This is a genomic window from Paenibacillus sp. JT31N17 (genome assembly GCF_056269255.1).
In genome coordinates, this window is record NZ_JBWDNP010000011.1 from 1 (window position 1) to 115343 (window position 115343).

Annotated in this window: 87 protein-coding genes and 2 pseudogenes (1 of these 89 running past the window's edge); 22 read left to right on the forward strand and 67 right to left on the reverse strand. The window is 53.2% G+C overall.

Annotated elements, in window-relative coordinates:
- Positions 1-492: 492 nt before the first annotated feature.
- Genes AC0YOB_RS26695 through AC0YOB_RS26705 form a run of 3 tightly spaced genes read right to left on the reverse strand, consistent with a single transcriptional unit; the run spans position 493 to position 2814 of the window.
- Positions 493-1119: a phosphatase PAP2 family protein gene (locus tag AC0YOB_RS26695; protein ID WP_475795348.1), complete on the reverse strand. Its 627-nt coding sequence runs from the start codon at positions 1117-1119 to the stop codon at positions 493-495.
- 27 nt (positions 1120-1146) lie between these two features.
- A complete protein-coding gene (locus tag AC0YOB_RS26700) occupies positions 1147-1935 on the reverse strand; it encodes a hypothetical protein (protein ID WP_475795349.1) in 789 nt (262 codons plus the stop codon).
- Between the two features lie 30 nt (positions 1936-1965).
- Positions 1966-2814 carry a protein phosphatase 2C domain-containing protein gene (locus AC0YOB_RS26705; RefSeq protein ID WP_475795350.1) on the reverse strand — a complete coding sequence of 283 codons (849 nt, stop codon included), beginning with the start codon at positions 2812-2814 and terminating at the stop codon, positions 1966-1968.
- Positions 2815-3131: 317 nt separating this feature from the next.
- Here AC0YOB_RS26705 and AC0YOB_RS26710 point away from each other — a divergent pair, with 317 nt between their 5' ends.
- Positions 3132-3347: a hypothetical protein gene (locus AC0YOB_RS26710; RefSeq protein WP_475795351.1), complete on the forward strand. Its 216-nt coding sequence runs from the start codon at positions 3132-3134 to the stop codon at positions 3345-3347.
- A gap of 116 nt (positions 3348-3463) precedes the next feature.
- On the opposite strand, the gene AC0YOB_RS26715 is transcribed toward AC0YOB_RS26710, so the two are convergent.
- The 17 genes from AC0YOB_RS26715 to AC0YOB_RS26795 form a co-directional block, all read right to left on the reverse strand.
- The gene (locus AC0YOB_RS26715; protein ID WP_475795352.1) at positions 3464-4105 is read right to left on the reverse strand and encodes a hypothetical protein; all 642 of its coding nucleotides are present in this window, start codon (positions 4103-4105) and stop codon (positions 3464-3466) included.
- Between the two features lie 14 nt (positions 4106-4119).
- A complete protein-coding gene (locus AC0YOB_RS26720; protein ID WP_475795353.1) occupies positions 4120-5241 on the reverse strand; it encodes a glycoside hydrolase family 88 protein in 1122 nt (373 codons plus the stop codon).
- Between the two features lie 59 nt (positions 5242-5300).
- Positions 5301-6125 (reverse strand): amidohydrolase family protein, encoded by an 825-nt coding sequence (locus AC0YOB_RS26725; protein WP_475795354.1) that lies wholly within the window; start codon positions 6123-6125, stop codon positions 5301-5303.
- A gap of 19 nt (positions 6126-6144) precedes the next feature.
- Complete coding sequence (locus tag AC0YOB_RS26730) at positions 6145-8028, reverse strand: hypothetical protein (protein ID WP_475795355.1); 1884 nt, start codon at positions 8026-8028, stop codon at positions 6145-6147.
- Between the two features lie 116 nt (positions 8029-8144).
- A complete protein-coding gene (locus tag AC0YOB_RS26735; RefSeq protein ID WP_475795356.1) occupies positions 8145-9050 on the reverse strand; it encodes an aldo/keto reductase in 906 nt (301 codons plus the stop codon).
- Positions 9051-9607: 557 nt separating this feature from the next.
- The gene (locus AC0YOB_RS26740) at positions 9608-11527 is read right to left on the reverse strand and encodes a DUF8034 domain-containing protein (protein ID WP_475795357.1); all 1920 of its coding nucleotides are present in this window, start codon (positions 11525-11527) and stop codon (positions 9608-9610) included.
- Positions 11528-11554: 27 nt separating this feature from the next.
- Positions 11555-13096, reverse strand: a complete 1542-nt coding sequence (locus tag AC0YOB_RS26745; protein ID WP_475795358.1) for an ABC transporter substrate-binding protein — start codon at positions 13094-13096, stop codon at positions 11555-11557.
- Between the two features lie 96 nt (positions 13097-13192).
- Positions 13193-14080: a carbohydrate ABC transporter permease gene (locus tag AC0YOB_RS26750; protein ID WP_210038818.1), complete on the reverse strand. Its 888-nt coding sequence runs from the start codon at positions 14078-14080 to the stop codon at positions 13193-13195.
- 22 nt (positions 14081-14102) lie between these two features.
- Complete coding sequence (locus AC0YOB_RS26755; RefSeq protein ID WP_475795359.1) at positions 14103-15032, reverse strand: ABC transporter permease; 930 nt, start codon at positions 15030-15032, stop codon at positions 14103-14105.
- Positions 15033-16201: 1169 nt separating this feature from the next.
- Positions 16202-18529 carry a helix-turn-helix domain-containing protein gene (locus tag AC0YOB_RS26760; RefSeq protein ID WP_475795360.1) on the reverse strand — a complete coding sequence of 776 codons (2328 nt, stop codon included), beginning with the start codon at positions 18527-18529 and terminating at the stop codon, positions 16202-16204.
- A gap of 634 nt (positions 18530-19163) precedes the next feature.
- Complete coding sequence (thrS, locus tag AC0YOB_RS26765) at positions 19164-21086, reverse strand: threonine--tRNA ligase (RefSeq protein WP_475795361.1); 1923 nt, start codon at positions 21084-21086, stop codon at positions 19164-19166.
- 430 nt (positions 21087-21516) lie between these two features.
- Positions 21517-21678: a hypothetical protein gene (locus AC0YOB_RS26770; protein WP_475795362.1), complete on the reverse strand. Its 162-nt coding sequence runs from the start codon at positions 21676-21678 to the stop codon at positions 21517-21519.
- 68 nt (positions 21679-21746) lie between these two features.
- A complete protein-coding gene (locus AC0YOB_RS26775) occupies positions 21747-22664 on the reverse strand; it encodes a helix-turn-helix transcriptional regulator (protein ID WP_475795363.1) in 918 nt (305 codons plus the stop codon).
- A 65-nt stretch (positions 22665-22729) separates the two neighbouring features.
- Positions 22730-23314, reverse strand: coding sequence for a 5' nucleotidase, NT5C type (locus AC0YOB_RS26780; protein WP_475795364.1), 585 nt, complete (start codon positions 23312-23314; stop codon positions 22730-22732).
- Between the two features lie 617 nt (positions 23315-23931).
- Entirely contained in the window at positions 23932-24945 is a 1014-nt protein-coding gene (locus AC0YOB_RS26785) for a zinc-dependent alcohol dehydrogenase (RefSeq protein WP_475795365.1), read from the reverse strand.
- A gap of 398 nt (positions 24946-25343) precedes the next feature.
- Positions 25344-27167: an ABC transporter ATP-binding protein gene (locus AC0YOB_RS26790; RefSeq protein WP_475795519.1), complete on the reverse strand. Its 1824-nt coding sequence runs from the start codon at positions 27165-27167 to the stop codon at positions 25344-25346.
- Between the two features lie 70 nt (positions 27168-27237).
- The gene (locus AC0YOB_RS26795) at positions 27238-28968 is read right to left on the reverse strand and encodes an ABC transporter ATP-binding protein (protein WP_475795366.1); all 1731 of its coding nucleotides are present in this window, start codon (positions 28966-28968) and stop codon (positions 27238-27240) included.
- 277 nt (positions 28969-29245) lie between these two features.
- On the opposite strand from AC0YOB_RS26795, the gene AC0YOB_RS26800 reads away from it, so the two are divergent.
- Positions 29246-29698 carry a GNAT family N-acetyltransferase gene (locus AC0YOB_RS26800; protein WP_475795367.1) on the forward strand — a complete coding sequence of 151 codons (453 nt, stop codon included), beginning with the start codon at positions 29246-29248 and terminating at the stop codon, positions 29696-29698.
- A 150-nt stretch (positions 29699-29848) separates the two neighbouring features.
- On the opposite strand, the gene AC0YOB_RS26805 is transcribed toward AC0YOB_RS26800, so the two are convergent.
- The 7 genes from AC0YOB_RS26805 to AC0YOB_RS26835 all read right to left on the reverse strand — a co-directional run bounded on the left by AC0YOB_RS26805 (position 29849) and on the right by AC0YOB_RS26835 (position 36561).
- On the reverse strand, positions 29849-30451 hold the full coding sequence (locus AC0YOB_RS26805; RefSeq protein ID WP_475795368.1) for an ABC transporter ATP-binding protein: 603 nt from the start codon (positions 30449-30451) through the stop codon (positions 29849-29851).
- Entirely contained in the window at positions 30441-31367 is a 927-nt protein-coding gene (locus AC0YOB_RS26810) for an ABC transporter ATP-binding protein (RefSeq protein WP_475795369.1), read from the reverse strand. Before AC0YOB_RS26810 ends, AC0YOB_RS26805 begins: the two co-directional genes overlap by 11 nt.
- 28 nt (positions 31368-31395) lie before the next feature.
- Positions 31396-32259, reverse strand: coding sequence for an ABC transporter permease (locus AC0YOB_RS26815; protein WP_475795370.1), 864 nt, complete (start codon positions 32257-32259; stop codon positions 31396-31398).
- Positions 32259-33248 carry an ABC transporter permease gene (locus AC0YOB_RS26820; RefSeq protein WP_475795371.1) on the reverse strand — a complete coding sequence of 330 codons (990 nt, stop codon included), beginning with the start codon at positions 33246-33248 and terminating at the stop codon, positions 32259-32261. Before AC0YOB_RS26820 ends, AC0YOB_RS26815 begins: the two co-directional genes overlap by 1 nt.
- 17 nt (positions 33249-33265) lie before the next feature.
- A complete protein-coding gene (locus AC0YOB_RS26825; RefSeq protein WP_475795520.1) occupies positions 33266-34825 on the reverse strand; it encodes an ABC transporter substrate-binding protein in 1560 nt (519 codons plus the stop codon).
- Positions 34826-35018: 193 nt separating this feature from the next.
- On the reverse strand, positions 35019-35465 hold the full coding sequence (gene nikR, locus AC0YOB_RS26830) for a nickel-responsive transcriptional regulator NikR (protein WP_475795372.1): 447 nt from the start codon (positions 35463-35465) through the stop codon (positions 35019-35021).
- Positions 35466-35583: 118 nt separating this feature from the next.
- Positions 35584-36561 (reverse strand): YpdA family putative bacillithiol disulfide reductase, encoded by a 978-nt coding sequence (locus tag AC0YOB_RS26835; protein ID WP_475795373.1) that lies wholly within the window; start codon positions 36559-36561, stop codon positions 35584-35586.
- A 255-nt stretch (positions 36562-36816) separates the two neighbouring features.
- Between AC0YOB_RS26835 and AC0YOB_RS26840 the strand changes: the two genes are divergently transcribed.
- On the forward strand, positions 36817-37365 hold the full coding sequence (locus AC0YOB_RS26840) for a HupE/UreJ family protein (protein WP_475788210.1): 549 nt from the start codon (positions 36817-36819) through the stop codon (positions 37363-37365).
- A 109-nt stretch (positions 37366-37474) separates the two neighbouring features.
- Here AC0YOB_RS26840 and AC0YOB_RS26845 read toward each other — a convergent pair whose 3' ends face one another.
- Positions 37475-39247, reverse strand: coding sequence for a methyl-accepting chemotaxis protein (locus AC0YOB_RS26845; protein WP_475795374.1), 1773 nt, complete (start codon positions 39245-39247; stop codon positions 37475-37477).
- A gap of 275 nt (positions 39248-39522) precedes the next feature.
- Here AC0YOB_RS26845 and AC0YOB_RS26850 point away from each other — a divergent pair, with 275 nt between their 5' ends.
- Positions 39523-39729, forward strand: a complete 207-nt coding sequence (locus AC0YOB_RS26850; protein WP_475795375.1) for a hypothetical protein — start codon at positions 39523-39525, stop codon at positions 39727-39729.
- A 163-nt stretch (positions 39730-39892) separates the two neighbouring features.
- On the opposite strand, the gene AC0YOB_RS26855 is transcribed toward AC0YOB_RS26850, so the two are convergent.
- Positions 39893-40222 (reverse strand): winged helix-turn-helix transcriptional regulator, encoded by a 330-nt coding sequence (locus tag AC0YOB_RS26855; protein ID WP_475795376.1) that lies wholly within the window; start codon positions 40220-40222, stop codon positions 39893-39895.
- Positions 40223-40350: 128 nt separating this feature from the next.
- On the opposite strand from AC0YOB_RS26855, the gene AC0YOB_RS26860 reads away from it, so the two are divergent.
- Complete coding sequence (locus AC0YOB_RS26860; protein ID WP_475795377.1) at positions 40351-40989, forward strand: NADPH-dependent F420 reductase; 639 nt, start codon at positions 40351-40353, stop codon at positions 40987-40989.
- Positions 40990-41018: 29 nt separating this feature from the next.
- On the opposite strand, the gene AC0YOB_RS26865 is transcribed toward AC0YOB_RS26860, so the two are convergent.
- The 7 genes from AC0YOB_RS26865 to AC0YOB_RS26895 all read right to left on the reverse strand — a co-directional run bounded on the left by AC0YOB_RS26865 (position 41019) and on the right by AC0YOB_RS26895 (position 54075).
- Complete coding sequence (locus tag AC0YOB_RS26865) at positions 41019-42380, reverse strand: glycoside hydrolase family 28 protein (protein ID WP_475795378.1); 1362 nt, start codon at positions 42378-42380, stop codon at positions 41019-41021.
- 116 nt (positions 42381-42496) lie between these two features.
- Positions 42497-44674 carry a glycoside hydrolase family 88/105 protein gene (locus AC0YOB_RS26870; RefSeq protein ID WP_475795379.1) on the reverse strand — a complete coding sequence of 726 codons (2178 nt, stop codon included), beginning with the start codon at positions 44672-44674 and terminating at the stop codon, positions 42497-42499.
- Between the two features lie 114 nt (positions 44675-44788).
- Positions 44789-47041: an AraC family transcriptional regulator gene (locus tag AC0YOB_RS26875; RefSeq protein WP_475795380.1), complete on the reverse strand. Its 2253-nt coding sequence runs from the start codon at positions 47039-47041 to the stop codon at positions 44789-44791.
- Between the two features lie 171 nt (positions 47042-47212).
- Positions 47213-48079: a carbohydrate ABC transporter permease gene (locus AC0YOB_RS26880; RefSeq protein WP_475795381.1), complete on the reverse strand. Its 867-nt coding sequence runs from the start codon at positions 48077-48079 to the stop codon at positions 47213-47215.
- 44 nt (positions 48080-48123) lie between these two features.
- A complete protein-coding gene (locus AC0YOB_RS26885) occupies positions 48124-49101 on the reverse strand; it encodes an ABC transporter permease (RefSeq protein ID WP_475795382.1) in 978 nt (325 codons plus the stop codon).
- 45 nt (positions 49102-49146) lie between these two features.
- The gene (locus tag AC0YOB_RS26890; RefSeq protein WP_475795383.1) at positions 49147-52443 is read right to left on the reverse strand and encodes a glycosyl hydrolase; all 3297 of its coding nucleotides are present in this window, start codon (positions 52441-52443) and stop codon (positions 49147-49149) included.
- Positions 52444-52521: 78 nt separating this feature from the next.
- Positions 52522-54075 carry an extracellular solute-binding protein gene (locus tag AC0YOB_RS26895; protein ID WP_475795384.1) on the reverse strand — a complete coding sequence of 518 codons (1554 nt, stop codon included), beginning with the start codon at positions 54073-54075 and terminating at the stop codon, positions 52522-52524.
- Positions 54076-54512: 437 nt separating this feature from the next.
- Between AC0YOB_RS26895 and rbsK the strand changes: the two genes are divergently transcribed.
- Positions 54513-55421, forward strand: coding sequence for a ribokinase (gene rbsK, locus AC0YOB_RS26900; RefSeq protein ID WP_475795385.1), 909 nt, complete (start codon positions 54513-54515; stop codon positions 55419-55421).
- A 352-nt stretch (positions 55422-55773) separates the two neighbouring features.
- On the opposite strand, the gene AC0YOB_RS26905 is transcribed toward rbsK, so the two are convergent.
- The 9 genes from AC0YOB_RS26905 to AC0YOB_RS26945 form a co-directional block, all read right to left on the reverse strand.
- Positions 55774-56439 carry a response regulator gene (locus AC0YOB_RS26905; RefSeq protein ID WP_475795386.1) on the reverse strand — a complete coding sequence of 222 codons (666 nt, stop codon included), beginning with the start codon at positions 56437-56439 and terminating at the stop codon, positions 55774-55776.
- Positions 56436-57692, reverse strand: a complete 1257-nt coding sequence (locus AC0YOB_RS26910; protein ID WP_475795387.1) for an ATP-binding protein — start codon at positions 57690-57692, stop codon at positions 56436-56438. Before AC0YOB_RS26910 ends, AC0YOB_RS26905 begins: the two co-directional genes overlap by 4 nt.
- Before the next feature lie 42 nt (positions 57693-57734).
- The gene (locus tag AC0YOB_RS26915) at positions 57735-58193 is read right to left on the reverse strand and encodes a hypothetical protein (RefSeq protein WP_475795388.1); all 459 of its coding nucleotides are present in this window, start codon (positions 58191-58193) and stop codon (positions 57735-57737) included.
- Between the two features lie 298 nt (positions 58194-58491).
- Positions 58492-60678: a hypothetical protein gene (locus AC0YOB_RS26920; RefSeq protein ID WP_475795389.1), complete on the reverse strand. Its 2187-nt coding sequence runs from the start codon at positions 60676-60678 to the stop codon at positions 58492-58494.
- 27 nt (positions 60679-60705) lie between these two features.
- Entirely contained in the window at positions 60706-62373 is a 1668-nt protein-coding gene (locus tag AC0YOB_RS26925) for an extracellular solute-binding protein (protein ID WP_475795390.1), read from the reverse strand.
- A gap of 65 nt (positions 62374-62438) precedes the next feature.
- Entirely contained in the window at positions 62439-63332 is an 894-nt protein-coding gene (locus AC0YOB_RS26930; protein ID WP_475795391.1) for a carbohydrate ABC transporter permease, read from the reverse strand.
- 13 nt (positions 63333-63345) lie between these two features.
- A complete protein-coding gene (locus tag AC0YOB_RS26935; RefSeq protein ID WP_475795392.1) occupies positions 63346-64260 on the reverse strand; it encodes an ABC transporter permease in 915 nt (304 codons plus the stop codon).
- 142 nt (positions 64261-64402) lie between these two features.
- Complete coding sequence (locus AC0YOB_RS26940) at positions 64403-67447, reverse strand: alpha-mannosidase (RefSeq protein WP_475795393.1); 3045 nt, start codon at positions 67445-67447, stop codon at positions 64403-64405.
- 240 nt (positions 67448-67687) lie between these two features.
- A complete protein-coding gene (locus AC0YOB_RS26945) occupies positions 67688-68851 on the reverse strand; it encodes a GntR family transcriptional regulator (protein ID WP_475795394.1) in 1164 nt (387 codons plus the stop codon).
- 385 nt (positions 68852-69236) lie between these two features.
- Here AC0YOB_RS26945 and AC0YOB_RS26950 point away from each other — a divergent pair, with 385 nt between their 5' ends.
- The 3 genes from AC0YOB_RS26950 (at position 69237) to AC0YOB_RS26960 (ending at position 72822) form a co-directional block, all read left to right on the forward strand.
- Positions 69237-71297: a GxGYxYP domain-containing protein gene (locus AC0YOB_RS26950; protein ID WP_475795395.1), complete on the forward strand. Its 2061-nt coding sequence runs from the start codon at positions 69237-69239 to the stop codon at positions 71295-71297.
- A 256-nt stretch (positions 71298-71553) separates the two neighbouring features.
- Positions 71554-72003: a GNAT family N-acetyltransferase gene (locus tag AC0YOB_RS26955; protein WP_475788232.1), complete on the forward strand. Its 450-nt coding sequence runs from the start codon at positions 71554-71556 to the stop codon at positions 72001-72003.
- A gap of 276 nt (positions 72004-72279) precedes the next feature.
- Entirely contained in the window at positions 72280-72822 is a 543-nt protein-coding gene (locus tag AC0YOB_RS26960; protein WP_475795396.1) for a hypothetical protein, read from the forward strand.
- Between the two features lie 694 nt (positions 72823-73516).
- On the opposite strand, the gene AC0YOB_RS26965 is transcribed toward AC0YOB_RS26960, so the two are convergent.
- The 10 genes from AC0YOB_RS26965 to AC0YOB_RS27010 form a co-directional block, all read right to left on the reverse strand.
- Positions 73517-74569, reverse strand: coding sequence for a substrate-binding domain-containing protein (locus AC0YOB_RS26965; protein WP_475795397.1), 1053 nt, complete (start codon positions 74567-74569; stop codon positions 73517-73519).
- An 87-nt stretch (positions 74570-74656) separates the two neighbouring features.
- Positions 74657-75652: an ABC transporter permease gene (locus tag AC0YOB_RS26970; RefSeq protein ID WP_475795398.1), complete on the reverse strand. Its 996-nt coding sequence runs from the start codon at positions 75650-75652 to the stop codon at positions 74657-74659.
- 26 nt (positions 75653-75678) lie between these two features.
- A complete protein-coding gene (locus AC0YOB_RS26975; protein WP_475788237.1) occupies positions 75679-77187 on the reverse strand; it encodes a sugar ABC transporter ATP-binding protein in 1509 nt (502 codons plus the stop codon).
- Positions 77188-77350: 163 nt separating this feature from the next.
- Positions 77351-78334 (reverse strand): substrate-binding domain-containing protein, encoded by a 984-nt coding sequence (locus AC0YOB_RS26980; protein ID WP_475795399.1) that lies wholly within the window; start codon positions 78332-78334, stop codon positions 77351-77353.
- Positions 78331-80121 (reverse strand): cache domain-containing sensor histidine kinase, encoded by a 1791-nt coding sequence (locus tag AC0YOB_RS26985; RefSeq protein ID WP_210038769.1) that lies wholly within the window; start codon positions 80119-80121, stop codon positions 78331-78333. Before AC0YOB_RS26985 ends, AC0YOB_RS26980 begins: the two co-directional genes overlap by 4 nt.
- Positions 80118-81737, reverse strand: a complete 1620-nt coding sequence (locus AC0YOB_RS26990) for a response regulator transcription factor (RefSeq protein WP_475795400.1) — start codon at positions 81735-81737, stop codon at positions 80118-80120. Before AC0YOB_RS26990 ends, AC0YOB_RS26985 begins: the two co-directional genes overlap by 4 nt.
- On the reverse strand, positions 81730-83850 hold the full coding sequence (locus AC0YOB_RS26995) for a methyl-accepting chemotaxis protein (protein ID WP_475795401.1): 2121 nt from the start codon (positions 83848-83850) through the stop codon (positions 81730-81732). The genes AC0YOB_RS26990 and AC0YOB_RS26995 overlap by 8 nt, the downstream gene beginning before the upstream one ends.
- Positions 83837-84070 (reverse strand): HPr family phosphocarrier protein, encoded by a 234-nt coding sequence (locus AC0YOB_RS27000; protein WP_475795521.1) that lies wholly within the window; start codon positions 84068-84070, stop codon positions 83837-83839. Before AC0YOB_RS27000 ends, AC0YOB_RS26995 begins: the two co-directional genes overlap by 14 nt.
- 354 nt (positions 84071-84424) lie before the next feature.
- Positions 84425-86242 (reverse strand): S-layer homology domain-containing protein, encoded by a 1818-nt coding sequence (locus AC0YOB_RS27005; protein WP_475795402.1) that lies wholly within the window; start codon positions 86240-86242, stop codon positions 84425-84427.
- An 82-nt stretch (positions 86243-86324) separates the two neighbouring features.
- Entirely contained in the window at positions 86325-91403 is a 5079-nt protein-coding gene (locus AC0YOB_RS27010) for a glycosyl hydrolase family 95 catalytic domain-containing protein (protein ID WP_475795403.1), read from the reverse strand.
- Positions 91404-91898: 495 nt separating this feature from the next.
- Between AC0YOB_RS27010 and AC0YOB_RS27015 the strand changes: the two genes are divergently transcribed.
- Positions 91899-92978, forward strand: a complete 1080-nt coding sequence (locus tag AC0YOB_RS27015) for a DJ-1/PfpI family protein (protein ID WP_475795404.1) — start codon at positions 91899-91901, stop codon at positions 92976-92978.
- A 140-nt stretch (positions 92979-93118) separates the two neighbouring features.
- On the opposite strand, the gene AC0YOB_RS27020 is transcribed toward AC0YOB_RS27015, so the two are convergent.
- Positions 93119-93712: a TetR/AcrR family transcriptional regulator gene (locus tag AC0YOB_RS27020; protein WP_475795405.1), complete on the reverse strand. Its 594-nt coding sequence runs from the start codon at positions 93710-93712 to the stop codon at positions 93119-93121.
- Positions 93713-93772: 60 nt separating this feature from the next.
- On the opposite strand from AC0YOB_RS27020, the gene AC0YOB_RS27025 reads away from it, so the two are divergent.
- Positions 93773-94420, forward strand: a complete 648-nt coding sequence (locus tag AC0YOB_RS27025; RefSeq protein ID WP_475795406.1) for a DUF2306 domain-containing protein — start codon at positions 93773-93775, stop codon at positions 94418-94420.
- Between the two features lie 241 nt (positions 94421-94661).
- Here AC0YOB_RS27025 and AC0YOB_RS27030 read toward each other — a convergent pair whose 3' ends face one another.
- The 6 genes from AC0YOB_RS27030 to AC0YOB_RS27055 form a co-directional block, all read right to left on the reverse strand.
- Positions 94662-95345, reverse strand: a complete 684-nt coding sequence (locus tag AC0YOB_RS27030; protein ID WP_475795407.1) for a GDSL-type esterase/lipase family protein — start codon at positions 95343-95345, stop codon at positions 94662-94664.
- 150 nt (positions 95346-95495) lie between these two features.
- Positions 95496-96200 carry an S-layer homology domain-containing protein gene (locus AC0YOB_RS27035; protein WP_475795408.1) on the reverse strand — a complete coding sequence of 235 codons (705 nt, stop codon included), beginning with the start codon at positions 96198-96200 and terminating at the stop codon, positions 95496-95498.
- Positions 96201-97227: 1027 nt separating this feature from the next.
- Positions 97228-97644 carry a VOC family protein gene (locus tag AC0YOB_RS27040; RefSeq protein WP_475795409.1) on the reverse strand — a complete coding sequence of 139 codons (417 nt, stop codon included), beginning with the start codon at positions 97642-97644 and terminating at the stop codon, positions 97228-97230.
- A 552-nt stretch (positions 97645-98196) separates the two neighbouring features.
- Entirely contained in the window at positions 98197-98712 is a 516-nt protein-coding gene (locus tag AC0YOB_RS27045) for an SRPBCC domain-containing protein (protein ID WP_475795410.1), read from the reverse strand.
- Positions 98713-98820: 108 nt separating this feature from the next.
- Complete coding sequence (locus tag AC0YOB_RS27050) at positions 98821-99726, reverse strand: aldo/keto reductase (protein ID WP_475795411.1); 906 nt, start codon at positions 99724-99726, stop codon at positions 98821-98823.
- Positions 99727-99964: 238 nt separating this feature from the next.
- Complete coding sequence (locus tag AC0YOB_RS27055; RefSeq protein ID WP_475795412.1) at positions 99965-100870, reverse strand: NADP-dependent oxidoreductase; 906 nt, start codon at positions 100868-100870, stop codon at positions 99965-99967.
- A 469-nt stretch (positions 100871-101339) separates the two neighbouring features.
- Here AC0YOB_RS27055 and AC0YOB_RS27060 point away from each other — a divergent pair, with 469 nt between their 5' ends.
- The 7 genes and pseudogenes from AC0YOB_RS27060 to AC0YOB_RS27090 all read left to right on the forward strand — a co-directional run.
- A complete protein-coding gene (locus tag AC0YOB_RS27060; RefSeq protein ID WP_475795413.1) occupies positions 101340-101693 on the forward strand; it encodes an ArsR/SmtB family transcription factor in 354 nt (117 codons plus the stop codon).
- Positions 101690-102202 (forward strand): SRPBCC domain-containing protein, encoded by a 513-nt coding sequence (locus AC0YOB_RS27065; protein ID WP_475795414.1) that lies wholly within the window; start codon positions 101690-101692, stop codon positions 102200-102202. The genes AC0YOB_RS27060 and AC0YOB_RS27065 overlap by 4 nt, the downstream gene beginning before the upstream one ends.
- Before the next feature lie 36 nt (positions 102203-102238).
- Complete coding sequence (locus AC0YOB_RS27070) at positions 102239-102637, forward strand: DoxX family protein (RefSeq protein ID WP_475795415.1); 399 nt, start codon at positions 102239-102241, stop codon at positions 102635-102637.
- A 29-nt stretch (positions 102638-102666) separates the two neighbouring features.
- On the forward strand, positions 102667-103290 hold the full coding sequence (locus AC0YOB_RS27075) for a YdeI/OmpD-associated family protein (protein WP_475795416.1): 624 nt from the start codon (positions 102667-102669) through the stop codon (positions 103288-103290).
- A 237-nt stretch (positions 103291-103527) separates the two neighbouring features.
- A pseudogene (locus tag AC0YOB_RS27080) lies at positions 103528-103807 on the forward strand (IS110 family transposase); the annotation flags it as partial.
- A 301-nt stretch (positions 103808-104108) separates the two neighbouring features.
- Positions 104109-104456, forward strand: coding sequence for a winged helix-turn-helix transcriptional regulator (locus AC0YOB_RS27085; protein WP_475795417.1), 348 nt, complete (start codon positions 104109-104111; stop codon positions 104454-104456).
- A 603-nt stretch (positions 104457-105059) separates the two neighbouring features.
- Positions 105060-105164: pseudogene (locus tag AC0YOB_RS27090) on the forward strand (hypothetical protein); the annotation flags it as partial.
- Between the two features lie 31 nt (positions 105165-105195).
- Here AC0YOB_RS27090 and msrA read toward each other — a convergent pair.
- From msrA to AC0YOB_RS27105, 3 genes are all read right to left on the reverse strand, one after another.
- On the reverse strand, positions 105196-105723 hold the full coding sequence (gene msrA / locus AC0YOB_RS27095) for a peptide-methionine (S)-S-oxide reductase MsrA (protein ID WP_475795418.1): 528 nt from the start codon (positions 105721-105723) through the stop codon (positions 105196-105198).
- 921 nt (positions 105724-106644) lie between these two features.
- Positions 106645-107886 (reverse strand): DUF418 domain-containing protein, encoded by a 1242-nt coding sequence (locus tag AC0YOB_RS27100; protein WP_475795419.1) that lies wholly within the window; start codon positions 107884-107886, stop codon positions 106645-106647.
- Between the two features lie 142 nt (positions 107887-108028).
- Positions 108029-108628 (reverse strand): TetR/AcrR family transcriptional regulator, encoded by a 600-nt coding sequence (locus AC0YOB_RS27105; RefSeq protein ID WP_475795420.1) that lies wholly within the window; start codon positions 108626-108628, stop codon positions 108029-108031.
- 334 nt (positions 108629-108962) lie between these two features.
- Between AC0YOB_RS27105 and AC0YOB_RS27110 the strand changes: the two genes are divergently transcribed.
- Together AC0YOB_RS27110 and AC0YOB_RS27115 are read left to right on the forward strand one after the other, a co-directional pair.
- Positions 108963-109406, forward strand: a complete 444-nt coding sequence (locus AC0YOB_RS27110) for an Rrf2 family transcriptional regulator (protein ID WP_475790792.1) — start codon at positions 108963-108965, stop codon at positions 109404-109406.
- A gap of 214 nt (positions 109407-109620) precedes the next feature.
- Positions 109621-110787 carry an MFS transporter gene (locus AC0YOB_RS27115; protein WP_475795421.1) on the forward strand — a complete coding sequence of 389 codons (1167 nt, stop codon included), beginning with the start codon at positions 109621-109623 and terminating at the stop codon, positions 110785-110787.
- A gap of 592 nt (positions 110788-111379) precedes the next feature.
- Here AC0YOB_RS27115 and AC0YOB_RS27120 read toward each other — a convergent pair.
- Positions 111380-112201 carry an oxidoreductase gene (locus AC0YOB_RS27120; RefSeq protein ID WP_475795422.1) on the reverse strand — a complete coding sequence of 274 codons (822 nt, stop codon included), beginning with the start codon at positions 112199-112201 and terminating at the stop codon, positions 111380-111382.
- Positions 112202-112723: 522 nt separating this feature from the next.
- Between AC0YOB_RS27120 and AC0YOB_RS27125 the strand changes: the two genes are divergently transcribed.
- Both AC0YOB_RS27125 and AC0YOB_RS27130 read left to right on the forward strand, forming a co-directional pair.
- Positions 112724-113602 carry an NmrA family NAD(P)-binding protein gene (locus AC0YOB_RS27125; protein WP_475795423.1) on the forward strand — a complete coding sequence of 293 codons (879 nt, stop codon included), beginning with the start codon at positions 112724-112726 and terminating at the stop codon, positions 113600-113602.
- A 142-nt stretch (positions 113603-113744) separates the two neighbouring features.
- A complete protein-coding gene (locus AC0YOB_RS27130; protein WP_475795424.1) occupies positions 113745-114725 on the forward strand; it encodes an aldo/keto reductase in 981 nt (326 codons plus the stop codon).
- 372 nt (positions 114726-115097) lie between these two features.
- Here the strand turns inward: AC0YOB_RS27130 and AC0YOB_RS27135 are convergent, their stop codons facing one another.
- Positions 115098-115343, reverse strand: partial view of an aldo/keto reductase gene (locus AC0YOB_RS27135; protein WP_475795425.1) — the 3' end only. The gene runs 762 nt beyond the window's last position; only the last 246 of its 1008 coding nucleotides appear in the window; the start codon falls outside the window, past its right edge; its stop codon occupies positions 115098-115100.

Consider the following 115343-nt stretch of genomic DNA (forward strand, 5'->3'; position numbering starts at 1 on the left):
TTTTTCCCGGCTGGAGCTGCCATTTGGGATATGCAGGGGGCTGTATGTACACCCAATAAGGTTTTTCCGGCTTACAGGACCCCACCTAGGGGCTGGCGTGCGTGTAAGCAGATTTTTCCTGGCTGGAGCTGCCATTTGAGCTTTCCTAGCCAATGCTTCTCAAAAACATCACACGAACGGTGAGAGGGTACAGTGAATGAGTATCGCTGCAGTTATGCATACATGCCGTCTAATCGTTACATCAGAACCCTCCAACGCCGATTCCCCATACATGCGATTGGCAGCTGTACAACATTGCCCTCCCGCCGCGCGCAGAACACGTAGTCGACCGACCACCGTCATGCAGAAACACCGCGTGCCGGGAGCTGCACGCGGTGCGAAGAGATGAGCTGCCAGAAGCGGTGTGACTGGATCAGCAGAATTGGGTTGAATGGGGGATTTCCGGCTGAAGAACCGCGCGGCTGGAGACAGGGCAGGCAACAGGCAGCCCCGCTATGCCCTGCCGGCTGCAGTCCGCCTTTGCCAGATGAGGAACAGGCGGATGCACAAGGTGATCCAGCATGCGCTGACCCAGTAACCGCCGAGCACATCGGATGGATAATGAACGCCGAGATAGATGCGGGAGAGGCCGATGCACAGTATCATGAACAGGCTGAAGGCGATCAGGGCAATTCGCCAGCGCTTGGTGGGCAGATGCCTCCACAGCAGAAAGGTTAATATGCCGTACAAGGTGAAGGCCGACATGGAATGGCCGCTGGGGAAGCTGAAGCCCCCTTCCGTGGCAATACGGTGTATATCCGGACGGGCCCGCTGATACAGGGCCTTCAACGTTTCATTGAGCATCCACGAGCCGAGCAAAGCGGCGATAAATAATACAATTTCCCTGCGGTGCTTGAACACCACAGCAAGCAGAACGGCGATAACAAGCGAGAATGGAACGGCGATTTTCGAGGAACCAAAATAGGACAAGCCATTTGCAATCCGGGTAAGCCAATCATTCTCCCAGCCCTGTACGGCATGAATAATTGAAAGATCAAACTGCTTTAGGCTGTCTCTTTGGACAAGCAGGGAAAGCCCCCCGAATCCGGCTAAAGCTAACAGCAGCAACAAAACCCACATCAAACATTTACCTCCATATTCTATAAATCACAGTACGCCGAGAATCCAGCCTTCCAGAGGAACAATCTCCGCTTTCTGCTGCGGCGTCAATGTGGACAAGCTCATATAATGCCCCAGTCCGCCGGACCGGTCCTGCTCCTGCAGCCAAAGCGCGATGGCATAAGCATCCCGCTCGTCCCGTTTGGCAAGCTCCCCGGGGTACGAATACCGGTTGTGCAGCAGCGACGGATACACCTCCGCGATCACGCTCTTGTGCGGGGGCGGCTCGAGACCGTCATAAGGCCAGACGTGCAAGATATCGGCGAACTCCCTGCGGAGATCGTAGATCCAGGGCAGCCCGGCATGCGTGGAGAACGCCACGGAGATCAGCGTCGGATTCAGGTGAAGCACACTCTTCGCGGAAGACGTGTACTTCTCCGTCACTCTCAGCTCCGTCGGATTCGGATAAGGCAGCGTCGGGGAGGCAATCGCCGACACCGGCTTCTCCCTCGCCTCCCGCCAATGCTCGTCAAAATGCCGCAAAAAAGCCATCCAGTCAGGCAAAGCCGGCTTATGCGGTCGTTCATCCTGAAAATAGGACAAAGGAAAGGACAGCCCGTGATCCATTCCCACAATCATCGTCCCCCGTTTGCCTTCCTGCTGCGTTCTGAGCGAATCCGCCAGATAGGCGTAACAGCCCTGGCGCGACCAGCTCCGGTTATGACGCGCACGCTGCGGCTCCCCGCCGGCAAGGGCCTCAAATACCTGAATCGAGGTATGCTTTTGCCTTGGTGAAGCTTTGCCGGAATAATCGATGCCCACATAATGCTCAAACATAAACAGCCTCCATATTAGCGGACTTGTGACTTAAGTGAAGCTGATCACAATCGCCGTCTTGTCGTCCGATTTCTTGACCCGGGGATATATCACACAGTCGGGATCGGATTCTTCCAGGGCAAGAAGCCAGTCGATATAACGCTGAAGGCCCATCTCCCGCACCTTGCAGGCGATCTCCAGCGCTCCCTCGCGATCGGATTCGCCTGCTTGCTTCGGTATGTATAGCCCGTCGGACAATAGCAGGAGCGACTCGATATTGGTCCGGCTGATCCGCCCGAATTCCGCATAATCCACAAATGCCGGATCGCCGTTCAGCACGGCGTAGCCCCCCGGCGCGTTAGCCAAATCCCGCCCCTTTATGATCTGCGGCTTGGCATATTCCCACAGCTCCGCCCGCGTCGCCAGTCCCGCCTGAACCCCCTCGGCCCAAACAGCTTTTGTCCGGTCGTCGACATGGGCCAGTTGATCATGTGTGATGATCCGTATCGTGCCGTCGTTATAGTAAGCTGCCAGCATGCAATCGCCGGCATGAGCGAATTCAATCCAATTCTCCCCGATATGAATCAGGACGGCGCATGCGCTCCACAGCTCTTCTTTCCGCTCAGGCCGTATGCCCGCGTCCAGCATGCGCGCGCGCAGCAGCCGGTTCGCCTCCTCCAGCAATCCAAGCGGAGAAACAGCCACTGCTTCCTGAGCATCGCAATAATCGGAAATCAGCCTCGCGGCCAGATAACCCCCGGTCTCTCCACCGGCTCCCGTATAAGGAACGAGCGAGGTGGCCCCGTCCACAACGCCGAACAGTCCCGCTTCTTCATTCACTATGAAGGAATCCTCATTCCACGGACTTACGCCTTTTACGGTAACACTCGTCAGTTTCAAAAGCCTTCTCCCCCCATCGGTTCTCTATTATTATGGAGGTATTTGCGGCACCATTCAAGTATCGGCATGCAGGCGCACTTGTCCGCTTGGGAGGCAGGCACTCGACATTTTCATGCATTGGCTTTATGATGATTCCGATACATGATGAACCTGTTCTCATAGAGACCGGGCACGGGTAAGACCCCATCAACCCGAACCGGCAATGAACAAGCAGCATAAGCGCCCGAATCGAATCCAAGCGGGCATAGATTCAGGCTTGAAACAACAAAATCCCCATCCTGTGGAAGAATGGGGATTCATGAAAAGGAGCATGAGAAATGGCACAGCATCGCCGTTTATTGACGGATCAGGATTTCAATGAAGCGCAGGAGCGCCAGTTCCGCATCCGTGTTTTCAAGGATGATCATATTATTGATACGGGCGGGGTGATTGTCCGCTTTGACGAGCAGACCATTGTTATCCAGTCCAGCGTCAGCGATGTCGCTTATCATGCCCGGAAGGACTGCGAATTTTTTGAGCTGCGCAAAAGATAACCGCGTGTGGCTGGCATCCAGCACGTATGCCGCACCGTGCGCGATGAGCTCATGCGGTGCAGAAGCTGCCGAACGCGGCCTTGAAGGATCAGGCCATAAGGGCTGATGACATTCCGCTAAAAGCTGAAAATCAGCCTCAGCGGACGCCACAGCTCCTGGCCATGGGCAGCACCGGCCCAGCGCTCGAAGTGAGGCTCCATGGTGCCGTGCCAGTCCTCCGGCGTGCGGCTGGTGTCCAGAAGCCCTCGCCTCGGGACAGCGCTCACCTCTGCCGGAAGCTCCTGATAGGAGAACAGCAGCGTGCCGCGTGCTCCGATGATGTAGGTTTTATTGAAGCCCTCAGGCCGCTCCTCCTGCAGCTGGTAATGATAGAAGACATAGGATGCGAACTGCTCCGGCTTCAGCCGGGCTACCGCTCCGGCACGCTGCTCCACCTTGCGCGAGCCGCGCCAGGATTCAGCATCTTCGGGCAAGCCGTCATGAAAAATATCGATCATCGATACCACCTTTTGCCCGCCGCTTTCATCCGGCCAGTTCTCCAGCCATCTGCCGGCAGCCGGTCCCCATTCGAACACTAAATCATCGTTTGCCGTTTCGTAATACAGGCATACATGCCTGTCGCCCGTAAAGACGGAGAACGTGTTTATGCCCTGATTTTGCAGGGCTGTCTGAAGCACGTCCCCATTCACCTGCAGGATATGCAGAAATGGCTCCGAACTTCCGGTCTTAAGCATGGAATAAGCCAGTCGTCTTCTCATCCGCATATTCCCCCTTACCAGAATAGCTCCTCATGTCCCCTCAGCTTGCAGATCGCTTCCGCGAAGAAATAATCGCCATAGATCATAGGAACATTCACGAATGCCCGCTTCGGAAAATTCGCGGTTCCCATGCGCAGCAACCCCTCTTCCCCGTCGTCATCCCAGGTCCCGCAGCGTTCATCCAGTTTCTTCAGCATGTCAAAAGCCGCATCCCGATAGTACCGGGCATCCGCCGCAGGCACAAGCCGGGCGATTTCCAGCATTCCGCTGGCTGCGCAAACGGCGGCGCTGGAGTCCATCCCCATGCCCTCCTCATGTGGGGCCCGGAAATCATAAGGCGGCAGTCCGTCCTCCGGCAGATGATCGAGGAACATCTGTGCCGTCCTCCTTGCCGATTCCAGATACCGGCTTTCGCCCGTATACCGCGCGCCAAGCGCCATTCCGTAGAGCGCCCAGGCCGTTCCGCGGGACCAGGCCGAGTCGGCGGCGTAGCCTTGACCGGAGATCGCCTCAAGCCGCTGCCCCGTTTCGGGATCGAAGCTTACGATATGATTGCTCGACCCATCCGGGCGGATGATGTCGCGCAATGCCATATCCGAATGCTCCATGGCAATATGGCGGTAGCGGGGATCCCCCGTCTCCTCGCTCGCCCAATATAACAAGCCGAGATTCATCAGGCAGTCGATGATCGCCCAGCCCACGCGTTCCGGCTGGTTCCAGGCCCGGATGAAATGTCCCTTGGCATTGTAACGGCCCATCAGATGGCTGGCCGCCGTCAGAGCGCGGCGTCTGGAATCGGGATTGCCCAGCAGCTTGTACTGCGCGACTGACGTCAGGCTCCACATGAAGCCGACATCATGATGCAGCGTCTCGTACTGCTGGAGCGGGGTATCCAGCTGTCTCTCAACAGAGTCGGCAAGATCCCGCAGCCGTTCATCTCCGTTCTCCCGGTAAATCAGCCAAAGCAGCCCCGGCCAGAAGCCATTGGTCCACCAATCCGGCTCTTCATTGTAGTATTGTCCGTCTATCGAAATATAGGGAAATGAGTCGCCGATTCGCCTGCTTGTGAGGCTGACCTTGCCGACAATCTGCTGCCATTTGTCCTCTGCCCATTGAAGCTGTCCCGCATCCTGCATCCCTGTATTCCCCCATCCTTTTTGTGTTCCGTCATCTCTTGCGCTCCCGCCACAGGCCTTCACACGCCATAGATGCGCCTGGCATTGAGGCTTCGTGCAAGTTTACGCTCCGGCTCGCTCCATTCAGACGGCAGCACCTTCTCGAAAAATTCTACTGCTTCGTCATAAGTGCCCCCGAGCAGCGCAACAGGCCAGTCGCTTCCGAACAGTACCCGCTCGGGACCGGCCGCCACGCACAGATGATGAACATAGCGGTAGAGCAGCTCCGGATAGTACCCTCCCGCCTGGGTCAGCATTCCGGAGATTTTGAATGCGGTGCCAGGAAGCTGCGCCAGCAGCGAGATTCCCGAGCTCCATGGCTCCCAGGCTTCATCCTTCACGCCCGGAATGCCCAGATGATTGATGACGGCCTTCAGATCCGGCAGCTTCGACAGTAACTTGGCGGCAGCTCCCAAGTGCGCGGCAGTCACCAGCATATCCAGCGTCAGCCCGTCCGACTGCAGGCGGGAAAGCCTGGACAGCAGCAGTCTCTCGGCGCTGCTTCCGACCTCGGGAATATCACCTCCGTTAATGCGGATCCCGGCAAAACGGCGGTTCTCCCTCAGCCTGAAGTAATCCTGCTCAAAATCGTCCGCCAGCAGGCTCATCCCGCCTACCACCCCCGCGATCCACGGAACCTTCTCCGCAAGCGCCAGCATGTAATCTGTCTCCGCAGTGGTCGCCGCAGCCTGAACAAGAATTACCGAATCGACATGATTCCGCTCCAATGCAGGCAGCAGATCTTCCGGAATGAAGTCCCGCGCAATTACCGGAGTATCCGGTTTAATCCATGTATAATCCCCGCGCGCCAGCTCCCACATATGGACATGGCTGTCTACATACATGCGATTACCCCTTTCTGAATTACACCCGCCATTTGAACCGTACTTCACTCTCAGTCTGCAGATCTGGCCCGATTGCCGTCAAAAGAATGCGGTAGAAGACACGCTCCTCTCCATTCAGCCCTTTGGCGGTCTGCGGGTCGATTTCCAGCTCAAAAGCCCCCGGTTGATAATTCATCTCCACGAGGCCAAGCAGCAGCGTACCTGTCCCCGGCCGCAGCGGCTCAACCGACGAAATAAAGACTTCGACCACCGATTGCGGTTGTCCTTCAAACCGCAGGGAATCCGCTACCATCAGCTCGAACGCTCCCGCTGCTGATCGCTTCCAGCGGAAACGGCGCGTCAGCCCGGCCAAGCCTGGACAGTCATAGGCTCCGGTTAAATCCAGATCAAAGGCAACCTCTTCCTCCGTGCGTGCATAATGGGTGACCTCCGCCCGGTACTCTTTGCCCGCGGACTGCCTTCTGCCCCCGATAATTGGTACTGAATGCCCATGAGATCCGGCTGTCAGTGTCTCATACCGGATTCCGGGCTGAAAATATTGCCGCGTATAATGGCCAGCTCCCGGGTCAGCCAGCACGCTGACGCCATTCACATGCAGCAAAAAGTGCCCCAGATCGTTGTGGTTATGCGGCTCCCCGTTGCTGCCTCCCTTGGCGGCGAAGGCAATGAAACCATCCCCGCTGCGGCTTTTGGAGATCGCCCATTGGTGGCCCTTGAAATAATAATCCTCATGGACCGGCTCGCCGCCAGCCGTGCTGGACGGAGCTTCAGCTGTGGAAGCCGCCTCGGCTGCATCTCCGCCGTCCAATGTCCACATCATCAGCCTGCTCGTATTGGCCCAATACGTGAACAGCTGATTGGCCTCAGGCTGCTGCTGCGGCACTTCGACATTATTGAAACGTGAATGCAGCCGCGCGAACAAGCCCAGATTAAAATCAATCCGCTCCACCGAATCGGAGAAATTGACGACCTTGCTGCCGGAGAGCAGGCAGGCATTCGGAAAAGTGACGATCCGTCCGATCTTATCGCCCTCCAGGAGATCAATCCGTCCTCCCGTCCGCTCGCGCAGCAGCTCCGCGAAGTAGACATAGAACCCGAAGCCGAACTGCCAATAGGCTACGCCTTCCGCCGTTGCTCCTTCCTCGTCGAAGCCGCTCAGATGGTTCCTCATCGAGTCAATAATCCGCCACAGCATGCCCGACAGCCGCTCGCTGTCACGTTCTTCATAGATAGCGCACGCGCCGATGCCAGCCGCGCATACAGCCGGCCAGTTGTTGGTCTTCAGCTCCCAGGTATGCGGCGCCGGATCTCGGAAGAACGGACCGAAGATGCGGCTGTCCAGCTCCTTGCGGATCCGGTTTCGAATCCAGGGATGCAGCGTATCTCCGAGCATAGCCAGGATTTCGGCAAGCGCGAAGCCGGTGATCGCAGCGAACAAATCCACCGATTCGCGCGGCGGAATTTCGCGGTCCCAAATATCGTCCGGGTACGCATTGCGGTATACCCCCACATGCGCCGGGAACACCCATGTTGATTCCTCGCAAATCGCCCACAGGCAGTCTTCAAGCGGCGTATCCCATTCGCCGGGACCGTCAGTCAGCCTAAGCAGGGAAAGCACGGCAAGGCGCATCCTCCGGTCAAATATTTTGGCCTCGAAGGTCTGCCGGTCTCCCGTCTGCCCGAAGAGAATGAATTCGGAGAACGGCAGAACTTCGGGCTGATTGGCTGCGTAGTACGCGCCCTTCTCCCGCACCTGCGCCCATAAAGGGGCAAACAGCGGCTTGGCCGCGCTTTTCTTCCAATTATCCGCAGCTAATGATTCGGGGAACAAAGTATAACCGTCCCTGTCCGCTTCTTCAAGCGCCGTCTTCAGCTCGCGAAGTGTCAGTTGATCGATGCCCATGGCTTAAGCTCATCGCCTTCCTTAACCATTCTGATTTACTTGCTGCAGCGCGCCTCGCTCCCGGCGATGCCGGAGGCTTGTATAGGGGCCGGTTCCTGGCTTCGTTCCGGCTCTTGTCAGCCAAAGACGGGCGGGAGCCCTCCAAACAACTCATACAAACGGGCAAGCTCCGCTTCCGGCAGCCCCTGTCCGTCGCAATAGCTGATGTTCTTGAGCAGCGACTGCACGGAGCTGGTTCCCGTCAGCGTAACGGCAATGTCCGGACAGGTCAGGCTGAAGCGCATGGCCGGCTCGATCAGGCCCTTCGGTCCGGGCCTGCGCAGAAAGTCCAGCTGCGCCTTGCGCCGCTCCGCCTCTTCAAGCAGCTCCCGGCCCTGAAGGAAGGGAGCGGGTGAATCCGCGAGCAGTCCCATGCCCAGCACGCTCCCGTTGATAATGCCGACTCCATGTTCTCTGGCGAAGGGGTGCAGCGTGTCCTTCGACGAGAAGTCGATCAGCATGTAGCGGCCGTAATTCTGCACCATGTCGATCTTCCCCGCAGCAATGAAGGGGAGCAGCAGCTCGGGCTTGCCTGCATTGACGCCGATCGCCCGCACCTTGCCCTCCTCCTTCAGCTTCAGGAAAGCCGCGACGGTCCCATTCATCGCTTCCTCAAAGGTCGTCCGCTCCAGCTCATGCAGTTGGATGAGATCGATATAATCGGTTTGCAGGCGGCGGAGGCTGTCCTCGAAGCAGCTTAGGGTATTCTCGTACGTGTAGGCCTGATCGCGCCTCACGGCTTTGGTTGCCAGCACCGTATCGGCGCGTCTTCCCTTCAGCGCGCGCCCGATACGCAGCTCGCTTTGCCCGTTGCCGTACAGGGGAGCGGTATCGATGAAATTAATGCCGGAATCAAGCGCCGTGTGAACGACGCGCTCTATCTCTTCATCCGTAGTTGCGCCGAAGTCGCCGCCCAGGGGGGCGCCGCCAAGACCGAGCTTCGACACCCGGATGCCGGTTTGGCCCAGCGTCGTATACTCCATTTCGTTCCCTCCTTGCTTTATCAGTCCCCGCAAGCAGAAACGGCTAATGCCGTCCTTTGCGGGGGCGTAAATTTCTTCCATTCGACCTTCCAGTAATGGATAAATGTGATACTTATACATTCTGGAAAGAGTTAACGGCTTCGCTGTTCCCGGTAGTAAAGTTAGTTTCTTCCTCACAATTATCAGAAATAGTGAGGCCAAATTTTATACGTTCTGATTTTCAGGAAGAAACATCCGTCGCCGTCCTATTGGCGGCGCAGCAAGCTTCTTTCCTCAGACATATAAACAAAGAATAGATGAAAGGATATACTTCCATATACTTCAAGAAGCTTCCCGCTCTCAGACGGCAGACCCCGTTTCTTCCCCTGAAAAAATCCGGCTGCGCAGGCGAGAACGTCGTCTACTTGATATCCGCGGAGAACTGCAAAACGGGTTTTCCGCCTGCAGCACTTGTCGGCATTGCTGTTGTATACGGCTGCTTTCGCAGCCGCCTCCTCACACAAAGCTTGCGTTTCTCCGGCAGTTCCCGCCCTCACCGCCAGACAATCACCGGACTTCTAAGTCCTGCCTCGCAGCATGAACGTGCTGTCCGCCTGCTGCCAGGGCGTCTCATAGGAAGGAGCATTCACATAGCGGTCCATCTGCAGCTCCAATTTGACGCCTGCGCCCCTGCCCAGCCGGACCAGCAGCCACTTGCCGGACGTGTCGGCGCTGCCTGTCCTGCTGCCTGCCTCGTCATACAGCTCAGCCCTGCGGAACGCATGCTCCCCGAAGCTTCCTCCCTGCAGAATAACTTCCTTCTCCTCGAACAGGCTTAAATTGACCAGCGTCAGCGTAACGGAAGTCTCCGATATTCGGTCGATCAGAGCGGCCACCGATTCCGGCAGTCCCGGCCGCTTGACCAGGCCGTCATAATAACGGATGCGGGCGTGCTGCAGGCCGCCGTGCGAAATATGCGCAGGCGCGCCGAAGGTCAGCTGCACGAGCGACTCCATATAGACCGGGCACATTTCCTGCCAGGTGTGGATGCTGTTAATATCTTCCCAGTCCCAATTGGCGGGATCTCCCGCCTCTGAGCGCATTTTGCCCAGCTGCTGTGCGATCAGGCGGTAATTGGCGTCCAGAATGCGCTGGGGGTAATCCGGAAATTCGCCCTGCATGAACAGGAACCACGGAATCTGGTTGCCGATGAAATGCTTCGTTTCCTTGCCTGTATCCGGATTTCGCCCCGATACGACGGGAATATCGATTCGCCTCAGGAACTCGGGAATAGGTATGCGCCGGACGCGCTGCAGATCCTCTTCGCTCATGGATACGCTCCACAGATGAATGGGATACACGGCATTGGGTATACGGTAATCCGTCCATCCGGCATCCGTATGCTTGTTCGGCGTGACCCAGCGTCCCTCCTGATCCTCCTTGCCCAGACTCCAGTTCATATCCAGCTGGCTCCTTGCAAGATCCAGCTGACTTTTGTCGCCTGTCAGCAGCAGCGCGTTCATCGACGCATTGATCATCGGCTCGATAATCGTCAGGAAGCCGTGCGGCCACCGCCACCCATAGTAGCCTCCCCACCATTTTCCATCGTTGTATTCGCCGATCTTCCCGCTCAGACCAACGTTATCGGGCGTCAGCCCCCCGTTATTGGCCGTCCGCTCTCTCCAGGCATCCAGATAGCCCAGCACCCACATGCGATAGGCTTCATCCCCGGTGAACAGGAAGGCGTGGGTGATCAATCCCGTTGCGTTCAGGTTCAATGGCACATCGCCTTTGGCCTTGCGTTCGTTCATCCGCTGGATGATTTGCCTGTAAATCAGATCGTCGGACCAGCGGCAGGTGCCGCTGGCGTAATCGACGCCATCCAGATCCTCGAAGGGCGCCGGATAATGATCCAGCACCCCCCGGTGAGTGATCCAGTCTTCCTCCGTCATGTCGAACCGGGGACCGCGGCTTCCCGTAATCGGCGAGCGGATAAGCCGCAGTTCCTTATCATAGTTGGGAGCCGCAGGATCGTCGCCGGTATACATGGCTGCGAATTTTACGGTCCGCTGCCTGTTCTTCAGAGACTCCGGGTCGCTCATGCCCAGAAAATAAAAGTATAGATAGCCTTCGCCATGATGCATCCAGTCATAATAACCGTCAAACTCATTATGAATCTGGCCATACTCGGTCCACTGCCAGGTAAGCGCTTCCCACATGAAGCCGGAAAGCCGCTTGACCTCCTCGCTCCCGCCAATTGTGTAGAGCAGAGACAGATACATGAACGCTTCATAAGGATCGTCCGATCCATCCATTCCGGGCCAATTGTCCCGCCAGATCAGCGTTCCGTCCGGACGTGTGTAGCGGGCAACGAATTCCGAAGCCGCCTCGTTCAGCGTATCGATCAGCAGCCGCTCCGTCAGCGCCCATTGTGGGGGCGCCCATAGGGTGTCCGCCTGCAGGATGGGCATTTCCGCCCGTTCTCCCGATAATGGCATAGGGTAAGTTCGCTCCTTTTCGTTTCCTTACTGTGAAGCCTTCCAGGCGTCGAGCTGCTTCTGCGCTTCTGCAATAATCTCGTCAATGCCCGCCTGCTTCAGCTTGTCGCGGAATTCGGCCAGCTTATCCGCCGCGCTGATGACTCCTGTATTCAGGCCGGGGGAATACTCGTCAACCACGGAGGTGACGTTGGCAATTTGCGACATGACCGCATCGGATTTGAATTTGAAGCCCATAATCGGCGAAGGCTTCGCGGATTCGTTCTCTGCCTTTGTCTGCTTTGCAACCTCAGGATCCTTGCCGTCCAGGACATAGCCGTTGAATACATTGCCGAGTACCCAATCGCTGAGAGCATAGCCGCTGTCCGGAATCAGCTTGACCTTGTCGTCCGCCGTTTTCGTGTAGTTCGTGCCTTCAATTCCGTAGATGAGCAGATTATATAACTCTTTATCCGTATTGACCAGATTAATCAGCTGCATGGCCCGCTCGGGATTCTCGGACGTCCGGCTGACCGCCGACATTGTCGTAATAATCGTGTTTGTGCCGGTGTATACATCGGTCACAGGAACATAAACCATATCCTGACCGCCCATCTGAACCTTCGATTCCGCTTCTCCGCCCGGCTTCAGCACATTATGATAGGAAGTGATGACGTTGCCGGTCAGATTCATATTGGCTGCGTTCTTGAGCGTTGCCGCGTCCTGATTAATGTAGCCTTTCTCAAACCAGTCCTGCACCATGGCCAAATATTCCTCGTACTGCGGCGTCTCATACATATTGATGATTTTGCCCGGGTCATTCAGATCGATGACCGCAATATTCGTGATGACATTTTCCAAATTGTAGGTGCGGTTCATATTGCCGAATTTCCCTTTGTTGTCCATGCCCATCGGGATGACGGAGCTGTCGTCCGCATGAATTTTCTCCAGAATCGGGGTCAGATCGGAAGGCTTCTTGAGCGTGCTGATATCTATGCCCAGCTTGTCGATATAGCGCTTCTGAATAAGGAAGCCTTCGCGGTTCGTTACCGTCTGGTAATTGGGCACGCCGTAGATTTGCCCGTCAATCTCAGTTGCCTTCCAGACAAAATCCGGCATGCTGGCCTTAACGTCCGGCGCATAGTTGTCAATCAGCTCATTGAGCGGAAGGAATGCGCCCTTGCCCTGATTTTGCACATAGTCAAAATTCCAGTTGGAGGTCCAGATCAAATCCGTTTTCTCCCCGGATGCCACCACAGTGTTCATCTTCTGCGTGTAATCCCCGAACGCCACCGGCATGAATTTGACAGTCGCGTTGATTTTTTCCTTGATGATTTTGTTCGCTTCCGCAGCCACCTTATCCATAGCGGCGGGAACCGCCGAAACCGGGAAATACCAGGTCAGCTCCACTTCCTTGGACGTATCGGCGCCATTGTCGGCCGTTTCGCCAGCTGTCCCGGAGTTCGGGGTGTTTGTACTGCCTGCCGGGTCATTCGCGCCATTATTGCCGGTGTTGGAACCGCAAGCGGAAAGAACCAGAACCATCAAGCCAAGCATGACCATGAGCACTTTGTTTTTCGCCTTTGTCATCTTCTTGTAACCTCCCGTTTTCTATTCATCTCTTCTTTGAAGCTGTATGTGTCACAGTCCGTCCGGCCTTGGCCGTGCGGAAGCGGATGAACCGGATCAACCCTTGACGGAACCAACCGTGAGTCCGCTTACAAAATACCGCTGGAAGAAAGGGAACACGAACATCATCGGTCCGGCTGCCAGAACGGCCATCGCCATGCGGGCGGACAGCTTCGGAAACTGCGTCATGTCGATTTGAACATTCACCCTGTCGATATTATTGGACAAATAATCAATCGTGTTCATAATCCGGTACAGCAGCAGCTGCAACGGAACCAGCTTCTGGTTGTCGATGAACAGGAGCCCCAGCCACCAGTCGTTCCAATAGGCGAAGGAGATGAACAAACCGACCGTAGCCAGCGCCGGCGTGGACAAGGGCAGCACGATTTTGAAAAAAATGCGGTATTCGCTGGCTCCGTCCATTTTTGCCGACTCATAAATTTCACCCGGAAGCTTCTCCATGAATCCTTTCATAATCAGCACGTAGAACGGATTGATCAGATAAGGGATGATCAGGGCCCATATGGAATCCTTGATGCCCAGATATTGGGTCACGAGAATATAGAACGGCACCAGGCCGCCGCTGAACAGCAGCGTGAAGAACACATACAGCGTCGTGGCCCGCCGGTAGCTGTAGTCCGCCCGGGAGATGGAATAGGCAACCATTGAGGTCAGCAGCAAGCCCGCCACAGATCCCACCACAGTGACCAGAATCGTAACGCCGTAAGCCTGCAGCAGCTGGCCGGGATTTTGGAGAATCATGGAGTAGGCGCTGAAATTAATATGGCTGGGAATGAGCCGGTACCCGGTCGTCAGCAGCGATTTTTCGTCTGAAATCGATATGGATATCACGAGCAGCAGCGGAATGACGATCAGCGCCGACAGCACGAGAAAGAACAGATTAATGATCAGCTGCGCGGATTTTGCACTAGCCGTATTGGACATGGATTCTCACCTCCTCTAACGCTTACCATAAGGCGTTGTCTGAATTGACTTTTCGGATCAGTGCATTTGCCGCTAACACCAGCACCAGCCCCACAACCGACTGGTAAAGGCCGATCGCCGTGGACATTCCGATGTTGCCGACAACGCGCAGGGAGCGGTAGACATACGTATCGATTACGTCCGTTGTCCCATACAGGAAGCTGGTATCGTTGGGAATAAAATAGAACAGCCCGAAATCGGCGCGGAAGATATTGCCTACATCCACAATGAACAGAACCACAATCAAGGGAATGAGCAGCGGAACGGTAATCCGCGTGATGACCTGCCATTTGTTCGCTCCGTCGATGCGGGCCGCTTCGTAATAACTCGTATCAATCCCGATGATGCCTGCGTAGTAGATCAGCGTCGAGAAGCCGACCATCTTCCACAGCTTCACCAGCACCAGAATATAAGGCCAATATTGGGATTCCTGATACCATTTGACCGGGTGGCCCCCGAAACGGACGAGCAGCTCGTTCAGGTAACCGCTCGTCTGATCAAAGAAACCAAGCGTCACGTAACTGATTACCACCCAGGACAGAAAATAGGGCAGAATAAGCACGGTCTGATGCAGCTTCAGCCAACGCCGGTTGATTTCATTCATGAGAATGGCCAGCGTGACGGCAATCAGAATGGTCAGCACGATAAAGGCCGAATTATACAGGATCGTATTGCGGGTAATGCGGAAGGCATTGTCGGATGTGAAGAAAAACTTGAAGTTGTCCCATCCGACCCAGTCGCTCCCGAGCAGGCCTTTTGCGTAGTTGTAGTTTTTGAAAGCGATTACCAAACCGATTAGCGGAAGGTAGTTAAAGATGAGCTTGAACAGAAGAGCCGGCAGTGTAAGAATGAACAGCTGCCGGTTCCTGTTCCAGCGCCTCCATCCGGCGCGAAACCGACTGGTGGAATTCATGGCCTCACCCCTCTCTGACATGTTACTTCCGATTATGAAGCTGCCGCCCGCCTCTTGAACACTGCTAAATTCATACATCGACTGCGATTTGCGCACTTCCCGGCTGCTCAATTGGAACTGTTCATTCAGGCTATGACTGTTAAAATGTGATTTTTGCGGCTTTCCGCAGGGAATACCGGCAGCTCCGTTCAATGGCCTCCGGGCGTTATGCCGTTATGTCTCATGTGGCTCATGACTCATGTGCTGCAACCTGCCACGCTGCTGCCGACCTCGGGTTGAACCCCTCTAAGCCGGAAAAACCTTACTACAGCTCACCCGACGTTCCCGTATGGTACGCATTTGCCCCATTCGCCCAACCGAGCAAGGAAAAACCTGCTTGCACCGCTCCCAACCTCGGGTTGAACCCCTCTAAGTGGGAAAAACCTTACTACAGCTCACCCGACGTGCCCGTACAGTACGCATTTGCTCCATTCGCCCAACCGAGCAAGGAAAAACCCGCTTGCACCGCTCCCAAGCTCGTTTTGAACCTTCTAAGCCGAAAAAACCTTATTAAAACTCACCCGACATGTTCCATAGTACGTATTTGCCCCATTCGCCCAACCGAGCAAGGAAAAACCCGCTTGCACCGCTCCCAACCTCGGGTTGAACCCCTCTAAGTGGGAAAAACCTTACTACAGCTCACCCCACATGCTCTACAGCGTATTTGCCCCATTCGCCCACTCCAGCAAGGAAAAACCCGCTTGCACCGCCCCCAAGCTCGGTTTAAACTTCTCTAAGTGGGAAAAACCTTACTACAGCTCACCCGACGTGCTCCACAGTACGTATTTGCCCCATTCGCCCACTCCAGCAAGGAAAAACCCGCTTGCACCGCTCCCAAGCTCGGTTTAAACTTCTCTAAGTGGGAAAAACCTTACTACAACTCACCCTACATGCTCCACCGCTGCATGCCCCACCCTAGCTGGCCCCGCCTGCCCGCTGCCCCAAGAAAAAATGTCCTTTCTCATGCTCGCGAGCGCTACCGAGTACGATAATAAAGGCACCCCCGGAATCGTGGAATCCTGCACAGGCATTCCAACAACATTCGATTCCAGTGGTGCCTGTCATACTGCATGAAGCCAACCGTTAAGCAGGGGCAGCCTGGCCCGCCTCCTTACATGCCGCTCTTGCCCTTACCCTCTCCGCGCGATGCGGTATTCGCCCGGAGTCATGCCGATATTTTTCTTGAACAGCTTGAAGAAATTGCTCTCGCTGCTGTAGCCCACTTTATGCATGATCTCGATGACGCTGTCCTCCTCCTGCTCCAGCAGCTTCATCGCCACCGCCAGTCTCACCTGGTTCATATAATCAGCCACGGACAGAGATTCGCTGCTGCGGAAATACCGGCCCAGGTAGGCCGAGGACATTTTCATAATAGCGGCTATGCTTTGCAGGCTTAAATTGGGATCGGTATAATTCAGCTGCACAATCTCCTTGACCGCCTCGACCAGGAAATTCTGCTTGCCCGTCTTGACGTTATTGCGCTCATTGACCAGCTCTTCGAGAACATGCTCGATCTGCTCTCGGATATCCTCCAGCGTTTCCTGCTCCAGAATCAGGTTCGTATAGCGCTTCAGCTTGCTCATAACGGTCTGCACATGCTGAATGTTCAGCTCCCGGATGGTTTGGTGGATGACCATAATAACCTGCAGCACAGCAAAATCGATCTGCTCGATATGTAGGCCCTTGATCCACACCATCCAATCATCCAGCCTGGCTTTCATCATAGGAAGATCATTGCTGCGGATGCTCTCAGAGAGACGCTTCTCCAGATCAAGGGGGATCTGCTCGTTTGTCTCGCCGGCTTCCGCCGCATACAGCTCTGGCGTAATCAACGCCTGCTTGCCCAGGACCATCCGATGAAGGGAATAAAATTGAAGCTGCTCATACTGCCGCGTCAGCAGCTTGTAATCATTGAAAGGCTGGCCCACGACGATGGTCAGCGTGAGCTTGTAATAACCGCTGACCGTATCCTGGATCAGCCGAAGCCGCTCAAGCAGCGCGGAGTCCGGCTGTGCTCCGACCTGAGGATGGCGAATCAGCAGGACCAGATGGTCGCTTGCCATATCCACCGCCGGATCGGCATCATGCGAAGCGATGATCTCTTCCACGATGTTGGTCACGGCGAATTTGACCAGCTTCTGCTCCCGTTCATTGCGGGAATCGCGGAATTTGGCGTAATCGTCAATCTTTAGCAGGCAAAGCACAAAGGTGGAGTCGGCATCCAGCCCCCGATCCTGGCAGTACTCCTCATATTCGCTCCTGGATATGACGGGACTGTCCATCAGCCAGCGCTTCAGAAAATAATGATGCCGCACGTCACGGCTCGCTTCGCGGTCATTGCGGAGAAGACTCATGGTCGTCTGCATATCCTCATAGACGAAGGACAGATAGCCCAGCTCATCCCTGCTGCCGCTCACCCGCTCGCGGTCAGGCGTCGGTGGAAGATTCAGCTGATTCATCAGCTTGCCGACCGGCTTGTACAGCTTTATTGAAGCAAATGCGGCAACAAACAGCGAAATCGCCACAAATAAAAGCAGAACCACAAGGGAGAACGTTCCGATGGCATTGATTTTGCCAAAAACGGCATCATAGGGCTGAACACTGACGATCTTCCAGCCATTCACCTTGGAGGTGAGATAATTGACGATCTGCTTGCCCTGCGCCGTCTTGGCGATAAAATAACCCGAGGGCGCCTCGACATCCAGCAGCCTGCCGTTGAGCTCCTGCATAATGCTGTCGTCCGGGGCCGCCTGCTCGCGGGGACTGAATTGATTGCCCTGCGAATCGATAATGAAGGCATAACCTGACGAATTATCGCCCAACTCGTTGATCATGCGGATATTATCGAACATCCAGGAGGACTTCACATTCAGCATCAGAATACTCTGGCTGGACGAATAGTCGCCAGCCGAGCTGTAGATCAGCAGCGATAATACCGAGCCTTTGCCTGCGCCGTCCTCTTCCGTCATGGGCTGGAGCGTAAGCTTGGGGAACGTCCGGTTCTTTTCTAAAAACGCTTTCAAAATATTATAAGGCTCCTTCGCGCCGCAGCTGATCGGCGAAAGAAAGGTGGTCGAATAATAGCATTTATTTGAGCTGTTATAGATCGCAATGGAGCTGAGATAAGGATTGGAGATCAATATCCGGTCCATCTTCTCCAGCTTATTGTAGAATTGGAACATATCGAGGGAGGGACTGTTCAATAACGAGATAATATCGCGGTCATTAAAGGTGGATACGGTCAGATTCGTAACCATTTCATTCAGGTTGTCGATATTGTAGTTGATTTGGCTGAGAACCTTGTGGTTGGCGTCCTGCTGAAGCTCAAGAGCGGTGTTCCGCGAGAAGGCATACAGGACGCTGCAGAAGATCAGCAGCAGGGGCACGATAAGCAGGATGGTTGTGAAGAAGATGCGTTTGAAATAATTGCGTGAACGATAGAGCGCAAACAAGCCCATGGGGATGCCCCTCCCTCTTTTGTATGCGATAATGCCGCCATTATATCACGAAGCAGGTTTGCGGGACGAGTGTATCTGTCGGAATAGGCGGCGAGAACAAATAATTGCAAAAAGAAACGGCTGTCGCTGTCCTTTGGCGCTAAGTTAATCTCTTCACATAAAATATTCAGAAATGTAGAAGCCAACTGTTATACGTTCTGAATATGCAAGAAGAAAACGGATCTCACCGTCCTCTGGCGGCAAAAAATGCTTCTTCCCACAGACCTTATCGACATTTTCAGAGTGAAGCTTAATACCAAAGAGTTGAAAAAAGCCGGATTATGCGATGTGGAACCCGCGTAATCCGGCCTTTCTGCCGTACTATTAAGCTGCAATTTTTATCGATATGCTGTAACTGACAACAATCACTGCAGGGGGCTTGCCGCATGGGCTGTTGTAATTGGACTTGCGGGTTCCCCGAATACCCCGCCCGCGTTCTCCCTAAACAGCGGTACCGCTGCCCGGCCCCATTGACGGAGCCACGGTTGTCCTTCCCCTGGCCGCCGCTACCCTTGCCCGCGATTTCCTGGAGCAACAGCGCCATTGCTTCTGCTGCAATCAGGGAGCCTCGATGTCTCTTCCATTTGGCCGCCCGCTAACGCCTGCCCGCAATCTCCCCGAGCAGCAGCTCCGTTACTTCCGCTACGCTCATGGAGCCAAGGTCGCCTTCTCCCCGCCTGCGGACCGCGGCAGCAGCATTCTGTTTCTCCTGCTCGCCCAGCACCAGCATATAAGGGACCTTCTGCAGCTGCGCTTCCCGGATTTTATACCCGAGCTTCTCGCTCCGCAGGTCCACCTGAGCACGAATACCCGCCCGTTCAAGCTGCCGCTTTAGCTCTACCGCATAATCTGAAAATGGATCGGACACGGGCAGCAGCATCACCTGTACGGGAGCCAGCCAGAGCGGAAACGCTCCGGCGTAATGCTCTGTAAGAATGCCGATAAAGCGGTCGATGGAGCCGTACACAGCCCGGTGAATGACAACCGGACGATGCTTCTGGTTATCTTCCCCGATGTAATTCAGATCGAATTTCTCCGGCATCTGAAAATCCAGCTGAACCGTTGCGCACTGCCAGCTGCGCCCAAGCGCATCCAGAATATGAAAATCGATCTTCGGCCCGTAGAAGGCCCCGTCGCCTTCATTCAGCCGGTACTGGATTCCACGATCCTCAAGCACATTGCGCAGGGCCGATTCCGCTGCTTCCCACAGCTCGGCAGAACCCATGGAGTCCTCCGGTCTTGTTGACAGCTCCATTCTGTAATCGAACCCGAACACCCTGTAGAAGCGGTCGATCAAAGCAAGAACGGCATTTATTTCTTCCGCAATCTGGTCGGGCCGCACAAACAGATGCGCGTCATCCTGGCAGAACGTCCGCACCCGCATCATTCCGTTCAAAGCTCCCGAGAACTCGTGACGGTGCACCTGTCCGAATTCGGAGATCCGGATGGGAAGCTCCCGATAGGAGCGCAGGGCGTTTTTGAAGATCAGCATATGTCCCGGGCAGTTCATCGGCTTGAGCGCGAAACTTGTTTCGTCCACCTCGGTAAAATACATATTCTCATGATAATGGTCCCAATGGCCGGATTCCTCCCACAGCCGCTGATTCATCATGAGCGGCGTGCGGACCTCCTCGTAGCCTTCCTGCCGCTGCTGCCTGCGCGAGAATTCCTCCAGCTCGTTACGGATAATCATCCCGTTCGGCAAATAAAACGGCATGCCCGGAGCCTCCTCGGAAAACATGAACAATTCCAGCTCCCTGCCAAGCTTGCGGTGATCGCGTTTCTTCGCTTCCTCAAGCCGCTGCAGATGCTCGTCAAGCTCGGTTTTCTTCACAAAAGCCGTTCCGTACACCCGCTGGAGGACACTCTTGCTGGAGTCGCCCCGCCAATAGGCGCCGGCCACGCTCTGCAGCTTGAAGGCACGGATCAGACCCGTTGATGGCAGATGCGGGCCCCGGCACAGATCGAAAAATTCACCCTGATCATAGATCGAAATGACGGCAGCCTCCGGCAAATCGCGAATCAGCTCCAGCTTGTACGGATCATCCAGTTCTCCGAATATCCGCAGCGCTTCGGTCCTTGATACTTCCCGCCGGGTAATCGGCAGATCCTCCTGCGCGATCCGCTTCATCTCTTCCTCGATGGGTCCCAGTTCATCGACGGAAAGCGGCTTCGCCAAATCCATGTCGTAATAGAAGCCGTCTTGAATGACCGGTCCGATGCCCAGCTTTACCGCTTCCTGCCCATATAAGCGCCTGATGGCCTGGGCCATCAAATGGGCCGCGCTGTGCCGGTAGACAGCCAGGCCGTCCTCGCTCGCCAGTGTGACAATTTCCAGAGCGCAGTCTTCGACAAGCGCTGTGTCCAGATCGACAAGCCGGCCGTCTACCCGGGCGCACGCGGCGCTTTTCCGCAAGCTCGCGCTGATCGCTTCGGCAACCTGCAGAGCCGTGGTTCCCTGCTCCACCTCTCGTATTTTTCCATCCTGCATTCTTACTTGAACCCGCTTCATTGCCATTGTCCTTCTCCTCCTTTTCTCCGGTATTTTCGTTTATGTGAACGCAAAAAAACGCCTCCATCCCTGGAAAGGGACGAGTGCGTTCAAGCTCGTGGTTCCACCCTCATTCGATCCGCCTCAAGCCGCGCCATATGCGCTGCTTAAACAAGGCAGGATCCTCATTGATGCATCCGGTAACGGGGATGATTCGGTCTCGTCTACTAACGGCTGCTGTCATTCGCAGCGGGTTCGATGCCACGGCTACAAAGGGGTAATTCCACATCCGGTCACCGGGGAGCTCTCAGCCTTGACTCCTTCTCTGGACAGTCCGTTACGTTGAACCATGTCTTTGATTATCGCCTCATATTCAATTTCCCACAGTATAATGAATTGGCGATGCGCGGTCAAGCACAAACTCAAACGATGTTCTCAAAATATGCGGTCATGCAGGTTATACGCTGTTCAGACCGATCAGGGCAATCACTGAAGATAGAAGTCTCATGGACCGCTTCCGCTTCGTTTCAATCCACATCCAGGCATTGCTATCGATTTTTTTGAGCTCACGATTATGCAGTTTCATCTGTTCTTCATAGAAAAAGGGATGATTGATCATCAGCTCCACTTTCCTTCCGTTAATCGTATTTGAGCTCATTATAAAAAAAAAAGTATGACAACAGAGTGTCATACTTCATCATATCGGGCTAACATATTTTCGATTTTCTTTTTCATCCGGCGCCTCAGCGAAGGCGGCTCGAGAACGACCACATCATCGCCGAAGCTCAGCAGCCTTTCCATCAGCCAATCGGTATCGATAGCCTGGACAATGGTCAGCGTAAGCGTGCCGTCTTCATTGAACCTTTTCTCGTCCAGATAAAATTCATCCAGCACCCTGGCGAGCGGACCTGCCGAGAAATGGATGACCGCATACTCGACCTGCTCCTGAACATCTCCGCCGCCGGAGAAAATATCCTCGGTGGGAACGTTGTGACAGCGTTCGAACAATTCGGGCAGTGCAGCAAGCTCCGACATTCTCGTCAGCTTGAAAACCCGATAGTCGCTGCGCGAACGGCAGAATCCGTATAAATACCAGGAATCGTATTTCAGCAGCAGGCTGACAGGCTCAACGGTCCGCTCCATACGCTCGTCCTTGGCACTCATATAATAAAACCGGACAAGCTGGCCGGCGTTAATCGCTGATCGCAGAGTTCGGAGAATTTCATTGTAGGCCCTCCAGCTTCCCAGATCCATCGTCAGACTCGGAGTACGGCTATTCTTGCTCTGAACGGTCTTCAGCCGATGGATCGTCTGCTGTGCCCTGTCATCCTGGAATACGGTAGCCGTACTGTTAAGAAGGGTGATCAAGGAAGCGATATCGTCGGAACCGAGCAGGCTTTTGTCCATCTTGTATTCTTTAATAATCCCATATCCGCCGTTCACGCCCTGATAGGATACGACGGGGATGCCCGCTGCGCAGATAGCCTCTATGTCCCGGTAAATGGTCCTTTGCGAAACGCCGTATTTGTCCGCCAATTCCGAAGCCGAGACCACCTCATTATTCAGCAGCGCATATGTAATGGATATCAGCCTCTCCAGCTTCATGAATGGATCACCGCCTTTGTCCGATATTACCGATGTTCTTAAATATGTAATGGACCCATCTTTGCTTAAATGTTCGGTGCATGGTCAGAATTGCGCAGTTTGGATTCCAGACTGTCAATATGCTGTTTTACTTCAATCCAATTTGCAGCGCGCAATACCAGGTCATTAGTAACGGACAAATTATAAGGCTGTTCATATAAAATAACCGGTTTATTGGCAAGCGCAAATTCCTCCGCATAATGAGGACCATCATCAATCAGCACATCTACCCTGGACTGGATACATTCTTGGAGTTTGTTCTCAACAAGCGTAATATTGTGATAATTAATCTTATGGTGTTTAAGCCATTCAACGGTAACCTCACGAAAAAATAAGGGCCGGGCAGTAATAATGGATATTTGATGGTGCTTAAACATCTGCTGCAATATTTCCGCTGCCATTGGAAAAGGGGATGAGCTCCAGTGAATATCATGTCCATATCGATGATAAACGGCATTGCGCTCCGCCTCGTCCCACCCATATAAGCGGTACAAATAAAAATCATTCACATCGTTATGCGTCAACGATAATCCGGAAGCTTTATTATAAAAATGCAAATGTGCGGTAGTGGCATCAAGAATTGTGTTGTCTAAATCTACGCCAATATGCAAAGACCCACAACCCCCAGCGTTAAATTTTACGAATAAAATTATATCATATGCAAGACTTGACCGGTTGCCATTAAGAATAAAACCGCAGCATCTCTGCCGCATGATCCAGGATGCTCTGCCGGAGCTCCGCCGGGTGAATGACCTCCACCTGCAAGCCCAGCGCAAAATACGTCTGCGGGAGGCAGCCTCGTTCTCAAAAAATAAGGCGAGCCTCTTCCAGCCGGACCGTACGGAGGGATGGGACTGCTCACCCTGCTGCAGGACATCCACAACCGCCTCCCGGGACAAGAACGGAATCTCAGCCTCAGCAACCCCCATAACCACCGGATAGGAAGCTCCCCTTAATTCGTAATGGGCAACCCAGGCCTGCCACGAGACATGCAGATCGTACCCTTCGGGGCGGCTGAACGGCTCTTCTGTCATTTGAAACGAACGAATCCGCGATAAGCGGTACGCTTGCAGCTGTTGTCCGAGCTGGATTCAGGGAAAGCAGCGGATGAGACAAATTTCTTCCCTCAGAACTGATAGAACTTCATCGTTATAAAAAAAGGGACCGCATCAGGTCCCCATTTCCGTGTTTTTATGAGATCTGGCTGACTCGATTGCCGTACCGGCGATCAGGGACGGATGACGATCTTCAGTGTCGTTTCCTTCTCCTTGCTGCACAGCCTCATCGCTTCTTCCATTTGATCCAGCTCCAGAACATGCGAGATGATCTTGTCCCCGGGTATGACCCCTGCTTTCATATATTCCAGAACCATCGGCAGGTATATGCCGGGGCTGGCATAACTTGCGCGGAGCTGCAGCTTGCGGACGTGAAAATCGTTGACGTCCAGCTCGATCTTCTCGTCCCCCGAAGCGCCGAACCCGATATAGGAGATGATGCCCCCGAAGGCCAGCAGCGGGAGCGCATCTCCCAGGAAGTGCGCGGGCGCCGTCGTCAGCACGCGGTCGAATTTCTTATGCAGATCGGTCCGCTCGCTAAGCGGCCCATCGACAACAAGGACTTCCGCCCCGAGCTCCTTCGCCACCTCCAGTCGCTTGCTGTTGCCGGTTCGGCCGATGCAGACGACCTGGACCGCGCCGCTGCGCAGCGCCAGCGGAATCGCCATCAGCCCGATCGGTCCCGGTCCGATGATGCAGACACGCGAGCCCAGCTCGATGCCGGCCGTCTTTACCATATCCAGCGAGACGCCTGCCGGCTCCGCCAGGCAGGCCACCTCCGGCGAAAGCCCCTCATATGGAACGACGCAGCAGGCGGGAACCGTCATATATTCGCTGAACCCAAGGGCCGGGCGGCCCCAAAAATGCGGAGCGCTGCGGCAAAGATCGACCCTGCCGTTGCGGCATACTTCACATTGACCGCAGAAGCTCGACGACTCCAGCACGACCTTCTGTCCAACCCTCAGGCCATCGCAGCCGGGTCCCAGCTTCTCGATGACGCCGGCGACCTCGTGGCCGAAGGACTGCCAGTCCTTCGCTTTGCTCTCAGCCGCAAACAGATCCGACCCGCAGATGCCGCATGCCTCGACCCGGACGAGCACTTCTTTGGCCGGCGGCTCCTCCGGCATGCTGACCCGTCTGATCTCGGTCTGCCAAGGTGCCTTCAAATACGCGCTTCTTACTTCCATATTTACACTCCCCCCACTGTAACCGTTGGATGCAGGCTTGCCGCAGCCCGGTTGTCAGTAACTGCAACCGTTGGTTGCTGGCTTGCCGCAGCCCGGTTGTCAGTAACTGCAACCGTTGGTTGCTGGCTTGCCGCAGCCCGGTTGTCAGTAACTGCAACCGCTGGATGCAGGCTCCCCGCAGCCTGGTTGTCAGTAACTGCAACCGCTGGATGCTGGCTTGCCGCAGCCCCGTTGTCAGAAATAATTGAACTGTCATCCCCGCAGAGTTTTTTGAAGCGCTTACAGCTTCTCTGACTCTGCTTACCCTCATTTTACACTTCCAGTCCGTCACTTGTCCTTTGTAATATTGTTCAGCGGACTGGAAGTGCCGGATCAGGACAAAGCAGGCGAAAAGCCGGCTAACCGCCGGCTACAGCTCCGAACTGATTCGTGAACATCGTATAATAGATTCCCCGCCGCTCCATAAGCTCCGAATGGGAGCCGCTCTCCACGATTGCGCCGCGGTCGACGACCATAATGGTATCCGCATCGCGGATCGTATTGAGGCGGTGGGCGATGAGGAAGCTGGTCCGCCCCCGCAGCACGCCCCGAAGCGCGTCCTGAATATGCAGCTCTGTCCGCGTATCGATGCTGCTGGTCGCCTCATCGAGAATAAGTATAGACGGATCGGCCAATATAACCCGCGCAATCGCCAGCAATTGGCGTTGGCCCTGGCTCAAATTGCCGCCGTTCTCGGTGAGCGGGGTATCGTAGCGCAACGGCAGCCTGGCGATGAAAGCTGCTGCATTGGCCAGCTCCGCGGCGCGCTCTACCTCCCCGTCGGAGGCATCCGGCTTGCCGTACTTGATATTGTCCTTGATCGTACCGGAGAACAGATACGTGTCCTGAAGCACGATGCCGAATGCCCGGCGCAGGCTGTCCTTCGTATAGTCGCGGATATCGCGCCCGTCAATCCGGATGGAGCCTTCCGTGACATCGTAAAATCTCGTGATCAGATTCACGACTGTCGTCTTACCCGCTCCCGTAGGGCCAATGAACGCAGTGCTTGTTCCTTCTGCCGAGTCGAAGCTGACGTTCTTCAGAATCGGCACGTCGGCGCGGTAGCCGAACGATACATTGTCGAAGACGACATGTCCCCGCGGGTTCGTAAGCGGCACAGCACCCGGAGGGTCCTCCGGCTCCTCTTCCTCGTCAAGCACCTCGAATACCCGCTCCACGCCGGCAACACCCGACTGCAGCACATTGAACAGATTGGCAATATCCGTGAGCGGACGAACGAACTGGCGCGAATAGCTGAGAAAACTGGCGATCACCCCGACCGTAATATGGCCGTTCACCGCCAGGATACCGCCGACAAGAGCCACTGCGGCGAAGCCGATATTGTTGATGACGTTCATGATCGGCATCAGAAAGCCCGCACGGATCTGCGCCTTGATGCCGACCTCGCACAGCTCGGCATTCACCTCGTCGAACTCGGAGATCGCTTTTTCCTCGCGGTTGAACGCCTTGACGATATGGATGCCGGAGATTGTCTCCTCCACATGGCCGTTCAGCCTGCCGAGCCGGTTCTGCTGCTCCTTGAAAAGCGGTCCTGTCGAGCGGGCGATCGCGCGCGTCAGCAGGAAAACGCCGGGCACCGTAATCAGACTCGCCAGCGTCAGCCACGGGCTGAGGACGATCATCATAACAAGCGAACCGACAAGCGCTACCGAGCCCGTCATGACCTGGACGGCGGACTGGGCTACCGTATTGCTGACGTTGTCGATATCATTGGACATGCGGCTCATCAGATCGCCGTGCGTCCGGGTATCGAAGAAGCGGATGGGCAGCTTCTGCAGTTTGCCGAACAGCGATGTCCGCAGACGCCCGACGATACGCTGCGCCACGCCGGCCATCAGCCAGCCCTGCAGAAAAATCAGCCCGCCATCCGCAAGATAGGAAACAACAAGCGCAATCAGCGCAACTTGAAGGAGGCTGAAATCGACCTGCCCGACCGCCTTCCCTCCCCCTGCGCCGGACATCGCATCTACAGCCATCCCGATGAGGTAAGGGCCGGTCAGCGTAATGAGGGCATCAACCAGCACAATGGCGAAGATAACGGTCAACCGCTTTCGCTCGCTGCCGACATACGTCCACATCCGTTTCAACGTCGCGCTCAGATTTTTGGGTTTAACGACCGGGCCGCCTCTGCGTCCGGCGCCGAAGCCGCCCCGTCCCGCCATTCCTATCGGCGGGGGAGGAGGGGCAGACGTACCAGCCTGCGGCTCGCGGCGTTCATTCTCCTCACTGCGTTCAGACACCGGCATCCACCTCCTGCCCGGCCTGCGACCGGTAAATTTCCTGATACGCCCTGCAGCTTCTCATCAGCTCGTCATGCTTGCCCGTGCCGACGATCTCCCCGTTGTCGAGAACGACGATCCGGTCTGCGTCCATGACGGACGTAATGCGCTGGGCGATCAGCAGACATGTCAGCCCTTCGGCATAGCGCTTCAGCGACTCCTTGATCTTCGCCTCCGTCGCCGCGTCTACGGCGCTCGTGCAATCGTCGAGAATGAGGATTGACGGCTGCCGCACAAGCGCCCTGGCGATCGACAGCCGCTGCTTCTGCCCGCCCGACAGATTGACGCCGCCCTGGCCAAGCTTCGTCTCGTACCCCTCGGGGCATTTCAGAATAAACTCTTCCGCCTGCGCCATCCTCGCCGCCCGCTCCAGCTCCTCCTGAGAGGCATCCTCCTTGCCCCAGAGCAGATTCTCGCGGATCGTTCCCGTGAACAGCACGGTTTTCTGCGGCACGATGGCAATTTTCTCCCTCAGACGCGCCGGCTCGATCGCACTCACGTCTTCCCCGCCGACCTCCACCGTTCCGGAATCCGCATCATAGAATCGCGGAATGAGGCTGACGAGCGTGCTTTTGCCCGAGCCGGTGGAGCCGATGATGCCGATGGTCTCTCCGGGAAGGCAGCTCAGCGTAATGTTCCGCAGCACGGCTTCCTTGCCCATATAGGCAAAGGATACGTCCTTGAACTCGACGCTCCCGGTCGCCTTCGGCGCGCGCGGCTGTTCCTCTTTCCAGGCCATCGCATCCTGCTCCGCGAAAACCTCGCCGATCCGTTCCGAGGAAGCCTTGGCCCTGATGAACATATTGAATACGTTGGAGATCATCATCAGGGAGAACAGAATCTGCGTCATGTAGTTGATGAAAGCAATGATATGGCCGACCTGCATCTGGCCTTGATCGACGCGGATGCCCCCGATCCAGATGACGGCAACGATGCCGAGGTTGACCGACAGCATGATGCCGGGACTGAACAGCGCCATTGTCCGCATGGCGCGGGTGGAGGCGGTCTGGTAGCCCCTGTTGACCTCGTCGAACTTGTCGACCTCGTAATCGAACCGGTTAAACGCCTTGACGACGCGGACGCCGGAGAGATACTCCCTGGAGAGTCCGTTGACCCGGTCGAGCGCCGTCTGCACCCTGGCAAATCGCGGGAAGCCGATCAGCATATTGGAGACGATCAGCACCGCCACAATCGGGACGACGACAATCAGCACAACCGACAGCGGCGGATTAAGCCGCACGGCCATGATCAGGCTTCCCAGGCAGACAAGCGGGGCTTTGACAAAAATTCGCATCAGCCCGTTCGTAAAATTCTGAATTTGCGTGACATCGTTGGTCAGCCGGGTGACCAGCGAAGCGCGGTCGAACTTGTCGATGCTGTTGAAGGATAAGGATTGGATTTTGCGGAACAGATCCGAGCGGAGCTTCGTGCCGAAATTTTGCGATACGTGACTGGAGATGATGTTGCGCATGGACGCACCCACTGCCCCTGCCGCCGTGACAAGCAGCATATAGCCGCCGAACTGCAGCACGTAATCCATCTGCTTGTTCGCGACGCCCTCATCGATGATGCGCGACATCAGCAGGGGCTGCAGCAGATCGCAGAACGCTTCCAGCATGAGGAAAAGAAGAGCAGCGAAAAAGGGCTTGCCGAATTGGCGGAAGTAAGGTTTCAGAAAGCTCACTTTAGAGGACTCCCTTGCCGTTATGTATAATCCTCCAAATTATATCACATCGCAAAGCGGATACGTCCCTCACAAAATTTGATGCGGTCATTCATTTAATGAATGAGGGATTTAAGAAATGCAGGCTTCCCCAAAGCCGCCTGTTCGAGGGATCTTTCCCTACCCCGGTTCCACGCGGCTGCACGCCGCCTTAATCCCGCAGATGTCCTTTGGGAATGCCTTTGGAGTTTCCTATGTTAAACTACAAGTAATGATGGTTAGAGGGATGTGGCATGAAATGGAAATCCGGGAACTGCATGGAGATGAACAAGCTCCGATGGATTTGCTGCTATTGGCGGATCCGTCCCGCAAGCTCGTTGACGGGTATATCCGAAGAGGGCAATGCTTCGTCGCAGAACTGAATGATGGGATCGCTGGCGTCTATGTGCTGCTGCCAACGAGGCCGGAAACCGTCGAGATCGTAAATATAGCCGTTGATGAGAGCAAGCAGGGCCAGGGGATAGGCAGGCTGCTGGTGAATCATGCCATTCAGCAGGCCAGGATCCACGGTTACAAGACGATTGAAATCGGCACTGGAAATTCAGGGATCGGGCAGCTTGCCCTTTACCAGAAATGCGGGTTCCGGATAACCGGAGTGGACAGGGACTTCTTCATCAGACATTACACGGAAGAGATATTCGAGAACGGAATACAGGTAGTGGACATGATACGGTTGGCGCAGGATCTGTAGGGGAGGGTCCAGTATAAAAAATCACATAAAAAAGCCTCCGAATCCACTGCTTAAGCGGGATGGAGGTTTCTGGACAAATGAGAGCTGCTGCTGTTTTTCCTATTCATCCCACTTTAACAAAGAACCGACTATTTGAGGTCGGGAGCCTTCTCATGCCTCACCCAGCCTGATCCATCGGTGGCAGAGCCGCTCAATCAAATGCAGGTCATGACTGATCAGAAGCAGACCGAGCTTCCGCTCGCGCGCAATCGCAAGCACCGCATGCCAAATCTGCGCTTGCGTAACGGCATCCAGCATAGTGGTCATTTCGTCGGCGATCACAAAGCGGGTCTTGCTGCCCAATGCTCTGGCGATGCAAATACGCTGCAGCTCTCCTCCGGACAATTCATTGGGCCATCGCTTCAGCCAGGCCTTCTCAATGCCCAGCTCCTGCAGATAGGCCGGCTCCGGTTCGCCCGCCTCTGCGAGAATGCGATGGATGCGCCACCTTGGATTGACGGCCCGCTCCGGATGCTGGAACACCAGCTGAACCGGATGATAGCCGCTGCGGGGCAGCTCTTGACCGTCAAGCGTTATGGCGCCTTCTTCCGGCTTCTCATGACCGGCCAGAATCCGGCCAATCGTCGTCTTGCCGAATCCGCTCGGACCGACAAGACCGACGATTTCACCGGATTGTACCGCAACTTCAAGACTTCGGAAAAGCCATGGTCCCTTGCCGTAGCGAAAACCGATACCTTCTCCCTTAAGAAGCATGAAAGCACCTCACGGAACCGCCGCGCAGATCCCGCATATCAGGTCCGTCATCCGTGCATGCTGAAGTGGCCGCCGCACAGCGGGGGGCGAACAGACACCCTGGCGGAAGATTGTCCGGTCCGGGCTGGGCGCCGGGAAGCGGCAGGAAGCCGTTCTGCGGCAGCGCCTGCCAGAGCGCCTTGCTATATGGATGCCGCAGCTGCGCTCCATTGTCGGCGAAATCCGCAGCCAAGGCGATTTCAACGGTTGTTCCGGCATAAAAGACCGCAACCCGGTCGGCAATCCGGAGCGCCGCTTCGATATCATGCGTAATGAACAGCACCGCACAGCCCTCATCGGCCAATTCCCTGAATGTAGCCAAGGCTTCCGCCATATCGTCCGGATGCATGCCCGGCGTTGGTTCGTCCGCAACGATAAGCCGGGCGCCGCTGATTGTCGCTGTCGCCACCAATACCCGGCGGGCCATGCCGCCGGATAATTGAAAAGGGTACAGCCGCTCAGTCTGTTCGGCAAGCCTGTAACGTTTGAATATGGCCCGCTGCGCAGCCAGCGGCTCCGGGCCGGTAGCCGTCGTTCTTACTTGCGCTCCGACCTTCATGAGCGGATCCAGATGATTCACCGATTGCGGCACAAGCGCAATTTCTTTGCCCCGCAATGTACTCAGCCGCTCGGCGGACATGGTTCTCCCGTCATAGCGGATCGTTCCCGACATCCGGGCATTCTCCGGCAGAATGCCCATAATGGCGTGAGCGAGCAAGCTTTTGCCGGAACCGCTCGAACCGATGACGGCCATGACTTCTCCTGCTTCCACCTTCAAATGGAGGCCCGTGATGGGCTGAACCGAATGCTGATCCAGCCCGCCGCCGTCATATTGCGTGAAAGAAACGGAGAGATTATCGACCTCGAGCAATGCCATATTGGCTCTCACCCCGCATTCCAATGAATTATTCATGTGCGCGACGCGGATCAAGCAGCGTTCGCATATGGTCGCCAAGACGGTCGAACGAGCGGACGATCACGAGCAGTCCAAGACCCGGAAATACCGCCAGCCACCACATGCCCGTTGACAAGTACCGCATCGCTTCCGATAATATAATGCCGATTGCCGGCTGATGAGGCGACAGCCCCAACCCAAGAAATGTAATAGAGGCCTCGTGCAGTATCGCATGCGGAAACAACAGCATGAGACCCACGAGCAGCTGCGGAACAAGATGCGGAATGAGATGCCGCGAAGCCACCCACCAGCTCGATTTCCCCAGATGCCTGGACACCTGAATGAATTCGGCGGATCGCAGCTGCAGCACTTCGGCGCGGATAATCCGCGAGAGACCCGGCCAGTGGGTCAAGGCAACGCCGATAATGACCCCTTTAATGCCGCCGCCGCATACAAAGGCGATAAGAATGAGAGCGACCAGATGCGGAACGCTCAGAAACAGATCGATCAGCCATGACAGGATCCGGTCCGCTGTTTTCCCCAGGGTAGCGGCAGCCAGCCCGACAGTGGTGGCGATCATGACACTGCAGACAGCGGCGATCATACCTACGCCGATACTGAGCGCCAGCCCCTTGATCGTGCGGACAAACATATCCCTCCCCAGCCAATCCGTCCCGAAGGGATGCAGCAGCGAAGGCGATAAATTCCGGATTTCCAGATTCGTTGCAAGCTGCCGGTCCCCCAGCAGCATGGCAAGAATCCCGATCGCGACAAGAAGAGCCGAGAGACAAACAGCCCATGCTAACGCCCGTTTCCGCCGATTGACCCGGAAACGAAATGCCGGGTTCCCGGCAGGCTGAACCGGATTTTCCATCACAGCACCCTGCCTTCCCGCACCCGCGGATCAATTACTTTATACAGCAGATCCGCAATCGTATTGCCAGTAAAGACGAACAGCGAGCTGCACAGGACAAGTCCCATAAGCAGCGGAACATCCCCTCTTAAACCCGCCTCAACCGTCGCTTGTCCAAGGCCCGGGTACGAAAACACCTGCTCTGCCAGCACGGCGCCTCCGAACAATTCGCTGAAGGAGGTGAACTGCAGGGTGACGGCCGGCAGGGCAATATTGCGCAGACCATGCCTTCGCACCAGTCCGAATCCCTTCTCCCCTCTGGCTCTGGCAAACCGTACATAATCGCTCTCCAGAACATCGATCAGCTTCTGCCTGGTATGCAGCGCGATTGGCGCAATTCCGATGATGCTAAGGGTCAGCGCAGGCAGAATGATATGCCGGATGCGATCCGCGAGCGTAACCTGCTCCGCAAGAACGCCTGCTGGTACGCCGAGTCCGATCGGAAACCACCCGAGCCAAACGGAGAAAAGCATGAGCAGCAGCAGTCCCAGCCAGAATGTCGGTGTGGACGCCAGCGTATAGCAGTACCACTGAATGAGGCGATCCATCCATGAGTTTTTTTTCATCGCCGCTATTACACCGGCTGTAAACCCTGTAATTCCAGAGAGCAGCCAGGCTATCGCCATCAGCGCGGCGGAATTCAGGAACCGCTCGCCGATAACCTCCGCCACCGGCTCGCGGAATATCATCGAGGTGCCGAGATCGCCGCGGAGCAGAGCCGAGCCCCAACGGGCAAACTGCTCCGCAGGCGGCTTATCCAGCCCCCAATATGCGGAAATGCTTTGGCGCTGCTCAGGCCCGACACGCATGACATCCGATCCAATGTAAGCCTGAACCGGGTCGATTGGCGAGAGACTGACAAGCGTGAACGAAACGATGCTGACAGCAGCCAGAAGCGTCGCCAGACGAACCAGCTTCAGCCCCAGATACGCACTCAAATTGCGCGTCATGACCAACCCTCTTTCCGCTAGTTGTTCCATTTCCATTCTTCGATATTATCCGTGATCGGCCAGCCATGCCCGTGCGGTTGGATACGCTGCTTGCCGATGTCCAGCTTGTCATTTACGAGATACAGATGATCGATATTCACAAGCCACGCCCATGGCGCGTCCCCGAGCGAGCTGAGTCCCGTCTTTCCATCCCACTGCGCATTCTTCCAATATTTCAAAGCCTCATCTTCGTTCGTTGCGCGAAGAGCCTGGTTCATCCAGTCATCTACCACCGGATTGCTGTAATAACCGGCGTTGTAATAATCAACTCCCTGATAGGTGCTGCTGTACAGATTGTACATTTCCAGGGGATCGTGGCTGCCCCAGCCGAACATCACAGCGTCGGCATGCATTCTTTTATCAATATCGTCCCAGCTCTTCCCTTCCACATTCATATGAATGCCGGCAGGCTTAACCATATCCGCAGCAGCGAGAGCAAGCGATTGGCGGGCAATATCTCCGGATGGATAAAGAAGATTGAACTCAGCCTTGAGCGAACCCTTCTCGGCAATCCCGTCACCGTCTGTATCCGTCCATCCCGCATCGTTCAAAATGGTCTTCGCTTCATTCACATCGGCGTCTTTGATTACGATTTGATCATTCCCCCAGGGGAGTCCGTCATTGGCCGAGTAAGCGGGCGAGCCATAGCCTTCCAGAATCCCCTCAACCAGCGCGCTCCGGTCGATGGCCACATTTACCGCCTTGCGGATGGCAATATCCGCGGTTACATCGTTGCCGATTGGATTGCCGTCCTTGGTTTGGCCGCCAGACGGAACATAGGGGAACAGGATGCCCCGGTTATCCACGGTTTTAATATCCTCAAGACGCATGCCCGCTACCGTTTCCTTGCTGTAGGAGGACGGGATATAGGCCACATCGACCTTGCCTGATTTGGCAGCCGCAAACGCTGCATCTTCACTCAGAAATAAAAACGTCATTCGTTTGAAATGCGGCTTTGCGCCATAATAATCGGGATTCGCTTCGGCGATGACCTGCTGGCCTTTATCCCACTGCACAAATTTATACGGCCCCGATCCAATGGGGAGCTCCGCATAGTCTTTTCCGTATGCGTGTTTGGGAACGATACCGGTTGAAACAAGAAGAGAAACAAAAGTAGATTGCGGCTCCTTGAGTGTGAAGATGACGGTGCCCTCCCCTTCGGACTGCACGCTCTTCAAATTGGTCAAATCAATGGCGGAGCCGTTCCCGGCCGCCGTATCAAAGGTGAATTTAACATCCTCTGCCGTAAGCGGCTTGCCGTCGGTAAATACAACATTGGACCGCAGCTTGACCGTCCATACCGTACCATCTTCACTCACCTCGCAGCCGGTTGCCAGATCATTCTCAATGCGCAGATCATCGTCCCGCTTCAGCAGTGTGCTCTGAAACAGCGGAGAACCGTAGCGCCCCCAACCGGTCGTTGGATCAAACCCGGTTTCCGGTTCCGCGCCAACGGCCAATATTAATTCGTCTTTGCCGGTGCTCCCGCTCTCCTTGGGGGAAGACGAGCAGCCCGCAAGCAGAAGTCCGGCAACCATCACCGCCAATATCGAATAGACCCCAATCTTCCTCACGTTTCTCCCACTCCATCCCATGTGGCACGTTTTTAGTAAATTGTAGCACAACAAAAAAAGGGAATCACTCACTTTTTCACCGGCATGCTCAAAAATATTGGAATATTTCAACAAAAAAACGACCGCCTCTTTTTGGGACGATCGCATATTTTGGTTTTTATTTATGATCATGAATCTCCAAGCCTTGTTCCTCCGCATAAGTAACGGAAAGCTCGGCATAATGTACGCCTTTTTGTACTTGTATCTGATGATGGAGCGTGCGAAGCCTCGATAGGCGGCCCCGAACGACGATGACCTCCAGGCACTGGTTATGGTTCAGGTGAACATGCATCGTGGATATAATGTCGTGGTGGAACTGGTGCTGGAGCTCTGTCAGTAGAAGAGGAAGATCCCGGATGTGATGGTCGTATACCATGACTATGGTGCCGGCAACATGCGCATCGGATGGAAGCTTCGCAGGATCCAGCATCGCTTTTCTGGCCATATCCCGAATCGCTTCGGACCGGTTCGTATAGCCTTGTTCCTCAATATAATGATCGAACTGCTCGATTAACGGAGCCGGAAACGCCACTCCGAACCGGATCAGTTCTTCCTTGTCTGCCATAAAACCACCCTGCCCTGCCTTCATTTCACTAAATTGTATCATAGGCGATATGAAATGAAAAATGCATCCGTTCGAGCAGCATCAGACCGGGCATTTTATCCAAAATACGGCATCCTTCCTATTTCCTGCCGATATCGGCCGCAATTTTTTCAGCAATTTTCGGCCCATGAAGCCGTCCATCATCAATAAACACTTTATTGGTTATTCCTCCCGTAACGACGCCGGCAACAAATATGTCCGCCACATTGGTTTCATACGTTTCAGGGTCAAAGAGCGGAATTTGAGTTTGATGATCTAACATAATCCCCAGATCGTTCAGCATCGAAAGGTCCGGCTGATACCCGATTAAGGAAAATACAAAATCATTTTGGATTTTAATTTGCTCATTCCCGCTTTGGACGAATACCTGCTCTTCTTCAATACGCGTGATTGCCGACTCGGAGTAAAACCCGATTCTTCCTTTTTCAATCAAATTCCGTATATCGAGCAGCAGAGTGGGCTTAATACCTTGATAAACCGTAGCGCCACGGTGAACCAACGATACTTGCGCTCCGCTGCGATATAAGTCGATTGCTGCTTCAACAGCGGAATTTTTGCCTCCCGCTACAAGAACAGACCTTCCCGAATAAGAGTGTCCTTCCGTATAGTAATGCATCACTTTGGATAAGTTCTCGCCCGGAACCCCTAACAGTCTCGGGTGATCATATATCCCTGTTGCGATTACGATCCTTCTTGCTTCAAACACTTCCTCTTTCCCAAGATGATTATGGGTAAGAACGAGAAAGCCGTCCGATGAACGCCCGACCCTTATGACATGATGAAACGTTAGAATATTCATTTGCTGCCTTGTAACGACAGCGCGATAATAGCGCATTACCTCATGTCGGGTGGGACGTTCTTCTTCTGATAAAAAAGGAACATTGCCGATTTCCAGCCTGTCGCTTGTACTATAAAAACGCATATTAGCAGGAAATGAAAGAATCGTATTTACAATGGCCCTTTTCTCAAGTATCAAGTAATCAATTCCTTGCTCCTGCAAGGCCATCCCGACAGAAAGTCCGCATGGGCCGCCGCCTATTATGATAGCTTCTCTCATCTGATTTCCCCTTTGTTCATTGTGATTACGTCATTCTTGTGTCATTTTACTTGACATTCCACTTCATTTACAAATTAATTCGGGTTATTGCATTTAAAATCCGATCATAATAGAGAATATTCTACATAATTTTTTAATATTTTGATGACATAAATCGATATATTCTCCCATTTCCCTTACGGTATACTGCATAAAGCAGTCTTCTTTCATCCAGAAACGGCAAATGAACTTGGTATCATTCGAGGAGGAAAATAAGTGAACTCAGGTTGGTATTCTTTCTTTACACTTGGCATGAACCATATTTTATCCGGGTACGATCATTTATTATTTTTGTTTTCTCTCGTTGTTGCGAGGCAGACGTTCAAACAGTATACGGGCATGATCACCGCTTTTACGATCGCTCACAGCATCACGTTATCATTGACTGTATTGGGAATTATTGATATATCTCCCCGGATTGTCGAGCCTGCCATCGCTTTGAGCATCTGTTTTGTCGCCATCGATAATATTATTCGCAAACAGGTCAGTCACCGTTGGGTGCTGACGTTCTTCTTCGGCTTAATCCATGGAATGGGCTTTGCTGACATTCTTAAAGGAATGAATCTTCCCAAAAGCCAGCTGGCTGTGGATTTGCTCAGCTTCAATCTCGGAATCGAGGTTGTTCAGATCACGTTGGTCGGCGTTGCCCTCCCTCTGCTCATGATGATGCACAAATGGAAGTTTTCCAGAAATGCCGTTATCGCAGGTTCCGCATTGGCCTTTGTTTTGGGTGGAATCTGGTTGTCCCAGCGCGTATTCTTCTAAACTCCTTAATTGGGGGAAGCAGCACCTGAAGCCCGCTGTTTCTGTACTGAAAACCAGACAAAAAAAACGAGCCCCCAGATTGTTTCCAAGGCTCGTTTTTTTGTTCGAGTTACACCTTTACCTGCTTGACAGCCGCAAGCAAATGATGCGTCGTCCCGCTCAGCTCTGCGGCGGAATCGGCAAACTGCCGGACGATGCGCAGCTGCTGATCCGTCAGCTCCCGGATCTGAAGCGTCTGGTCGGACGATGCTTTGGCGATTTCGGCGATCGTGACGCTGGATGCCAGAACCTCTTCGGAGCCGGCTGTCATTTGCTCGGTTCCAGCGGAAATTTCTTGAATTTGTCCAGTCACTAACCGGAACATTTCCACCACATGCGTAAACGACTCGTCCGCCTCCACGGATAGCGATTCCCCCGTATGCACTTCTCTTGCGCCATTCTCCATCGCCTCGCTGATGCGAAGCGATTCGCTTTGAACATTTTGCAGCAATGACGCTATCAGCTCCGTGGAGACGAAAGCCTCATCCGCCAGCTTTCTTACTTCCCCTGCAACAACCGCGAATCCGGTACCGTGCTCGCCGGCCCGCGCCGCCTCAATAGATGCATTGAGCGCAAGCAGCTTCGTCTGGTTGGCAATTTGGGAAATGGCCGCCAACGCTCCTTCGATCTCGACCGAATAATTGCGCAGAGTCGCCACCCGCAAGGCAGCTTCCTCCGTAGCCGCAGAAATCGTGCGGATCTGCCTGTTCATTCGTCCGACGGAATGCCTGCCGGATTCCGCGCTTTCGAGGGCCTGTACGGATGCGTCCGATACCGCAGATGCCGCTTCGGAGATCCGCTGGATAATAGCCGCAATCTCCCCCATCGAGCCCGCGCTTTCTTCCGAGCTGATGCGCTGGGCGCTTGCGCCCTCGGCCACCAGGCCCGAAGCTTCGCTGACTCTGGTATTCATTTCAAGCAAATGCTGGGCTTCCGCCGCAAACCGGTCCGAGGATTGGGCGACCTGCGCGGATGTCTGGGCAATGTTCGATACCATACCGCCGACGATCGTGTTCAAGCTGGTTGACATGTTGACGATTGCCCTGTACATGGCACCCACCTCATCCTCCGACCGAACAGGATGCTCAAGCATCTGCCGGTTTGCTTTGGCAAATTCGCCAGCCGCTATATTCTCCGCTCCGGATACAATCCATTTAAGCGGACGGAATGCGCGGAAGAGCACCCATACGATAAGCGCGAGTCCCAGCAAGGTCATCACGATGATGAGCAGATAAAAGGGAAGGCTTTCGCGTATGGCGCCGCTTGCGATGCTTTCAATAACCGCGGCTTCCGTATCGATTCCAAGCACGCCGATGACCGTGCCGTCCGGACGTTTGATCGGTGCGTACGAGGAAATATATTTGCCGTACTGCGGGTTATCGATTACCGGCGAATTTGCCGGGCTGCCAGCCAGCAGCGACTTGACCGCATCCGCGGGAATATCCGTTACTTCATTGATCGGAGATGCGGAGTCCGAATCCTTCGGCTGGCCATCGATCATAATCAGCGGACGCTGGCTTGCGTCTATTTGGACAATATACACATACAGGGCGCCGATTTGCGCACGGAACCGGTCAAGCCCCTGCCGGATCGTCCAATACAATTCGTTTTCCTGCGGATCGGCTAAAAATTGCTCCAGTCTTTGCGTATCGAGATGGCTGGAATAGCTGCCGGCCATACGCGTGCCATAGCTCGTAATCGCCTCCTTGGCCGCGGTTTTCGTATTGCTGATTTGCAGCCAGATATAACATGACGATAACAGGAGAAAGACCGCCATGACCACCGCTGCAATCCGTAATGTTAAGCGTTTTCTAAACCACACAAACCCCTTCATAATCTTCATCCAGTCCCTTCGGATTGCACAATATCATTCCTGCTGCCTGCTGCCATAAAACGACCATGCTGCTTATATCGGCTTCCAGTACCTATATGTATATATGTAAATGCAAAATAGCCTGATGCATTTTGTCACAATTCCTTCATATTTGTACCATAATATGTCACAAAAACCCGGATTCTTTCAGAATTTGTTCAGTGGCGTCCGATATAATAGGTATTAGTAACCAGGACTAAAGATTTACCTTTTGAAGAAACCACCTAGAAGGAGTGCGAAACAGCATGAATGGCGAATATTTCGAAGAAATGCGGAAGCTGAGTCACGATGACGATCGCAGACACCTAATGCTGATGAGAGGCCTGCGAATGATGCAGGAGGAGCGGAAGAATAGCAGTTTCCTGAAAAAGCTGGGCAAAAAATGGGGCCACAAAAGCAAACTGGAGATCAAGGCATGGAATAGCGGTCCGCAGTCTACTGCCGCTCATTAACTATAGAGACGAATGCGCCGCTTCCGGAGAGGAAGCCTTGAAACAGGCTTCCTCTTGCGATACGATACTTCAATCTTATTTGTCTGACTCCGTACCATTTATATCGGCCTGTTAAAGCGGAAGCTCCGGATCAGGGGGCCTCTTTTTCTCCCGCTACCCTCTGTCATTGTGAATGCTCCGAAGAAAAGTGCTTAACCCCCCACTCGCTCATCTTGTCAAGAAAGGATATCATCGACCGTCCACGCGGAGTCAATGAATATTCTACCTTCGGCAGCATTCCGCTATAAATTTCCCTGTCAATTATGCCGTCAGCCTCAAGCTCCCGGAGCTGCTCCGTCAGCATCTTTTTTGAAATGGATGGCAGATGCCGGCGCAGTTCGGTATATCGCACAGGGCCATTCTTATATAAGTGTCTATATATGGGGATTTTCCACTTCCCGCTCAAGAGGGAAAATACAATCTCGACCGGACATTCGTTAGGCTTAACAGGCATCGAATCACCTCATTTTTTTAAAACCATTATACCCGATATCAGTTCGCGGATACTGGAAACCAAAAAGTGCCTTATTGTCCGCCCCATCATAAGCTCTTATAATCTCATCTTGAGAGGAGAGGATGTTTGTGAATATCGGAATCATCGGGGCAGGCAGCGCAGGGGCAGTTATAGGCAATGGCCTGATACGGGCCGGCCATTATGCGGCAATCAGCAGCCGCGACCCGCAGCATGCGAAGCACGGGGCATGGAAGCAAGCAGCAGGCGGACAAGGGGACGTCGTTTCCTTCAACGAAGCGGCCCGGTTCGGTGAACTCATTGTTGTGGCGCTTCCCTGGTCATGCGCGGCGGATGTGCTTGAAAACATTGATCAATCATACATGAAGAACAAAACAGTTATTGATGTAAGCAATGCAGTTGAGTTCAGCAGCGGTCCACGGCTGCTGTACGACAATACGTCAGCGGGTGAAATCATGCAGCAGATGCTGCCGGAGAGCCGCGTCGTTAAAACACTCAATACGGTCAGCGACAAAAGAATGGTGCAGCCGGCATACCGGGAAGGCGTACCCGTCATGTTTATGTCCGGCAATGAACAGCATGCCAAAAACCAGGCCGCGTCCCTCCTGAACGATCTGGGGTGGAAGGACGTCGTCGACCTGGGCGATATCCGGCAAAGCCGGCTGCAGGAATCCATCATGCTTGCTTGCGTCATAAGCGAAATCCGGCTTCGGTCGCCTGGCGCGGCATTTGCCCTGCTGAGAGATTAATAATCGCGGCTCAGGCCAGGATTTCCAGTCTAAGAGTCTTCCAAGGTTTTGAAAACAAAGCGCTCCACTTCCGGCAAATCAACGCCTTCACAATGGTCCAAGCGGACATTGACGCCATCCAATGTGCGAATAACCACATTGTTCATTGTCCAGTCCTTCGCATGCGAAATTGTGCCGGCTGCATGGCTTTCTATCAAGATATTGCTCAAGCGGATGCCGCTGATCGGCTTTTCAGGATACGCCTCCACCTCGAAGGCATAGGATACGGGTCTGCCGGAACCGGGGAGCAGATTATTCCTGACCGTGACATTAATGATCTCCACATTGCGGAACTCCGGTATTCCCCGCTGCTCGGGCAGCACGGGCTCTGCGAGAACCTGCCAATGAACAGGGACCTCGCCCTCCCAGGTTTCCGGAATTTGAGCATAGCTGTAGCTGGGGTTCCAGTTCAGCAGGAAGCTGAACGGATTGCGCACATCGCTCATCTCCAGGTCATGGACCCGTATATTCTCAATCAGGCCTCCGCGGTTCCGCGCCGATTTAAACCGCAGGCCGTTGCTCGTCCCGACAGATTTGATGTTGTATATCTCTACATTGCGAATGCCCCCGGATGTCTCGCTGCCAAGGGTGATGCCGGCTCCCGCTCCCGTTATGCAATTGCGGATCACGATATCCTCGGCGGGCCGGTTGACCCTCAGTCCATCGGCGTCGCGCCCGGCTTTAATACAAATATTATCATCGTTGCAATCGATGAAGCAGTTCTCCACCAGAACATGTGAGGATGAATCAATATCGATCCCGTCGGTGCTGGGACCCTGGTTCTCACGGATCGTCAGACCCGATACCGTTACGTGCTCGGAGTAGCAGATATGCACGTTCCAGAAGCCCGAGCGGAGGGAGGTGAAATCCTTCAGTTCGATCCGGGACGAATCGATAACCAGAATGTTCCGCGGCCTTTTGCAGTCGTAATCGACGGCCCAGCGCAGCCCCTGCTCCGTATATACCTTGCGCATGCTCCAATATTTATCCCACCAGCAGCTGCCTTGACCGTCTATGGTCCCCTTGCCGGTTATGCTTGCGTTCTCCTGACCGCAAATGTTGATCAATGCGCTGTACCAGTTCATCTCGATGCCGGCAACACGCGACCATAGCTCAGGGTAGTCCTCCTCGCCTGCGGCACCGCGCAGCTCCACACCTTCAGCCAAATGCAGCTGCACATTGGACTTAAGAAACAGAGCCCCCGTCAAATAGGAGCCCGGAGCAAATTCAATCCGGCCCCCGCCTGCGCCCCATGCAGCGTCGATAGCCTCCTGAATTGAAGCGGTGGCCAGCGTGTCTCCGTCCGCAGCCGCGCCATAATCATTCACCAAGAAAACTTCGTTTCGTCTCATTTCCTTCCCGCCCGTCTCCGCAAAGCAGTTCATTTTTTTCAAGCTCCAGCCAAAGCATCCGCATGAAGGGGTTCACAAGGGTTTCCGCGGGTTAACCTCCTGGTGAGTCACAGCCACTAGCTTCCAAGGGGAGCCGCATGCATCCCGGCAAGCATCTGCTCCATTTGCAGAACCTCGATCCCCGCAAGCAGCACGATTCCAATACCGTGCGTATCATTAAGCAGCCAAGGCAGGTCATCCTTGTAGTAGTCTCCATTGAATGAATACCCGGAGCCCCTGCATACGCCGTAAACATTGCCTGTTTTGTCGATGGAGATCTGCGTCATACCCTTCCAGCCCTTCAGGACCGCTTCGACATACCGCTGCTTGCCGGTTAACCAGCCGAAGCGAATGCCGCGCGCAAAGGCATATATAAACATCGAGGTGCAGGAAGTCTCCTGATACGATTCCGCATCGGTCAGCACCTGATGCCACAGGCCATTCACCCCCTGCAGCCGCAAATACCCTTCGCACAGCTCATTAAAATAGCGCAGCAGCTCCCGGCGCTGTTCATGATCTTCCGGCAGAGCCGCCAGCAGCTCGGAGAGCGAGAACAGCACCCAGCCATTACCCCGCCCCCATGCCACCACGGTGGGTTTGTTCAAAGTGAGGTCATACACATGGGACATGACCTGCAGATGCGGAATATACATCAGCTTCCTGAACTGAAGGAGCTGGTTGACCGCGTCCTCAATATAGCGGATGTCGCCGGTGCGCTGATAATAGCGGCAAAGGAAAGGCACGCTCATATACAGATCGTCGCACCAGACCGTTTCATGGGTAAAATCGGCGATTCGCGGCTTGCGGTACAAGGCCCCCGTCGGAAGCCGGTATTGTTCGCCAGAGATGTAATCCGCGATCAACTCTGCGATCTCGTCAGCTCCGTTCATGCCATGCTCCTGAAGCGCCAGCAGCATGGTAGCCCCGAAGGAGCCGCAGTCGTCCAGACTGTCAAGTGTAGCGAGCGTATTGAGCACACCCGACGCCCCGAACTGCTGCTTGTCCCACATGGCATAACGGTACAGCCGCGTGCAGGCTTCGATATGGCTTCGCACATAGGCCGTCACATCCCCGCGATCGAGCAGTCTGCCGGTTTGCAGCAAACCGTAGAGCGTAACGCCAAGCGGATAATTCCATCTGCCGAACAATGTGTTATCCGCGAAGAGGCGCACCCAGGTATTGGGCTGATCCAGCCGCCAGAAGGTGCCGCCCGCTTTCGTATCGATCAGCGTATAAGCCGTCCCGGTTGGCGGCAGCGGCTCATCCGCTTCGAGCGGGCCGGCATATAACCACTCGTCCGCTCCGCCCTCCACGGGATAAGGCGTCGCCAAGAGGACTCCTGCAGGCAGCTCATCCAGCCGGAATCCCCAATTCTCCATGGTGCCGGCGCAGCGGATATGCAGATCGTGCCGGCCGTATGAGAGATCGAGCGGTATGGAAAAATCCCCTGTCGTCTGTTCGGCTATTTTGTTCCCGTCGATGAATATCTCTGTGATTCCCGCTGCCCGGCCTTTCAGTACAATAGAGGAGGCGCCGTCCAGGGTACAGGTTAATTTCGTCCAGGCTACGGCATAACGGTTGTTCAAATCTCCAAATATGCGTGCCATGGGATGCAAGTGATCCCGCTCACCCCACTGCAGGCGCGGATACCAGACGATTCCGCTGTCACCCTCTTTGGTTTGCGGACCGGGCAGCTCCTGGCGCTTGTCCTGCGGTCCGCTGTATATCCAGCCCTCGTGCCCGTTTCTCTCTGGTGACGGGGCCAGCACATAGGTCGGATTGCTCTTGTATGAGCCGGGTCCGAAGGAGCCCCCGCAGCCAGCCTCAGTCTTCGTAAACAGGATGACAAAATGGTTCCAGCCCTTGTTCAAAGGTACGGTTACGGGTATTCTCCGCTTGGCATTCAATTCATCGGCCAGATTCGCTTTATATACGGAAGCCCCGTTTGCAAAAAATTGAAGGGGTCCATAGCAATGCAATATAAAGGTCATGGGTGCGGATTGCTCACTCCAGAATTTGGACCAGGCATAGATGTACTGCCCGTTTTGCATATCGGGAAAGCGCTCCGTCAGATTGAAATCATAGCTGTAATCGTGCTTTTTCAGTATCCCGTCGGCATTGAAGGCCCGGCAGGTCATGGGATGCTGCGGATGATTGCCGATGTAGCGATTCGTTACCGTTGTTAATGCCCCGCCCACGCTTCCGCCACACGCCGTAAATATGCTGTCATGCTCATTTATATACGCTTCATTCATGGCTTAAAGAACCTCCTGTCGCATTATTGCAGGAACACTCAACGGCATGCTTGTCCCTGCGTTGTAATATGCGCCTTCCTGCCGTTTGGCGCTTTGGGCGGGATGATCCCGCTGTCATTTTCCTTGCCGGTTCAGCTCGCGGTAGCTGCTGGGTGTAATGCCCTCATATTTTTTGAAAATACGGTTGAAGTAGCTGTGCTGATAGCCAACCTTCTCTGCGACCTCATTAATTTTCAGGTCGGGGTCCAGAAGGAGCAGCTTGGCGTTCCGGATTCGAATATCGGTCAGGTAATCGATGAAGTTGATGCCTGCTATCTGCTTGAACGCCCGGCTGAGCGTATACGGACTCGTTTCAAACCTGTCAGCGCATGATTCAAGCGATAGTCCGGTCATATATTGTTCGTTCAAAAAAAGAATGACCTTCTCAATAATATGCTTCAAGTGGTAATCCTGCCTGCTGATCATCTCCTGAACCAGCACCTTGACCACCTTATGCCGGAACCATTTCTGCATTTCGTCCCGCTCCTTGATCCCGGCCAGTTCATCGAAGAGACTGACACTCCCGAATAATCGAACGGGGTTCATGCCCGATTGCAGCGCAGCATAACGGATACTGCCGAGCAGCTGCAGCATGCCCTGTTGAATATAAAATTCAGTCGAGCCGTTGGCCGACAAATCGTCCATGAACTGGCTGATCAACTCGCCCGCGGTCTCCTCCAGACCGCTGCGGATAGCGTTGATGATCTCTTTGTCGAGGGAGAACGGGTAACTGCTCTCCATGAGCAGGCTTGATTTCGCCAGCTCCTCGGTCCATAGTATCTGGTTATCGTCGTCGATCAGCTCGCGGTATGCCATTGCCTGTCTGACTTCCTCAAAAATATGCGGAATCTGCTTGACGCTGTACACTGATTTGCTGATCGCGACCGTAACCTGCATCCTGATAATATGATTTATGGTCCGCATCAGCTCCCGGCAGAACAGATCCAGATCGGCATTCAACCACTTGACAGGCTGTTCGCTCGGCAGTGCCAGCAGCAAGCCGATAGAGAAGTTGTGGAAATTGATCACTTCCGCCTGCTCATACTGCTTTCTTGCCAGCTCGTCGACGATGTTGGCCGTCGCGTAAGTAACCAGATCCTCATCGCCAAGCGAGAATCGCCCCTCAAGACCGGAGAACCCGGTCAAACGGAACATGAGCGCTACATACTGCACATTATCATTTTCCCAGCCATAATGCCGGATTCGCCCCTTTATCTCATTTTCGCCCAGAGCAAACAAATAGCCCTGCGCCAGCTGCAGGAAGAACCCTTCGCGCAGAACCGGAAGCTGTTCCTTCAGCTTCGAGTGAAGCAGCTCCCGCTCACTGGCCAGATGCTTCCATTCCACCTCGAACATATCGAATTCATCGCTGTACTCGGAGCCCTTGCCTCCGGTCAACAAGGCCACAAGCCGTTCCACCGGGGAATAGATACGCCGCAAAACAAACGACGACATCAGTAGAGCAATGGTCAGACCAGTCAAGCTGATGTACAGAATCCATTTGGATACCATCACGACAGGGGCGACAATAGAGCTGAGCGGCGTCGCCGAGATGTACACCCAGGTTGAGCCGAGACGATTGAACTGGCCGTAGGAAACGGAATAGCTCTTATCCTTGTACGGAAACAGAAAAGATTCCGATCTGGAGCTGTGCGCTTCATATTCCTGCTTCAGCGCCTCTTCCAGCCTTGAGAACGGCTTCCCGCTCGTCGACATCTCCAGTCCCCCGTTCTTATTCAACAACAGCGTCACTCCCTCATGGGTTGGAGTCAGCGTCTTCAGAGACTGAATCAGCTTGCTTGTGTTGATTGTTGCAATGATCATGCCGAACGGCTTGAGGCTGCCTCCGGGTATTTTGTTGACAAGAGCAATGGTATCCTCGGTACCATATTGATTTGTCCAGAAAGCCGACTTTTTCTGGTTTAACAACGTGCTGTAGATCTCGGCGTCCCCAGGCTGGTCGATATAAGTAAACCTTTCCGTCGAGAAGAGAACCGGCTGCGGTTCATTGAGAAACAGCTGCACCTTCTGCAGAAAAGGATGGGTTCCCTCCATCAGGAGCAGGGTTCGATACAAATCCTTCACCTGCTCGAAATCATAGCCGATGTTAAGCGTTTTCAATTTCTCGTCTTCAAACTTGGGATCAAACGCCCAGTGCGACATCGTAAGCTCCAGATAATTCAGCTGATCGTCAATGACCGCGGCCCCTTGATCAATCTGATCGATATGCAGACGCTGCAGCTCTCCCTCCAATTTATCAGTCGCAATCCAGTAGGTGCAAAAGCCGATAATCAAGCCGGGGAAGCTGGCAACAAGCAGAATCAGCACCAGATTTCTGCGATAAAAGCGGCTTTTCGATTTAAATTTACTAGCTTTACCGAGTCGTGGCTTCCAGAATCCTGTCAAGGAGAGTTCACCTTCCAAAATTTCGTTTTTATATGACCCATTTCGACAGTACAAAGATGGAATCCTTTATAGCCGACCGACCCGGCCCCTGGCTTATCCTTTGACCGAGCCTACCATCGCACCTTTGGCAAAGTGCTTCTGCAGAAACGGATAAACAAGAAGAATCGGAACTGTGGCAACGATGACGGCCGCCATTTTGAGCGTTTCCGTTGGCGGGGCAATCGCCGTTGCATCCGTGCTCAGCTCGCTGTTGTTGGCGTTAAGCAGAATATTCTGCAGCATAACCTGCATCGGCCATTTGGACGCGTCGTTAATGTAAATCAAGGCATTGAAGAACTGGTTCCAGTACCCGACCGCGTAGAACAACCCGAAGGCGGCCAGCGAAGGAAGCGACAACGGCAGGATTATACGGATGAAGATCGACAGATCGTTGCAGCCGTCCATGGCCGCCGACTCCTCCAGCTCGGCTGGAATATTGTCGAAAAAATTTTTCATCAGGATCACGTTCCATCCGCTGGCCAGTGCCGGAAGAATCAGCGACCAGAGACTGTCAATCAGATTCAATTCACGAACAATCAGATAGTTAGGAATAATGCCCGGGCTGAACAGGACCGTAAGCAGGATTAGCAGCAAAATAATCTGCCTTCCGCGCAATCTTTTGCGCGACAGCGTATAGGCAAATGCTGCAGTCACCACCAGGCTGCAGGCTGTTCCCACCACCGTGACATACACGCTGACGCCGATGGAATGTGTAAAGGCGCCTGTGGAAAACAGGAATTTATAGGATTCAAGCGACCATTTTGTCGGGAACAGGACAAAGTTTTTGGTTACGTATTCCGTGGGATCGGTAAAAGAAACGACAAACACATAGTACAGAGGAAAGGCAGACACAACGGCAATCAAGCCGAGCAAAGTGACATTCATTACGCTAAACATGCGATCTCCCAGACCGGTTCTCATCGTACCCCTCCTTGTAAGGCTTCGGGTGCTTTCATGGAGTCTTGTCAATATACGCCATCCTCACCCATTTTCTTGGACAGCCAGTTGGCTGCCAGGACCAGCGTCAATCCGACAACCGACTTGAACAAGCCTGCTGCAGTACTGTAACTGAACTGTCCCTGCTGGATTCCGACCCTGTACACGTAAGTGTCAAATACCTCCGCCACTTCCGATACCGCGCCATTGTACATGAGAAACACCTGCTCGAAGCCGACGTCCATCATATGGCCAAGCCTTAGGATCAGCAGGACAACGATTACACTGCGGATCGCCGGAAGCGTAACATGCCACATCTGTCTGATTCTGCTGGCACCGTCCATGCGGGCCGCTTCATACACCCCGGGATCTATGCTTGCCATGGCCGCCAGAAACAGAATTGTACCCCAGCCGCATTCCTTCCAGATCGATTGGAGCGTCAGCATAACCCAGAACAGGTCGGCATTGGTCAGAAAGTCGATCCTGGCCCCTCCAATCGCCTCCAGGACCTTGTTGACCAGACCTTCGCCCGTGGCAAACAGCAGGAAGGTGAGGCCGGAGATAATCACCCATGACAGAAAGTGGGGCATATAGACGACGGATTGAACCACCCGCTTGTAGACCATGTTCCTCACTTCATTGAGCATGAGTGAAAGGATGATCGGCAGAGGGAAGAAAAAGATCAGGCTCATCAGATTAATCGCCATCGTGTTCCGGAAAAGGAGCATAAATTCGGGATTGGAGAAAAATCGTCTGAAATGCTCCAACCCGGCCCACTCGCTCCCTGTTATTCCCGCAAACGGGGAGTAATTCTGAAAGGCAATCACGATTCCGCCCAATGGGAAATACTTGAATATCAGAAAGAAAAGAAGACCCGGCAAGGCCAGCAGATACAGATATTTATCACGCTGCAGGTCTTTCCACAGTTTTCTTAAACGGGATTGCCGCGATAAAGGGAAGCTTGATGCGCCCTGCGGCGGAGATTGCTGCTGGCTTAACGTTGTCATGACATTTCTCCTTTCTCGGATGATTAATCGGGCAGCCTCCAGCCATTACAGGGTCTGCACCGGTTTCAAGCTATGATCGGCATAATCGAAATACTTCCCTTCCAGCAGTCCGATCAGCGTCGTGGTAATACGAACCTCTATGCGGTTCTCCCCTTCGTGCAGCAGCCCGGCCTCTCCGCTCCACCGGTACGGCATCCATGTGCATGCGCCCAGCGAATGCCCGTTGACCAGCACCTCGGCAGTCTCGTGGAATTGAGGATCCAAATCGTTGAACGAAAGCTCGAACGGGCCGGGGCCGGCATCGGACGGCAGGTCGATCGTCTTCTGAAACGACATTACGCCTGCAAAGAACGGATGGCCCGGATATGGGCCTGCCTTAAGCGCCGACAACCGTTCAACCGGAGGGCCGAGCACAAGCCGGCTGCCGTTAAAGCCGGCATCGAAGCTCCCTGTCAAATAGATGGCATCGACCAGACCGTCCCAGTCATGTCCGAGCTCGACCTCGACGCTGATCGAATTGATGCCTGCCTGCAGATAGGCTGTAATGTCGCAGCCTATATTCATGTGATCGTACAGGAAGACGCTCTCAAAGCACGATGCATTCAAAATATTATCGTTTACTCTGATCGTCCATTCCCCCGAGACCGCCCCTTGATCCATGACGATTCGAACGGCATCCGGCACTTCCAGCATCTCGACCTCCACGCTGTAGCGGCCAGCCAGCGGATAAGCCAGCGCAATTCGCTGCGGTGTTCCGAATAATTGCCCCATATTCACAGGCAAAGGCATGGAGGCAGTCAGATCCGCACATTGATCAATAAAGGTTTTCACCGGCACATTGTCCGCTTCAATCAGAGGAGCAGCCGCATCCGGCCCACCGCTATGAACGCTCAAGCGGAAGGTGTCGAGCCGTACCGCGTTATCCTGCAGCGGCCTGATCTGCCACTCCCCGGAAGCTTCCACCGTCAGCTTCCATGGCTGGTCTCCGGCGCTTGCCTTCTCCTGTTCGTTATTCACAAATGGAACCCGCTGGAGCATAACCAGACAAGAATCGTAAGCGGTCAGCTTGACCGGCAAGATCCATTGGCCGTTACGGCATTCACCTGCTGCAGGCTTCACAGAGCCGTCATCGAGCGACAGGAACTGGAATTGTACGCCGTAAGCTTCCCCATCTGCTGCTTTGCCCCACAGGCTCCCATCCGCCTGCAAAACAACGTCCCGCTGCGCCTCCTCCTGATTGCTGATGAAGACGAGCGCCGTGTCGGGAGACAAGCGCCGGGTCTGCAGCAGCAGCCCCCAATCGCCGCAGTCAGGCAGCAGCTTGACCGGCGCAGGCTGAAGCTTGTTCAACAGCTCCGCAAGCTGCTTCACGCCGGATTTCACGTCCAGGGACGCCGGGCAGGCAAGGTGGTACGCCTCCAAAGGGCCTTTGCTCCACTGCAGGTGCTGATGATCGTGAATACCGCCGGACAGCCCGCTCCAGAAATGCTCGCGGATCCCCTCAGGCAAGCCGAATGCGCGCCCAATGCTCTCCCCGTCCCATGGCGCCCCGCTTATATTCTCATAAGGCAGCTGACCTAAGCTGAGCACCGTTCCGCCCGCTTCAATAAAGGCTTCAAGCTTGTTCCATGCGCTTGTTTCCAGGTTTGTGAGCGGCGGTACAACCAGCGCCGAATAACGGGCGCTGCCCAGCACAAGCTCTCCTCCGTCCAGCTCCGCAAGAGCCAGAAGCCCGGCATCCAGATGGTCGAAGTCTCTGCCGCTCTTGGTCAGTCCGTCGCATAGGCCTCCCCACCAGCGCTTCAAATCCTCCAGACGCCGTTTCTCCTCCGGCTGCCGGCCCCCATAGCCGAAGCCGTGCAGCGGGTTGCCCATATGCGTCCAGAGAGAAGTCGTCGGCTGCAGAACGGCAATTGAAATAGCCGCTTCACCTGTGCTCATTACGTAGCTGATCCTTCCCACATAGTCCCCCAACCGGCGGAAATGCTCCCAATACGGATTTTGCAGAAACTGCGAGGGCGGGGCGTCATGCTTGGCCAAACCGTCGAGCGTGTAGAAGAACGCATGGAAATTGAAAAAATTCGTGCCCATCGCAGCCATCCGGTCGATCATCCACTTGGCGTCCTGAAGCGTCATGGACCACCCTACACTGTGGAAGCATTCGATCAGATTGCGTTCCCGCTTGAACTGGCGCGCGATGGAGCTGACCATCTTGGCATTGCTTCGGAAATTGACGGCATTGCGCTCCAATATCCAGTCGAGCGAACGTCCGAGCTTCTCATGGGCGGTGTCTCCTCCGGGCACGTGGCTGTATGTTTGGGTTGTGGCTCTGACGGAAGGAACCTCCGTCACATACTTAAGCCCGTGGCTTTCACACCAGTCATGGACCTGCTTGTGATAGCTTTGCAGCAGCAGCAGGTGAACAGCCTGATAATAATCGTAGCGAATCCGCGCCGCCTGCTCTGCATCGTGAAACAGCAGCGCTTCCAGGTGCTCGCGAATATCGTAGCCGTTAAGCTCCAGGAAAAACTCCGCCAATTGGGGCGACCATGGGATGCTTCCGAGCAGTCCGATTTCATCGGTAAACATTCCCTTGATGGTGCCGCCGAAATACTCGGACAAATGTTCGGCGTACTTATCGTGCGTCAGACGGATGAAAGCAGCCATCGCTTCGCTGTTGCAAGGATCGACGAAGGTGCCGTAGTATTTGAAATCCTCGATCTCTTCCTCCTGGACGATGATGATTTCCCATTCTCCATCCGGTACCGTCCAATCCATTTTTTGCACCGTCCGGTAGGTGAAGAAGCGCTTCTGGTTATAAGCGGTCAAGCCGGCCTTCTGGAAAATCGGTTCCGATTGATAATTTCCGATAGATCCGCGCACATCAACGGCTTTATTCCAGATATGCTCCCCTGCAGGGGTGAGCGGCACTGCCTTCGCATACAGGATACGGGCCCATGGCAATTCCAGCGCCAGATGCTGCCCGCCCGAAGCGCGCTCCGTCCGATGGACAAGGGTATAGTGCTTGGCTTCAGGATGTTCCAGCACGACCTCTCCCCCGGCTATGCCGCTGGGATACGGGTATTCGTCATACAGCCATACGTTCAGGCGGTGCTCCTTGGCCGCTTCAACGGCCACCTTCACCTTGCGGAACCAGGTGTCCGATAAATAGGGGATTTTCAAGCCCTGCCTGGCGCATATGAAGAAGCCGCCGAGTCCTTTCTCCGCCATCTCGCGAATTTGCAGACGGATCTGATCATCGGCCATTTCTCCGTTCCAAAACCAGAAGGGATGCACCCTGTACTCTGGCGCAGGATCCATGAACGATTGCAAATCAAACATATTGATTCCTCCTTGCTTCATTATGATCAGGATAGTATGAGGGACGGCCGGCTTGCCGGGCCGGCTGTCCCGTTTGGGTTATTTGCTGGAGATACGCTGTTTGTACGCGTCCGTCAGTTCCTGGCTCAATTTGACCATATCCGGATCATCCTTCATCTTCGTCACGAAGTCGTCCCAGGCGGTCATTGGCTCTCTGCCAAGAATGATTTTGGTCTTGAGATCCGTTACCTTCTTATCGAATTCAGGAAGGAAGGTTTGCGCTGTCGGAGAGTACAGGCCAGTGGCGATATCCGCTACGCTGGTTTTTGCGCGCTCGTCCTGGATCGATGCATAGAGCTTATTGACCTCATCCGGAAAATTGATTTTGGTGGAGCTTGCATACGGGTCGGCCACATAGACGATCTGGTTGAAGTTCGAAGCCCCGTCCTTGTCCAGCGCCTCCTTGTCGATGATTTTCTTGCCGTTCTCCACTTTATAATGTTGACCTTCAAAGCCATACTGCTGGATAGCGAACACATCATCGTTCATCCATGTGTCGATAAGCCCCAGAATCTGCTTCATCTTGGCTTCCGGAACTGATTTCGGAATAGCCAGAATCCCGGAGAAGCCGGTGCCTTTGGGATTATAGCCGTCGATGCTTGTCAGCGGGTAAAAGTCTGCTTCCTTGAAGCTCGGGTCCACCTTTTTCAGCGTATTGTAGTATTCGGTCATGGTTCCCGCCTTCTCCACAACCATCCCGGCTTTTCCGGCTTTAAACATATCTCCGACCTGCGATAGCTTTAAGGACGCAAAGTCCTCGGGAATCAGCTTTTCTTTATACAGCTTGGTTTCAAATTCAATCGCTTTGCGCATTTCAGGGAGGAAGTTTACATTTACCAGCTGATCATTTATATATTTCCATTTGCCATTTACTCCTGTAAAGCTGTTTTCCACCTGATTCAAGGCTCCCATGTCAAGAGGGGAATTCAAATATGCCGCGAAGGGCACGATGTCCTTTTGTCCGGTTTTACTTGGATTTTTTTCTGAAAAGGCTTTCAAAACCTGGTAAAACTCATCCATCGTCGCGGGTTCTTTCATCCCTACGCTGTCCAGCCAATCCTTTCGGACAACAAAGAAGCTGTCTGCTTCCTCGGGACGAGGGCGGGGAACACCGTAATTTTTTCCATCCTCCATCTTGGTCAGCTGCCATGCTGTCTCCGATATCTTCGAATTAAGATTGGCGTAATCCTTAATATAAGGCGTCACGTCCCAGAATGCTCCCTGGGAGACCGCATTGCGGAAGACAGGGGTAAACGGATCATTGATCAGGATGATGTTCGGGATATCTCCCGAAGCCAGCGTAACATTCAATTTGTCCGCGTAATTATTGCCGGATACCCATTGAATATTCATCTTGGAGTTGGTAGCCTTCTCAATTGCAAGCTTAAGCGGGTTGTCGTCGGCCGTAGGGGTGGAGCTGAGCAATATGGTCATGATGCTAACCTCAAGCGGCTTTTCACTTTGGGCAGTCCCCTGAGTCTCTCCTTCACTGTTACTGTTTGAACTGCCGCAGCCCGTTAACGCGAGTGACAAGGCCAAAGCGATTGCCGGCAGCATGATCGCTGCTTTTCTGATCTTTCCAGTCCTGAACATGTTGTTCCTCCCTTTAATCAATCGAATAGTAAGCGCTGTACACGAACCGTCCATGCACAAGGAAAACATTAGTACAGCCGGTCTTGCACCGACAATGGTCTTTTTTTGCCGGAGCGCCCAGGGAGCATAGGACTTTTTCTTGCTGTTTGCACATTGAAGCGGGCTGCAGGGGATTCACCGCAAACACGGCAATACCGGTATTCCCTGGAAAGCCCTCTGCCTGGACCGGCTGCTTCTTGAACAGTTTCCCCGTGCAGCGTTTATACCCGTAAGGCGCAAGAATGTCTTAGCCCGCAAAAAAATGCCCCTGTACGCAGCCGGTTCTTATCAGGCCTAATATACGCCGGCCAAGCGGTCATGATATAGTAAGTAAACGTTATCATAAATTCAGAGCAAGGACCAAAAGCTACATGACCAATATGGAAGGGGCAGACCGAATGAAAAAACCAAGCATTGCAGTTGTAGGCAGCTTGAATATGGATCTTGTTATTTCTCTGGACCGGTTGCCGGTCATCGGGGAGACACTACCCGGCAAGGAAATCCATTATATATCCGGCGGCAAAGGGGCCAATCAGGCTGTCGGGTGCGCACGGCTGGGCGCAGCCGTTACGATGATCGGAGCCGTGGGCGATGATATGTTCGGCGCGCAAATCATTAGCCGGATGGAACAATTCGGCGTCAGTACGCCGGCAATCGCCGTGAAGCACGACACCTCCACAGGCACAGCCACAATTATGCATACGCAGGACGACAACTGCATTGTCATCATCCCCGGCGCCAACGGGTTGTGCGATCCCGAGATGGTAGAGTCGCATGCGGAAGCCATCCGCAGCGCGGATATCCTGCTCGTCCAGCTGGAAATTCCGCTGCCCGCGGTGGAACGCGCGATGCGCATTGCCGCTGCAGCCGGTGTGACAATCGTGCTGAATCCGGCGCCCGCTCTCCCGCTGCCGGATGAATGGATTCAGCTCGCGGATATCTTCACGCCCAATGAGACCGAATTTGCCCATTACAGCGGCTCTTCCATCGATTCGGAGGAGGAACTGTTCAGGCAAATGGGCAAATGGCAGTCCCGCTATGGCAATACGCTGATCGTCACCAGAGGCGAAGCCGGCATATCCTGCATCAATGGGGACGCCATCATTACCGTGACTGCGCGGAGGGTCAAGCCGGTCGATACCACCGGCGCCGGAGATTCCTTCAATGCCGCGCTCGGCTTCGCCATCGCAAGCGGACGGGAGCTTGAGCCAAGTCTGAATTTCGCCGTCAAGGCAGCCTCCTTGTCTGTCATGAAGTTCGGCGCCCAGGACGGCATGCCGTCGCTTGATGAAGTGGAAAGCGAGTGAACGACACTTTTTGTCCCGGATAGCTTGAAGGAAATAAAGCCGGGCTGCTGCCGGGTTGAAAAAAGCGATTTATTCCAACAAGAAACGGCTGCTGCCGTACTTATGGCGGCGCCGTCAGTTTCTTCCCTCAACCCTTATAGAAAGTTATAGGCGTGAAACATTCATAGGTACACAAAAGGGCCTTCCACAGCTGTTCTGCCAGCTGTAGAAGGCCCTTTTTTTAAGCCATTTATAACCTTGCGTCTTTCGTAACCGGCAGATTATCCGGAAGCCCGGCTAATGAGATCTATACGATAGGAGCTTGGCATCTGAACCTGCTTGCCTCGTTGTTGAGAGGAGTCCTCTGCAGCGGTTAACGCACGATACGGTTGCGTATCGCAAACACAACGGCCTGCGTCCGGTCATCCACTCCGATTTTGTGCAAAATCCGGTGGACATGGGTTTTGACCGTGCTTTCCCCGATATGAAGCCTGCCGGCAATCTCTTCATTGCGCAGGCCGTAGGCCATTTGCTGCAGCACCTCAAGCTCCCGCTCCGTGAATGGCTCCAGAAGCTGCGCCTGGGACTGGGCTGTGCCCACTGCAGCCGGTCCGACCGCCCGGGCAATGACCTTGGCCGCAGTTGCCGTGCGGAATATCGCTTCACCACGGTAGGCGGCCCGAATCGCGTCTACCAGCTCATCGGGAGCGGCATCCTTCAGCAAATAGCCGACAGCTCCGGCCCGTATGCCGTCATAAACATATTCCTCCAGATCGAAGGTGGTCAGGATGACCAATTTGCTCTCCGGGAGCGACGATAAAATATCACGGGTGGCGGCGATGCCGTCATATTCCGGCATCTGCACGTCCATCAGCAGAACATGGGGTCGGGTGCGGTTCGCCAATATTACCGCCTCCCGTCCATTGGCAGCCTCGCCCGCCACCTCCATATCTTCCTGCGCGTTGATGATAAAGCCCAGGCCATGTCTGACCAGATGCTGATCGTCGACAATTGCGACCCGGATAAGCTCGTCTGTCATTCCTCTCCACCTCCAACCGGATGGCCCTCAAGCGGCACTCTTACTGCAACAATCACACCGTGGGGCATACTCGCCCGGATATCGAATATGCCTCCTTCCCGCTCGCATCTCGCCTTCATCCCTGAAAGACCAAAGCCCGGCACGAGCGGCGGTTCCCCGATATAAGCTCCATCGTCCTTCACCATCATGATCAGCTCCCCCGCCCCCTCGCTTATCCCGATATCGACACGCGAGGCTCCCGAGTGACGGATCACATTGGTCAGCGCTTCCTGCAGCACACGGTATAACAGCTCGGATAAATCCGGCTTCCAACGGCTGGTTGGGCCGGAGACATCCAGCGCGATATGAAAGCTGCTGTGACTGCGTACCTGCGCGATCAGGTTCTTCAAACCGGCCAGTCCCGGCAGCCCCTCATCCGCAGCCATCTGATGGACAACGCTGCGCACCTCCGTCAAACAGCGCCTGGCTACATCCAGTACGGTAGTAACCATTTGATCCGCTTCCACCGGATTAGTCCGGAGCACATACGGCATCGCCTGAAGCTGAACAATGACGGAGGTCAGTCCATGTCCGATACTGTCGTGAATATCCCTCGCGATCCGGGACCTTTCCTCCAGCACAGCATACCGTAGGGATCGGCCGGCAGCCTCCTCAAGCTGCGTATGCGCCTGCTCCAGCTCCTCGTGCGCTTTCTGCAGCTCCAGATGCGTCCTTTCCAGCTTCGCGTGCGTCTCGCCCAGCTCGCGAAAATGCCGTTTGCTGACGTCTTCGGCCTCCCGTCTCACCCGGTCGCCCCATACGAAGATATAGATCGCCGCATGAAAAATGGAGTACATCCAGATGAAATCATACGGCTCCCCTGTCCAAAGCATGATGGCTGCATCCCCCGCAATAACCCCTGCAGCCAGCAGAGAGGATTTGGAGGAAGGCAGCCGCAGCGCAATATAGGCGATGAGATAGAAAAGCAGCGAAATGGATATGCTTACGTTATGAAAAATACCCCATGGCACCGCCATCGCGATCCAGAGCCCAAAGACAATGACTATGCGTCTCCGGTCAGTTCCGACCAGCCGGTCGGGTATCCAGAGTACGGCTATATGTGCAAGGCACAGCAGGATATTGACCAGAATAATGGAGAATATTCTGTCTGTCGTCTGGAATCCGACTATGACAATGACCAGGCTAAGGAGCACAACCCTCAGGCGCTGAGGAGACTGTCTGCGAAACCACGAATGCCGTTGTACTGTTTCCATCTTGTTTCCTTCCCTCATTCCCCGCGATGGTCAGGGCGCTTGTTATCTGTGCTGGCTGACCATTTGCCTGTATCTTGAATAAATGATATATCGCCGCGCACAGACGCTGCCAAGAGGAATCAACAGCAGCGCGTTACTCAATAATACCAAAGCATGTCCTTTTCCCCAATACTCTACCAGCAGCCGCAGCACCATGGCACCGACGAAAAGCGCGATGCCGGCAGCGGTGCTTTGCGAGGTTATTTTGCCTGTCGCCGGGTTTACACGGACAATTTCAACCCTGCCTCTCCATATCCCAAGCGCCAGTCCGATGATCAGGCAGGGCAGGTAAAGAAGAAATGTCGAAGCTTTTGGCTGAAAAGACTGGACCATGGCGGAAGCGATAACGAAAGCGTACAACACCGGAGTGATCCACATACGGGACGGCTGGACTTCCCTCTCCCTGCCCAGACGCAAAATAATGATGACAATAATAATCAGATAAACAGCACTGCTCGACATAAATTTCCTCTTTTCGTTTTTAAAATCTGGCGGTTCTATGAACAAAGTATAGTCTTTCCCGCCATAGATGAAGTCCACCTCCGGATTGATATTAATCTGCTGCCCCTCCACCTGCGGATGCATGAACCACGGATGTCATGCAGGGCTGTCCACTTCTCGCAGTCATATGATTAATACAAACCTCTTCCCTTTGAGCTTTCAACGCAAACCTGTACTTCTGGAACGTTGAACATAAAACAAGCCGTATGAACGCAATCGTTCATACGGCTTGTTTTATTTCATTATTGCTGATGATGAGCTACCATTCCAGAGTGACTTCAACACCTTCCGGACTTCCCGGATAACGGACCAACACGGTTCCGGATTCTGCATCCCGGCTCCACTCGGCCGGCTGCCCGCCAGCCACTGCACGCACCGGCTCATTTGCCATCCGAATCCGCGTACTGACAGTCATATCGGACGGGGATTCGGAGAAGAAGGTGAGACGGTTCGCTTCAAGCCGCTCATCCCGGATTTGCGACGAGCTGATAAGAATTTCCGCAGCGCCGCTCCCTTCCTTCGTCCAGCTCAAATCATAGAGCAGGCAGTCCTCTCCGGGCTTCAGCGCTACCCCTTGAAGAACGGGCAGCTCCGCCTCGAACAAATCGATATACCGGCCTTCGAAACGGATATCCTCAGCCGTATTCGTCTCGTCCAGCCGATGGGCAATCAGATAAGGGCCGCGTCTGATCTGCAAATGTCCCCTCGCCTTGTACTGCCCCTCTTCTCCGCGAATTGCCAAGGCCCGGCGTACGCTTGCCTGCACCTGCTTCGCACCCTCTCCGGATCTGGACAGGCTGGCCGGATCAATCCGGTGAACCAGCACCGCGCCGCTGCCAACCGGATGCTCGCCATCCAGCGGATCAAGGCCAAGCCCCATCGACTCGAACAAATGCTGCTCCGGACGCTCATACCGCTTGCGGCTGGCGGCATTGTTCCACCATTCCTGAACCCCGTGGAAAGGGTCCGAGCCATCGCCGACGTAGATCAGCACGCCGCCTTCTCTGACCCACTGGCCAATCGCCTGATGAATGCCGGGATGCTCCGGCTTCATGAATTCGTAGCTGAGCAGCAGCACCCGGTAATCCTCCAGGTAGCCGGGGAAGGTCAGGATATTGTCCAGCTGCACCGGGCGCAGCGGGATCCCATCCTTGACAAGCGGCAGGGCGAGCCCGTAGAACGCCGACCAGTCCAGCAGCTCCTGCTGGGGCGGCGACAGCAGATCGGCGGTTGTCGTGCCGTCGTATTTGAACGCTGCGGCCTCTTCCTCGCCGGGAGCCAGCACCTCCCCGCGCTGATACATGGCCGAATTGGCCAGACACAGTCCAACCCCGGAGGTATAGGCTTCGCCCGCCTCCGCTTCTTCGTGATTATGCATATCCCGAAGCACGCTCATTACGGTCAGCAGGACCGTCGCGTAGCTGCCGGGGATGGTTTCTTTGCCTGTGCCGTCCTCGGTCGGATAACTGCCTTCGAATACCCGGCGCGGCCATGGACATACTTCATATTGGCTGACTCCGGGATGCAGCAGCGAAGCGACAACGGTCGAACGGTAATTCTTCCGGTAATCGCTCCAGCTGTAGCGGGGATTATCTTCAATCGGATCGTGCAGGAACCACATCTCCCGCCCGGTGCCGCGGGTAAGCTCCTGCATAATGCCGTACTCCAGAAAAGCCGTCTCGAAGGTCCGCTCGCGGCGGACGCCCTGATAGACATTCGGCGTCCGCGCCGTTCCCGTCCAGATCTGGGCGATGAAGCCATCGCAGGAAGGCATGGATACCAGCAGCGCCTCAGGACTGACAATCCGCCACTGCGTATAGTTGATCAGACTGTGGGTCGGCACGTAGAATCGTACGGTCCGGCCGTAGGTGACAAGCGAATATTCCTTCATCTGGCTGCAGATCCGGTCCAGCGCCCGGTAATAAACCGCAGCCTTCAGCTTCGATGCCCGGTATTGGGCGTCGGGCGAGGAATGGGGCGGAATCCACTCCTCCCCGTAAGCATTAAGCCACTCCCTCTTGAACGCCTCCGAATAGCCGCCGGCCGCCCAGAATTCAGGCTCCTCCATATGGATGGCTTCCACGCCGCAGTCAATGGCCTTCTTGATATGGCTGGCCAAATATTCGGCAAACGAAATCGTCGGCACCATGTAAGGCACATCCTTGCCATGCAGCAGATGCGTTCCTCCACGCTCGGCCTGCGCCTCATCCCAGTGATCGCGCCCGTCATAACGGCCGTACAAATAATCCTGATACTGCCCCCAGGAAACGCCTGTCATCAGGTGGATCGTGTAGCCCGCCTTCTTCCAGCCTTCAATTCTTTCGGGCAGGTCGTTTGATATCCCGTACACCATGACAAAATCGGTGCGCAAATCATACTTCGGCCCGTAAGGACGGGATTCCTGAAATCCGGTCCATTCGGGATTTGTTTTCGTTCCTCGGCTCATGCCTTCCCCTCCTTGGATACGATTCGATTAGTTCGGCATCTGCAGCTTCACAATTTCTTTGCCCTTCAATTGTTCATTGGCGTATTGAATCGCTTCCGGATAACCCGTTTTGTTCATCTGCCCGCGAAGATCGTTAATGACCTTCAGCGCCGCATCATCGGATTTGGCGAAAATAGCCGTTTTCCAGACATCGCCGATCTGATCCATAGACGGCTTCAATGTTTCCCACTGCGGTGAATTGCTCACGGCATCCCCCGGATTATAGGCCGAAATGACGCTGATTCCGTTAGGACGGAGAATCTTGCGCGCTTTGTCCATGGTGGCGATCCGGTCCTGGTCTGCCCAAATATCTCCGGCTCCCAGGGAAATCGTGCGGTCCTGCCCGCCAAGCGATTCGAAGCCAACGGAAATGCCTTCGTTTTTCTTCACTTTGCCTGTCGTATCTGCCATAAACTTATCGAACCATTCTTTCTTCGCAACCGGCTTGCCATCTACCATGTCCCAGTGTACACCTTGAACGCCATATCGAACGAGCAGCGTGCCTTCGTCAGAAGCCAGATATTCGAGGAGGCGCAGAGCGGCATCCACATTTTTTGCTTTTTTCGTGATCACCGTTACATTGTTGCCTTGAATCCCAAGATCAGCAGGACGATCAGGCTCGGCTCCGGCGCGCTCCAACGGACCAAGCGGAATGTAGTCGCTGCCCGGATGCGTTTTCACATATTCCTTGGATGCATCAAGGATTGCCGGATAGTGGGCGGCCAGCACGGCGACGCGGCCCTGCGTAATTTTTTCTTTGGCGATAGGGTCTGTCTGGGTAAAGGTTTCCGGGTCGAGCAGCCCTTCGGCAATCAGCCTGCGGTAATACAGCGTATAGTCCTCATAAGCTTTCGTGAAGAAAACATGCTCGAATGTCCCGTCCGCTTTGACCGGATAATCAGTGCCATAAAACATCGTATTGCCGATCCCGACGGCCCAGCCGTTGCTGAATCCGCCAAGCGGCATGACAGGCATGCCATTCTCCTGCAGGTTGGCGTCTTTGATTTTCTTCAGAAAATTGTACAGGTCATCCTTCGTCACGACGGATTGCGGATCCACCCCAAGCTTGTCGGCCACATCCTTGCGGACATAAAATCCGTACAGCCAGTCGGTCGCATCCTCGTCCGTGGCGGGTTGATTCTGGTACAGCAAATATTTCTTGCCGTTGATTCCGCCGATGGCTTTGTCATACAAAGCAGGCGGGACATTTTCTTTGGCGACGGCCTTCGACAGATTCGGATATTTGTCCAGCTTATCGGTCAAATCGACCAGCTGGCCTTCCTTGGCCGCCTTGATAATGCCGTCAAGCTCCCCGCCCCAAGCCGGTCCGGTGTAAATATCCGGAAGCTCCTGCGTGGTGAATATCGTATTCACCTTCTCTACTTCGCTGCCTTTTGTATACTCCCATTTCACCGTAATTCCGGTTTTCTCTTTGATGTACTCGCTGACGGGCGTCATGTCCGTATCGGCACCCGTAGAACCATTCCAGTTATGAAGAATAGAGACCGTAACTTGCTCCGTTTCACTACCCCCGCCGTTATTCCCGCCTGATGGGGCATTTGTATTTCCGCCGGAATTGCTGCAGCCGGCGATCATTCCCGCAATCAAGCCTACGGCCAGCAGTGCTTTTGCACTTCCATACCTCTTGTTTCTCATGCAAACCCTCCTGATTATTGAGATTTATGATAAAGTTCCGGACCGGAACGCTTATCCATAGCTTTCTATCCTTTTACCGAACCGATCATGACGCCTTTGACGAAATACCGCTGCAGAAACGGATAGATGCACAAGATGGGAAAGACGGTTATGACCAAGAGGGCCATACGCATGGATTCGGGAGTGGCTCCGGCATTGGTGCTGATGGTCTGCCCGCCCTGCTGCTGTGAACGCTGCATGGAGGATGAGAGCGCTTCCACTTCGGTCAGCAATTGCTGAAGCAAAGTCTGAACGGGAATCAGCTTCTTGTCGGTTACGTAATAGGCGCCCGTGAACCAATCATTCCAGTGCGCGACCCCGATGAACAGCGCAATTGTCGCCAGCACAGGACCGGATAAGGGAAGAATAATCCTCAGGAAAATTTGAAAATCCCCGTATCCGTCAATACGCGCCGACTCTTCCAGCTCCTCGGGGATTCCCTGAAAGAAGGTCCGGATGATCACAATATGCAGAAAGCTGAACAGCATCGGAATGATATAAACCCAGAAGCTGTTGATCAGGTGCAGCTTCTGAAGGGTGATGAAATAAGGAATGAACCCTGCGCTGAAGATGGTCGGAAGAAAGATATAAAAGGTGAAGAAGGTCCGGCCAGGCAGCGACTTTTTGGATAAGGCATAGGCCATCAAGGTGCAGAGTGCCACATGCAGGAACGTCCCCAGCAGCGTGCGTGCGATCGTGATTTTATAGGCCTGCCAGATCAAAGGGTTATCGAATACCTGCACATAATTATCCAGCGTAAATTGACGCGGCCAGAAGTACAGCGCACCAAGCATGGAGTCCTTGCCATCGTTTAACGAGTACACAAGAATATAAATAAAGGGATAAACCATCGTGAACGCAATCAACGCCAGAATGACGTAATTGAACAGACTGAATAGTGAAAACCTCCGTTGACTCAACTCACATCACTCCTTAGAACAGGGATACATCGCTGTATTTACGAGCTATTTGGTTCACCGTTACAACCAGGATCAGTGCGATCAAGCTTTGGAACAGACCAACCGCTGCTGCGTAACTGAGACGGCCCTCCGAAATACCTGCGGTGATGACATGCACATCGAGAACGCTGCCGATGGCCGTTGTGGCAGGGCCATTCAGAAGCAGAAGCTGTTCGTAACCCGCATTCATAAGGCTCCCGGTAGCCAGAATTAATAAAATTACTGCAATATTGCGGATACCCGGCAGCGTGACATGCCACATTTGGCGGAATCGCCCGGCGCCGTCGATCTTGGCCGCTTCATACAGCTGCTGGTCGATCCCTGAGATCGCCGCCATGTAGATGATGGAGTTCCAGCCGATATTCTTCCAGATATCCGAGCCGAGGACGACCTGGTAGAACCATGACGTATTGTTCATGAACTGAATCGGACTCGTACCGAAAACGGTGGTAATCATGTCATTGACCGGTCCTCCGTATGGAGTCAGCAGCCGCTGCATGAGGGTGATCACGACAATCCAGGATACAAAATATGGCAAATACGAAAGCGTTTGCACAACTTTTTTGAATTTGCGGTTATGAACCTCATTCAGAAGAATGGCTAATATAATCGGCATGGGGAACCCGATCAACAGCTTCATCAGACTGATGATGATCGTATTGCGGATGATCGTTCCGGATTGGTAATAGTCAAAGAACTGCTGGAAGTATTTCATCCCGGCCCAGGGGCTTCCGGTGAATCCCCCCATGAAATTAAAATCGCGGAACGCCACCTGAATGCCATATAACGGAACATAAGAGAACAGAAAAAACCAGACAATACCGGGCAGCATGAACAGATAAAATAATTTATGACGCCAAATTCGTTTCCCCAGCAGGGAATCCTTCATCGTCGTCAGCCTCCTTCCTGGATTTAAGGGGTGCGTCTTGGGATAGCCGGCGCGCAGCAACCGCCGCACACCGGTTATCCGGCACCCCGTATCCTTAACAGGGATATTTCCCGCCGTTCTTTGTTTGCTGCTCCATTAAGCGTCAGTTAGCCATAAGCCTTAACGTCTTGATTTCAAACGGAGCGAAGGCAAGCGCAAGCTTCCCGTCCTCGGGATGAAGCTGCCCGCCGTTAGTTTCCATCAAGTCCGTCGACCAGGCTTCCGAGAATGCGAAGCCGGCTGCCAGACTGGTATTCAGCCTTGTGCCGGCCGTTTCGTACATGCGTACGATGATGCCATTGCCATCCTCCGCCTGCTTGACCGTCTCGATCATGACATTCGGATGATCCAGCGCAAGCAGCGAAGTTCGTTCTAACAACTGCCGCTGTCCTCTTTGACCCATCGGTACGGTAACCGCACGCATCGGAACATTCAGTTCATAACCGCGCTTGTAGACCTCGGCCTGAACATGGTTGCCCCCGTGGGGATAAAGCGAATAGGTGAATTCATGCACGGCGCGGTCTGCCTCCGGATCGGGATAGGATGGACTGCGCAGCAGATTCAGATCAAGAATGCTGCCCGCTGCGCTGTAGCCGTATTTACTGTCATTCAGAAGCGCAACGCCATAATCCGCTTCGGAGAGATCGACCCAATGATGGGCGCAAATCTCGTCTTTGGCATAATCCCACATCGTATTGCGATGCGTATGGCGCTTCAGGTAACCGAACTGGATCTCGCAGCTGACGCTGTCCGAGCGGACATCGACCGGGAATGATGTGCGGAGCATCCGCCCGGATTCCTTCCAGTCCACCTTCGTGACAAAATCAATCCGGCGGCTCCCCTCGGTAAGCACAAGCTTCTGCGTCAGAGTGGATTGCCCGTACCGGTATTGCAGGATCAGGCCTGCCGCAGGTCCGTCGCTGAATGCAGCCGTTTCTTCAAGCGCAAGCGGAGCGCCTCCGGTATGGCGGTAATCCTGGCGGAAGTCCCAGGCATCGCCGTCGTCGTGGTAGATGCGCAGATCGTTCGCCCGCTGCCCCGGCGCGACCACCTCCCGCTGATGCTCTTTATCCCAGATGGACACGATAGAACCGTCTTCCCCGATTGTCACGGAAAGCAGCCCGTTCTCCACCAGACGCTCCTCTGCCGATGCCCGCAGCCTGCCCGCCCCGGCTTCATAAGCGTCAGCACCTGCTTCGGCAAGCGCATAGCCCATCGCCGGCACAGTGACGCATACCCATTGCCCGCCCAGCTTCAGCCACTCATCCCGCTCCCATGGAAGGGAATTGAAGATAGCTGCAGGTCCCGCAGCGCTATGGGACGCCGCTTCAGCTGCCACTGGAGCGCTCCCCGCCACAGCCGTGGAGTAAGCCTCTGCAATCAGCGTCTCCACACGCGCAAGCAGCAGCGCATACCGCTCAAGCGATTCATCGTAGACCCGCTTGATCGACGAGCCTGGCAGAATATCATGGAACTGGTAGAGCAGCACTTCTTTCCAGATTTCCTCCAGCTCGCTGGACGGAGCGGAAGCCTGGCCGTTCAGCTGCGCCAGCACCACAGCAAACTCCAGCTCGCGGAGCGCTTTCTCCAGCTTGCGGTTGTACCATTTGTTGCGGCCCTGGCTGGTCAGCGTGCCCTGATGCTTCTCCAGGTAGAGCTCCCCGCTCCAGGTCTGGTAACGCTCCGTATCTTCGCTCAGCTTCTCGAAGAATTGCGCCGAGGTTTCCTGAACGACCGGACTCAGGCCAAGCAGATTGCCTTCGCGGGCAAGCCGCTCCAGATGCTCTTCCCCCGGGCCGCCGCCGCCGTCGCCAATACCGAACAGCATCAGGCAGTTGTCCGAAATGTTCTTATCCAGGTACTGCGCTTCCGCCTTCAGAATGGAACGCGGCGCTGCCGGACTGTTATAAGTATCCTCCGGAGGCATATGCGTCAGCACCCTGGAGCCGTCTATGCCTTCCCACATATAGGTGTGATGGGGATGACGGTTATAGGTGCTCCAGGACAGCTTCTGCGTCATCATCGAATCAACGCCGGATTTTTTCAAAATTTGCGGCAGAGCGGCGGTATAGCCGAACACGTCAGGCATCCAGAGCGTCTTCATCTCCTGGCCGAACTCCTCCATAAAATAGCGCTTGCCGTACAGAATCTGCCGGACCAGCGACTCCCCGCTTGGCACATTCGTGTCCGATTCGACCCACATCGCCCCCTGCGGCTCCCACCGTCCTTCCTGGACGCGCTCCTTGACCTGCGCATACAGCTTCGGATAATGCCGCTTCATCCAGTCGTAAAGCTGGGGCTGGCTGGCTCCGAAAATATAATCCGGATACTGCTCCATCATCCGCAGCGCCGTCGAGAATGTCCTTGCCCCCTTGCGGATCGTCTCGCGGATGGGCCACAGCCAGGCCAGATCAATATGCGCATGGCCGACCGCGCTGACGGTCAATACCGGATCGCCGCCACGCTTTGCCAGCTGCTTGCCCAGGAGGTCCCGCGCCTTGGCAATGCGTTCATCCGTAAGCTCGGTCAGCAGCAGCGAGACATCGTACAGCACGCGCAGCAGACGCTCCTTGCGCGCCGTTCCGGCAGGCAGCAGCTCCGCCGTCTCCAGCAGCACTTCCACGTCATAGTACAGCTGACGGGCATCCTCGCGGCAGACCGCGATGACGGCTTCCTTCAGCGTGCCGCTGCGGTACCGGCCGAACAGATCATTGCAGCCCGCATCGGCCCACATATCTATGGCCTCCGATCCCGCGGATTCCGGGCTGATATGCACCACCCGCTTGCCCGGAAGGCCAAGCTCGTAGTCGAATTCCGAATTGATATTGGTCAGCCCCTGCACCGGCGAGCCTTCCTCATCGACCAGACACAGCTCGCCATTCACATCGATGAGCAGGACAACCTTGGCTCCCCTGGCGCTCTCCGGCACTTGACCGGTGAAGCGGAACCAGGCGCAGTCCCACAGGCTGCCCCACCGGTCGCCTTGAGCAAGGTCTACTTGGGCTCCTGACATCCGCTGCTCATAGGAGACCGGCTCCGGCGTGACCCAAGCGCTCACCCGCAAATCCGCAACGGGTTCATAGATATGGGCCTGCAGCCGTTCCAGCATGGATTTTAATCGGTTTGTTTTCACTGTTTCGTATGGCATGTTGGCCTCCTTGGGCGATGTCATGATGAAATTGGATGTAGTGCAGCATAAAACGCAGATTCCAAATGCTTCTAAACGAACTCTCCATCCCAATATAATATAAATATTATATATATTCAATATATTAAAATTATTTTAATTTATAAAAAGCCTAAGAATTATCGGTTATCGATTCGAATAAATAAAAAAAAGACCACTTCCACGATGGGAAGAGGTCTTAAATTCCGTGCTTCCGCGAAGCTATGAGGAAGCATTCGGGCCGGTCGTTTGACGGATAACGAGCTCAGGCTCAATCAAGGTTTTGCTGTATTTGCCGACGCGGCCTTCACCGGCACGGATGACTTCCAGCAGCTTGTCCGCCGCGCGGTAGCCCATATCATACTCAAACTGTTTGATATGCGTAAACGTGCTGAATTCCTCGACGATCGCCGTCGGATCATCGAAGCTTACAATCGACAGGTCCCGTGGAACACTTAGACCGGCCTGACCGGCCATTTGGTAAATTTGCACCCCAAGCCTGCCGTTAAGGGTAATGTAAGCCGTTGCCATCTTGTTGCGGATATAGCGGAATAACGGGTGCGTTTCCGCATCTTTCAGGCTCTCTACTTGAAAACCGGTAATAATGTGGGCGGGGTTGATAAGCGCCCCCTTGTTCTTAAGCGCATTCATATACCCTTCGATCCGCTCCTGTACCGTAACCGTTTGCAGCGGAGAATCCGAACAAATCGCAATTTCCCGGTGCCCCAGCTCCCACAGGTAATCGACCGCAAGGCCCGTCCCCATCCTGCCGTCGGCGGCGATATAGTTGGTTTCCACGCCAGGCAGATAGCGGTCCACCAGCACAAAGGGAAAGCCGCTGAATTTCATCCCGATAATTTCCTCGTTGTATTGCTCCTCATCCACCGGGAAAACCAGCATTCCTTCGACACCGATGTCCTTAAGCGCCTTGATGGCTTCCTTCTCTTCCTCAAGCTCGCCGTTGGAAAGCAGGATCATCATCCGGTAATTCTTCTCGCCAAGCGCCTTCTGAACGCCTTTGATCAGACGGGTGGCAAAGTAATCGTCAATGGAGGGCATGACCAATCCGATGATGCGCGTACGCAGACCGGCCTCGGATCCGCCCGCCTCAACCATCTGTTCCTCATGCGCGCCGGCGGCCTCCGGCTGAATATGCGATTCCCTGTCGCTGACGAAGCTGCCTCTTCCGGGCACGCGGTTAATAATCTTCTCATTCGCAAGTCCGGATAAGGCGTTGACCACCGTGATCTTGCTGACATTGAAGCGCTCCATCAGCACCTTCTCCGTCGGAATACGATCCCCGGTCTTCAGCCCCTCGGAATCAATAAGCTCGCGAATGTACTCCTGGACCTTCTGGTAAAGCGGTATTCGATCAGCCGTGCTCATTTTATCACCAAACTTCAGATATTTGTAATATATATTATATCCTAGATTGGTATAACGCAACTGCATGAGCATGGTCCAGGTTGGACTAAAACAAGCTTTTTTTGGAAAAAAATAGTTCAGCCCTTCCATCATTTGAACTAATTAAGCCTTATTCAGCCCTATTTCTTGGGAGGTTTTGTCGAATGACTTGAAATTATTAAGTATAATATATTTAATATGTATTATGTCTCGACCAGAGAGGAGATGAGCGATTACAAATAATCAGGCCTCAGTACGCGAAGGTCACGTTCAACCGTTCATGCAAAAAGCAGCCGCTGCGCTGCTCAAGCCCTGCTTCTTCTTCAAGCGCTTCGCCAAATCAGCATAAAGTTGAGGTGTTTTGTTCATGATTCGAAAATTAACCAGCGTAAGCCTTGCTCTAATCTGTCTGTTCTCTCTGTCCATCGCGGTGTCTGCGGAACCGGCAGCCAAGCCTCCGTCCTCAGGCTCTATCAACTGGCCAAATTCGCAAGCGCTTCCATCCTTCTCGAAGGCGAAGCAGCTGGAGGTGGCCGATGTCTATGACGCTCCCGGGGATATCAAGCTGATGATGGCCACCCTGCAGGGTGTGGTGAACCGTGCGGAGCCCCGCATCTACCTGCTGGAGAACAAGGAAGAGGGCAAATTCGCATGGCTGAACGATCTGGATGTCCCTTATAAGGTGCGTGACGATTACTGGGACATTGTGCTTAAATTCAAAAATGAAATCAAAGGCATCATTGTCTATGATCCGAAAGTGCCGGACAGCATCAATGTCGCAACGACGCTGGCCGGGTTGAAAAATGCGGTTGTTGCAAGCCCCGAACTCGCAGCCAATTTGACGGGGGCCCCCTACAATCTGAAGGTACTCGATGATCTTCAGGGCAGATTCAAGGACCGGCTGGACGCCTACACCTGGCAGTACGATAATCTGTGGAAACAGGCGACCCACCGTATGCTGATCGGTTTGAGCCCGGATACATCCGTCAAGCTGCCTCCCGGCCTTCCGGCTTCGTTCAAAGTGCTGGCGGAGGATACCACCCAGGAACGCGACGGCAATAACCGTCAAGCCTATGATTTGGACTTATCATCCCTGCTGGGCAAAGAGGCGGTTTATCTGCGTTTTGAAGACGCCTTTACCCAGGATGGCTGGGGTGCGGCTGTGCATCAGGTGACGGTGAAGGCCGATGATCAGGTCATCGCGCAGTTCATTCCCGGCACGCCGGAGGAGGAGCCGTTCCTCTATGACGCCCAGAGCTCGCAGCTTTCCGCAGGAAATGAAGGGCATCGTTTTGCCGATAACGGCCGCTATTTTGTCTACAAATTCGCTGTGCCCGCCGGGACCGGGAAATTGACCGCTTCCGTGGACATGTGGAATCAATACAAGGTACTGGCAGGCAATGAAGAGCCGCCATCCTCGGAGCAGAAGGAGCCTTACGGCTATCTCCGCGATTACGCGGTGGCGAACAAGGCGATGGTGTTCTGGCTGGATTCCAATATTCCGGAGCAGAAAGCGCTGTTCGAGAAGATATTGTCGGACGTACAGCCCGGGACTCCTTACCTGGGATGGTTCAGCAACGATGTCGAGGGCGAATTCAGCTCCGTTGAAGTCACATCCAACCATAGTGTTTATGTGCTTGCGGCAGATTGGTTCAGCAACCTGACCGTGTTCTCCGCAGCTCAGGCCAAGTCCTCTCCGCCTGTCCAGAAACCGCAAAAGCCAAAGCTGGAGAATAAGATCTACGTCACCTACACCTTCAGCGAAGGCGATAATTTCCAATACAACCAGCATCGCATGCGGATTTTATGGGATGATCCGGCCCGCGGCCAAGTGCCGATCAACTGGACCTCAAGCCCGCTGCTGGTTGACGGAGCTCCGGCTATGCTGGACTACTACAACAGGACAGCGACCAGGAACGATCAGCTGATTGCCGGTCCTTCGGGAGCCGGATATTTCTATCCGGATGCATGGCCCAAGTCCACGCTGCCAGCATTCCTCAAGCAGTCCTACACCTATCTGAAGAAAAGCGGCATGACGGTACCGTATGTGCTGAACCGGGTAGACGGCCAGAACATTCCGCTCAGCCAATCAGTAGCCGACGCCTACCAGCAGAACTATCATGCGGGCGGCCTGTTCCTGAGCTGGGAGGATCGTTATGGCGTTGAAATCGTGAACGGCAGCCTTCCCGTATCGACCATTCAGGGCATCAGCACCGTGCAGGACGGCAAGCGTATTCTGGAGGACGCCAAAGCCAAATGGGACGGCAAATCGCCGCTGTTTGTATCCCTGGGACTGCTCGCCTGGAGCCTGACGCCAACCGATGTCGCGGCAATTTCCGATTCGCTGGGGCCCGAGTACAAAGCCGTTCTGGCCGACCAGTACTTCTCGCTTATCCGCGAAGCGAATAAGCTGCCGGCGAAGCCTTGATGCTGTAATCGTGTAGAACAGTCACGAAGGAAAGAATGAAGCCTGGCTGTAACAGGAAGAAAAATAAAGAACCTCAAAGCGAGATTATTGATCTCGTGCTGCGGTTCTTTTGTTTTGTGTATTCAACGCTGCCGGTGGCTTATAGGGATTGATTTGATCCTTTTCTCTTAGAAGCCATCCGCAAATTGATAATGAAGAAAACCCCTGATATGTTATACAATGATCTCAACCCTCATGGAAAGCAGGTGCAGGCAAATTGAGTACCACCCTAAGCAGGTTCATTCGGGAAGATGAACTGGAGGAGCTCTTGCTGCTTTATAAGTTTCTGCAGCCGGCTGATCCGGAGCTGGCAAGGGATCAGGAATTGGCTGATCTTTGGCAGGATATCCTGAAGGACGAGAATATGAAAATCATTGTGGTCGAGCACAATGAAGTTATCGCCGCTTCCTGCGTCCTTGTCATTGTCAGGAACCTGACCCGAAGTGCAAGACCCTATGGATTAATAGAAAATGTCGTCACACATGAAGCATATAGAAGGAACGGATTCGGGCGTATGGCCCTGGAGAAAGCGATAGAGATTGCCGGGGAAAGGAACTGTTATAAGCTGATGCTGATGACGGGTTCCCACAGAGAAGAGATACATCGATTTTACGAGCAGGCCGGATTCGTGAAAGGGAAGAAAACAGGATTTATTATGCATATGTAAGGGATAAATTGTGCCGAATTATCTAATCCAGATACTTTTTAAACCCCTTGGCACCTCGCCAGATCCAGCCATTCTGCCTCTCAGAGCATGAATAACCTCCGATTTATTGTGAATAGTTAAATTTTACCATTTATCCTAATATATGATAAGCATCGTCAGCAGAATGGCCAGTAGGGCCCCCTCATGGAGAGCAGGCACCAATTCAGGAAGTCTGGGCATACCCTGTATTGTGCTGAGACGACAGCCGCCTTCAGATAAATGAAGAGGAGGATTTCCATGCCATATAGCGGCAAAATAGTTACCGATACCCTGATCAAGCGGGAGGATATCCCTACGGGGCTCAGTTATGAGGATCTTATGCCCGCCTTCGAGCGGGAGCTGGGACGTTGGGACCCGGTCATCGAGAACGCGCTCATCGAAGCCGAAGCGCCCTGGGACCAAGTGAAAGCTGCCTTCCAGACCATGGCCGGCCCGCATGGGCTGATGATTTTCTTCAAGGTGAATCAGGGCCGCTTGACGTCGCTTCATAATGGAATCAAATTGTGGGCAACGGGATCGTGGCCGAGCAAATCCTTTCCATCGATATCCGGGCCAGCCTCTATGTGCCGTTCCATGTTTGTCTTTATGATAATGGCAATCCGGGCGGCGCCATCATCGCTTATGACCGCCCTTCTTCCTTTCTGGCGGTATTCAACAACCCTGCTCTGGTTGAAATCGGCTACCTGCTCGACCACAGAATGGATCGTGTCGTACGGGCCGTCAAAAGCAATAATCGTTAATATCGGCGCCCCGCGCATGTTCTTCATCTTTGGAGATTAACCGCGGGCTGCTATTTTTGCTTCCACGCTATAGCTTGGCAGCAAATGTCCGCTTAATAGAAAATAGTCGATATCAAGTCGGATGAATTGAAGAAGCTTGGACTTAACGAAACAACGGTTAAAATGCCGATTCAAGCCTCCTCATTAAAAGCTCCCCTGAGGTTGTTCACGCTGGGCCAAGCGGTGTAGGCGGTCGTCGTGAACGGAAGCAATCTCGCAATGAGTGCCATCCTGATGACCGCTCTTACCACCATCGGCGCCCTGCTGCCACTCGCATACGGACGGGCTTGGAGACGTTAGCGGAGCTTGGCGAGCGCCGGGTTAGTGCTGCAGCGGGGTTTTTCCGGCTTGCAGAGCCGATTCCATCGGCTGGTGGGCATACAAGAAGGTTTTTCCTCACTGGAGACGCTAGTAGAGCCTGGCGAGCGCCGGGTTAGTGCTGCAGCGGGGTTTTTCCGGCTTGCAGAGCCGATTCCAGCGGCTGGTGGGCATACAAGAAGGTTTTTCCTCACTGGAGACGTTGGTGGAGCCTGGCGAGCGCCGGGTTAGTGCCGGGGCTGCCTTTTCGGCTCTACTATACAAGCCGATACGTCTCGTAAAAGAATAATCGCCCCCCGCCTGGTCTGAATAACCAAGTGGAGAGCGATTGTTATCATTAGATGACCGGTATCGGGACGAACCTTGATGCCTCGGTATTACTCGTAAATAACAGCTTTCACTTCATCGCTGTCGATATTCGTTTTATCGTACCAGACGAAGCCGCTGTCGATTTTGGCTTCAACTGTTTCGCCTTTGGCTGCCGCTACCGCCGCTTTGACCGTTTCATAGCCGATGCCGACCGGATTTTGGGAAATCGCGCCAGCCATCAGGCCGCTTTTGATCGCGTCGATTTGCGCCTTGCCGGAGTCGTAGCCGATTACGGTAATTTTGCCTTCGGCCTTCATTTCGGTTACCGCATTGATAACGCCGACTGCAGATCCCTCATTGGTGCCGAAGAAGCCCTTCAGATCCGGGTGAGCCTGCATGATCGCTTTGGCCAAGTCGGTTGATTTCAGATGGTCGCCGCCGCCGTATTGAATGTCGACGATGTTGATGTCGGGATATTTTGCTTTGATCTGGTTCACGAATCCGTCGCGGCGGTCAATCCCCGTACGGCTGGTTTGATCGTGTGCGATTATGGCGATTTCGCCTTTTCCGCCGATCAGCTCAGCCATCTTGTCTGCGGCCGTGCCTGCTGCGGCAACGTTGTCCGTCGTGACAAGACTGGATGGAATGTCGCTGTCCACGCCTGAGTCGAAGGCGATAACCGGAATGCCTTCATCCTTGGCTTTTTGCAGCAGCGGAATCGATGCCTGGCTGTCGAGAGCGGCGAAGCCGATTGCGCTCGGTTTTTTGTCCAGCGCGACCTGCAGCATCTCCAGCTGTTTATCCACCTGCGATTCCGTCTCCGGACCCTCAAATGTGATTTCTACATTAAATTCAGAAGCGGCTTTCTCGGCGCCTTGTTTAACCGCTTGCCAGAACTGATGCTGGAATCCTTTGGAAACGAGCGGAATATACATTTTTTCCGCAGGAGCATTGGCGCCGGCATTCGCGTTATCGGTGTTAGTGGCCGCAGGGTCTGCTGCCGGAGCCGGCTCATTGCCGCTGTTTGCATTCCCGTTGCCTCCGTTACCATTCGAACCACAGGCGGTGAGGACTAATACAAACGCTGCCAACAAAACAAACAAACTCTTTTTCATCTTCATTTCCCCTTTTATGCCATAGTATGATTGCTGTTTTCCATTCCCCCGCGCCTCTCTCGCGGAAGAACGCCCTGCTGTTCAAGCATTGGTTCAAGCTTTGCGCCGGCGCAGAATATCCGCATAGACAGCGAGCAGAATAACGAAGCCGACGACAACCGTCTGCCATTCCTGCGGCACCGACAAGATGCGAAGACCGTTCGTCAGCACGCTCATAATCAGTGCGCCGATGACGGTGCCCACGATGGTGCCCTTGCCTCCGCTGAGCGAAGTGCCGCCAATAACCACGGCCGCAATCGCTTCCAGCTCATAGCCCGAACCAAGCGACGGCTGAGCCGAGTTAAGACGCGAGGCGATCAGTATCCCGGCAAGACCCGTGAACAGACCGGTAATCGTATAGATCACGATTTTCCAGTTGCGGACATTGACGCCGGACAGGCGCGTTGCTTCTTCATTGCTGCCGATTGCGAAGTTATACCGTCCGACAATCGTGCGGGAAAGCAGGATGCTGCCGATCACCGCCGCGAGGAAGAAGATGAGCACTGCATTCGGAATATCGAAGCCGGGAATCAATTCGCCCAGCAGTGAACCCTGCGAAATTTCCATAAACACCGGGGTATCCGTAAAATAAACCGGCTTCGTGCCCGAGATGACGAGCGCCAGCCCTTTGGCGATCATCATCATGGCCAGCGTTGCGATGAAGGGCGGTATGCCGAGCCTCGCGATGACGACTCCGGATATCAATCCGCACAGCGCTCCGGTGAGCAGCCCGCCGATTATGCCTACCGGCACAGGCAGCCCCCACATGGTAATAAACACCCCGGTCATAACTGCGCACAGCGTCATCACCGTTCCCACCGACAGATCGATCCCGCCGGTGACGATGACGAATGTCGAACCGAGCGCAAGCACGCCGATTACCGCGGTTGACAGCAGAATTCCAACCATGTTGGAAAAATGAAAGAAGTTGCTGGATGCAAGTGAGAAAAAAACAATCATCAGAATCAAACTGCCGAAAGCCAAAAACTGCTGCAGCCCCGATTTAAACGCAAATTTCGGTTTCGGGGATACCACTACCGTATCCTTCATAGCCCACAATCTCCTCCTGTCCGAGCCTAGCCGATCCGCCTGGTCGCATACGTCATAATCTGTTCCTGCGAAGCATGCTGATCGTTAATAAGCTCTCCCGTAATTCTTCCTTCGCACATGACGATGATCCTGTGGCTCAGCCGCAGAATTTCCGGCAGCTCCGAGCTGATCATGATAATCGATTTGCCTTCCGCCGCCAGACTTTCGAGCAGCTTGTAAATCTCGCTTTTGGCCCCGACATCGATGCCCCGCGTCGGCTCGTCGAAAATCAGAATATCGCAGTCTCTCGTCAGCCATTTGCCGATAATAACCTTCTGCTGGTTTCCTCCGGACAGGAATTTGAGCTTCTGATTGATCCCCGGCGTCTTCACGCGCAGCTCCTCGACGACCTTGACCGAAACTTCGGCCATCCGCCTGTCGCTCATGAAGCCCAGCCCGCTTGTAAAGCGGCCCAGCGCCGCGAGCCCGACATTCGTCTTGACGTCCATATCCAGCAAACAGCCGAAATGCTTCCGGTCCTCGGACAAATATCCGATGCCATGCTTCACCGCCTGATGCGGACCGGCAATGCGGACCTCGCGTCCGCGGATCAGGATATCACCGGCATCAATCGGATCGGCGCCGAAAATAGCCCGCGCCATCTCCGTTCTGCCTGCGCCGACCAGTCCCGCAACGCCGAGGATTTCCCCTTTGCGCAGCGAGAAGCTTAAATCGTGAAGGACGTTCCTCCGCGAAAGGCCGCGCACCTCCAGCACCGTCTCCGGCGCCTTCTCCGCCTTGCGGTCCGGCTTGACCGGCTGGTAGATTTCCCGGCCGACCATCATGGCGATAATCTGGTCGATGCTGATATCCGGCGTCTGGACCGTATCGATATAGGTGCCGTCACGCATAACCGTAATCCGGTCGGTAATTCGCTTGAGCTCCGCCATCCGGTGCGAGATGTAGACGATACCGACGCCCTTCTCCTTGAGCTGCGCGATCATCCGGAACAGCTCGTCGATTTCGGAATCGCTGAGCGCCGCCGTCGGCTCATCCATAATCAGCACCTGGGATTCGTAGGAAATCGCCTTGATGATCTCCACCATTTGCTGTTTGGCCACCGTAAGCTCCGCCACAGGCGTCGTCGGATCGATGTCCAGCTTCATCTGCTTCAGCAGCAGAGCCGTTTGCCTGTTCATTTCCTTGTCATCCAGAAACAAGCGGATCGCCTTGCGCGGCTCCTTGCCAATAAATATGTTCTGCGCCACCGTCAGATGGGGAGCCAGATTCAGCTCCTGGTGGATCATGCCGATCCCCAGCTTCTGGGCGGACCTTGTATCGGCGATTTGCACTTCCTCGCCTTTATAGAAGATGCTTCCCTCATCCTTGCGGTAAACGCCGGTCAGCACCTTCATCATGGTTGACTTCCCTGCCCCGTTCTCACCGACGAGCGCGTGCACTTCACCGGCCCGCAGCTCAAACCGGCAGCCCTTCAACGCGTGAACGCCGGCAAAATGCTTCTCGATTCCTTCCATGCGCACAATGGTCTGTTCCATCTTTCCACCTCCCTCAAACTCTTGTTCCTGCTGTTGTAGCTAACTTTACACGGTCCTGCTTCAGGCTAACATGTGATTTCTTCCTGTAAGAGTCGAATAATTTTGGAGGTTGCGCCCCGGCCAAGAGCAAAAAAAACAGGGCCACCGGGCCCCGCATAATAAGCTATTTGTTGACGAAGGGAAACAGCAGCTTCTGGTTTTCCTCCTCATACATATTCTGTTTCGTAATGACCAGAGAGCCGGTATCGATCATCTTCGGCACCTTCTTCCCCCTGACCGCGTCCACAGCCGTCTTAACGCTCAAATAACCCATCTGGAAAGGCCGCTGGATGACGGTCGCCTTCATCACCCCTTCGTCCAGCAGCTTGATCTCGTTGACGGAGCTGTCGAACCCGATCAGACTGACCCGGTCCTTGAGCTTGAGCTCCTGAATCGCCCGGCCGGCGCCGACGGTTGTAGGCTCGTTCAGCCCGATAATGCCCACGACATCCTTCTGCGTCTGCAAAATATTTCTTGCCATCAAGTAGGCGTTCTCCTCCGAGCCTTCGACATAATAGGTGTCGAGCAGGTCGAGACCGGCACTGCCGCCCAGAATGGAACGGACGCCTTTCTCCCGGTCGATATGCGAAGCGGCATTTTTGACATAGCTGATAATCGCGACCTTCGCATTCCCCGAGATATGCTGCCGCATCGCTTCGCCCGCCTTCCTGCCGGCAATTACATTGTCCGTCGCCACGCTGCTGTGCGCGACACCGGAGTTGATGCCCGAGTCCACAATGACGAGCTTGATTCCGCTTTGCCTGACTTTCTCGGCAACGGGAACAAGCCGGTCAAAATCGTTCGCAGCCAGCACAATCGCATCGGGCCGGTCCCGGATCGCCTGCTCCACCAGCGCAATCTGCTCGTCGACATCCGTTTCGGTTTTGGAGCCTGTAATCTGGACGCTGGTGTCGAATTCCTGCGCTGCCTCGCGGACCCCGTCGATCAGCACCAGCCAGAACTCGATCGAAGCGTCCGTCGATTTAATAATGACCCTGATATCCAGCGGTTTCCGCTGCGACAGCCAGCCTCCCCAGCCAGCCAAGCCTGCCGCAATAATCAGAAGCAGCCCGACAATCGCCAGTGTCCGCTTATGCTTCCAAATCATCTTCTGCCTGCCTCCAATAATGGCGGAGACTTGGGAAAGCGGATGAGCACCGTTGTCCCTTCGCCTGATACGCTTTTATAAACCAGTCCATACTGCGCGCCAAAATAAAGCTTGAGCCGTCCATGCACATTGCGGACGCCGACGCCTCTGCCTTCCTCTCCTTCATTCAATGGGGTCAGAAGTCTGGACAGCTTCTCCTCGTCCATCCCGTTCCCGTTGTCCCCGACGATCAGCAAAATATCCGTCTCCGTCTCCTCGGAGGAGATCGTAATGAGGCCGGGCCCCCGCTTCATCTTGATGCCGTGATAAATCGCATTCTCCACGATCGGCTGCAAAATAACCTTGATCGTCCTGTACTGCCTGACCGAATCGCCAATCTCGATCTGATAGTCCAGCTTGTTCTTGTAGCGCATCTTTTGAATCTTCAAATAGTTCGTAATATGCTCAAGCTCGGTTTCGATCGTGACGAGCTCCTCCCCCTTGCTGATCGACGCGCGGAACAGCTTCGCAAGCGCCGAGGTCATGAGGACGACCTCCTGGAACTTCTTGCTCTCCGCCATCCAGATGATGGAGTCCAGGGTGTTGTACAGGAAGTGGGGATTGATCTGCGCCTGCAGCGCATTCATCTCGCTTCTTCTTTTCAGCTCCTGGTCCCTGACGACCTGCGACATCAGCTCTTTGATCTTGCCCACCATAATGTTGAAGGCCCGGGCCAGCCTGCCGATCTCGATCGTGGTCGGAACGGGAACCTGAATGTCGAAATTGCCCTTCTCCACCTCTTTCATGTAGCCCTGCAGCTGCTTGATCGGCTGGCTGACCCGCTGCGACAGGAACAGGGAAATGACAATCGCCAGCACGATGCAGATCAAGCCGAGAAAAATAAAAGAAAGCCGCACCTCATTCTGGTTGCCGACCAGCTCATTGACATAGGACACGCCGACGATTTTCCACCCGAAGTCCGACTCCTGAACGGTGTACATCCTGCTGTTGCCGCCTTCATCGCTGATAAATGTGCCATTCTTGATCTGGAGCACCTCGGCGATTTTCTCCGTTTTCAGGCTGCTGTAAATCAGCTGCTGCTGCGGGTGGTACACGATTTTGCCCTCGGAATCGACGATGAACAGATAACCCCGCTGGCCAAGCCGGATATCCTGGAACATGTCGTTCATCACGCTGAAATTCAGGTCGATCAGGAAGACGCCAAGCTTCGTCCCGCCGTCCTTGCTGACCAGCTCCATGCTCAGGGAAACGACCCAGGGATATCGGTCCTTAAACACCGGCTGCACATGCGAGGGAGAAATCACGTACGAGCCTCCCGCCTCCCGGGCGCCACGGTACCAGCTGAGGCTCGTAATATCGATGAACGGGTTCAATTCCAGCCCTTTGCTTCCCGTCACGAACTGCCCGTTGTAGCCAAACAGGCTCACCGAAGAAATGTCGGCGCGCGATACGGCCATCGATTCCAGAAAGTCCGCGACGGCCTGTTTGCTTTTCTGCTCCTCTGTCAGGCTTTCGTATTTGAACTGCGACAAATATTGCTGCACATACGGGTTGCCGTCCACCATATCTGAAATATATTTCATCCCGTTCACATAAGACTTGATATTGTTGTTCACTTGCTTCACAAGCTCCGTCGTATAGGTCTGCGCATTGGACTGCACGGCGTCCTTGGACAAATAATAAGAGACGACGCTCATGATCAGAATCGTCATCAGGATGAGCAGGACAAAGGCCAGCACCATGTTCGTCTGGATGCTGCGGAATCGCGAGAAAAGGCCCAGCTTCATCCCTCATTCCCCGTCATTTTGAAGCGGAAGTCCGTCGGCGTGTCCCCGGCATGCTTCTTGAATGCGCTGCTGAAATACTGCGGATCGCTGTAGCCGACGGCGTAAGCGATTTCGTAGCTTCGCATGGAGGTCAGCTTCAGCAGCTCCTTCGCCTTCTCCATCCGCTCGTGAATCACATATTCCACGAAGGTCCGGCCTGTATTCATCCTGAACAGGGTGCTGAAGTAGCTGGCGCTCATGGACACATGCTTGCATACGGTCTTCAGCGACAGATCCGGGTCTGTATAATGCTGCCTGACATAGGCCATCGCCTTCTCGATCTGCAGCACGCTGTGATCCTCCCGCATGCCCCGGATGACCGTCACCGCTTTGCCGCACAGCTCTTTCATCCAGATTTCGATTTCGTCCAATGCCGCGAGCCTGCTGATTTCCGCCACCGGATTGGCCGCTTCCCCGAACACCCTGCCGGTATCGCTCTCCATTTCATACAGCGTATGCATCAAGGTAAGAACGTACCGCTGCAGGTAGATATAACAGACATCTATGGGGACAAGCTGCTTGCGGAAGGTCGAAAACAGCTTGGCGATCCATTCGTCCATTTCCTGCGGCGTACCCGTCTTCAGCTTCGTGATCAGCTCATGCTCCCAGGTGACCGCGGACAGCAGTTCCGGGCGCTTGCGCCGTTCCATATCGGAGATGCGGATAATTTCATTGGTGCCGATAACATAGCGGTAATCCAGAGCGGACAATGCCGACCGGTGAACCAGCGCGACATGATCCTCAAGCCTGCAGGTATGGCCAATTCCAATAGAAGCCTTCACGGGCAAATAGGTGGTGACTGCAGTGTGGATTTCCTCCGCCGCCGCCCCGGCTGCCTCACACAGCGCTTCGGGATCGGTACCGGACAGCAGGATGAGCACCCGGTTTTCCCTGTCGCGGAACACCTCCGCACCGGCACTCTTCTCCATTAATTCCTTGGCGATGTTATAAATGGCAAACCGGAACAGCTCATCGTCGGACGGTGTAGCCGGATGCTTCAATATAAGCTCGTCGACATCGATCGCAAGCTCGATCAGGAATGACTGGTCCCATACGATTTGAAAATAACTGCAGCTTTCGCGTTTTTGCTTCGCCGTCATCGATGAAGTGACGAGCCGCTCCAGAAACCGCTCCTTGAGCAGCGGCATGCTTTCCTTCAACTGGCGCTTCAGCTTCTCGTAATCCCGCTTATGCCGGTTCTCATTGTCCAGCTGCTCGCTAAGCCGCAGCAGAATTTCCTCCATCTCGGCGGCTGTAACCGGTTTCAGTATATAGTCCGCAACCTGCATCTTCAGCGCCTGCTGGGCATATTCGAATTCATCGTACCCGGTCAGGATGATCACTTTCACATCCGGGTAACGCACGGAAAGCTCGCGCGTCAGCTCGATGCCGTTCATGAACGGCATCCCGATATCGGTCATCACGATATCCGGATTCTCCCGCTCGACGAATTCGAGCGCTTCGATGCCGTCCTCGCAGGACCCTACGCATTCAAGTCCCATGGCCTCCCAGTTCATGCCATCCTGGATCGCTTCGCGAACCAGCGCTTCATCGTCCACAATCAGCAGCTTATACATGGAGTTTCACCTCGTTGTCCTGCGGTATTTGAAATTTCACGATCGCTTCGGCAAGTTTTACAGAGGCTTGTTCCAATTCCTGCGCCATATTGGCAAGCGTCTCCGTCTGATGCATCTGCTCTTCCGAGGAGGCGTACGCTTCCTCGGAAGCCGCCGCCGTTTCCTCGGCAATGGACGCGATGCTTCCAATGGCATGCAGCGCGCCGTCACGCAAATGCTGCAGCCGCCCGGAAGCGGTGCGGACATTCGCCGCATGCGGCAGCATTTGCTCCAGCTGCCGCTTGACCAGGACGAAGCTGCGGTCCGTTTCCTCAACAGCCTCAAGCTGTTCTTTCATCATATTCACCGACCGACCGGCCTCCCTGACGGTTGCCTGAGAACGGTTCAAAACTGCGGAAACCATATCGCCGATTTGTTCCGACGAGATTCGCGACTGTTCGGCCAGCTGCCTGACCTCCTCCGCCACAACGGCGAAGCCCCGGCCCGCGCTCCCGGCCCTCGCGGCTTCGATGGAGGTGTTAATAGCCAATATATTCATTCTCTTCGATATACCGGTAATAAGCCGGGTAATTTCGTTGATTTGGCTGAGCTCCGCGTCCAGAGAACCAACGTCCTGATGCACAAGCAGCAGGGCGGAATGGGAAGCCGCCGCTTTATCGTTCAGCCGGTTTACCGACTGCTGGGCACCGGCGCAGATGGCGTCGATATCGGCGATCGATTCGGAAATCGTACCGATTCCCTCCCCGATATCACTGATATTTCCGGACAAATCGTTCATACTCTCCGCGCTGGCCGCAGCATCGCCAGCCTGCTGATTGGATCCGTCGGCAATTTGCTTGATCACCTCGACGAACTGCTGCTGATTGCCTCTGAATCTGCCGGATACGGCTGAGACGATCCCTGACTGCTCCCGCATATAGTCCGAAGATGCCGCCACCCGCGCAAGCAGCGTCCTCAGCGTTCCGGCCATTTCATTGAAGCCTGCCGAGATTGCGCCCATTTCATCTTTGTGCGGATCCGCCCAGGCCAGATTCAAATCTCCGTCGTTCACCCGTTTCATCTGCGCCCTGAGCATTCGTCCGGGAATGGATACGCCCAGCGAAATCAGATAAGCGATCAGCGCGGATATGAGCAGGCAGGCAGCGCCGATCAGCAGCATCGTTATTCTCAGGTCATTGATTTCCGCCTGAATGAACGATTTCGGAATGACAGCCGCCACCTTCCAGCCGCTGGCCGCCACAGGCGTATACGCAACAAGCGATTCGACGCCCGATGCTTCTCCGAAGTAAGCCTCGCCGTCCGGCGAGCTTCCGCCTGCCACCCGCTGCGCCAATTCCCGATCCGGGAGCGGACGGTTGACCGGGTATCGGGCCTTGTTTCTGCTCGATATGACGCTGCCCTGATCATCCAGAATAAAAATCTCTGCCGATTGGCCCAGATCGGTCCCTTCATAAAGCCTGGCGATATGGTTTTCCTCCAGCGTGATGACGATAACGCCAAGCGATTCCCCGTTGACTGCCGATCGGATCGGCTTGCTTATGGAGAGAAACGCTTTTCCTTTCACCTTGTCGTCTATGAGAAAGTAGCGATAGTCCGTACCGCCCTCGGTCCTTTGAATAATCGAATCCAGCTGTTCCTTATCCAGGGAATTGTACGTACCCAGCGTCGTCTGCCGGTCTACGCGAATTGTGACGCTGGAGATATAAGCGAGCATGGACAGCTTGTGGGAAATCGTCTTGTTGATGGTATTGGTCAGCGTGTACTGCTGACCGCCGGAGGTCTTCAGGCCGGCCAAGCCGCTTTGCACATCTTCGCCCGATATAATATCCTCCATGACAAACTGGATATGCTGCAGCTCCAGATCAAGATTTGCGCCGATCTGTCCGATCACCTGTCTGGAATACAGCTCGATTTTGCCATTGAGCGCTGCGCTGGATTGCCGGTAATTCACCACACCGACAGTCGCGATGGAGGCAAACAGGATAAGGGTGAAAAAGAGGGTCAACCTCACTTGAATCGTGGAAAAACGTAAAATGCCAAGATTGGAGATGCGTTCCATAATCGTATTGTGCCTGAGCGACGAGTCCACCGCTGTCCCGTCAATCAAACGCAATATAAGGCTCCAGCTCCGCGAACAACGGCCCAACCTCCGCATCGTCCGGAACGACGAGGAATAACGGCTCGTTGATTTTCAGCACATACATGCCCAGCAGCGATTTGGCATCGGCCATGCCGCTTTTGCTGTGTATCCAAATATCGAACGGATACCTGAACACGATGCGGTTGATTTGTTCGATATCATTCGCATTTCTCACTTTAATCGGTTTAATCATAGTCAATCGACCCTCTCCCGCAGTTGAGCTCATATTCTGCTTTGAATCCGCTTTCAAGACTGCCTCAAGCTTCCTGCCTTTGTCTTTTTTAAAGCTTCCGGCTACGCCTATTATACAGCCGTCCCCGGCATTAGCACATGTATAATTATCGCTTTTTAGTCGAATTATTTTCTGATCGCGCCGCAAGATCCAAACCGGGCATATCAACCCCGCTGCGCGCGAAAATGAACGTGGAAAACGGAGCTCCCGGAGCCTTGGAAGATCCGAATGCCCAATAACTAACGAAAAAAGAGAAGAGCATAACATCCTCTTCTCTCTTCGTACGCTTACGATAATCCCGCTCTATCGGCGCAATTATTGCACTGCGTTATAAATGTTGTACAGCATGACCGCCGCTTCCGCGCGGGTTGTTGCCGATTTGGGTTGAATTTGATTGTTATAGCCGTGAATGATTCCGCTCTTGATCAGATACTCGAAGCTTTCCTTGGCGTAAGTGGCGGCGGCATCTTTATCCTGGTAGTCATCCAGGCCTGTCGCCGTCGTTTCCTTCAGGAGTTTGTTCGCCGCTTTTAGCGCCTTCTCCGTCAATACCGCCATATCTTCCCGGGTGATCGGATTCATGGGCTGGAACAGATTATCCCCGGTGCCGTCGGCAATGCCGAGTGCTCTGGCCGTCAGCAGGGCTTCACTATAATAAGCGCTCTCGGGCACATCGGCAAATGAAGCTCCTGTTTGCCCTTTCAGCTCCAGCATCCGCATCAGCAGCATCAGGAAGTCTGCGCGGGTAACCGGTTTGTCCGGTTCGAACGATTCATCCGGGAATCCGTTGACAATGCCTTTTGAGGCCAGCACTTCAATCTGCGTTTTCGCCCAATCCAGAGCAGCGATATCGCCAAATGTTTTCTGCACAAATGCCACGGCATACGTACCCGATTGTGCAGCGTTGAAGGTGACCTGCCCGGATTCCAGGTCATATCTTCCGCTGGTTACAGGCTGAGTCCGGCCTGCATCATCGATAGACCAGACGACGATATGCTCGGGATTCTTCAGTTCTTCCGCGCTTGGCTTGTAAGGAATGCGCACGGTAACCGGCGTCTGCGAATGATTCCATTCAGCGGTCTGGCCGCCGGACAGGACCTTCAATTCAATTGCCGGACGACCGCCGATCTGCTGCTTGATGCTGTCATTCAATTGCCCATCAGCAGGCTGGCCCAGATGAAACTCTACGTCACCGGAAGTCAGCGCGCTTCCCCGGAACATGCTAATTGGAACAACAAGCGTCGCCAGAGGGGTACTGATTTCGATCGAGACGGGATTCGACTCGTCGGACAGCGCGGAGACCGGCAGGGTTTGCACATAGCCTTGAGCGCCTTCCGCATTTAGCACGATGCTTACCGGAGTATTTCCGGTTGTGTCGGCTTTTGCGGCCGCAATCGCTTTATTCAAGGCTTCCGCATCGACGGAAGAGCTCGCGATGCCCGTATCCTTATCCAGGACAGATACCGGCTTGATCACATTAGGTGCACTGGCCGGCGAATCTGTTGAGTCCCCCGGATCCGTTGTATCCGGATCGGTCGGGTTTGGATTTGTTGGATTTGGATCCGTCGGATCCGGATCGGTCGGATCCGTTGGATCTGTTGGGTCTGTTGGGTCCGTTGGATCGGTCGGATCGGTCGGATCCGTTGGAGTCGACGGATCGCTGATAACGGCAACTACATGGGCATCGCTTGTATACTCGGACGAGGCAAATTGGGAATCAACCAGCGTCAAGCCCGCAAGCCCGATTTGGGCGGACCCTGTACCAATGGCTTTGAAAGTCAGCCTGGCCAGCGTCGGATTGCCGGATTGCCCCGGGGTGCTTCCTGTTTCCGTATGCGCGATTTGAATCGTACTGCCGCTGACAATCGGCGTAATGGAGTAGCCTCCAGCCAATGGTTCCACGCCTTTGAACTCCAGAAGAGCGGGGTTATAGCTGACATTGATCTCATAACCGTACATATCGGTGACCTGGCTTGCCGCTACGCTGACTTGGAATTCCTCCTGCAGAGCCGGGCTTTCATTCGTAATCGCAAGCGAAAACGATGGTGTGCTGTCTGCCAGCGCAATACCCGGGCTTACCAGGGAAACCAGCAGAATGAAGACCATACTTATGGATCGCAATTTATATGTCATGAACTAAGATTCATCCTCTCGCGGAAAGATAACCCGGGGAAGCGTCATGCTTGGCCGCTTCCCCAAGCTGTAACAACTGCTGTTATTGCCCGATCTTGGAGGCCAGTACCGCAAGATCAACAATCGTGATTTTATGATCGCTGTTCCAATCGTACCTGTTGACCAGCTGCCAGTCAGGACTTGCGGATGTCAGGCCATACTTCATTCCCAACAGGGCAAGATCCTCAATAGATGCCGTCGTGTTCACGGCTGCCGTGAACGTCTGCATGGCGGTATCCAGTGCATTGGCTGCCTGATCCGCCAGCTCCTGGGTGGCGTCCGCGCTCGCAGCCGCCGCTTTGGCATTCGCGATCTCCAGCAGGAGGGCATCAACTGCTTCCTGCGAATATTGACCCCACAGCGTTCCGACCGAAGCTGCGGATACCCGCGCATCGGCATTGGCGATTTTCACATTCAACAGCGCCAGATCTACCGGTATGTTCAGCTTTCCGGTCGGCAGTGAGGCAAGAGCGCTTGATGTCGCTGCTGTCCGGACGCGGAGATCGTCATTCGGCGCTGCGGACAAATCAAGCGTGGCCGTGCCTGCAGCAATCGGAGCCGTAACATTGGACCAGTTAGAGCCTCCATCCAGACTGTACTGCATCGTTGTGGCTGCTCCCACCAGCTTGACTTGCGCCATGCCGTAGTAAACATTGGCCGTTACTGTCGGTGCGGGAGCCGGCGCTGCCACTGTTGCCAGCAGGCTGTTGATGCTGTGATTGCCCGCTACCCGCAGATAAATCTTGCCCGGGACGAATGCAACCGGCGTAGTTCCCGTGCCTGCCGCAGCCCAGCTGCCGTCGCTGCCGTCTGAGGAATCCAGGCTGTATTCCATATCCTCAGTTGTTCCGGAAATTTGACCTGCCCCCACATTTACGCTCACACCGTTGAAATTATCCAGAGGCTGAACAATAAAATAGTCGATGTTCGATCCGGAATCTCCATTATTGAGCATCAATTTAACCGCTGATCCAGCCGGAATGCTGACATTCGTCTTCACGACGGCATACGCTCCGCTCCAGACGCCGGTGGAAGGGAAGCCGATGCTCTTGATAAACTTGTCGTCGACATAGAGGCTCAGCTTGCTGTTTGCATTGGCTGTCGTATATCCGATAACCAATTGCCCGCCCTTGGCCGTGCTCGTGAAGACCATGGAAGAACTGCCCGGGGTGGACAAGCCGGTAACCGCTTTGCCGCCGGAAGCCGCTCCATCCGAAGAAGCGTCTACTTTGGTTAATGTGGTGTTCTCCGCTTCATACATTTGTCCGATAATGGTCTGCAGCAGCTTATAGTTGTTCGGGTTGGCCGCTTCTCTGACAAAAATCTTGCCCGGCGCCATGACAACCGGCGTATTGTCCGCCTTGGCCGCGGTCCATGTGCCGTTCCTGCCGTCGGTCGAGTTCACGCTGTACTCCAGGAACGTATTCGTGCCTGTAATTTGACTGGTCGCCGTGTTCAGGCTTACGCCGGTCAAATCCTGCGATTGCACAATCATATAGTCAATATTGGCTCCCGAATCTCCGCTGTCCAGCTGCAGCTTGACCGTTGCGCCCGCTGGAATGGCTTTGGTGACCGTGACCGTGGAATAGTTGGTATTCCAGCCGTGGGTAGTCGGGAAAGTGATGTTCCCGCTGTCCACTCCATTGATGTACAAGCTGAGCCGGCCCGGATTATTGTCCGTGCAGTACGCAATAATCAGCCGCGAGCCCGTCGCAACATTGGACAAGGATACGGAATCTCCGTTATTGGAGAAGTGATCCACGACCTTGCCTCCGGATGCTTTGGAATCCGAGGCAACGTTGGTCGAACCGGTTCTTGTGCCGCTCTCGGCTTCGTATTTCGGTCCGCTGAACGGCGGTACCGTTGCAATCAGGGCAAAATGTCCCGGATCGCTTATATCCCTGATGTATACTTTTCCGCCCAGAAACATAACCGTTGTGCTGCCGGCCGTAGCCGTCGTCCATGTGCCATTGAGGCCATCCGTGGAATCAAGGCTGTACTGCATATCGACCGTAGTGCCTGTTATCAGATTGGAAGCTACATCCACGCCTACCCCGCTCAAATCCATGGATATGTAAGAGAGGGAATCGAGATTGACAGCGCTGTCCCCGTCATCCAGCTGGAATTTGACGGTTGCGCCTCCCGGGATATTTACCGGCACCGTCAAGGAAGGATACCCTCCCTGCCATACGCCGTTCGTCGGGAAGCTGATATGCTTGCTGAAGACACCATTAATATAGAGGCTGATCTGTCCAGGGTCGCTGGCTGTGGCATACGTAAATATGATCTTGGAGGCCGAACCGGAGTTCTCGAAGGTTAACGAATCACCGGTCGCCTCGAATTTCACTGCATGGCCGCCCGAAGCCGCAGCATCCGCATATTTGTTCGCAGGATTGCTTAACGTTCCGCTCTCGGCTTCAACCTTTGTGCTGCCGTCGCTAAGATAGATTTTCACCGATGACATCTTATCATTGGCATTCGGATTGGTTCCGGAAGGGAAGTCCGTATCCGAGGTGAACAACCACTTGGTTCCCGTAAAGTTGTCATTGTCGTACACAGCTACTGTGTAGCCCGCCGGTACCCGTACCGATGACGCCCAGTTATTCGGTATGTTCGCCGTCATCAGCTGTGCTGTCGTGTAGCTCCCCGGCGCCAAAGTCACATCTGTACCTCCGTATGAGCCATCCGCATAAAAAGTCGTAATGGTGGTACGGCCTCCCGAAGCGTCCAGCCCCAGCCTGGAGCTTGTGCCGCTTAAGGATTTCACACCCTGATTGGCAGTTCCAGTCAGTTTGGCATGTGTATAATTGCTCAAAGGCTTGGCGGTGCGTTCTACCACATATACGGTGTCCGCCTCCGTATTGAACGTAAATTCACCGCTTGACGAGGTCGTGACGACAGAATTGTCGGAAACCTTTCTGACCTGCACCGTTTCCGTTCCCCAAGGATTGACTACAGTTGCCGGGTTGCCGTACAAGCTTTTGATCCCGACATATTTGATCTCGTCGTTATCCTTCTCCGAGCTTACCTGGAACCCGCCGCTGGCCGACAATGTAAACTTGCTGACAAAGGCAGCGTCGGTCGGCAGAGCAGGGAAAACCCTGATCTTGTCGTTATAGCTTTGCAGCAGCGATTCGTTCATGGCCAATAGGTGCACGCCCATGTACTCGAACTCGCCGTTGGTATTCGTCGTGCGTCCGTTCGGATACTGCTGGTACCGTTGAAGCATCATTCTCATACCCAAATAAGCTTCGTCGCCCAGTCCGAGACGTGCTGCCTGGATAGGAGCCGGATCCCAAACGTTGTTCGACGTGTACTTGTATGGACGGTTATTGTATCCGTTAAGCAGCTTCTGATAGTCCGGATAGCCGATGCCGCTAATGTTATAAGGCCACGCCAGCTCCAAAATGGAATTCTCATTGTTCCGGTTCTGGGACAACGGCGGAGCATGCGGCAAATACTGGTTGGGGTCGTTCGGATCGAGCGGGTATGGGACAAGATTATCCAGAACGTCCTGCCACTTGAGGCGGAGATCCGCATCCAGCTGCAAATCCTCGCTCGTCTTGATTGCCGCCGGGAACAGATCCCGTACAGCCGCCAGGTCGGTAATGGCATTCTTCACGTCCCAATGCTGCTCATGCACATTTGAGGACTCCATAAAGTATTGACCCGTTGTCTCGTCGAATGAAAGCTTGGCCGCATAGAATTTGGCCGCCTCCCGCATGAACGGATACGCGATATTCTTCAAGTAATCGGTATCATTCGTATACTTGTACTGCGCATACATATTCATCGCCGCTTCCGATGCGGTCGACAGCGTATCCTGCGTGTAGTCGCTGTTGATCGTGCCTGCGGCGCTTGCGTTCCAGCCCATCGTCTCCGGAACCCAGATGCCGTCGATGCCGTACCTGGTCTGCGTGTATGCCTTCAGCGTATCGAAATTGCGGCTGTATAAATTGTTGAAGACTTCCACCATATCCGCATGGTTGGAGGCGAGGAACGAATGGTAAATATCCCTCTGATTCCAGTACCAGTACGCGTTGCTCCACTTTCCGCTGTCGCTGTCTTCCACGGCGCTGAATACGCCGTTGATAAAGTGGAACGGATAGCTGCCGAATGCGCCTGCGGCGATGATATACGTGCTCAGATAATAAAAGCTTTCCATATAATCGGCATCGCCTGAAGCGTTGGAATACTGGACGAAGGACTTGGACCAGAAATCATGCCACCAGTCCTTGTAGCTGGCCAAGGTGGTATCGTACCCGGCAGCCTTGACAGTCGTTAACTGTTTCTTGGCTTCGGCAATCGAGTCATACCCCGGGGCATTGAGCCGGCTGGCCGTGGAAATCCAGATCGTATAGCTCGATGTAGGCTTAATGTTCAGCCTTACCTTGCTGCCGTTGACCGTCTGGGTCGTGAAGTCCGCCCCTTCGACCGTCGCAGCCATCGTGTAGCCAAAATGATCCGGGTCGGCCTGCCCTCTGCTGAACCCGACGACAGTCGGATCGGCGAAGGTTGTGACCGTTCTCCATGCGTTGATATTCTTCACGTCGCCTCCGCCGAAGTTGCTGACATCCCACAGGCTCAGATCCAGCGAAACGCTGGCCAGGCCCACACGGCTGTCTTCGACGTGGATGCCCATCACCTCGGAATTCGGCGATCCCATAATCGTAATCTTGCGGTTGGAATCGTACTCGGTCGTCAAGAGACCGTCATACAAGGAAAGTCTCTGTTTATACGCAGTGTAGCCCGTATTCAAACCGGGATTCGTATATAAATTAACCAGGCCTTGCGAAGCGAAGCCTTCCTGCGAAGCGTCCACTCCGGAAACCTGCATCGTAAGTCCGTTGGCTGTATCCCAGACCATTCCGCCCACCTTGCCGTTCCCTACGGTCAAAGCCCCTTTGGGATCGGTGATCGGCGCATTGTATACCACATCGTGCTTGGACAAGTATGAAGCATAGTCCACATTGAGCGTTCCCGTGCTTGTGTTGAAAGCTTCAGACGCCGTATTGTCCGCCGCCCCCGCCACGCCCGGTATCAGGCTGGAAGATATCGCAAGGGATAAGACAACCAGCGAAAGGAAAGATTTCTTTACTTTTCTATTCTTATAAAACTTCATGGGCCAAAAGCCTCCCTGTATGATCATCTTTGTTTTTCATTCATCCCTGCCGGGACTTCCGTTCACTGATGAAACTGAATGAAGCGCTTTCAAGTTCAATCATTTGTTATCGCTTACAACATCGGATACGCGAGTCTGTCCGTCAGCGATAGTGACCCTCATCCTTTCCTTTTCTAAAATGATTCTGTTCATTGCAACACACCCTCCTATGGTGTTTATATCCTAATCATAGTCCCTGCACAATTAAAAACAATTGAATAATATCTTCAAACAGTTTAGAAAGTTACGATCAACGATTTTCCACCCCGGACTCTTGCTGTCCTCGCTGCTGTACAACGCCAACCCCCCCGATCTTCCTTGGCTTTTCAACATCAACCCATGTCATCAAATGTCCATATAAACGCAGCGCAAAGCGATTGCCAATGCTGTCAAAATGGCGTAGTCTAAAAAAGAGACCGTACCGTCCGGTCTCAAAATTAGTCGGAGGGGATTCAAATGCTTGTGCAGATTGTGTTGTTTGACGGATTCGACCTGCTGGACGCATTGGCGCCTTACGAGGTATTTACCGAAGCAGGAAGGTACACGGGAGGCGCGATTCGCGCCGAGCTGGTGTCGGCTGAAGGCGCGAGATCCGTTCCCAGCGGAATCAACGGCCTGCAAATTTCCGCATCCGGGTCGATCGATCCGACAGCCGCGGCGATAATCGTTGTTCCCGGAGCGGCCGGGCCTGTGTACGGGGAAGGGGACGAATCAATCGTCTCTCTGCTGCAAAAGGCGTCGCAAACGGAGCTGGTCCCCAAGATAGAAGCTGCCTTGTCGGTTCCGGGACTGACAGTCGCAGCAGTGTGCGGAGGTTCGCTGCTGCTCGCCATGCAGGGGCTGCTTGAGGGCCGCCGTGCCGCAACCCACCATCTGGGCATGGCGGCGCTGGGAGCGACTGGAGCTGTCCCCGTGCATGCCCGCGTCGTCGATGACGGCAATCTTGTATCAGGCGGAGGCGTGACTTCGGGTCTCGATGTGGCGCTGTACATCGTCGAGCGCGAGCTGGGGCCGCAAATCGCACATGAAGTGGAGAAAATGTTCGAATACGAGAAGCGGGGGACGGTCTGGCGCCCGGTCGGCATGCAGCCAGTTATGGAATCATCGGATTTCGAAGCAGCGGCATTCGGGGCGGATGAGCGGGAGCCGGAGAATACGTCCGGCATTGTCGATGCCGGAGACGGGATCATCTCCACAAACAGGCCCACTGCCCGCGAGGATGCCGGAATAACCGTATTTGTCGGGAGGTGGGAGGTAATCGTTGCCACGCCCATCGGAAAGCTCCCGGTCACGTTGAACATCTCCGGGGACAGTGGACGTGTGAGCGGAACGGCCGTGCAGGGCGATGAGAGAGTCGAATTCATCGATCCCGTCGTGGCTGGCAGCCTCTTAAGCTGGTCGCTGAAAGTGAAGAAGCCGATGCGTTTGAATTTGAAATTCGAGGTGACCGTGCTGGGGGACGAAATGTCGGGCAGAGCCAGGGCCGGCCTGCTGCCTGCTTCCAAGGTATCGGGCAAGCGTACGGCAGCGAACTGAACGAATCCCCAGAACCGGCCACTAAGAACCGGCTGACGCCGGACGTTGGCGGCTTCTCCATGTTTCTTTCATCCCTAAGGAATAGCAGCAGCGTATTCAGAAGCCTCTGGACCGCCGCCGTTACGGTTATGCCGTATGGTTCACGTCCGGGCGCAGGAGCGCAGTGTGCTTTCGATCTGTTTCGTCGCGAAGGCGACATGCTTGTTGTCCCGGGTCAGCCGGCTCGCCATTATGGCGCCTTCGATCGCCGAGAAGATGAAGGAGGCGAGTGCCTCGGTGTCCATATCCGGCTGGAATTCTCCGGCAGACACCCCCTGCTCCAGAACGCCTTGCATAAAGGATTGGGTATGCCCGTATGCATCGATCGCCTGGTCCCGCAGCAGCGGAAAAGAATGATCGGCCTCGACGGCGGTGTTCAGGAACGGGCAGCCTCCCTGCAGCGGAGGATTGTTCACGGTGTCGCTGTATACGTTGCACATCGCGATAATCTTCTCTGTTGCCGTCTCGCAGTTCTCGGTCGCCTGTAAGAACAGCCGCCAGAGCACCTCGCCCGCGTATTGAAACGCAGCAACGGCAATGTCATCCTTGCCGGAGAAGCTGCGGTACAGCCCGCCCTTGGTCAGGCCGGTCTCGTCCATGATATCCTGCATGGTCGTAGCCGCATATCCTTGCCGGTTGAAAAGCTCGGCGGACTTCATGATGATCCGGAGCCTAGTTTGTTCGCCCTTGCGCATGGCTCAAACCCTTTCACGATGCAGACTGTTTCCCTAAATAATAGCACAGAGGTGTCCGGAATGCCCAATACGAAGCGATTGTACCGGCTTATGCTGATTGTGGCGGCAGGCTTTATCGCGTACGTTCTGTACGTCAATTTCATTGCTGATCCCCGGGCAGAATCTTTTCTAAGCCATAAAGCAAATCTCAAGCATCCCATTAACGTTTCGGTCTGGCTAAACGTCTTGTATGTTCATGTGGCATTCGCGTGCGCGGCCATGGTGTCGGGAGCCATCAACTTCTCGCAGAAAGTCGTGTACAAGCACAGGAGGTTCCATAGGCTCAACGGGTACTTCTACTTGATCGCCGTTTTTGCCGTCGTGATCACTTCCGGCTATATGGCTCCAGCAGCGACAGGAGGCAAGGCGGCCAGCATGGCCTTCAACCTTCTGAACGTCCTGTGGCCGGCCATGACGATCACGGCGGTGGTCCAGATCAGAAGAATGCGGGTCGCCAACCACCGGGAGTGGATGTGCAGAAGCTACTCCTTCTGCTTTACCAATATGTTTATCCATCTGTTTACCTTCATTGGCACCAAGGGATTGGGTCTCGCTTACGAGAAGAGCTATACGGTCAGCGTCTACGGATCTATTGTGCTATTGCTGTTGCTGGCCGAACTGGTCATACGAACGGTTTACAGCAAAACGTCGGGAGGACTGCAGAATTAGGAATCCGCCATCACAAAAGAAATAAACGATCGTCAGCTTTGCGGCAGCGGCATCCGGCTGAAATCGCTTCCAAGATGTTGCAGCATCCAGCTGCTCATGAGCTCTTCGGCCAGTCCATGCCCTGGTTCCATCGCGACCTGAGGCGTGCCGCATATTTAGAGGCAGAGTACCCGCTGTCGCCTGATAGCCGAGGTGTTGGGGGAAATCGCAATGACGACGGAGTCCCCCAAAGGGACTCCCTTCATGCTAACGTCCCATACCCCTGCTTATCCAACTCCTCCGCGATTACGCTGTAGCCCCGCCCGTTGGGATGAAAATGATCCAGCCATAAGAGCTCCCGCTCCCTTCCCAGAAACGAGCTGTAAATATTCGCGACCTTGAGATTCCCGTCCTCGAAGCTTTCGAGCTGGCTGTTGAAGCGCCTGACCCACAGCCCTGCTTCGGGCTGGGAGGGTGTGGGATTATACAGATCGACCGCGCGGATCAGATAAGGCTTGGAGCCGGACTTCAACTGCCTGATGACCGCGAGAATACCTGCAAAATTCTTCCGGCAGCTCGTCAGGGCCTCACTGAACACCTCTTCGTTCCGGTGGACTGCGAAAGCTCTGGCTGCATCGACCATATCATTGCCTCCGACTGTCAGAGTGATGATATCAGCGTTCCCCAGGATGGCCCTCGCCTTGGGATCGTGTCTTACAACCGATAGAATACGCGGCATCCTTGCTCCCGATATTCCCATTTTGTCGTAATAAACGGGCTGTCCCAATCTCTCCTGAATCAGCCATCCATATTTCGGAACAAAACCACCGCCTAACAGCCCCCCTACTCCGGCAGTCAGTGAATCCCCGATTGCGGCATAATGGATCACTCGCGCTCCTCCACCTTCCCCATGATAATCGCCTTCCCCTTCATATACCACCAGCATATGAATTGCCGTCTTTATCAGTGCTTTAGGAAGCATAAAAAACGGCAGTGTAAATTGAAAAAGGCAGGAAATCCCCGGGGAGATTTCCTGCCTGCTTATGGGTTTGCTTTATGGTTTGGGGAGACCTGGACAGATAACTCCCGGCGTGTATTATCCTTCGTTCGGCGTTTCCATCTGGGCTGAGGTTTCGGGCTGCGCCGGGGCCGGATGAGCTTTAACGTATTCAATCGCGTTATAGATCATTTCAGCGGAATCAGCGCGCGTGATTTCCGCTTTGGGATGGAAATTCCCCTCTGCATCCAGCGACGTAATGCCCAGAACGATTGAGCGCTGGATCGGACCGTTATATTCTACGGTGAAATCGTCCTGATCCTTGATATCGACGGTTTTGACATTGATCATCGGCAGCGGGAAATGCCCTTCCATCGCCAGCATCAGTTGGTGGGCGAATTCCTCTTTCGTCCATTTCTTGCTCGGATCGAGATCGGCCGGCAGATCGAAGCCGCTGTTTGCCGCGATAATCAAAGTATCGGCGTACCAGGCATCATTTTTCGCATTTTTGTAGTAGTCGGTTGCCAGCGGCATTTTGACGAAACGAAGGGTATCGATATTCAAATCAAACGCTTTGACGATCATTTGAATACCTTGCGAAGCCGTCAGCGTAGCGGCGGGAAGAAACAGGTCGCTGCTCACGCCCGATACGAATCCGCCTGCCTGCAGGGAAATGATTTTATCCTTGGCAGCTACCTTGTCCAGATCGGTAAAGGTTGTCGATGCGGCAAAGCTTTGTCCGGCAAAAGACAACGAAAGCACGACGGCTGCGGAAAGACCCAGCATTTTCTTCTTGGATGTCATCTCTATCACCTCTTCTAATTTATGGAACGTTTCATAGACTCAAACGTTGTGCAGGCGCCAAGTGTTGCATAATGTCGAGGATTTATATGTTAATATTATGTGAAGCCCCGGGAGCTTTAAAAACTAATTTAACTGATGTGGTTAAAGAGTACGGTCTAGAAAACCATCAGTTAGAAGCTTTGAAAAAAGTTAATTGGGATGACGCATCCAAGTTTAATAACTTAGATGAGGGGAAACCATCATGGGTTCACATTTACAGTGGTCACGCAGACCCGCTAATTGAAAGACCTGAAGCCGGACGATTAGACCCGGGAAGTATTGGAGGGTTTGAACGCCCAGGTAGGTAAAAACATTCCTTGAATGGCTCGTAATGAGCCATTCAAGACATAAAAGAGGTGAGTTTTGTGAATGTTGGAATTCTATTATGGAATACCTGCAACTTGCCAGGGAAAGGCTATTTAAGAGCTCCGGGGTTTCTCCCGTTCGATACTCAGTCAGATCCGGATCTTTATCAGCCCGATCCTTAACGATGTGGGGCGATGTATTTACATATGTACAAAATGCGATATTTTATACATAAGTATTGGATCGTCAGAACAAAAAAAATGGCACATAAGCGCATTGTAGAAGCTTGGAAACGGTGTGGATATTCGCAACTTAAAATTACCCAACGAACAGGAATGACTACCATAGAGTATCAAAAAGCCGAACGCTTAGAAAAGGCATTGTCGCCCTTCCAACTTGCAAATATTGCAGGAGTGCTTGATGTCACGGTCCAATATCTCATCGGATTCGGAAATCCATGGGCATATCATGAAGATAGACTCGAAGCATCTTTTTAATTTTGGCGAAAAAATTTAAATATTCCTTATTTCCCAGCGGACACACAGCCAGCAATATGAAATTAGAATTATAGACTCAGCTATGAAACCAACTGAACTTTTACTTTTAAACATCAGAAAGCTGCCGGTGCAAACCGGCAGCTTTCTGATCATCATGTTTTGACATTCTTAAAAACCAGGAATGCCTATTCCTGGGGTACAGCGCTCATATCCATATAGGCAATTTCCCACAGATGCCCGTCCAGGTCTTCGAAGCTTCTAACGTACATGAAGCCGTGATCCGTCGGATCTTTGGACTGCTTTCCCCCCGCTGACAACGCTTTGTCCGCCAGTTCGTCTACATGCTCCCTGCTATCGGCAGAGAGTGCGATAATTCCTGCAGCGGCGGTGGCGACATCTGCAATTGGCTTATTGATGAACGTCTGGAAATACGATTCTGTGAGCAATTGAACGAACGTATAGTCGTTAATAATCATGCAGGCTGAGTTATCGTCTGAGAACTGGGGGTTAAACTCGAAGCCTATGGCACTAAAAAATTCCTTCGTCTGAATTAAATTTTTTACTGGCAGGTTCAGGTACGTATACTTCGATTTGTATGCCATTGTTTGGGTCACCTCATCATATTTTTTTGGACACATTTTTTCGCTTCTTTTAAGGGTTATATTCCCCAATGTCTCTTTCTCCATTTGATTACCCTAACAAGCGCTTCTAACTTACAATAAATGGATATAGAATCACATCTCCTTATTAACAACCTATTCCCGGCTTATGAAGTTCGACCTATCTTGTCCGGCTGCGGAGAATTTACCGTACTTCCGGCGCCCGGCGAAGAATTCGGCGTCGTGACGCCTGCGCTGCATGCGGAGACGGAAGCATGAAATAGCATAATCAGGTTGCCCTTTTTCAACTATCTTCATCATCACTGATAAACTGGGTAACACGGTCAGTCTAATAGAGACGGATCAAGATAAGATGAAGCGGACATCAAGATGAAATAAAGATTGGAGTAGATTCACATTTTGTTCAGATTGCTGCTTATCCAAACTAAATAAGAGAAGTCTATTAAACCACTCCGCGCTGACTTGTCCTTCTACAGCTGATATCTGCTAATATAGGGGAGAAGAAAGCGGTGCCTATCGTGACTTTTCCGTTCGTCATTTGACCTCGTTCAGGAGCTCTTCCAGGCGATCCCAAGTTTCAGTGATGCCCTGCAGCATGCCCATGTCGATGACTTGCTTGAGTGCTTCCGCCGAGACGTACGTGGCGCGGTTGACGAGCTTCGTCTTATCGCCGAGATCGACGAATTCGAGTTCGATGTCAGTCGCCGGCATGTCGGCTTTTTTATTTCCTTCGGCATCCGAGAAGTAATCGACGTAGTCAATTCGCTGCGGCTCGGAGATTTTATGATAGATACCCAGGCCCCACGATTCCATGCCGTAAAAGTCGCCTTGGTTTCGATCGACGCATTTCATGCAATAGTGCCATTTGCCACCCGGCCGGAAATCGACGCTGACGAACGGAACGTCCCAGCCCCGCGGCCCCCACCAATGTTTCAGGTGTTCGGGCTCCTTAAACATTTTGAACACGAGCTCTTGCGGCGCGTTGAACACTCGCTCCAGCACCAGCACTTTATCGTTTTCTACCCGGGAAACCATTGTGTTCGTCGACATGATAAATCCTCCTCGAAATTTGAAATTGCTTTTCTATGACCGTTGGCTTTTTCGGATATCCGCTGCCTTGCACTAGACCGGCAATTCTTATAACCGAGACTGAATATTTTAAAAAATAGGTGGCTCCAGGCGATCACTTTTCTGAAAGTCAACCATCCAACCTGGATATTCAGGAGGCAGTGTACTCACTTCGTCAAGTTGGCGAATTTCATCATCCGTCAGCTCTAAATTTGCAGCTTCCAGATTTTCTTCCAACTGCTCCAATCGTTTCGCTCCAACAAGAACGGAGGTTACAACTGGTCTTGTCATCAGCCAAGCGAGCGCTACACTTGCTATACTTGTCCCATGTGCTTCAGCGATCGGTTTTAACGTATCAATGATATTCCAAGCTCGCTCTTTATCTACAATCGGGAAATCAGCCGCAGAGCGGCGCGAATCCTCAGCCTTTTGATTGTGTCGATCATAACGCCCTGACAGTAGACCGCCAGCAAGCGGACCCCACACCAGAAGCCCCATCTTCTTCGCTTCCATCAAAGGCGCCAGCTCTCGCTCAACATCGCGGCTGGCAAGAGAATAATACCCCTGAACCGTTTCAAAGCGAGCCAGATTCTTGCGTTCCGAAATACCAAGAGCATCAGCAATTTTCCAAGCATGCCAGTTCGACACTCCAATATATCGTACCTTACCTTGTGTTACCAGATCATTTAAAGCACCTAAAGTTTCTTCTACAGGTGTCAAGAAATCATCGGCGTGAATCTGATACAAATCGATATAATCCGTCTTCAATCTCTTTAAACTTGCCTCCACTGCATTCATAATATGTCCTCTTGAAGCACCGACATCGTTACGTCCCATACCTGTTCGTCCGGCGGCTTTGCTAGCAATTACAACTTCCTCCCGTGCAATACCAAGATTGTGGAAGGATTGTCCAAGAATAATTTCACTTTCACCTTCTGCATAAATATCAGCAGTATCAAAGAAATTAATTCCGATATCGACACTCTTTTTTATCATAATTATTTGGACTCTCACCAGTACATTATCTCCAATCCCGTAATGATGCCCATTCAAATCAGATATAATTTATATTTGATTACCCTTAGTATGATTACGTTTTCCTCTCCCTTAATAAGAAAAGGGGCTCCATCCCCCTTTGCACCTACATTACCCAAACCTTTCATCGATCGCCTTGTGTACGGCCTTGGGCATCTAAAAATCACAGTCCCCGCGCGTTGGAGGTGATATTTTAGTTCTAGATGGGATTAGCACTCAATAGTATTCTTCCGCGACTATGCCTGCCCTCACTTCGCAAGTGTGCATCCTTTACCTCGTTCAGCGGGTATATTCTGTCAATTTCCGCTTTGATTGTACCATCCGCGAGTAGTTGCGCTACCGCTTTATTGTCATTATACGTCGGAAACGCGGTGCTATGTTTGGCTGTAACCTCGAATTCGCGTGCCTTCTCTTGGGATGGCGGTTGCACCAACGAGACGATGCATCCACCTGGTTTCAATACCGGCCATGATCGATCTTGGGTACTTCCTCCAACTGTGTCTACTACCAGATCTACATCCTTTAAGACTTCTTCAAATGGAATCGTCGTATAATCGATCACGTGGTCTGCTCCCAATAATTTCACATAATCGAGATTAGCGCTCGAAGCGGTGCCAATCACTTTGGCGCCCTTCCATTTAGCAAGTTGAACAGCGAATTGTCCTACCCCACCGGCCGCAGCATGAATCAAAACGGTCTGACCGGGTTTTAGATTTCCTTCTGTGAACAAAGCTTTCCAAGCGGATTCGGCACCTGCTCCAATTGTCGCTTCATCATCAAGCTTGAGATTTTCGGGTACATGCAACAACCCGTTTAATCCCGAATATGGTTCAGAAACTGAAACGATCCCATATTCTGAATATGATCCTTTCATTTTGCCGAAAACGAAGTCGCCTGCTTTGAATCCCGTTACATTGTCGCCTACGGATTCAATAATGCCGGAAACAACTGTTCCCGGAATAAACGGCAGCTTTTGGGGAAATACATCCTTCAGTATTCCACTGCGGATTTTCCAATCCAGTGGAATCACTGCCGCATATTCAACACGGACAAGAACTTCGCCGGACTGCGGCTCCGGACGTTCCACATCTTTTAATTTCAGCACATCTGGGTCGCCGTATTCATGCACACATATTTGTTCTGAGAAAATAAAGTATTAGACTGGATGTATTGCAGCCGCGCTGTTTTTTCGATTTACAAACCGTCACATTCCGAAAATTAAGTATTAGACTAACCCCAAAAACGAAACAGCAACAGCCATGGACTGAGAAAATAAAGTCGTAGACTGCTGCTGCTTTATTGAACTAACGTACCCGGTAGTTCAAAGTTTACATAGAAACGGCAGCCAACAGCGTGGCTGCCGTTTTCGTGCTCCAGTTGGTGGTAGCTGGCCCTCTGTTTGTGTCGGTGGCATTTATGGCCGCGAAAACCGCGGCCTTTTTCGAAGGTAAACTTATATTCCCACATAACACGAGAGAAAAAAATTATATATATTCCTTGACAGGAATATTCCACGTTGGGTATATTATGAATGTAAGCAAGAGGTGCCGCTGAACCGAGGTGATTGGTACCGAATGATAAGTAGCACAACGTTTAGCGCTTTGGCAGAACCGAACCGATTACGCATCCTGGATTTGTTGGCGAATGGGCCGCTTTCCGTAGGCGAAATTGCGGAACGGCTGCAGTTAAGGCAGCCACAAGCCTCTAAGCACTTGCGCGTCCTGTTGGAAGCTGGCCTGGTGAAAGTCGAAGCGGAAGCGAATCGGAGGAATTACAAGCTTCGGATCGAGCCTCTTAAAGAGCTTGATACATGGCTTGAGGGTTACCGCCAAATCTGGAATGAGCGTTACGACAACTTAGAGCGTTATTTAAAACAGTTGCAAGAAAAGCCCAAGGAATCATCCAAATTAGAGGAGGAAATGGAATGACAAACCAAACCGTAAGCAAAGTAGAAGGAAACGTATTGATCCTGGAGCGAGTATTTAACGCCCCACGCGAGTTAGTATTCCAAGCTTTCTCCGAAGCCGAGCATTTGAAGCAATGGTGGGGGCCGAGCGGTTGGACGCTGCCGGTTTGCAACATCGATTTTCGCCCAGGCGGCATCTGGCATTACTGCATGAAGTGCGAGGATAAGAACCAAGGCGATTTCTACGGCATGGAATCATGGGGCAAAGGCGTGTACAAAGATATCGTAACCAGCGAAAAAATCGAATACACGGACTACTTCTCAGACAGTGAGGGCAATGTTTCTGCGGATATGCCTGCAACCGATGTGATTCTTCAGTTCGTAGAGTTCGCAGGCAAAACTAAATTGATTAACACTGCAACATACACGTCCACCGAAGCGCTCCAAACGGTATTGGATATGGGCATGGAGCAAGGCATCAGCGAAACGTGGGATCGTCTCGAAGATCACCTGCAAAATGTTCAATTGTAATTGTCACGTACTTAAAGAAAAAGGATGTGATTACCAATGAAACGAGTTTTAATCATGTACTGGTTTTTCACAGGATTATTAGTTCTATTCTTTGGGGCAGGCGCCATTCCCGACGTATTGTTAGTACCAGATGCGGTAAATTTATTCGAGCATTTAGGATACCCTAATTACCTTTTGCCCTTTCTAGGCATTGCCAAACTACTAGGCTTGACGGCTATCCTGATTCCAGGCTTTCCGCGAGTTAAAGAATGGGCTTACGCGGGTATCACTTTTGACTTGGGCGGGGCTATGTATTCCACAATCGCTGTAGGCGACCCAGTTAGCGGGTGGATCTTTTTCCTGATCGGTTTTGCCGTAATCGCTGGATCCTATGTGTATTACAACAAAAAGCAAAAAGCAGCAGTGTCCATCCCTATTGCCAGCATAACGAACTGATTTGATGTACCGGAAGGAGAATATATAAAATGTCACTAGAGAGCACTGATCCAAAAGTTACACATTACATCGAAAACTCTGAGGATTTTGCCAAACCAATCCTCAATTATCTTAGAGAGCAGATACACAAAAACTGCCCTAATGTAGTGGAATCAATTAAGTGGGCCATCCCGCATTTTGATTACAAAAACGATTTCATGTGCGTTTTAGCCTCCACTAAAAACCACTGTTCGCTCACATTCATAAAATCTGAGTTCATGAGCGATCCCCGATTTGCTGGTGGCAAGAAAGTAAAGCCAGGCCAGCGATTTATGAGCAGATTCACGAGTATCTCTGAGCTGCCATCAGATGAAGAACTCGCAGGCTTTATCAAAGAAGCGATGGATTTAAATGACCGAGGCGTGAAACTTGACAAGACAGCTAAAGCAGCGCCGGGTAGCAACCCAGTAGAAACTCCGGCATATTTCCTAGAAGCACTCTCGAAAAATCCTACTGCTCAACAAGTTTTTGAGAACCAATCACCGTCATTCCGCAAGAACTACATCGTATGGCTTGAAAGTGCAAAGACCGATGCCACACGACAACAGCGAATAGATGAAGCCCTGGAATGGATCGCCGAAGGCAAAGGTCGATTCTGGAAATACGCAAAGTAAAAGAGCGCCTAACCTTGCGATCGGGGTTTCGAATCCCTCATCCCTAGCCAAGAAAATGATACATTCATACGTGTCATAAGAATAACCAAAAAGCGTACAGCAGTACTTAAATGACGAATACATCGCCATGCGGGCCAATTGCCCCGGCGATGTATTTTCTATGCCTCGAAGTCAACACGGAGTCAACGCGTAGCCAATGAAAATACTTGTAACCTAGGATATTTTCACATTAATCCATCCAAAAGCGACATCAAAGATGCCTTCGTTATCGCCGACATGGTGAAAAACGGTTAACTACACCTTCAACAAAGAAACCAGTGAAGGGTTCATGGAACTGCGCGTTCTCATGGCGAACCGGGAGATAATCGTCCATCGTCTCGTCAGCGTCAAGAACCAGATCCACCGCTGGGTCGACATTGTGTTCCCCGAGCTTCGGCAGGTATACAAGCACCTCATTGGTTCCGAATCGCTAGCTACCCTGCGTCTCTTTCCTACGCCTGCCGAGTTTAAAGCTATCGCCAGTCTAATACTTTATTATCCCAGTCTACAACTATATTTTCTCAGTCTAATACTTTATTTTTCAGTCTAGTACTTTTTTTTCTTTGGACAATATTGCCTTCATCAATGATTCTGACATTTGAATTCTCTCCCTTTTCTTAAAGTATTCTGTCTTAAGCTCTGCCTTTCAACAATGCCAATTCAGCTTGTATTATTGTGTTACTTGTGTTCCTTGAATTATAATTTCTTGTGCAACATTCTCTCAATAACGCACTTTTGAGTAACATAGTTTCCATTTGGATACAAAAGGAGAATCGAATATGGACGAGGAAAACCTTTACTGTCCTGTCCAAGCGGCTCTGGCCGTAATTGGCGGAAAGTGGAAGCCTCATATCTTTCGGCACCTGATCGGCCGAGCAAACCGCTTTGGAGAATTACAGAGCGCTTTGCCGTACGTAACACGAAAAGTACTTACACAACAACTTAGGGAGCTGGAAGAAGACGGTGTCGTCATCAGAACCATATTTCCACAAGTCCCTCCTAAAGTGGAATATTCACTTAGTGATTACGGCAAGACTCTCGTTCCGATTATTAGCTCGCTTTCTGGTTGGGGACAAGTACACATCGAACGCGACAATCATGACGGAGCCAAAAAGGCTGAAGCCTGACATTCATAATCCACTTTAGCAATATGTGTACTTTCAACCTATGTCTCTGCGGCCCCCCCGATTAGGAAGATACATTCCTTAAAATATTACATCCGCATGACTACTAAAATTGGATGGTTACTTATACTTGTATTATCTAATCCGATGGGGTTAATGGTTACGCTTAACGAATTGTTTTCTGGGTCAGAAGCGTTTATACCCTTGATATAAAAATCGTTTCCTGCCTGAGTTATCTCCATATAACAAAAACCGCGCTGAGCGCGGGGCAATATCGATATATGTTCTTGTCCGCCTCCAACATGGAAAAGGCTATTTAAGAGCTACGGAGTTGGTCACTAGTCCGATCCTTAACGATGTGGGGCGATTTATTTAGATATGTACAAAAGACGGATTTTGCGAATATGTTTCTCGTTGGTCATGACTAAGCCCGCGTAAATCGCAGCTTTTATTTTATGACATCAAGTTCTTGTCACGAGCCAATGACAAGAACTTGATGTCATTCCCGACGGAGCAGCTCCAAGCAGACTTTGTTAAACTCCCTCGAAATGATTCCGTTTCCTCACTCAGACTCATGAATTCGCAGGATTTCACCCTGTAGTCAGAATGAAGAAGGGACAGAAGCAGCTCATCGATGTGATCCACCGGTACATTCACTTTTACAAACACAAGCGGTTTCAGAAGAAATTAAACAACCTTAGTCCGGTGGAGTACCGAACTAAGGCTGCTTGGTGCTCTTATTTCATTGTTGTCTACTTGACGGGGCGCCGCCGGCCTCCCGCCTGGGAAGGACCCAGTTGGGGCGCGGGAAGTGGCAGGTGTAGCCGCTCGGATTACGCTCCAGATAGTCCTGGTGCTCCGGCTCTGCTTCCCAGAAGTCGCCGACAGGCTTCACTTCGGTGACGACCTTGCCCGGCCACAGATCCGACGCGTTCACGTCGGCGATCGTCTCCTCCGCTACCTTTCTCTGCTCGTCGCTCTCATAGTAGATCGCCGAACGGTAGCTTGTGCCGATATCGTTGCCCTGACGGTTCCGCGTCGTAGGATCGTGGATTTGAAAGAAATACTCCAGGATGCGCCGGTAGCTCGTCTCCGCTGTATCGAAGACGATTTCGATCCCCTCAGCATGAGTGTCATGGTTGCGATAGGTCGCGTTCGGAGTGTCACCGCCAGTATAGCCGACGCGAGTCGAGACGACGCCGGGAAGCTTGCGGATCAAGTCCTGCATTCCCCAGAAGCATCCCCCAGCGAGTACAGCGCGCTGATGCATGTTAAACCTCCTCAATCTGATCGAGATATTTGCCGTAGCCCTCGCTCTCCATGTCGTCGCGATGGATGAATCGGAGCTACGCGGAATTGATGCAGTAGCGTAGGCCACCGCGTATCGGCTTCGTGAAACTTGGCCACCCAAAGGAGGACTAGACCCAAGCTGCATATCGGTGATCTCTCGAAGCTCCATGTCTAGGATGTCCCATATCCGCATTGGAAAGCCAATGTTTTTCCAACTAACTTAGAGCTTCGTGAGATCCTCAACCATTATACCCGCGGTATGCGTGACTCAAACCTGTTGTTTTTTACTGTTGAACTAAGCAGTACATTTGCCGCGTCCTGACTTACCAGATCAGAGAGCAACTAGATACCTTGTCCGGATTTTGCGGAAGCCAACGTACTGCAAAAAAACGCGCAAGGCCTAGATACGAGGTTGTGGATAGATGAAACCGATCTCACCGAGAAAACAGTAAGACGCTGACACTTATGCCTCGTATTTAAAGTAGCTTCTTTGCGTAATTAGGGATAGGGCAATAAGCTGAGGAAATTGAGAATTTGATAGACTTGTGTTCAAAATGCGACTTTTTTGAACATATGTTCGTTTTTATTGTTTAAAAAATGCAGCCTCCTGTTCTGGCCACTAGTTCAAAGTCGATTTCATCGTCAAGATTCTCCTCAATATAGGCTAGTGTGCCTTGTTCATGTTCTGAATCGAGTCCATTGTAATGACCACCCTTCCATCTCATCTTAGCAAACAGAGAATTTTACACCCGATAATCTGCGGACTGATTTTGCGTGCGAAATCTCGCCCTACTTATGATACGGTTCGCCGTGCCGTCTGTAACGGCAAGTTTTAGGGCCATCCTTTGCGGGATGGCCCTTTCTTTTTATCTCCCTTGGTTGCTGCCATTAGTGCAATTTTCTACAATCCTGCCTTTACCCGGTCTTCGTCGACAACGCCTTTACGGTAGAAGCGTCCGTAGGTTAATCTCCGGAGCAGCACTTCGACCCACCCCCGCTTTCCGTACCGATCCATATAATAAGCCGCAATTACGCTTGCGAGCCAAGTGATCACGGCTGTTCCGATCGCAACCAAGGTCAAACGCTCGAAATGCGCGCCTAGATGCAGCGTGAACGGCGATACGACGACCATCCACACGATCGATTGAAACAGATAGCCGCTTAATGACCGCTGCCCAAGCGCCGTAATGGCCCGTACGATCCGGCTTTTAGCACATGCCGGGTACTTGGTCATTGCATAGGCGATCAATCCGAACACGGAGACATAGCCCACCCCTCCGAACGTTCCGATCGTTTCATAAAGCAATTTGATCAACGGCGCGGTATCCGCATCGGCGTGAAGAACGCCAAGATTAAGCAGCCCCATCGGTAAACCGCCGATTGCAGCCGCTGCGATCCCGATCACGGCACACCAGCTCAGCATCCGAAGATGGTTCGCGGGGTTTTCCAGTATCCGCCGTTTCGCGCACCAAGCACCGAGACCGATAATGACAATCGAGACGGACATTAAAGCCGTATGCATCGGCCATTCGTTCAGTCTTTCCGTAAAGGAGACGGAATACGACTGCGACAAAGACGAAGGAAACGGGCTTGTAACAATTACAGCCGTTTCCGTAGACCCGTTGGCGAGATTAATGGCAATCCAAATCATCAAAACCAGACAGTAGACGATCAGGAGCCCCCAATACCAGAATACCAATCGATAGATACGTTCGCTTCGATTCAGCAGCAGGAAGACGAACAGCAGCCCCGCTACTCCGTATGCGCCAAGAATGTCGCCGGAATAGAGCAATACGCCATGAATGAGACCGAAACCGAGAAGCCAACCATTACGGCGCAGCAATATCATACGCACTTCAAGCGGACTTCTTCCCGCCGCCTGCTGACGCATCGCAAGCTGAATCATCCCATATCCGAACATGAAGGCGAACATGGGGTATGTCCGTGCATGAAGAAACATAAACGAGAATAGATTATAGATTCGCTCCCATCCTTGCGGGTTGGGATCGACGCCGGGAGCGGTGGCAAAGAAGACTCCGGCGCAGTTGGCCAACGCGATAAATAGCAGCATGACTCCTCTTGCCAAATCCGGCGCGAGAGCCCGATCCTGTTTTGGGACAGGTCCTGCGGTTTCGTTTATCATGGTTTAATCCCCTTATCAATAGTTTATTTTGATGAATAAATTTTCATTCAATAATAGTTCAAAAAAAGAGCGTCGGCCATTTTAGCCAACAGCACTCCATTGGATCTGCATAATCGGCACGCATACAACAGGTTGGCTCCGGTCAGTTCGTATCCATGATCAAATACGCCGTCAACATGTCCGCATCTGGGCATACGAATCGTTCCTTTAACGAAAGCTTCAACACAGCTAAACCCTGCACCATCGAGAAGAACAGCAGCGTCATTTGATACGGATCGCCGGGACGCAAATCCCCCATGGACTGTCCTTTTCTAATTAGATTCGCCACTCGCTCGAATAATTGGGCATTATGCGCTCCCGCTATCTTCGGGTCCAAATCACCCATCAGCAAAGAGTGCGCAACCAACACCAGATACTGCGCGGACTCGTCATTCTTGCTCATTTCAAGCATCATAGCGCCGGATAATAGTCTGAAAATGCCGGACGGGCGTTCATCGGCTTCCAGCAAAAATTCGATCGCCTTCATTTCTTGGATCGCCGTATTGACTAAATCGTGGAATAGATCCTCTTTTGTTTTATAATGCTGATACATCAATCCCGTACTGATGCCGGCTACGGCAGCAATTTCTTGCACGTTCGTCCCCTTCAAACCCTTGTGAGAGAACAATTGCAAACCGGCCGAACGGATTTTGTTTTTCGTGACGGAGCGTAAGTACTCGAACTGTTCCTTTGTTCGCGGCATAGGGTCTCCTTTCTTTTTTTTGATTGAATGTTTATTCATTATAAAATGATGGCAACCGATTTGCAACTCTGATATGAGAAACTTCACTTCCAGCTCCTTCGGTACCTCCATCCCTCGGAAAGTTTAAAACCAACGGCCTACAAAATACCTAACCCGCGTCATAAATATGCGGATGGGGATGTTTCTAGCGAGTCGTCAGGGTGATTTCACTGCTTCTTTTCATATGTATAAAAAGCTAAATTTAATTTTGTGATTATAACTGTATACCGACGATTCTCCTTGACCTGAAACTTCATTGTAACTATACTGGTATTGTTGAAAGGGGGATGTTCAGATGGCCGTAGTCAGCAGGTACGCAGTCGCTCTGCACATATTATCGTGGATCGCGCAAATGACCGAAGATAACGACACCTTTGTTACCTCCGATCGTATTGCACAGAGCGTGAACACCAGTCCGGTATTTATTCGCCGCATTCTAAAATCGCTTCATGACGCCAACTTAGTCATCGTTCAGCACGGAGGGAACACCCCGGGATGTAAGCTTGCCAGGCATCCGGATTCCATTACTTTGCGGGATGTCTATGAGGCCGTTGTGGAAAAGCCGCTCTTCGAGCTTCATCACAGTTCGCCGAATCCGAAATGTCTGATTGGCAAAGGGATACAACCTGCCCTGAATCCGATCCTTACGAGATCGGAATTGGCCTTGAAGCATGAGCTCGAACAAGTGACCGTCTCCAGTCTTCTGCATGATACGCTAGCTGAGAGTCAACGATCGTGATGAGAAACTGCAGGTTAGCCGGAGAAAGAAGGTTTTTGAAAGGTCTCCCGGCTAACCCTTGTGTTTGGCGATCCATGAAAACGGGTTGGTATTTTTTTTGTCAACCAATGTAACTAAATCAGTGCTTTTGATTTGTCGTTTCCTCCTTACGCAATCCAATGGAACTGTATCGATTGCTTTGAACCCCACTCTTGTGCTTGAAAGGAGATCCCTCATGAATTATCGTATCTTTATCCTCGCAATCGGCACCTTTGTCATCGGAACGGATGGTTTTATGATTGCCGGCCTGCTGCCCGCTCTTGCCCGGGATTTGCATACCTCCGTATCTGCGGCCGGGCAGCTGGTAACCGCATTTGCTATTGCATATGCTCTTGGTTCTCCTGTTTTAACGACACTTACAGGAGTTGCCGAACGGCGCAAAGTGTTGACGTATGCCTTATTTATTTTTGCCCTGGGCAATATTCTCTGCGGTCTGGCTTCCAGCTATGGTCTCATTCTCGTCGGACGAATCGTCGCTGCCGCGGGCGCCGGACTCTTTGCACCGGCAGCCACTCACAGCGCTTCTACCCTTGCGGCTCCGGAAAAGCGGGGACAGGCACTGTCCATCGTCATTGGCGGGAATACCGTCGCTTTAATCTTAGGCGTCCCGCTTGGCAATTGGATTGCCTCGGTTTTTGATTGGAAAATGACCTTTTGGTTTGTCGGCATTATCGCCTTGGTCGCCACCGTCTGCATTCGATTGTTCTTTTCCGCCATTTCGGCACCCGCATCCGTCACTCTGTCGGAAAGGCTGTCTTTTCTAAAAAACCCGACCATTCTGGCCGCATTAACGATAACGCTGGCCTGGGCTTTCGGCATTTATGTCGTATACACCTATGTTGCCGATATATTCGGCAGAGTCGGTGCCGGAGAAAATACGATTACGGTTATGCTGCTCATTATGGGAATCGCCAGCTTTCTTGGCGTCAACTTCGGGGGCTTCGCTGCAGACCGGTACGGTCCTGCCCGAACCATCGTTTTGGCGCTTGTCCTGCTGATGTTTGCGGTCGTTACCTTATCCTTCTTCAATTCCGTCGCTCTCGGCATAGCGGCAATGGCTTTATGGGGTTTCGCCGGTTTTACATTCAATCCGGCGCAGATGCACAGACTGATTGGATTATCCGGAAAAAATTCGGGGATAGTGCTTTCTTTGCATAGTTCCACACTCTATGTGGGATCGGCTCTCGGCTCCATCATCGGTGGCCTTTTTATCCATTATGGATCCGTCACCTGGCTTGGAATCGTCGGAGGGAGTGCCAACCTCATAGGTCTTGTCGTTTTTCAGTTTACCCGGTGGCATGACGAGTTAAGCCGGAAGAAGGACCTCTCCTTGATCGAATAAGAAAAATGTCCGTGACCGGACAGTCGCCTCCACACTTGAGGTAAGAGGATTGTGGAGATTAGTTCGTTTTGTTGTGCCTGCACGGGGAACCAAGTTATATCCATATAACAAAAAACCGCGCTGAGCGCGGGGTATATCAATATATGTTCTTGTTCGCCTTCAGCACGGATAGGCGATTAAAGAGCTACTGAGTTGGTCATAAGTCCGATCCTTAACGATGTGGGGCGACTTTTAATCAATAGTTGGTTAGGTAAACAAATGAAGACGGCCGACGAGCTAATGAGCCAAAGAAGTACAAACAAATTCAGCCGATCAGCCATTACTTGGATATAGAAGTGATCACTAAAGAAGAAACTGCAATGCTGGAAAATCTCACAGTTAAAGATGCGTTAACACCAACAAAGACTGCCGATCGGTAGCCTTTGTTGGTGTTTATATAACAAACGTGTCCAGTTAATAAAGTTCTTATTTTTTTTCTCATGTAAATATTGCTTAATTAAGTTTTCGATGTTAATTCCGTTTATGGCCAATTCTGAAATGTCACAGTTAACCAAATTCGGAATATTACCGATACCCTTCGCCTGCCAGCGCTTTATTTTTCCAGAACCGTATCGAGCGCAAGCGCCTCCCAAGCGGCGGCCTCCTCGATTCTTTTTTGAAAATTTTGCCGAATACCATAAGTCGCATCGACACCTAAAGGGAAATGAACCGGCGGCTCGGGGCTCTCGGTCATCGCAATCATCGCCCGGACGCCCTTGGCGGCATCGCCAATGCTCCAGCCCGCAATAGCCTTATCCATCGCCTCGTATACGCCGTCGTATTCAGGGAGCCTCGCGGCATGCTCCATCGAACGGCCGGCAAAATCCGTGGCAAATACGCTTGGCTCCACCGCGGTCGTCTTGATGCCGAAGGGCTGCAGCTCCTGCGCCATTGATTCCGAGATGCCTTCGACGGCGAATTTGGTTGCCGAGTACATGCCGAGCGTTGGTACGCCCATCGTTCCCACAATAGATGACAGATTGATATAGTGGCCCGAACGCTGGCGCTTCAGTACGGGAACGGTCGCCCGAACAACGTTCAGCATGCCGAATACGTTCACCTCAAACTGCCTTCTGATCTGTTCCTCCGAATATTCCTCAATCATGCCGCGAAGACCGTATCCCGCGTTATTAACGACTACGTCGATCGTACCGAATGCCTCAACCGATTCCTTCACCGCTCGCTCGACCTGGTCTTTATCCGTCACGTCCAGCGCCGTCACATGCACCTGCTCAGGAGCCTTCTCCTTCAGATCCTTAAGCGACTGCGGATTGCGCGCCGTAGCCACAACCCTCTCGCCCTTCTCGATCAGCTGCTCCGCAAACTGCCTGCCGAAGCCCGTAGAGCTACCCGTAATAAACCATACTTTACTCATATTGTTATTCCTCCTAAGTGGGTTATGATAATTTGGATGCTGTCGCTATCATAAACAATCTTCCCCAAAATAACAATACGATCGGTCTTTTATTTTATATTATGATTTTTGTTTCTCCCCTATCCGTCCCGGGGAGAGGCTAGGGCAACCCGTCCACTCCCGAGAGTCTTGCGCAGCGTGGACAAGCTACGGCCAATTTGACAACTGCGGGAAATATAATTTAGAATGAGGTAGACAGTTCTGTCTCAAATATTTAACCAACAGCTTCGTATTCTGTTCAGCGTGGCGATGATGGTTCTCTCGATGGACAGGTCCTCCATTGATGGGAGGGCATGTTCACTTTACGCTTGCATCTTTTATTGAGGTCCCGCTGCCCATGGAGCCGGAGCAGCTCTCGTTTCCCTTAAATTGCGGTTTTAAAAAAAGAATTTCTTGTCCGTATTAGTAAACAATTAAGAAGGATTGGTTTCATTTGAAGCAAAGCGAAGAGCCTTACCTTACATTCTTAGGAGGTAATTAGAAATGGCTGATAAGTCGATTCTTGTAAGTGGACCGACCGGCAAGACCGGAAGTGCCGCCATTGAAACCCTACTGAGAAAGAACAAGCCCATTCGGGCTCTGGTTCGTGAGGATAATGCGCAGGCGGCGGAACTCCGAGCACGCGGCGTAGAAATCGTTGTTGGTGACCTTCTGGATTTCGATAGCCTCAGGCGTGCAATGAAAGGGGTCGGCTCAGCCTATTTTCTCTATCCCGTCAAGCCAGGGATTTTAGATGCAACCGCCTACTTTGCTCTGGCCGCCAAGGAGGCCGGAGTGACCGCGATCGTTAACATGTCGCAGATTTCAGCGCGTCGCGATTCCTTAAGCCATGCAGCCCAGAATCATTGGGTATCCGAACAGATCTTCGATTGGTCAGGCATAGCTACTACACACTTGCGCCCAACTTTTTTTGCCGATTGGCTCATTAATCTCCTTTACGCTAAAGATATCTGGAAGAACAAACGTATCGCGTTTCCATTTGAAAATGCCCGGCATGCGCCCATCGCATCTGAGGACCAGGGCAGAGTGATTGGATCCATCTTGGCTGATCCAGCACCCCATGCCGGTCAGACATATAGCTTGCACGGCCCCGTCGAGATGAATCACTATGAGATCGCTCAGGCAATGAGTGAAGCGCTCGGCGCCGAAATTACCTATTCGCCAATTGGAATTGAGGAGTTCCAGCGGGATCTTGAGGAGAAGGGCGCGAATCCCTTTTTTGTACAGCACCTGACTGTGGTCGCGCAAGACTATCGTAATGGCGTATTTGCTGGCACAAACGATGTCATTGAGCGCATCACCGGAGAACCTCCCATGACCGTGGAGCGTTTTATCAGCCTCCACCGAGAGGCGTTTTATTAATACCTGACATCGAAGATATGGTGTGACAATGAGGGACGGGTTTCGTTAATTCAGTAAAAACTACGACAGCGAGCCTGTCCGCCGCGGTTCTCACGGTTCAGAATGAAAAGATGAACGAATGCCGGAAAAGGAGTGCTTAGGAATGGATTATGTGAAATTGGGAGCAACAGGACTGGACGTTTCCAGGATTTGCCTCGGTTGTGGCAACTTCGGCCAACCGGATCGAGGAACTCTACCTTGGTCGCTTAACGAAGAACAAAGCCGTCCTTTTATAAAGAAGGCGCTTGATTTCGGGATCAACTTCTTTGATACGGCTAACATGTACTCCGACGGTACGAGCGAGGAGATTGTTGGCAGGGCTTTAAAAGACTATGCGAAACGCGACGAAGTGGTCATCTCTACTAAGGTGCAAGGCCGAATGCGCCCGGGGCCGAACGGTGCGGGACTTTCGCGCAAGGCGATCATGATTGAAATTGACAACAGTTTGAGACGGCTAGGCACCGACTATGTTGATCTGTATCAGATTCATCGATGGGACAATCAGACGCCGATTGAAGAAACGATGGAAGCACTCCATGATGTCGTCAAGGCCGGAAAGGCGCGCTATATAGGTGCTTCATCCATGTATGCCTGGCAGTTCCACAAAGCGCTCCATGTTGCCGAGCGCAACGGTTGGACGCGCTTCGTCTCAATGCAAAACTATTTGAATCTTCTATACCGGGAAGAGGAGCGAGAGATGCTTCCACTCTGCCAGGCGGAGAAAATCGCCGTTATTCCCTGGAGCCCACTTGCGCGCGGAAAACTGACCCGCGAGTGGGAAGCGACAAGCGCTCGCTCGGAAATGGACGAAATCGGCAAAAGGCTCTATTCGGTGATGGCGGATGCTGACCGCAAAGTCGTCGAGCGGGTAGGAGAAATTGCGGCGGAGCGCGGGGTTCCACGGGCTCAGGTAGCGCTTGCCTGGGTGCTGCAGAAGAGGCCGGTTACGGCGCCGATCGTCGGCCCCTCCAAACTGCATCATCTGGAAGATGCGGTAGCCGCTCTCCCGATCAAGCTGACGCCAGAGGAAATCGAAGGCCTCGAAGCGCCTTATGTGCCGCATCCGGTAATCGACTTCAATTAAACATTCAGACGGCAGAAAGCAACGGCGACGGAGCCTTAAAGTTCCTTGAAAATAATTCGACAAAAAACCATCGTCAAACAGATTGTCCCGGCTCGACTCTTTCAGATTCATTTCGTTTGGCGTTTGGTTTTGCGTGCCACAGGCCCCTTTTTTGCAGAGCGGTAGCGGCGCAAAAAAATTCGGAATGGAACAGACAGGGTGTTCTTCCCTGCCTGATCGCTTCCGAATTTGGAGGGTGGTGGGGTTTCACGGCCGAGATCAATCATGAGATCTTTGGCCATTTTGATCTGTGAACTCGCTTGGAGGAACGGTAAAGGAATAAAGGGTCTATAGGAGGGAAATTTTATAAATGCTCGGATTTATGAATAATTGTTATTTTTCTTTCCCAAAACGGTAATTATTTAAAGGGCCATGAGGCTGGTAGGGTTCTTCTAACAAAGATAATTCCTCAGCTGATAATTGGAGTGATACAGCCATGACTGCATCTTTTAAATGCTGTTCTCTGGTTGCGCCGACAATTGGCGCGGAAATAACAGGCTTTGAAAGCAACCATGCCAAAGCAATTTGGGCCATAGGGAGCTTTCGTATTCCTGCCACTTCAGCCAGTCTGTCAACAAG

Excerpts from the sequence above, each read along its gene's own strand:
- AC0YOB_RS27100 (WP_475795419.1), bottom strand. The coding sequence starts at position 107,886 with ATGATAAACGAAACCGCAGGACCTGTCCCAAAACAGGATCGGGCTCTC.
- AC0YOB_RS26945 (WP_475795394.1), bottom strand. The coding sequence starts at position 68,851 with ATGAGCACGGCTGATCGAATACCGCTTTACCAGAAGGTCCAGGAGTAC.
- AC0YOB_RS26885 (WP_475795382.1), bottom strand. The coding sequence starts at position 49,101 with ATGACAACGTTAAGCCAGCAGCAATCTCCGCCGCAGGGCGCATCAAGC.
- AC0YOB_RS26730 (WP_475795355.1), bottom strand. The coding sequence starts at position 8,028 with ATGGGCATCGATCAACTGACACTTCGCGAGCTGAAGACGGCGCTTGAA.
- AC0YOB_RS27030 (WP_475795407.1), bottom strand. The coding sequence starts at position 95,345 with ATGCTGGTGGTATATGAAGGGGAAGGCGATTATCATGGGGAAGGTGGA.
- AC0YOB_RS27105 (WP_475795420.1), bottom strand. The coding sequence starts at position 108,628 with ATGCCGCGAACAAAGGAACAGTTCGAGTACTTACGCTCCGTCACGAAA.
- AC0YOB_RS26845 (WP_475795374.1), bottom strand. The coding sequence starts at position 39,247 with ATGAAGATTATGAAGGGGTTTGTGTGGTTTAGAAAACGCTTAACATTA.
- AC0YOB_RS26770 (WP_475795362.1), bottom strand. The coding sequence starts at position 21,678 with ATGATCAATCATCCCTTTTTCTATGAAGAACAGATGAAACTGCATAAT.
- AC0YOB_RS26805 (WP_475795368.1), bottom strand. The coding sequence starts at position 30,451 with ATGCTTCTTAAGGGAGAAGGTATCGGTTTTCGCTACGGCAAGGGACCA.
- AC0YOB_RS26835 (WP_475795373.1), bottom strand. The coding sequence starts at position 36,561 with ATGAGAGAAGCTATCATAATAGGCGGCGGCCCATGCGGACTTTCTGTC.
- AC0YOB_RS26700 (WP_475795349.1), bottom strand. The coding sequence starts at position 1,935 with ATGTTTGAGCATTATGTGGGCATCGATTATTCCGGCAAAGCTTCACCA.
- AC0YOB_RS27050 (WP_475795411.1), bottom strand. The coding sequence starts at position 99,726 with ATGATAAAAAAGAGTGTCGATATCGGAATTAATTTCTTTGATACTGCT.
- AC0YOB_RS27005 (WP_475795402.1), bottom strand. The coding sequence starts at position 86,242 with ATGACATATAAATTGCGATCCATAAGTATGGTCTTCATTCTGCTGGTT.
- AC0YOB_RS26695 (WP_475795348.1), bottom strand. The coding sequence starts at position 1,119 with ATGTGGGTTTTGTTGCTGCTGTTAGCTTTAGCCGGATTCGGGGGGCTT.
- AC0YOB_RS26785 (WP_475795365.1), bottom strand. The coding sequence starts at position 24,945 with ATGGAAGTAAGAAGCGCGTATTTGAAGGCACCTTGGCAGACCGAGATC.
- AC0YOB_RS26950 (WP_475795395.1), top strand. The coding sequence starts at position 69,237 with ATGATTCGAAAATTAACCAGCGTAAGCCTTGCTCTAATCTGTCTGTTC.
- AC0YOB_RS27110 (WP_475790792.1), top strand. The coding sequence starts at position 108,963 with ATGGCCGTAGTCAGCAGGTACGCAGTCGCTCTGCACATATTATCGTGG.
- AC0YOB_RS26725 (WP_475795354.1), bottom strand. The coding sequence starts at position 6,125 with ATGTATGTAGACAGCCATGTCCATATGTGGGAGCTGGCGCGCGGGGAT.
- AC0YOB_RS27125 (WP_475795423.1), top strand. The coding sequence starts at position 112,724 with ATGGCTGATAAGTCGATTCTTGTAAGTGGACCGACCGGCAAGACCGGA.
- AC0YOB_RS26710 (WP_475795351.1), top strand. The coding sequence starts at position 3,132 with ATGGCACAGCATCGCCGTTTATTGACGGATCAGGATTTCAATGAAGCG.
- AC0YOB_RS26910 (WP_475795387.1), bottom strand. The coding sequence starts at position 57,692 with ATGGAAACAGTACAACGGCATTCGTGGTTTCGCAGACAGTCTCCTCAG.
- AC0YOB_RS26790 (WP_475795519.1), bottom strand. The coding sequence starts at position 27,167 with ATGGCGGGACGGGGCGGCTTCGGCGCCGGACGCAGAGGCGGCCCGGTC.
- AC0YOB_RS27010 (WP_475795403.1), bottom strand. The coding sequence starts at position 91,403 with ATGAAGTTTTATAAGAATAGAAAAGTAAAGAAATCTTTCCTTTCGCTG.
- AC0YOB_RS26895 (WP_475795384.1), bottom strand. The coding sequence starts at position 54,075 with ATGTTCAGGACTGGAAAGATCAGAAAAGCAGCGATCATGCTGCCGGCA.
- AC0YOB_RS26990 (WP_475795400.1), bottom strand. The coding sequence starts at position 81,737 with ATGTATAAGCTGCTGATTGTGGACGATGAAGCGCTGGTTCGCGAAGCG.
- AC0YOB_RS27015 (WP_475795404.1), top strand. The coding sequence starts at position 91,899 with ATGCTTGTGCAGATTGTGTTGTTTGACGGATTCGACCTGCTGGACGCA.
- AC0YOB_RS26800 (WP_475795367.1), top strand. The coding sequence starts at position 29,246 with ATGGAAATCCGGGAACTGCATGGAGATGAACAAGCTCCGATGGATTTG.
- AC0YOB_RS26815 (WP_475795370.1), bottom strand. The coding sequence starts at position 32,259 with ATGGAAAATCCGGTTCAGCCTGCCGGGAACCCGGCATTTCGTTTCCGG.
- AC0YOB_RS26720 (WP_475795353.1), bottom strand. The coding sequence starts at position 5,241 with ATGCAGGATGCGGGACAGCTTCAATGGGCAGAGGACAAATGGCAGCAG.
- AC0YOB_RS27020 (WP_475795405.1), bottom strand. The coding sequence starts at position 93,712 with ATGCGCAAGGGCGAACAAACTAGGCTCCGGATCATCATGAAGTCCGCC.
- rbsK (WP_475795385.1), top strand. The coding sequence starts at position 54,513 with ATGAAAAAACCAAGCATTGCAGTTGTAGGCAGCTTGAATATGGATCTT.
- AC0YOB_RS26825 (WP_475795520.1), bottom strand. The coding sequence starts at position 34,825 with ATGGTTGCCGGACTTCTGCTTGCGGGCTGCTCGTCTTCCCCCAAGGAG.
- AC0YOB_RS26905 (WP_475795386.1), bottom strand. The coding sequence starts at position 56,439 with ATGACAGACGAGCTTATCCGGGTCGCAATTGTCGACGATCAGCATCTG.
- AC0YOB_RS26935 (WP_475795392.1), bottom strand. The coding sequence starts at position 64,260 with ATGAAGGATTCCCTGCTGGGGAAACGAATTTGGCGTCATAAATTATTT.
- AC0YOB_RS26980 (WP_475795399.1), bottom strand. The coding sequence starts at position 78,334 with ATGATTTGGAAGCATAAGCGGACACTGGCGATTGTCGGGCTGCTTCTG.
- AC0YOB_RS27040 (WP_475795409.1), bottom strand. The coding sequence starts at position 97,644 with ATGGCATACAAATCGAAGTATACGTACCTGAACCTGCCAGTAAAAAAT.
- AC0YOB_RS26715 (WP_475795352.1), bottom strand. The coding sequence starts at position 4,105 with ATGAGAAGACGACTGGCTTATTCCATGCTTAAGACCGGAAGTTCGGAG.
- AC0YOB_RS26975 (WP_475788237.1), bottom strand. The coding sequence starts at position 77,187 with ATGGAACAGACCATTGTGCGCATGGAAGGAATCGAGAAGCATTTTGCC.
- AC0YOB_RS26775 (WP_475795363.1), bottom strand. The coding sequence starts at position 22,664 with ATGAAGCTGGAGAGGCTGATATCCATTACATATGCGCTGCTGAATAAT.
- AC0YOB_RS27130 (WP_475795424.1), top strand. The coding sequence starts at position 113,745 with ATGGATTATGTGAAATTGGGAGCAACAGGACTGGACGTTTCCAGGATT.
- AC0YOB_RS26890 (WP_475795383.1), bottom strand. The coding sequence starts at position 52,443 with ATGTTTGATTTGCAATCGTTCATGGATCCTGCGCCAGAGTACAGGGTG.
- AC0YOB_RS27000 (WP_475795521.1), bottom strand. The coding sequence starts at position 84,070 with ATGATTAAACCGATTAAAGTGAGAAATGCGAATGATATCGAACAAATC.
- AC0YOB_RS26965 (WP_475795397.1), bottom strand. The coding sequence starts at position 74,569 with ATGAAGATGAAAAAGAGTTTGTTTGTTTTGTTGGCAGCGTTTGTATTA.
- AC0YOB_RS26865 (WP_475795378.1), bottom strand. The coding sequence starts at position 42,380 with ATGAGACGAAACGAAGTTTTCTTGGTGAATGATTATGGCGCGGCTGCG.
- AC0YOB_RS26760 (WP_475795360.1), bottom strand. The coding sequence starts at position 18,529 with ATGGGCTTGTTTGCGCTCTATCGTTCACGCAATTATTTCAAACGCATC.
- AC0YOB_RS26740 (WP_475795357.1), bottom strand. The coding sequence starts at position 11,527 with ATGCCATTATCGGGAGAACGGGCGGAAATGCCCATCCTGCAGGCGGAC.
- AC0YOB_RS26925 (WP_475795390.1), bottom strand. The coding sequence starts at position 62,373 with ATGAGAAACAAGAGGTATGGAAGTGCAAAAGCACTGCTGGCCGTAGGC.
- AC0YOB_RS26915 (WP_475795388.1), bottom strand. The coding sequence starts at position 58,193 with ATGTCGAGCAGTGCTGTTTATCTGATTATTATTGTCATCATTATTTTG.
- AC0YOB_RS26810 (WP_475795369.1), bottom strand. The coding sequence starts at position 31,367 with ATGGCATTGCTCGAGGTCGATAATCTCTCCGTTTCTTTCACGCAATAT.
- AC0YOB_RS27060 (WP_475795413.1), top strand. The coding sequence starts at position 101,340 with ATGATAAGTAGCACAACGTTTAGCGCTTTGGCAGAACCGAACCGATTA.
- AC0YOB_RS26750 (WP_210038818.1), bottom strand. The coding sequence starts at position 14,080 with ATGTCCAATACGGCTAGTGCAAAATCCGCGCAGCTGATCATTAATCTG.
- AC0YOB_RS27115 (WP_475795421.1), top strand. The coding sequence starts at position 109,621 with ATGAATTATCGTATCTTTATCCTCGCAATCGGCACCTTTGTCATCGGA.
- AC0YOB_RS26735 (WP_475795356.1), bottom strand. The coding sequence starts at position 9,050 with ATGGAGTATACGACGCTGGGCCAAACCGGCATCCGGGTGTCGAAGCTC.
- nikR (WP_475795372.1), bottom strand. The coding sequence starts at position 35,465 with ATGGCAGACAAGGAAGAACTGATCCGGTTCGGAGTGGCGTTTCCGGCT.
- AC0YOB_RS27120 (WP_475795422.1), bottom strand. The coding sequence starts at position 112,201 with ATGAGTAAAGTATGGTTTATTACGGGTAGCTCTACGGGCTTCGGCAGG.
- AC0YOB_RS26920 (WP_475795389.1), bottom strand. The coding sequence starts at position 60,678 with ATGAGCCGAGGAACGAAAACAAATCCCGAATGGACCGGATTTCAGGAA.
- AC0YOB_RS26870 (WP_475795379.1), bottom strand. The coding sequence starts at position 44,674 with ATGAATGAAGCGTATATAAATGAGCATGACAGCATATTTACGGCGTGT.
- AC0YOB_RS26855 (WP_475795376.1), bottom strand. The coding sequence starts at position 40,222 with ATGCCTGTTAAGCCTAACGAATGTCCGGTCGAGATTGTATTTTCCCTC.
- AC0YOB_RS27035 (WP_475795408.1), bottom strand. The coding sequence starts at position 96,200 with ATGACATCCAAGAAGAAAATGCTGGGTCTTTCCGCAGCCGTCGTGCTT.
- AC0YOB_RS26820 (WP_475795371.1), bottom strand. The coding sequence starts at position 33,248 with ATGACGCGCAATTTGAGTGCGTATCTGGGGCTGAAGCTGGTTCGTCTG.
- AC0YOB_RS26880 (WP_475795381.1), bottom strand. The coding sequence starts at position 48,079 with ATGAGAACCGGTCTGGGAGATCGCATGTTTAGCGTAATGAATGTCACT.
- AC0YOB_RS26940 (WP_475795393.1), bottom strand. The coding sequence starts at position 67,447 with ATGCCATACGAAACAGTGAAAACAAACCGATTAAAATCCATGCTGGAA.
- AC0YOB_RS27085 (WP_475795417.1), top strand. The coding sequence starts at position 104,109 with ATGGACGAGGAAAACCTTTACTGTCCTGTCCAAGCGGCTCTGGCCGTA.
- AC0YOB_RS27065 (WP_475795414.1), top strand. The coding sequence starts at position 101,690 with ATGACAAACCAAACCGTAAGCAAAGTAGAAGGAAACGTATTGATCCTG.
- AC0YOB_RS27025 (WP_475795406.1), top strand. The coding sequence starts at position 93,773 with ATGCCCAATACGAAGCGATTGTACCGGCTTATGCTGATTGTGGCGGCA.
- AC0YOB_RS26985 (WP_210038769.1), bottom strand. The coding sequence starts at position 80,121 with ATGAAGCTGGGCCTTTTCTCGCGATTCCGCAGCATCCAGACGAACATG.
- AC0YOB_RS26850 (WP_475795375.1), top strand. The coding sequence starts at position 39,523 with ATGAATGGCGAATATTTCGAAGAAATGCGGAAGCTGAGTCACGATGAC.
- thrS (WP_475795361.1), bottom strand. The coding sequence starts at position 21,086 with ATGGCAATGAAGCGGGTTCAAGTAAGAATGCAGGATGGAAAAATACGA.
- msrA (WP_475795418.1), bottom strand. The coding sequence starts at position 105,723 with ATGCATCAGCGCGCTGTACTCGCTGGGGGATGCTTCTGGGGAATGCAG.
- AC0YOB_RS26960 (WP_475795396.1), top strand. The coding sequence starts at position 72,280 with ATGCCATATAGCGGCAAAATAGTTACCGATACCCTGATCAAGCGGGAG.
- AC0YOB_RS26755 (WP_475795359.1), bottom strand. The coding sequence starts at position 15,032 with ATGAATTCCACCAGTCGGTTTCGCGCCGGATGGAGGCGCTGGAACAGG.
- AC0YOB_RS27075 (WP_475795416.1), top strand. The coding sequence starts at position 102,667 with ATGTCACTAGAGAGCACTGATCCAAAAGTTACACATTACATCGAAAAC.
- AC0YOB_RS26970 (WP_475795398.1), bottom strand. The coding sequence starts at position 75,652 with ATGAAGGATACGGTAGTGGTATCCCCGAAACCGAAATTTGCGTTTAAA.
- AC0YOB_RS27045 (WP_475795410.1), bottom strand. The coding sequence starts at position 98,712 with ATGTCGACGAACACAATGGTTTCCCGGGTAGAAAACGATAAAGTGCTG.
- AC0YOB_RS27070 (WP_475795415.1), top strand. The coding sequence starts at position 102,239 with ATGAAACGAGTTTTAATCATGTACTGGTTTTTCACAGGATTATTAGTT.
- AC0YOB_RS26745 (WP_475795358.1), bottom strand. The coding sequence starts at position 13,096 with ATGACAAAGGCGAAAAACAAAGTGCTCATGGTCATGCTTGGCTTGATG.